Raw genomic sequence first — 115343 nt, forward strand, 5'->3', positions numbered from 1 at the left:
GGTTTATCTGAAAGTCGGCAACAGTCTGGTTGGGGGCGCTTCGCACCCCAGCGCGAGCAAGCTCGCTCGCCACGGGGATAGGGGTTGGATAACCGCCACCGAGAACCGGGGGCGGGTGGTTGGCGCTGGTCGGGTTAGTGGCCGGATTCCGTGAGGGGTTTGCCGGGTTCCTCTTCATCCCGTCGGTGGGCCCAGTGATACAACGCCGGCAATATCAGCAATGTCAGGGCTGTGGAAGACAAGATGCCGCCGATCACCACGGTCGCCAGCGGCCGCTGCACTTCAGCACCGGTGCCGGTGGCCAGTGCCATGGGGATGAAGCCCAGGGATGCGACCAGGGCGGTCATCAGCACCGGTCGCAGGCGGGTCAAGGCGCCTTCGTTGACTGCCACGCTGAGTGAGCGTCCTTCCTCGCGCAGGTTGCGGATGAAGGCGATCATCACCAGCCCGTTGAGCACCGCCACCCCCGACAGCGCGATGAAGCCGACGCCGGCCGAGATCGACAGCGGGATATCCCGCAGCCACAGCGCCATCACGCCGCCGGTCAGGGCGAACGGGATCCCGGTGAACACCAGCAGGCCGTCCTTGAGATTGTTGAACATCATGAACAGCAGGGCGAATACCAGCAGCAAGGCCACGGGTACCACGACCTGCAAGCGCTTGGCCGCCGATTGCAGTTGTTCGAACTGTCCACCCCAACTGATCCAGTAGCCGGCGGGGATGGCCACGTCCTGCTCGATCTGCGCGCCGGCCTGCTGGACAAAGGAGCCGATGTCGCGCCCGCGCACGTTGGCGCTGACGATCACCAGGCGCTTGCCGTTTTCGCGACTGACCTGATTCGGCCCCGGCGCCAGGTCGAGGCTGGCGACTTCCGACAGGGCAATGAAACCGATCTGGTCGGCGCTGCCATTGAGCAGGGCCGGCACCGGAATCAACAGCTTCGACAGGCCCTCGACGTCCTGGCGCATGGCGTCGGAAAGACGCACCACCATGTCGAAGCGCCGGTCACCTTCATACAGGGTGCCGGCCGACCGTCCGCCCACGGCGACGGCGATGGTGTCCTGCACATCGCCGACGTTCAGCCCGTAGCGCGCGGCCTTGTCGCGGTCGATGTCGATGGTCAGCACCGGCAGGCCCGTGGTCTGTTCCACCTTGACCTCGGAGGCACCCTCGACCTTCTGCATCGATGCCGCAATCTTCGCCGCGGTGCTGTTCAGCACGGCCATGTCGTCGCCAAAGACTTTCACCGCCACATCGCTGCGCACCCCGGAAATCAGCTCGTTGAAACGCAACTGGATCGGCTGCGACAGTTCATAGTTGCTTCCCGGCACTTGCTCGATCACCCGCTGGATATCGGCAATCAATGCCTCACGGGATTTGCTCGGGTCAGGCCACCGGTCTTTCGGCTTGAGCATCACGTAACTGTCGGAGATGTTCGGCGGCATCGGGTCCGAGGCAATCTCGGCGGTACCGGTGCGGGCGAACATGCGCTGCACCTCGGGGACTTTTTCCAGTACCCGTTGCTCAAGGCGCCGCTGCATGTCCACCGACTGCGTCAGGCTGGTGCCCGGCACTCGCATGGCCTGCAGGGCGAAGTCGCCTTCGCTGAGGCTGGGCACAAACTCGCTGCCCATGCGGCTGGCGACCACACCGCAGACACCGATCACCCCGAGGGCCAGGGCAAACGCCAGCGCGCGGTGGCCCATGACCCAGTCCAGCGCCGGCGCATAGGCCCGCCGGGCACCGCGCATCACCAGGTTTTCCTCTTCCTTGACCTTGCCGGTGACGAACATCGCGATGGCGGCCGGCACGAAGGTCACCGACAGCAACATGGCGCCCAGCAGGGCGATCACCACGGTGAACGCCATCGGGTGGAACATTTTGCCCTCGACCCCGGTGAGGGCAAAGATCGGCAGGTACACCACCATGATGATCAACTGGCCGTAGATCAACGGTCGACGGGCTTCCCTGGCCGCGGCGAACACTTCGTGCATGCGCTCGGAGCGGCTGAGCAGGCGGCCGTGATGTTGCTGGGCGTGGGCCAGGCGGCGGATGGCGTTTTCGACAATCACCACGGCGCCGTCGACAATGATGCCGAAGTCCAGCGCGCCAAGGCTCATCAGGTTGGCACTGACCTTGTTGGTGAACATGCCGGTGAAGGTGAAGAGCATGGCCAGTGGGATCACCATGGCGGTGATCAGTGCCGCGCGGATGTTGCCCAGGAACAGGAACAGCACGGCGATCACCAGGATCGCGCCCTCGATGAGGTTTTTCTTCACCGTGGCGATGGCCTTGTCCACCAGCGTGGTGCGGTCGTAGACAGTGACCGCGACCACGCCCTTGGGCAGCGTGCGGTTGATCTGTTGCAGTTTGTCGGCCACGGCCTGGGAGACGCTGCGGCTGTTTTCGCCGATCAGCATGAACACCGTGCCCAGCACCACCTCACGGCCGTTCTCGGTGGCGGCGCCAGTGCGCAGTTCGCGGCCGATGTCGACGTTGGCGACGTTGCGGATGCGGATCGGCGTGCCGTCGACGTTAGCCATCACGATATTGGCGATGTCCTCGATGCTCGCCACCTGGCCGGGCGCGCGAATCAGCAGTTGCTCGCCACTGCGCTCGATGTAACCGGCGCCGACGTTGGCATTGTTGCGTTCCAGCGCGGTCACCAGGTCGGTGAGGGTCAGCTTGTAGGCGGCCAGGCGCTTGGGGTCCGGCGCGATCTGGTATTCCTTGGCGAAACCGCCGATGGTGTTGATCTCGGCGACGCCGGGGACGTTGCGCAGTTGCGGCTTGATGATCCAGTCCTGGATCACCCGCAGGTCGGTGGGCGTGTAGGCGCTGCCGTCCTCCTTGAGCGCACCGTCCTCGGCTTCCACCGTCCACAGGAAAATCTCCCCCAGGCCCGTGGAGATCGGCCCCATCATCGGGTCCGCGCCGTCGGGCAGGTGCTCCCTGGCCACCTGCAGCCGTTCGTTGACCAGTTGCCGGGCGAAGAACAGGTCCGTGCCTTCCTTGAAAATCACCGTGACTTGCGAAAGCCCGGAGCGCGACAGCGAGCGCGTTTGCTCCAGGGCCGGCAAGCCGGCCATCGCGGTCTCGATGGGGAAGGTGATGCGCTGTTCGGTTTCCAGCGGTGAAAAACCGGCGGCCGAGGTGTTGATCTGTACCTGGACGTTGGTGATGTCCGGTACCGCGTCGATCGGTAGTTTCTGGTAGCTGGCGATACCCAGACCAGCCATGAGCAGCACCGCGAGCAGCACGATAATGCGCTGCTCGATGGCGAATTGGATCAGGCGTTCGAACATAGTGACCTTCTTGTGCCAGTGGTGGATCAGTGAGCGTGCTCGGCCGAGGCCTTGCCCAGTTCTGACTTGAGGACGAAGCTGCCGGTCGTGGCGACGAGCACCCCGGCCTCCAGTCCCTGGGTGATTTCAACCTGGCCGGCGGCGCGACTGCCGAGTACCACCGGTTGTGCCTGGAAGCCGTCTTCGGTACGCACGAACACCGTGGGTTTGTCCTCCACGGTCTGGATCGCGGCTTCCGGTACCGCGACCCTGGCCTGGCGGGTGTCGGTGCTCACCCGCACGTTGACGAACAGGCCCGGCCGCCAGGCGCCCTGGGGGTTTTCCAGGGTGACGCGGACCGTGGCGGTGCGGGTTTGCTCCCCCAGCAGGCTGCCGACGTAAGACACGGTGCCGGTCACTTCGGCCTTCAGTTCCGGGGCGTTGACCGTCACCGACTTGCCCACCAGCACGCTGCTCAAATCCTTGGGCGACACGCCAAAGGTCACCCAGACCCGCGACAGGTCGGAGAGGGTCAACACGCTGGTGGTGTCGTTGACCACTTCGCCCAGGGTCAGGTGTTTTTCCACCACCACGCCATCGAACGGCGCCCGCAGCTCATAACGGTTGCCGCCCTGGGCGGTGGTGCTGCCGCTCAGGGCGCTGATTTTCTGCCGGGCGTTGTTCAGGGCGATTTCGGCTTCTTGCAGGGCCTGGCGCGCCAGCAGGACATCCTGCTCGGCGGAGATCCTGTCCTGCCACAACTGGCGTTCACGCGCATAGGTGGTACGCGCCAGCTCCACGCGCCGCTGGGCCGCGGCTTGTTCGCTGCGTTGTTCGGAGACCTGCTGGCTGGCAATCACCGCCAGCAGCTGACCTTTTTTCACCGACTGCCCGAGGTTGACCAGTACTTGCTCGACCACGCCGGTGGCACGGGGCACCACGTGTGCGGTGCGGTCTTCGTCGAAACGGACTTCACCGGGAAAAGGTAATGCCAGGCCGATGGCCTGCGCCCGGGTTTCGGCCAGTTGAATGCCGGCGGCTTCGATCTGTTCATCGCTGAGCGCCAGGTGACCTTCAGCCTCGGGCTCCTCTTCATCGTGGGCGCCGGCGGGCTCTGCAGCGCCCTGGTCGGCCTGGGCCTGCTTGTTGGTGACGGGGGGCTGAGCCTTGCCCGTCAGCAATGAGCCCAGGCCGACGCCGGCCATCAGGGTCAACGCGATGGCCAGGATAATTTTTTTGTCCATGCAAACTCCTTGCACCCTGGCGTCAAGCGGGCATGGCTCGACTGCGCGGGTGAGAAAAACGTCGGTTGAAAAGGATTCAGGGGGTGAGGGCGCGGGTATCGCCGTAGATGCGTTCGATGCGTACCCAGGCGTCGGTGGAATCGGCCATGGCCTGGATGTACTGGCTACGCGCACTGATCAGCGTGCGCTGGGCGTCGAGTACATCGAGGAAGTTGAACTTGCCCATTTCAAAGCCACGGGTGGCGGTGTCGACGGCGCTTTGCGCGGCCGGCAGGATCACCTGGTTGAAGGCCTTCACTTCGGTGCTGGCGGTGGCCCATTGGTCAAGGCTGGACTGGATTTCGCTGCGCAGGCGCAGCTCGGCGGCGTTGCGCAGGTCCTGCGCCTGGTCGGCCCGGCGGGCGGCGGCCAGGACGTTGCCCTGGTTGCGGTCGAACAAGGGAATGGGCATCGACAGGCCGACGACGTTGACCCGCTCGCGGTCGGTTTCGCTGTACTGGCTACCCACGCTCACCGTCAGGTCAGGGATGCGTCGGGCTCTTTCCAGGTCCAACGCGGCTTCTTTCTCAGTGATTTGCAATCGCGCCAGACGCATCTCGGCGGTCTCGGCGAGGCGAGCCAGCAACAGCGGGGAAGGCGGGATGGCGGGCGGCGGGGTGGCCGGGACCTCGACGCGGGAAAAACCGGCCTGTGGCGCCCCCGTGACTTGCGCCAGTTGTTGAAAGGCGTTGGCCTGGTCCCGTTCGGCACGCCGCAGTTCAAGGCGCACCTCTGACAATTGCACCTGCGCACGGGTCGCTTCAACGGGCGACGATTTGCCCGCGTTAATTTGCCCTTGGGCAACACTCAAGCCACGCTCGGCCAATTGCAGGGATTGTTGCGTCAGTTGCAGGCGTTGCTGCGCGGTGAACGAGCCGTAGAAGGCGGCGATCACATCGGCTCGCAAGCCGTTGCGTTTGCGCTCCAGGTCCACATTGACCGCATCCTGCGCGCGGCTGGCGACTTCGATTCGGGCACCGCGTTTGCCGCCCAGTTCCAGGGGCTGGCTGAGCATCATCGTGGTGGTGCGGGATTCGCGCCGGGTGTCCTCGGCCTCCCAGGACAGTTCCGGGTTGGGGATCAGTCCGGCCTGTTGGCGTTCACCCTGGGCGATACCCACGTCCCACTGCGCGGCCGCCAGCTCCGGGTTGTTGGCAAAGGCGCTGTCGAGGGCCTGATCCAGGGTCAGCGTCGGCCCTTGCGCGACGGCAGGCAACGAAGTACCGAGGAGCATCGCGGTGATCAGCAGAACACCGGGAAGGGATATTAATTTGCTGATCCTGGGGGGGTGGATGACCGCACTATATCCATGCACTTTAGTCTTTCCTTCAAAGCGAAAATTGATTGGCGTGAATGTAGTAGTCCGCACTTATCAGCAAGGTGACTGGATAATTACAAATACGTTATCCGCGGTTTGTCGGTCATTTTTTACATTAGGATATGAAGTGTCAGGCGATGCTGCTTGAAGGATATGCAACATGACGAAACAAAAGCTCTAGGCTTATCTGCTGAAGTGCTCTTGCCAGGTTGTTTTATTCATGAGGGCCCCGGCCCGTTTCGACAGTGCGCTGCGGCATTTCGTCGCGAAGAGCGATTTGCCGCTATCAAGCACGGGGCTTTGCGTTGACCCTGAAGCCACTTCAGGCTTTACCGTGGCAGGCCTGTTATGTAGGAAGTCCACCCTCTATGTCGTCGTATAAATCGTTGTAATTCGATCAGAAAGTTCAATAGTCAACGTGCTCTCATTTTTCTGAAGTTATCCCGTCGTTACTTGTTTAAGGGTAAATATTTATGCGAATCCTTGTGGTCGAGGATGAACTAAAAACCGCCGAGTACTTGCATCAAGGCCTGAGTGAAAGTGGTTATGTCGTGGATTGTGCCTCGACCGGTCCGGATGGACTTCACCTGGCCCGGCAACAGGCCTATGACCTGGTGATACTGGACGTGAATCTGCCCGAGATCGATGGCTGGGGCGTGCTGGAGCTGATCCGCAAGAGTGGCAACACCCGGGTGATGATGTTGACCGCCAGGGGGCGCCTGGCCGACAAGGTCAGGGGGCTGGACCTGGGGGCGGATGACTATCTGGTCAAGCCATTCGAGTTTCCCGAGTTACTGGCTCGGGTGCGTACCTTGTTGCGCCGCAGCGAGCAGATACCGGTGCCACAGGTACTGAAAGTAGCGGACCTCGAACTGGATCAAGGTCGGCACCGGGCCTATCGCGGCGAACAACGCATCGACCTGACCACCAAGGAGTTCGCGTTGCTGCACCTGTTGATGCGCCAGTCCGGTGAAGTGCTGTCGCGCACCCAGATCATTTCCCTGGTGTGGGACATGAACTTTGATTGCGACACCAACGTGGTCGAAGTCTCGATCCGGCGCTTGCGGGCAAAAATCGACGACCCGTTCGACAGCAAGCTGATTCACACCTTGCGCGGCGTCGGCTATGTGCTGGAGGCGAGGGAATGAAGCCGGCCAGCCTGTCGATGCGGTTGGGGCTGACGGTGAGCGTCCTGGGTGCGGTGCTGGTGGTGTTGCTGGCGGTGCTGGCGTTCCTGGCGCTGACCCATGAACTCGACTCGATGGCGAAAAACAGCCTCGAGAAAAAGATGCAGCAACTCGAGCACAGTCTGTCGATGGGCCTGACCGCCAGCGATATCGCGCTCAAGCCGCACTCGCTGCTGGACCAGGTGATGGGCCATGACAACCTGAACCTGACGATCCTCGACAAGAACAACCCGACCACGCCGTTGCTCAGTGTCGGCAGTGAACCGCCAGCCTCGGCACTCGCCCGGCGCAAAGCCGCCACTGCGAGCCTGGACCGGGTCTCGTATTTCAGCCGCTCGGACGGTGAGGGCCGGCACTTCCTCACCGCGACCCAATTGGTGGCGTTGAAGAATGGCGACTCGGTGCCGGTGCTGTTGTCGATCGATCGCTCCAATGACGAAGCGCTGCTCAGCGCCTACCTCAGTTCGACCCTGATTGCCTTGCCCTTGCTGCTGATCCTGATCGGCCTCAGTGCGTGGGCGATTGTCCAGCGGGGTCTTGCGCCCCTGCGCGAGTTTCGCAAGGTAGCGGCAATGATCTGCGCCCAGGACCTGAGCCATCGCCTGTCCGAGGTCAACATGCCCCAGGAGCTCAGCGAACTGGCCCATGGCATCAATTTCATGCTGCACCGGCTCGACAGCGGCGTGCAGCAGTTGTCGCAGTTCTCCGATGACCTGGCCCACGAACTGCGCACGCCGATCACCAACCTGATGGGCAAGGCCCAGGTGACGTTGTCGCGCGAGCGGCCGAGCACCGAGTACAAGGCGGTACTGGAGTCGTGTACGGAAGAGTTGGGGCGGGTCAACCGGATCGTGTCCGACATGCTGTTCCTGGCCCAGGTCAGCCATCCGGCGGCCCTGGTGCCGTTTGAACGGATTACCCTGGAAGACGAAGCGCGGAAGGTCGTGGACCTGTTTTCCCTGACGGCCGAAGAAAAACGCATCAGCCTGCGAGTCTCGGGCGCCGGGCATACCCTGGGTGATCGGCTGATGATCCAGCGCGCGATGTCCAACCTGTTGTCGAATGCCATCCGCCACTGCCCGGCGGGCAACGAGGTGTCCATCGTCATCGAGTCCCATACCGAGCAGGTCTCGGTATTGGTGGGCAACCCCGGCGCCGGCATTGCGACGCAGCATTTGCCGCACCTGTTCGAGCGCTTCTACCGGGTCGAACACAGCCGCTCGCGCGCTGAGGGCGGCACTGGCCTGGGGCTGGCGATCGTGCGCTCGATCATGAGCCTGCACCAGGGCCAGGCCCAGGTGCAGAGCCTGCCGGGGAGTGTGACGGTGTTTCGGTTGGTGTTTCCCAATGGCAATGGATAGTGCAGGCGCCCGGCGCTAGAACCGCAACGTCACCCCGGTCGTCAGCCACTGATCGCGGTCCTGGGTCAGGTCGCGTCCGACCACTAAATCCAGATCCAGGCGTTCGCCAATGTGCAACCGCGGCCCGGCCTGCCACGCCTGTTGGCCGCCACGCTGGCCGAAGCGTTCGGCGATCAGGGTCAGGGCGTCGGCCAGGTCGTATTCCACACCTGTGCCCCAGGTCCAGCGGTGGTTCTGCTCACCTTCGTCATAGGCATGGGCCCAGCCGGCATTGAGGTTCAGGCGCAGGGTCTGGATCGGCGTGTAGGTCAGGGGCAGGCTGAGGTCGGCGCCGTCGAAGGCGTGCGCCCGGTTGATGGTCACGTGGGCGTTGGCGGCCAGGGCCAGTTGCAGGCCGAGGTCTTCGCGGTTGAGCAGTTGCGCCTTGAGTTGCGGGCTGACTTGGGTTTCGCCATCCCCGTCGTCACGGCCGTGCTCGATGGCGGCGCCCAGTTGAATCCCGGGAAGCCCCTTGAAGGTACAGGCCTGGGACAGCACCAGATTGTTGGCGGAATGATTGTGTCGGCCGCTTTGGTTCCACAGGTCGACATTGCATTCGCCGGGGGCATTGATGGCGCCGTCGTCGACCACGTAGGCACCGCCAGCGGCGTTGGCTTTAGAGATCAGTGACAGGCCGGCAATGGCCGTCAGGGTCATGCCGACGAACATCAGGTTGCGCCGCAGCATGCGACGCTTGGCAGGCGGCAGGTCGTGGGTGAATGAACGGGTACGGCGGTGGGATGGGTGCTTTGGCATGTTGACCTCTGCGTGATGCGTTTGAGGGAGGCAGTGCGCAGGCGCGCGGGTGCCTCCTTGATTCAGGGAGTGAGCGGGGTCAGTTCCGTTCGTTGATCGATAGGGTCCGGATATCGGAGGCGTTGGCCTGGGCCAGCAGTGCCTGGGTGTCTTCGCCGCCGGGCAAGGCGATGACGATGTCCGGTCGGCTGTCGTTGAGCATGAAGGTGTTGCGCAGGCGCTCGGCCTGCTTGCCGTGCAACTGCCAGTTGGGGGGATAGCGCACGATGTCGACGCCTTGTTCCCGGGCCCAGTCTTCGACCTCGCCGCCCAGCAGCGGATGGCCGCCGTGAATCAGCACGCTGATCTTGTGCAGGCGCTGGAAGGCGTTGAGCACCTGGCGGCAGGTTAGGCGATCGGCGTAGTGGCGCCCGGCGCACATCAGCACACGCATGGTGCTTGATCCTGTTTCATGTGGTTGCTCCATGAAAGTGCCCTGGGTCATGGGCCGTGAGGCGGCCCATGACCCATCGGTGGTGGGGTTCAGGCACTCAGTACCATTGCTTGAAACGGCGGATGTACAGGGTCTTCATCAACTGCGCGACCACGCAGTAGCTGAGCAGGGTGCCCACCAACCACGGGAAGTACGACCACGGCAGCGGTTGCAGGCCGACCAGCGTGCCCAGTGGCGAGAACGGAATGTAGATGCCCAGCACCATCACCAACCCGGTCATCAGGATCACCGGCAACGCGGCGGTGCTCTGGAAGAACGGGATCTTTTGCGTGCGCAGCATGTGCACCACCAGGGTTTGCGAGAGCAACCCTTCGATGAACCAGCCGGACTGGAACAGGGTCTGCATTTCCACGCTGTTGGCGGCGAACACGTACCACATCAGGGCAAAGGTGGTGATGTCGAAGATCGACGAGGTCGGCCCGATCCACAGCATGAAGCGCCCGATGTTCTTGGCGTCCCACTTGCGCGGTTTGCTCAGGTACTCCTTGTCCATCTTGTCCCAGGGCAGTGCCAGCTGAGAGATGTCGTACATCAGGTTTTGCAGCAGCAGGTGGATCGCCAGCATCGGCAGGAACGGAATGAAAGCACTGGCCACCAGCACCGAAAACACGTTGCCGAAGTTCGAGCTGGCGGTCATGTTCAGGTACTTCATGATGTTGCCGAAGGTCTCGCGGCCTTTGAGGACACCTTCTTCGAGCACCATCAGGCTCTTTTCCAGCAGGATGATGTCCGCCGACTCCTTGGCGATGTCGGTGCCGCTGTCGACCGAGATGCCCACGTCGGCGTCCCGCAGGGCCGGGGCGTCGTTGATCCCGTCGCCGAGAAAGCCCACAGTGTGACCGTTCGATTGCAAGGCCTTGAGTACCCGGGATTTCTGCAACGGGGTGAGCTTGGCGAATACCGTGCGCTCTTCGACCCGGCGCTTGAGGGTCGCTTCGTCCATGCGTTCGATATCCTGCCCAAGCAGGGGCGTGCCGGGCTCCAGCCCGACTTCGCGGCAGATCTTGCAGGTCACCACGGCGTTGTCGCCAGTCAGCACCTTGACGGTCACGCCCATGTCACGCAGTGCGGCAATCGCCGGCCCGGCGGTTTCCTTTGGCGGATCGAGGAAGGTCAGGAAGCCACGGATCACCAACTCCCGCTCATCGCTGGTGGTGTACTGGTGTTTACTCTGGGCCTTGGGGATCTTGCGGGTGGCCAGCAGCAGTACGCGGAAACCGTCTTCGTTGTATTCGCAAGCCTTGTTCAGCAACTCGACGCGTCGCTGTGGGTCCAGGTGAACGACCACGCCGTCCTCCTGGATGTGGCTGGCGATGCTCAGCATCTCCTCGACCGCGCCTTTGCAGATCAGCAGGTGATCGTCGCGGCTGTCCTTGACGATGATCGACAGGCGCCGGCGAATGAAGTCGAACGGCAGTTCATCGACCTTGCTGTAGGCGAACGGCGGCTGGAACTTCGGGTTGCGTTCGGCGAACTGCACCACCGCCTGGTCCATCAGGTTTTTCATGCCGCTCTGGTGATGGCTGTTGAGCCAGGCCAGTTCCAGGATCGAGTCATCGCGCTGTCCATCAACGTTGATGTGATGCTCGAGGATGATCTTGTCCTGGGTCAGGGTGCCGGTCTTGTCGGTGCACAGCACGTCCATCGAACCGAAGTTCTGGATCGCATTGAGGCGCTTGACCACCACCTTGCGCTTGGCCATCGCCACCGCACCCTTGGCCAGGTTGGCGCTGACGATCATCGGCAGCATTTCCGGGGTCAGGCCGACGGCGACCGCCAGGGCAAACATGAAGGCTTCGCTCCAGTCGCCCTTGGTGAAGCCATTGATCAACAGCACCACCGGCACCATCACCAGCATGAAGCGGATCAGCAGCCAGCTGACGCTGTTCACTCCCCGGTCGAAGGCGGTTTGCACCCGCGAGCCGACGATGGCCTTGGCCAGCGAACCGAAGTAGGTGCGCGGGCCGGTGGCGACGACGACTGCCCGGGCGGTGCCGCTGACCACGTTGGTGCCCATGAAGCAGATATTGGGCAAGTCCAGCAGGTTGGCCTGGTCGGCCGCCGTGGCGGAGGCGGATTTCTGGGCGACGTTGCCCAGGGTGTCGTACTTCTCGACCGGCAAGGCTTCACCGGTCAGGACCGCCTGACTGATAAACAGGTCCCGGGATTCGATCAGCCGGACATCCGCCGGGATCATGTCGCCGGCAGACAACTGGATGATGTCGCCCGCTACCAGTTCACGCATCGGCACTTCGCGCAGCACCGACTTGCTGCCCACCTGCTCGCGGCGCAGCACGGTGGCGGTGGTGCGTACCATGGATTTGAGGGCCTCGGCGGACTTGCCGGAGCGGTACTCCTGCCAGAAGCGCATCAGGCCGCTGGCCAGGACCATGACCAGGACGATGATGACCCCGGTCAGGTCGGTTTCCTCGCCTTCCTGCAGGGGCAGCCAGAAGTCGGTGATGAAGCTGATGAGGGTCAGCGTCATCAGCACGTAGATGAAGGGGTTGTTGAAGGCCTTGAGCACTTGCACCAGGGCGTGGGGCGGCTTGTCGTGGGCGACCTCGTTGAAGCCTTCACGTTGCAAGCGGCCTTCGGCGTCGAGTTCGGTCAGGCCAGCGGGGGTGGTCTTGACGTTGGCGAAGGTCACCGCCAGGCCGTTCTGTGCCTCACGGGCAGCGCGCATCGACAGCCGGGTGTCGTCGGCTGTGGCGCCCTGGGTGGTTTTTTTCGGGGTTTTTACGGTGGTCATAGCGTGTGCTCCTGCCGCAGGCTTGCGGCACGACACACCGACAACTCAACTAATGAAAGACGAGCGAAAGTATGTCGAGCCGCCCATAAGCGATCGATTCAGGGAGTTATGTTTCTTATGCTTTAACGTTCGCTGCATACCGGGCAACAACGGGTATGCAGCGAACCGTCTACTGGCTTCGTCCATGGTGGTATCCACTGTTTTTTATGTTTAAGCAGGCAATAGAAAGTTGCCGAATTCCTGAATAAGGAAAACGCTGGTTAAAGAGTCGGTAGAACGTTCAGGTCAACTGAAAGTGCGCGCGCCGAAGTTCAGGCCGAGCACGCGGCCGACCTGCTGCAACAGATGCGCGAAGCGGCGGTTCGGTGGTTCCTGGCTTTCGTCCAGGCGCCAGCGTTGCTGGAGTTGCCCGCTCAGGGGACAGACGCGCCAATGGGCACGCAGATGATGCTGCAGGCGCGAAGGAGGGGAGGACAAGGTGGCGCGGGCCATGGTTGCTTGCGCGTGGCACCGCTTGGCGCGCGTCGCATTGGCGAAGGCGCGGACACCGGGTATTACCGTGGATGTGAAGTTCATAACATGCCTCGCGACCGGACTGGCGCCGGTGAGGCAAGTTACGGCGGAGCGTCAAGCCCTAGCGCAGCTCACCCGACCGAGGTGTCGAGTCCCGTCAATATTTGGGTTAAGTGCCCGGCTCTGCACATTCGCATCAGCCAGACAGCGTCTAGATACTGTGTCCATTGGATTCTTTTGTGAGTTGAAAAAAGGCCGGAATAACCGGCCCGCGCAATTTACGCAGGCGACTTAATGAAGTCAACCTTGGAAGGCATATTATTCAGGTATCAGACAGGTGAGAGTTGGATGGATGCAAGTGGGGGGTGTTAAGAACAGCCGATATATAACGATGTTGTTCCACCCGGCGCCCATGAAAGTGCCGCTGATTATCATGGGCCCGGGTGGTTAATGCCGGTCAGTTAAGAGAAATAAAACCGAACATAGAACCCGTGGCGAGGGAGCAAGCTCCCTCGCCACGGGTTCTATGTTCGGCTGGTCTTTGGCTTAACTGATCGGCATTATCCCGGGTGGTTTCTTCAGTCAGTCGGCCTGGGTAGTCAGGACTCTTTACCCTTGAGCAGCGCGTAAATCGCCATGGAGTGTCCATGGCCCAGGTCGAAGTCGGACTTGAGCCATTCGATGATCTGGCCGGCCTTGACGCCCGCTTTCAATTTGCCGTCTTCGGCGAAGCCCTTTTCGTTCGCCAGTTGCTTGAGGTCGGCCGGCGATTTGCCGGTCTTGGCCTGGATGTTGTCGAGATAGGCTTGGAAGGACATGACGTGGCAGCTCCTGGATGCACAAAGGGGTGGAGTCAATCCTAGACGGATTTTTCCTGTTTGCAGCCATCCCGCTGGCTGGCGCAAGCGTTGCGAGCTGGCAAAAAAAGGCCCGCCCACTGCTGTGAGTGGACGGGCCCGTGTCGCGGATCAGTTCTTGTTCAGGTCCACATCCTTGGTTTCACGCAGGCACAACAAGCCCACCACCAGGCTGACCCCGGTGATCAGCACCGGATACCACAGCCCGTAGAAGATATCCCCGGTGTACACCACCAGCGCGAACGACACGGTCGGCAGGAAGCCGCCGAACCAGCCATTGCCGATGTGATAGGGCAGGGACATTGAGGTGTAGCGGATGCGGGTCGGGAACAGCTCGACCATCAGCGCCGCCAGCGGCCCGTAGCACATGGCCGAGATGATGATCAGGGCCACGATCAGGGCGACGATCATCGGTTTGTTGATCAACTGGGTGTCGGCCGTCTGCGGATAGCCGGCCAGGGTCACGGCACCGCGCAGGGCGGCTTCGTCGTAACCGTCGATTTTCACTTCGCCGATGCTCACCTGCACGTTGCTGCCGGCCGGTGCGGCTTCGCTGTTGTAGGGCAGGCCCTGTTTGACCAGGAAGGTCTTGACCTTGTCGCAAGGGCTGTCAAAGCGTGCCTTGCCCACCGGGTCGAACTGGAAGGTGCAGGTTGCCGGGTCGGCCAGCACGGTGATCGGCGCCTGCTGGCTGGCGCGGTCGATCGCCGGGTTGGCGTAGTGGGCGAGGGTCTTGAAGATCGGGAAGTACAGCACGGTGGCCAGCAGCAGGCCGAGCATCAGGATCGGCTTGCGGCCGACCCGGTCCGACAACCAGCCGAAGAACACGAAGAACGGCGCGCCGATCACCACGCTGACGATCAGCAAGGTATTGGCCAGGGCAGGGTCCATTTTCAGGAACTGGGTGAGGAAGAACAGCACATAGAACTGGGCGGCGTAGAAGGTCACCGCTTGCCCGGCGTTGATGCTGAACAGGGCGATCAGGACGACCTTGAGGTTTTCCCAGTTGCCGAAGGATTCGCGGATCGGTGCCTTGCAGGACTTGCCTTCCTCCTTCATTTTCAGGAACGCCGGCGACTCGTGCAGGCTCAGGCGGATCCAGGTGGAAATGCCCAGCAGCACGATCGACAGCAGGAACGGAATGCGCCAGCCCCAAACTTCGAACTGGTCACCGGTGAAGTAACGACAGCCGAGCACCACCAGCAGCGACAGCAGCAGGCCGAGGGTGGCGGTGGACTGAATCCAGCTGGTGTGGAAACCGCGCTTGCCCATGGGCGCGTGCTCGGCGACGTAGGTTGCAGCCCCGCCGTATTCGCCGCCCAGTGCCAGGCCCTGGAGCATGCGCAGCACCACCAGGATGATCGGCGCGGCAATCCCGATGCTGGCGTAGTTGGGCAACAGGCCGACACAGAAGGTTGCCACCCCCATCAGGACGATGGTCGCCAGGAAGGTGTACTTGCGCCCGATCATGTCCCCCAGGCGGCCGAACACCAGGGCGCCGAAGGGGCGCACGATGAAACCGGCGGCGAAGGCCATCAGGGCGAAGATAAAGGCCGTCGTGTCGTTGACCCCGGCAAAGAACTGTTTGCTGATCACCGCCGCGAGGGCGCCGTAGAGGAAGAAGTCGTACCACTCGAAGACCGTCCCCAGGGACGAGGCGAAAATGACTTTCTGCGTATCCTTGCTGGTGCCGGCGCTGAGCGTTCCGGCGACAGCTTGAGCCTGTTCTGACATATCGGTTTCCCTCACAGTGTTTATTTATTGTTGTTCCACTGTCAGCGCCGGCCTTGTGGGCGGGCGCCGCTATTCCATTGGCGAGCGAGCAGGTGTTTCAAGACAGTGCGGTCAGGTGTTTGTCCGGTGCGGTGCTCCTTGTCGATGCGGCGAGAATCAGCTGCGCCGCTTTCTCGGCGATCATCAGCGTGGGTGAACAGGTATTGCCGGAGGTGATGCGCGGCATGATCGAGGCATCGGCGATGCGCAGGCCGGGAATGCCGTGCACCCGTAGCTGGGCGTCCACCACGGCTTCGGCGTCGTGGCCCATGCGGCAGGTGCCGACCGGGTGGAAGATGGTGGTGCCGATCCGCGCGGCGGCTTCATGCAGCTGCTCTTCTGTCTGCAAGGCCGCGCCCGGCAGGTATTCCACCGGGTTGAATGGCTGCAGGGCCGGTGCGGCGACAATGCGCCGGGTCAGGCGAATGGCATCGGCGGCCACCCGCAAGTCTTCGGGGTGACTCAGGTAGTTGGGCTGGATCAAGGGTGCGTGTTGCGGGTCGGTGGAGCCGATCTCCACCCGGCCACGGCTTTGTGGGCGCAGGTCGCAGACCGACGCGGTGAATGCCGCGAAGGGGTGCAAGGGCTCGCCGAAACGCTCCAGCGACAGCGGCTGGACATGGTACTGGAGGTTTGCCGAAGTCTGCTCCGGCCCGGAGCGGGCAAAGGCGCCCAGTTGGCTGGGGGCCATCGCCAGCGGACCGCTGCGGTCGTACAGATAGCGCAGGCCCATGCCCATTTTACCCCACACACTACCGGCGATCTGGTTCAGGGTGCGGGCGTTTTCCAGTGTGTAGATCAACCGCAGCTGCAAGTGATCCTGCAGGTTGCCGCCGACGCCGTTGAGTTCATGAACGACGCCTATCCCCAGGCGCTTGAGCAAGCTGGCAGGGCCGATACCGGAGCGTTGCAGGATGCTCGGCGAGCCGACGGAGCCGGCGCTGAGGATGATTTCCCGGCGGGCGCGGAATGAGGTGGCCTGGCCCTGCCAGCGGGCCATGACGGTGCTGGCCCGGCCGTTCTCCAGCAGCACGCGGTCGACCTCGACGCCGGTCAGCACGGTGAGGTTGGCACGCTGGGCAACGGGTTTGAGAAAGGCCTTGGCCGCGTTCCAGCGGACTCCGGCTTTCTGGTTGACCTGAAAGTAGCCGCAGCCTTCGTTGTCGCCCTGGTTGAAGTCATCGATGTTGGCGATGCCACTTTGTTCGGCGGCCGTGCGGAAGGCATCGAGAATCGGCCATGACAGGCGCTGGCGTTCGACCCGCCATTCCCCGGCGGCGCCATGAAAGTCCGAGTCACCGGCAAAGTGGTTTTCGCTGCGCTTGAACAGCGGCAGTACGTCGCTCCAGCTCCAGCCGGGGTTGCCGTCGGCGGCCCAACCATCGTAATCGGTGGCCTGGCCACGCATGTAGATCATGCCGTTGATCGAGGAACTGCCCCCCAGCACCTTGCCCCGCGGGTAGCTCAGGCTGCGGTCCTGCAGGCCGGCTTGTGCTTGCGTCTTGTAGCACCAGTCGGTACGCGGGTTGCCGATGCAGAACAGGTAACCCACGGGAATGTGAATCCACGGATAGTTGTCGCGCCCACCCGCTTCGAGCAGCAACACCCGGTGCTGCGGGTTGGCGCTCAGCCGATTGGCCAGCAGGCAACCGGCCGGCCCGGCGCCGACCACGATGTAATCGTATGCATCAACGGCAGGTTGCATCCATGACCTCGCAGCGTGTTGTTCTTATTGGGATCCATCCTAGTTGTTAGTTTTCGGTAAAAGAATGTTAGTTTTTGCTCAGCCGCTGTGCGTTTTTAAACAGCGATCCACAGGCATGGATTCAGGGATGGCAGATGTTCGACTGGAATGACTTGCGGTTTTTTCTCGAGTTGCAACGCAGCGGGCGGTTGCTGACCGCCGCGCGGCGCCTGAAAACCACCCACGCCACCGTGGCCCGGCATATCGAGGCGATTGAGAAGAGCCTAGGGACGGCGCTGTTCGTCCAGCAGGCCCAGGGCTATGAGCTGACCCCGGCCGGCGAAGCGCTGCTCAAGCACGCCGAGGCCATGGAGAACGTCGCCTTGCTGGCGCAGGAGGAGATCACCCAGTCCACCGCGCCGTTGGGCAAGATCCGCGTCGGTGTGACCGAGGGCCTGGGCATCATGTTCCTCGCCAGCCGCATGAAAGGGCTGTTCGATCGTTATCCGGGGCTGGAGGTGGAGTTGGTGGCGGTGCCGCGCTTTGTCAGCATCCTCAACCGCGAGGCCGAGATCAGTATTCACCTGGAGCGCCCGGCCGCCGACATGCTGGTGACCCGCAAGCTGACCGACTACCGCCTGGCGCTGTATGCCAGTCAGGACTATCTGGACCGCTCGCCACCGCTGCGCAGTCGCGAAGACCTGGCGCGGCATGCCTGGATCGGCTACGTCGACGACCTGCTGTTCAGCCAGGAACTGATGTTCCTCAACAGTTTCTGCCGCAGTCCGCAGGTGGTGTTTCATAGCACCAGCGTGATTGCCCAGCAACAGGCGGCGCGAGCGGGGCTGGGGATCGCGGTCCTGCCGTGCTACATGGCCAGCAACGACCCGGGCCTGGTGCCACTGCTGCCCGCCGAAAGCCTGCAGCGCAGCTACTGGATCAGCACCCGCCGCGAGCTGCACAAGTCGGTACGGTTGCGGGTGTTATGGGATTACGTGGTGCAGTTGTGCGACAGCGAGCAGGCGCTGTTGCTGGGCCCCGTTGCCCCGTAGGCGCGGTACGTTCGCGCCTGCAGGGCGGGGTATTTCAAGGAAGCAATTCGAACGCGCTGCTGGCCAGCCGTTCGCCATTCACCAGCACATGCACTGCATGCAGGCCCGGGTAATGCTTTCGGGTGGTCAGTGCCCTGATGGACTGGGCACGGGAGATGGTCTCGCAGGCCTTGCCGGGCAGCGTCAGGACCTTGAGCTTGAAGACCTTTGTCGACGTGCTGCCGTTGGCCTTGACGTAGTCGATGGCATAGTCGATCACCAGGCGCTGACTGTCCTCGGTCGTGGACTTGATGGCAAACGACAGGGTGATGGTTTGCCCCAGCGCAATCACCGGTGGGTTGACCTTCAGGTCGATGATCCGCACTTCAGGCCTGCCACCGGCACCGATGATCGCCAATGCCCGCCGGTTGCCCTGTTTGATCAGGCTGCGCAGGGCATGTTTGGCGATCCATGCCGTGCGCGGGTCCTCCAGCGACCAGCCTTCGATCAGGCCCAGCACCCACTCGGGATGGTCCTTGGTGATGTCGTTGAGGTGGTTGGCCACCGACTTGCGTACATAGAGGCTGCTGTCGGCCTTGAGGTTGTCGAGGATCGCCGCCGCCAAGGTCGGGTCGGCCTGCACCCGCTCCAGGCGAAACGACCAGGGCAGGCGCGGGCGGCTACCCTCGCTGGCCAGGCGGCGTACGTGCTCGTTGGCATCCAGCGACCAGTCGTGCATCAACGCCATGGAGCGTTCGAAATCGCTGCGCAGAAAATGCCGGACCGCGAACTCCGAGGAGCCGAAGCGGGTGAAGTACTTCAGCGCGGCCATTGACTGTTCGTAGGCGTGCATCCCGTAGGTGGCGACGTACTGTGGCAGGCACATGCTGACAAAACTGCTGTTCAGCCGCGGTGCCAGTGGATGCAGGATGTCCAGGGTTTGCTCGTAGTTCAGTGGCAACACCGCGTGCAGGCAGTCGCCCACCCGGGCCATGAGTTGCATCACCGACAGCTCGCTCAGGCCGTCGTTGGCCATTGCCAGGAACCCCCTGGCGTCGAACGGCGGGTACACCGCGCACAGTTGCGTGGCGATATGTTCGAAGCGCTCGGCGTTGAAGATTTCCTTCAGCGCGGGGGCAGCGTCACTCATCCTGTGGTCCTCCTCGGTTCAACCCTTGCCCGATTGCTCTTCAATCTGGTCGGCGTCGAACAGGCGTGCCAGGTCGGCACGAGCCTGTTGCGCGGTCTGCATGACTTTGGCGGCGTCATCGTAGATCGCATGCTGGGTCTCGAGCACTTGTTCGTCGTGGTGCTTGAAGCGCTCGATGCGCGAATCGGCCTGGCTCTGGCTGAGCCCCAGGCCCACCAGGGTGCGGCGGCTCATTTCCAGGCTGGAGTAATAGGTTTCCCGCACGGCCTCGGTGCCCAGGTCCATCAGGCGGTGCACGTGCTGGCGGTTACGGGCTCGGGCGATGATCTTGACGTGGGGATAGAGTTTGCGCACCAGGGCGGCGGTCTTGATATTGGTCTCCGGGTCATTGGTGGCGATCACGAAGAATTCCGCCTGGCCGACCTTGGCCGCGCTGAGGATCTCCGGGCGCATCGGGTCGCCGTAAAACACCGGCACGCCGCCAAAGCTACGGGACAGTTCGATGGTTTCCACCGAGGTATCGAGGGCCACGAAACTGATCTTTTGTGCCCGCAGGATCCGCGCCACGATCTGCCCCATGCGGCCCATGCCGGCGATCACCACGCGCGGGGTATCGGAGTCGATTTCCCGCAGGTGCGGCGGCACGGCGATCGGCTCGACCCGGTTTTTCACCAGGCGCGCGCACATCAGCAGCAACAGCGGCGTCAGCGCCATGGACAGGGTGATGGTCAACACTTGCATGTCGTACAGCCGGGTGTCGAACAAGCCGTGATCGCGCCCGATCTTGAACACCACGAACGCAAACTCGCCACCGGCGGCCAGCACAATCCCCAGGCGCACGGCACTCAACCGATTCAGGCCACCGGCCATGCGCCCGACCAGGTACAGCAGGGGCAACTTGAGGGCGATCAACAACAGGGTCAGGCCCAGCACGGTCGCCGGGGCGCTGAACAGCAGGCTGATGTTGGCGCCCATGCCGACGCTCATGAAAAACAACCCCAGCAGCAGGCCCTTGAAGGGTTCGATCTGGGCTTCCAGTTCATGCCGGTACTCGGAGTCCGCCAGCAGCAAGCCGGCGAGGAACGCACCGAGGGCCATCGACACGCCGACTTCGTCCATCAGCCACGCGGTACCCATCACCACCAGCAAGGCGGTGGCGGTGGAGACTTCCGGCAGGTTGGCCTTGGCGACGATGCGAAACACCGGGCGCAACAGGTAGCGGCCACCGACCACCACCACGGCGATGCTGCCCAGCACCCGCAGGCCATGATCGAGGTTCTCGGCCGTGCTGGTGCTGTGGTCGACGCCGGCCAGCAGCGGGACCATGGCGATCAGCGGGATCGCCGCGATGTCCTGGAACAGCAGGATGGCAAACGCCAGCCGCCCGTGGGGGCTGGTCAGCTCCTTGCGCTCGGCCAGGCTTTGCAGGCCGAAGGCAGTGGACGACAACGCCAGCCCCAGGCCGAGCACGACGGCACTGTTGAGCGGCTGGCCAAAGGTGTAGTACGCCAGCACCCCGATCACTGAACCGGTCAGCAGCACTTGCGCCAGACCGACACCGAACACCGATTTGCGCATCACCCACAGGCGTCGTGGCGACAGCTCCAGGCCGATGATGAACAGCAGCAGTACGACACCGAGTTCGGAAATGTGCATGACGCTTTGCGGGTTGTCGATCAACCCCAGCACGGCAGGCCCGATGAGCACCCCGGCCAGCAGGTAGCCCAGCACCGCCCCCAGTTGCAGGCGCTTGGCCAGAGGCACGGTGAGCACGGCCGCGAATAAAAAAACGACTGCGGCCTGCAGCAGGTTGCCTTCATGTGGCATGGATCACTCCTGGATTCTCGACATTTGAATGCACGGCGCCAACGCCGTCATGTTCGACGCGCAGTGTAAGGGTGTGGCGCATCGGGTGCATCCGTGGATAAGGCGCAGTGCCCGGCAAATCTGACAGTGTACCGCCATGGAGAGGCTGGATTAACATAGCCAACCGCCACTACTGGCCAGGATCGCAATCGCTATGACGGCAACTTATCAATGATCCCGATGTGGCTTGGTCTCTGCGCCATCGGGGTGATCGTTGTCTTGATCGCCGTACTGATCGTTCGTGAGCGCCGCTGGCGCCAACTCACGGCGCACTACCGCGCCATGCCTGGCGGGTTGCCCGTCCGCCCCACCATGGTGGAGGAGCCCGCGTCCACGGAGCTGGACGACGTCGAACGCTTCAAACGCAGCCAGTACTTCGCCCGCATCGGCACCTGGGACTGGGATGTCGACACCGAAAAACTCTATTGGTCCGATGGCATCTACGGCATGTTCGGCTTCAAGGTGGGCGAGGTCGTGCCCAGCTATCAACTGTACTGTTCCTGCGTGCACCCCGATGATCGGGAACGGGTGCGCGCCGGTGAGTTACGCTGCCTGGCGACGGGGGAAAACCATGACGAAGAGTACCGGGTGGTCTGGCCGGACGGCAGCGTCCACTGGCTGCGGGAAACCGGCAATGTGGTCAAGACGCCTGAGCAGTCCATTGTGAAAATGATGGGGGTGGTGCGCGACATCACCGACGAAAAAGCCAGTGCCAACCAGTTGCAACGCCTGGCCAGTGCGCTGGAACAGGCGCGCCGGAGTGCCACGCGAGTGATGCTGGTGTTTGTCGACCTCAATGGGTTCAAGGCGATCAACGACGATTTCGGGCACGCCGCCGGTGACCAGGTGCTGGTGACTACGGCCAGTCGCCTGAAAAATATCTTGCGGGCCAGTGACACCGTCGCGCGGATCGGCGGCGATGAATTTGTGGTCATCCTCGAAGGCTTGCCTCAAGGCAAGAGCCTGGAGGAAGAGGCCCGCAGTATCTGCCAGAAAATCTTCAGCGAGCTTTCCCCGTCGATCAACGTCGGCAAGGCGCATCGACAGATTGGCACCAGCCTCGGGGTTGCGGTATTCCCCGATCACGCGCCGAGCATGGACACGCTGCTACACATCGCCGACCTGGCCATGTATGAGGCCAAGCGCAGTGGCAACAATCAGTACCGGTTGGGCCGGCACTCGGCAAGCCAGCCCCCAGGAACTGCGCCCGACGGTGGCATAGCCGTGAAGCTGGCACAGTCATAGCACCCGATACTGGCAACCCGCTGCGGATAGGCAAGGACACCTGAGGTTGCCAACCGGGCGGTTTTCTGGGAAAACCCTGCCCCTCAACGCCCGGTCGGGCCAGCGAACAGACGAGAGCGGTAATGAACGACGAATTACAAGTCATCGACCTTGAAGTGGGTACCGGCAAAGCCGCGGTAAAAGGCGCCCTGATCACCACCCAATACCGTGGCTGCCTGGAGGACGGCAGTGAATTCGATTCCTCCTGGTCTCGCGGCAAGCCGTTCCAGTGTGTGATCGGTACCGGCCGGGTGATCAAGGGCTGGGACCAGGGCATCATCGGCATGCAGGTCGGCGGCAAGCGCAAACTGTTGGTGCCGGCGCACCTGGCTTATGGCGAGCGGACGATGGGGGCCATCCCGCCCAACTCGAATCTGGTGTTCGAGATTGAATTGCTGGAAGTGTTGACCCGCGACGACTGATGGCAATCATGATTGGGCCGGTTGTCGCTCGCTGAACAACGGGATGCGTCCGTTCAAGGAAGGGCGGTAGGACCAGGCCAATGAGTCCAGTGCCATACCCTGTCTCAGGAGTTCACTGACGGTGCTGCTGGCGATGTGCATGGCCAGTGGTTGCCCCGGGCATTGGTGGCGGCCGGCGCCGAAGGTGAAGCTGCGCCGCTGCGGGCGCTCGAGGATGAAAGTGTCCGGCTGCTCGTTGAGTTGCGGGTCGCGATTGGCCGAGGCCAGCAGCACCAGAATCGCATCGCCGGTGTTGAGGCTCACGCCCTCGATCTCGCATGGGGCCGCGACAAAACGTCGAGTGTTCTGTACGGGCGGGTCAAAGCGCTGGACTTCCGCCAGCAGATCGTCGATTCGCACCGGGGGTGCGGCGCATTTCACGCTCAAGCGCCGGGTTGCGAATCAGCGCCAGCACCGCGTTGCCGATCAACCCGGCGCTGGCCTCATAGGTTTGAGAGAACAGGCCGATGAGGTTGGCGAGCAGGGTGTCGCGCTCGCTCAGGCGCTGGGCAATACCTTCCAGCAACGGGCTTTGGCCGTCATCGGCGCTCAGGCGTGTGCTGAAGTAATCGCTCAAGTGTTCGGCGGCCCGGTGGGCTGCGTCCAGTTGTTCGGGCGCGCTCAGGGGCGACAGGCAGGCGACGAAATCGGCGGTCAATTGGCTGAGTATCCGGCTTTCGCTTGCCGTGAAGCCGAGCAATGCGGCAACCACGCACACCGGGCCTGTGAACATGGCCTGGTGCAGCCCGTCGGCGGTCGGAGTGATCGAACGGGTGCGGAGCAGGTCTCGGACGCGGGCGCTGTCGATGATCTCCAGCCCCGGTGCAATGGCGGATCGAGGGCAACGCTGGCGTGCACCGTCGTTCATCCGCATCAACAGGCCGAACACCTTACCCGCCGCGCCCTGTGCGATGGCATTGGGCACCGGTTCGTGGGCCGGACGAACCCTGCAATCGGGATGGGCCAGTACGGCCGCGACGGCCTCGGCGCTGCTGGCCACCCACAGGCGCAGGCCTGGATCGAAGGACAAGCCGCCGGCAGCCCGCAGGCTGGCGTAGTAAGGGTAGGGGGCGGCGTGGGTCGCGGCGGTGATCGGGTCCATGAAGCGCTGCCTATTCGTCGTGGAAAGTGTTGCTATTCTCTGCGGTTCGACAGGGCGACGATTCGTCCGGGAGCGAAATATGAGCGTATCGAACACAGAGCAACACGACGTCGGCGTCTCGCAGGTCGCCGCCGCGATTGCCGAGCCTGCCAGGACAAAAATCCTGTGCTCGTTGATGGACGGCCACGCCCGCACCAGCACTGAACTGGCGAGCATTGCCCAGGTCAGCGCGTCCACGGCCAGCGCCCACCTGGCCAGGCTCAAGGAACTGGCGTTGGTGCGCCTGCACGTCCAGGGTCGCCATCGTTACTACAGTCTTGCGGACCAGCGCGTCGCCCAGGCACTGGAGGCGCTGATGGTGATCGGCCAGAACGCCGCGCCAACCTTCACCTCGCGCACCCCGGATCGCCTGCAATTCGCCCGGACCTGCTACGACCACATGGCGGGCACGCTGGCGGTCGTGCTGCACGACCGGATGCTCGAGGCCGGGTGGTTGTTGGTGACCGATCAGCAGTCATATCGGTTGAGCGACAGCGGCGAGGCGTTGTTCGAAGGGCTGGGGGTCGAGGTCAAGGACTTGAGCGCATTGCGCCGGCGTTTTGCCTGTCCGTGCCTGGACTGGAGCATGCGTCGCCCCCATCTGGGCGGCTCATTGGGGGCGGCCTTGCTGACGACCGCGATCAAGCGCAAATGGCTCACTCAGGACCTGGACAGCCGGGCGCTGGCGTTGACAGCGACGGGGCGCAAGGAAATCAGCCGCCGATTCGCGATCGAGCTGCCGGTCCAGTTACCGACAACGCCCCGCACGTCCACTGAAACCAAGCGCCGAACGATCGCCAGCCCTGCGCCTTAACGGCTGGCCGTGGCCATCAGCACGCCGAAGCCGGCAAAGGTCACGCCCGAGACTTTTGCCGCCAGCCAGGAACCCTTCGGGCTCGACAACCAGCCCTTGGCGGCATTGGCGAGCAGCGCATAGCTGCCGTGGACCAGGATCACCAGCACAGCGTAGGAGCTGACCAGCTTGAAGAACTGGGCGTAGAAGTGTGCCGAGGTGTCGATGAACTGCGGGAACACCGCGAGGAAGAAAAACACCGCCTTGGGGTTCAACAACTGGATCGAGGCCGCTTCGATGAAGCGATAGCCGGGGCTTGCGGCGGGTGTTTCCAACAGTGCGCTGAAACGGTCCGAGCGCCAGCTTTTGTAGCCCAGGTACAGCAGGTAGGCGGCGCCTGCGTATTTCAATGCGGTGAAGGCGTGCGCCGAAGTGGCGAGTATCAGGCCGACGCTGGTGGCACTGATGGTGGCGACCACAAACGCCCCCGAGGCGATCCCCAGAATCCCGGGCAGTGCCCCGGCCCAGCCGTGGCGCAGGGCGTTGGACAGCGTCAGGATCACACCAGGCCCGGGGCTCAAAATGGTCAGGGTGGCGAAAAGTAGAAAGAGTCCGTAACTGTTCATGTCTTGCTCCGTCAGGGGGCGCTGGCTGTGTGCCGGCAGATTGGCGTGGTGACGAGGGCATGACAAACGCTTTAAATGCAGTGCATATGTGACAAAATTAGACCCATGATAAATTCACTCCCTCCCCTGAACGCTGTCCGCGCCTTTGTCGTTGCGGCTCGCCACCAGAGTTTCAGCCTGGCGGCCGAGGAACTGCATGTCAGCCACAGCGCCGTCAGCCGGCACATCAAGCGGCTTGAAGAGCACCTGAGTGTGCTGCTGTTCGAGCGGCGTATCCGCCAATCGCTGCTGACCCCGGCCGGCCAGCGCTTCTATGAGCAGGTCAGCGCCGGGCTGGCGCAGATTGCCGATGCCGCCGACGCGCTGAAACAGCAGGCCGCGCTGCCGACGGTGAAGGTCAACGTCCGCCCGTCCTTCGCCATGCTGTGGCTGGCGCCCCGGCTTGCGGATTTCACGGCGCAACACCCGCAGATCACACTGCAGGTCATGACCCAGACCCAGGCACCTGACCCTGCGCGCGACGGGTTCGACATTGTCATTCGTCGTGGTCGTGATGACTGGGCGCCGAGCATCGAGGCGCACAGCCTGTTTGCCGATGAGTTGGTGCTGGTCGCCGCGCCCTCGCTGCTGGCGCGTCTGGCGCTGGCTGACCTCGACGCCTTGAGTCGGCACACGCTGCTGATCGCCAAGGCGCGCCGCGAAGACTGGCACCATTGGGCCCTGCATGTTGGTCAGCCACCGGCAGCCACCCAGTTGACCCGGCAGTTCGATCACATGCACCTGGTGCTGGAAGCCGTCGTGGCGGGGCAGGGCATTGCCTTGTGCCCGACCTCCCTGCTGGGCACCCACCTGTCGAGCGGACGCCTGGTCTGCCCGCTGCCCGGGCTGCGCATGCCGTTGCCGCGTTATTACTACGGGGTTGCGCCGCACGCCAGTGCGCACACGCGGCTCTTTGTGGACTGGCTGCTCGCCCAGGGCGGCATGGCGCTGTAGGTGCAGTTACATAAAAAAACCCACCCGACGCTTTGGCGAAGGGTGGGCTTTTCAGTACCAGGGGGCGTTGATCAGACCTTGACGATCCAGCCCGCTGGCGCTTCGATGTCGCCGGTTTGCACGCCGGTCAACTCTTTGTAGAGCTTCTGGGTGATCGGGCCGACTTCGGTTTCGCTGTGGAACACGTGCAGGTGGTCGTTGTAGCTGATCCCGCCGATCGGTGTGATCACTGCAGCGGTACCGCAGGCACCGGCTTCCTTGAAGTCCGACAGCTTGTCGATGAACACGTCGCCTTCGACCACTTTCAGACCCAAACGGGTCTGGGCCAGCTCGATCAGCGACAGACGGGTGATACCCGGCAGTACCGAGGGAGATTTCGGCGTGATGAAGGTGTCGTCGTGGGTGATACCGAAGAAGTTGGCCGAGCCGACTTCTTCGATTTTCGAGTGAGTCATCGGGTCCAGGTAGATGCAGTCGGCGTAGTGCGCCTTCTTGGCCTGGGAGCCAGGCATCAGGCTGGCGGCGTAGTTGCCACCGACCTTGGCCGCGCCGGTGCCCTGTGGGGCGGCACGGTCATAGCTGGAGATCAGGAAGTTGTGCGGGGTCAGGCCACCCTTGAAGTAGGCGCCGACCGGGATGCAGAAGATCGAGAAGATGAACTCGGGGGCAGTGCGCACGCCGATGTTGTCACCCACGCCGATCACGAACGGACGCAGGTACAGCGCGCCGCCGGTGCCGTACGGCGGAATGAAGCGCTCGTTGGCGCGGACCACGGCCTTGCAGGCCTCGACGAACTGCTCGGTGTCCACCTGTGGCATCAGCAGGCGGGCGCAGCTGCGCTGCATGCGCAGGGCATTCTGATCCGGACGGAACAGGTTGATCGAGCCGTCCTTGCAGCGATAGGCCTTCAGGCCTTCGAAGCATTGCTGACCGTAGTGCAGGGCGGTCGAGCCTTCGCTGATGTGCAACACGTTATCTTCGGTCAGGGTGCCTGCGTCCCACTCGCCATTACGCCAGTGCGACAGATAACGCTTGTCTGTCTTGATGTAGTCAAAGCCCAGCTTGTCCCAATTGATGCTCTCGTTACCCATGACACCCTCTATCACTTAACAATCGCCTGAACGGTTCAAGGCTTCTGGCGTTTTACTGGATGGGCACAACAATACTTCATTCCGGGGTGGTTTCGCAGCCCGGACGATGGAGGGATTGGCAAAAGTTGTAGCTTGCTTGCCGATCCCTCTGTTTTTTACCCCTTTGTGGCGAGGGAGCTTGCTCCCGCTCGGGTGCGAAGCACCCGTAAAATCTGGCTCCCCGGTGCAGCAGGCATATCGAGGATGCCGGTTTTGGGCCGCTACGCAGCCCAGCGGGAGCAAGCTCCCTCGCCACGGGGGTTGTGCGGTTACAGGTGTAGCGCATGCCCCAAGGCACGCAGCGCCGCTTCCTGCACCGCTTCACCCAGGGTCGGGTGGGCGTGGATGGTGCCGGCGATGTCTTCCAGGCGCGCGCCCATTTCCAGGGACTGGCCGAACGCGGTGGACAGCTCGGACACGCCAACGCCCACGGCTTGCCAGCCAACAATCAGATGATTGTCACGTCGCGCCACCACCCGCACGAAGCCGCTTTTCGATTCCAGGGTCATCGCCCGGCCGTTGGCCGCGAACGGGAAGTTCGCCACGATGCAGTCCAGGCCTGCGGCCTTGGCTTCGTCCGGGGTCTTGCCGACCACCACCAGTTCCGGGTCGGTAAAGCACACGGCGGCGATGGCGGCAGGGTTGAACTCGCGCTGTTTGCCCGAGATCAGTTCGGCGACCATTTCACCTTGCGCCATGGCACGGTGGGCCAGCATCGGTTCGCCGCTCAGGTCGCCAATGGCGTAGACGTTGCGCATGCTGGTCTGGCAGCGGTTGTCGATCTTGATCGACGAACCATTCATGTCCAGGTTCAGCGCTTCAAGGTTCCAACCCTGAGTGTTCGGTCTACGGCCCACGGCCACCAGCACCTGATCGGTTTCCAGGCTCAGGGTGTCGCCATTCGGGTCCATGACTTGCAAGGTGTTTGATTTAGAATCAAAGGCTTGCACGCTATGCTTCAAGTAAAGCTTCACGCCAAGCTTCTTCAGTTCTTCGTGTACTGGTTGCGTCAATTCGGCGTCGTAGGCTGGCAGGATGCGCTCCTGGGCTTCAACCACGCTGACCTCGGCACCGAGCTTGCGGTAGGCAATCCCCAGCTCCAGGCCGATATAGCCGCCGCCGACCACGATCAGGCGTTTGGGCACGCTGTTCGGCGCCAGGGCTTCGGTGGAGGAGATGATCGGTCCGCCGATTGGCAGCATCGGCAGGTTGACGCTGGTCGAACCGGTGGCGAGCACCAGGTGCTCGCACTGGATGCGGGTGTCGCCGACGTCCACGGTTTTGCCGTCGATGACCTTGGCCCAGCCTTGAATCACCTGGACCTTGTTCTTTTTCAGCAGGGCCGCGACGCCGGTGGTCAGGCGATCGACGATGCCGTCCTTCCACTCGACGCTCTTGCCGATGTCCAGGGTCGGTGCCGAGACATTGATGCCCAGCGCCGAATGCTGGCTGTGGTGCCGGGTCTGGTGGAACTGCTCGGCGACATGGATCAGCGCCTTGGAGGGAATGCAGCCGATATTCAGGCAGGTGCCGCCCAACGATTGGCCTTCGACCAAAATGGTCGAGATACCCAACTGGCCGGCGCGGATCGCCGTCACATAGCCGCCAGGGCCGCCGCCGATGATCAGCAGCGTGGTGTTCAGAGTCTGCATTCTTTACTCCATAAACAGGGTGGCGGGTTGTTCGAGCAGAGCGCGAATGGCCTGGATGAAGAGCGCCGCGTCCATGCCGTCGACCACCCGGTGATCGAAGGAGCTGGAGAGGTTCATCATCTTGCGGATCACCACCTGGCCCTTGATCACCATCGGCCGCTCAACGATCTTGTTGACGCCGACGATGGCCACTTCCGGCAGGTTCAACACCGGGGTGCTGACGATGCCGCCCAGGGCGCCCAGGCTGGTCAGGGTGATGGTCGAGCCGGACAACTCGTCACGGCCGGCCTTGCCAGTGCGTGCGGCGGTGGCCAGGCGGGCGATTTCCGCGGCGCTGTCCCACAGGCTGCGCGCTTCGGCGTGCCGCACCACGGGCACCATCAAACCGATGTCGGCTTGAGTGGCGATGCCCACATGCACGGCGCCGAGGCGGGTGATGACCTGGGCTTCGTCGTCGTAACGGGCGTTGATCTGCGGGAAGTCGCGCAGGGCAACGACCATGGCGCGCACCAGGAACGGCAGCAAGGTCAGCTTGCCGCGGGTGGCACCGTGTTTTTCATTCAGGTGCGCACGCAGCTCTTCCACCGCGGTGACGTCGATTTCCTCGACATAGCTGAAATGCGCGGCGCGCTGGGTGGCGTCCTGCATGCGCTGGGCGATTTTGCGGCGCATGCCGATGACCGGGATCTGCTCTTCGTCATGGCGTTCGCTGTAGGCCGCGCCGGCAGCGGGTTTGGCCGAAGGACCCTGTATCAGGTAGGCCTCAAGGTCCTCGTGCAGAATACGCCCGGCGGGACCGGTGCCCTGAACCAGGCGCAGTTGAATGCCGGCGTCCAATGCGTGCTTGCGCACGGCCGGTGATGCCAGCGGACGTTCGTTGGCTTCGCGAGCCACTGGCGCCTGGGGCGCTGGGCGGCAGGCGGCTGCCGGTTTGCTGGCGACCATGGTTTCGACCTTGGGGGCCGGCGCGGGCGCGGGCGCGGCTTTCGGTGCCTCGGCTTTGACGTCGGCCACGGCGGCCGGTTGCGCGGACTCTTTGTAGTTGCCCGCGCCTTCGACTTCGATGCTGATCAAGATGCTGCCAACGGCCATGACTTCGCCGGGCACACCGCCCAGGGAGATCACCTTGCCGTGCACCGGCGACGGGATGTCGACCATCGCCTTGTCGGTCATCACATCGGCCAGTAGCTGGTCTTCGACCACCATGTCGCCGACCTTGACGTGCCAGGCCGACAGTTCAACTTCTGCAATGCCTTCGCCAATGTCCGGCATTTTAATAACGTGCGTGCCCATTCAGACCTCCATGACCCGTTTCAAAGCCGCGCCCACACGGGACGGGCCAGGGAAATACGCCCACTCTTGCGCGTGGGGGTAGGGGGTGTCCCAACCGGTCACGCGTTCGATTGGCGCTTCCAGGTAGTGGAAGCAGTGTTCCTGCACCAGCGACACCAGTTCGGCGCCAAAACCGCAGGTGCGGGTGGCTTCGTGGACGACTACGCAACGTCCGGTTTTCTTCACCGACTTGACGATGGTGTCCAGGTCCAGCGGCCACAGGCTGCGCAGGTCGATGACTTCGGCGTCGATGCCGGTTTCTTCGGCGGCCACTTGCGACACATACACTGTGGTGCCGTAGGTCAGGACGGTGACGGCCGAGCCCGGGCGGGTGATGGCGGCGACGTCCAGCGGGACGGTGTAGTAACCGTCCGGCACCTGGGCGGCCGGGTGTTTCGACCACGGCGTTACCGGGCGGTCGTGGTGGCCGTCGAACGGGCCGTTGTACAGGCGTTTTGGCTCGAGGAAGATCACCGGGTCATCGTTTTCGATGGCCGCGATCAGCAGGCCCTTGGCGTCGTAGGGGTTGGACGGCATGACCGTGCGCAGGCCGCAGACCTGGGTGAACATCGCTTCGATGCTCTGGCTGTGGGTCTGGCCACCGTAGATGCCACCGCCACACGGCATGCGCAGGGTCATCGGGGCGGTGAACTCGCCGGCCGAACGATAACGCAGGCGCGCGGCTTCGGAGATGATCTGGTCCGACGCCGGGTAGACGTAGTCGGCGAACTGGATCTCGGCCACCGGACGCAGGCCGTAGGCACCCATGCCCACCGCCACGCCGACGATGCCGCTTTCCGAGATCGGCGCGTCGAACACTCGCGAGGTGCCGTACTTGTTCTGCAAGCCTTCGGTGCAACGGAACACACCGCCGAAGTAACCGACGTCCTGGCCGAACACCACGACGTCGTCGTCGCGCTCGAGCATCACGTCCATGGCCGAGCGCAGGGCCTGGATCATGGTCATGGTGGTGGTGGTCATGGCGGTATCCAACTCAATAGTGTTGTTGTGATCGTTCATGTCAGATCCCCAGCTCTTGGCGCTGGCGCTTCAAGTGCTCTGGCATCTCTTTGTAGACGTCTTCGAACATGGTCGCGGCGCTCGGGATCTGGCCACCGGCGAGGGTGCCGTACTGCTCGGCTTCTTTCTGCGCGGCAATTACCTGGGCCTCGAGTTCGGCGCTCAGGGCTACATGTTCCTCTTCGGACCACTGGCCGATCTTCACCAGGTGCTGCTTGAGGCGCGCGATCGGGTCGCCCAGCGGGAAGTGGCTCCAGTCATCGGCGGGACGGTACTTGGACGGATCATCCGACGTCGAGTGCGGGCCTGCACGGTAGGTGACCCACTCGATCATGGTCGGGCCGAGGTTGCGGCGGGCGCGTTCGGCGGCCCAGGCAGAGGCGGCGTAGACCGCGATGAAATCGTTGCCGTCGACCCGCAGGGAGGCGATGCCGCAGCCCACGCCACGACCGGCAAAGGTGGTGGCTTCACCGCCGGCAATGGCCTGGAAGGTGGAGATGGCCCACTGGTTGTTGACCACGTTGAGGATCACCGGCGCACGGTACACGTGGGCAAAGGTCAGGGCGGTGTGGAAGTCCGATTCGGCGGTGGCGCCGTCGCCGATCCAGGCCGAGGCAATCTTGGTATCGCCCTTGATGGCGGAGGCCATGCCCCAGCCCACTGCCTGGATGAACTGGGTGGCGAGGTTACCCGAAATGGTGAAGAAACCGGCTTCCTTGACCGAATACATGATCGGCAACTGACGGCCCTTGAGCGGATCGCGCTCGTTGGACAGCAACTGGCAGATCAGGTCCACCAGCGGCACGTCGCGGGCCATCAGGATGCTTTGCTGGCGGTAGGTGGGGAAGCACATGTCGTCGATGTTCAAGGCCAGGGCCTGGGCGCTGCCGATGGCTTCTTCGCCAAGGCTCTGCATGTAGAACGACATTTTTTTCTGACGTTGGGCGACGACCATGCGGTTGTCGTAGATCCGCGTCTTGAGCATGGCGCGCATGCCTTGGCGCAGAATCTCCACCGGCACGCCTTCGGCCCATGGGCCCAGAGCATTGCCCTGGTCGTCGAGCACGCGAATCAGGCCCCGGGCAAGGTCCGCGGTGTCGGCGGGTTCAACGTCGATTGGGGGTTTGCGCACCGTGCCGGCATCGGTCAGGTGCAGGTAGGAGAAGTCGGTTTTGCAACCGGGACGGCCCGAAGGTTCGGGAACGTGCAGGCGCAGCGGTTCATACGCTTGGTTCATGGCTTCTACGCTCGATCTTGTGAATTTCTTGTAGTGAGCTGACGGTCATTCTTCGATAAAAGAAATCTTGTCCTACAACAATCATAGGCCGGCCCAAGAAGAATATTTCTCTCTGTTTCATTGCGCTTTAGGCTGTTTGAGGATAAAAATTCTGAATAAACATAAAAAACAGGTGGTTTTATCTCATGCGTAAGCTGGATCGTACGGATGTCGGCATTCTCAACAGCCTTCAGGAGAACGCGCGCATCACCAACGCCGACCTCGCGCGCTCGGTGAATCTGTCGCCGACACCCTGTTTCAACCGGGTCAAGGCAATGGAGGAAATGGGCCTGATTCGTGAACAGGTCACGCTGCTGGATGCCGACTTGCTGGGGCTGCACGTCAACGTGTTCATTCACGTCAGCCTGGAGAAACAGGTGGAGGAGGCCCTGGCGCAGTTCGAAGCGGCGATTGCCAACCGCCCGGAAGTAATGGAGTGCTATCTGATGGCCGGCGACCCGGACTACCTGATCCGGGTGCTGGTGCCGACCATTCAGTCGCTGGAGCGCTTCATGATGGACTTTTTGACCAAGGTTCCGGGGGTGGCGAATATCCGGTCGAGCTTTGCGCTGAAGCAGGTGCGCTACAAAACCGCGCTACCGTTGCCGGCCAATGGGTTGACCCTGGCCCTCTGAGTTGTTGTTGGCGCCATTGGCTGCAGGGTTTCAGAACTGGTTGATCGGGATTTTCAGGTAGGTCACGCCGTTGTCTTCGGCGGGCGGCAGATTGCCCGCCCGCACATTGATCTGGATCGCCGGCAGCAACAGCTTCGGCATCTCCAGCCCGGCGTCACGCCGGGTGCGCATGGCGACGAACGCGGTTTCATCGATGCCATCGTGGATATGAATGTTGCGTTGGCGCTGCTCGCCCACCGTGGTCTGGCATTGCGCCTCCCGGTCTTGGGGCGGGTAGTCGTGACACACATAAAGCCGCACGCAGGCGGGGAAGGCCAGCAGCCTGTGGATCGAGGCAAACAGTTGGTTGGCGTTGCCGCCGGGGAAGTCGCAGCGAGCGGTACCCACGTCGGGCATGAACAAGGTGTCGCCCACCAGGATCACGTCGCCGTCGACCAGGTAAGCCATGTCCGCTGGCGTATGACCGGGCACATGCAGGGCCGTGGCCTTGAGCGTGCCGATCATGAATGACTCGTCCGCGGCAAACAGGTGATCGAACTGCGAACCGTCGATACGGAACTCCGGCTCAAGGTTGAACAAACGCTTGAACACCCCCTGAACCTGGCTGATGGATTCGCCGATGGCGATCTTGCCGCCCAACTCGCGGCGCAGGTAAGGCGCGGCGGACAGGTGATCGGCATGGGCATGGGTTTCCAGCAGCCATTGCACCTGTAGCCGGTGCGCACGCACGAAGGCGATCACGCGGTCGGCCTGGGTGGTTGCCGTTCGCCCGGCCGCGGGGTCGTAGTCGAGCACCGGATCGACGATGGCGCAGGCCCCGCCATCGTGGTCATAGATGACATAGGTAAAGGTCGATGACGCGGGGTCGAAAAAAGCTTCAATCAAGGCAGGCATGGTGGGCGATTCATTCAGGACAAGCCTTGAGCGTAGTGGCATTTTCCCTGTGCTGACCAGCCCCCATGCAATTCAATGAAGGAAAAAAGCCTGCGGGGCTCTATCCTGTCAGGCATCGATACCGGGCGTTCCCGGCTTTTTCGCAGATCACGAGTGGTTTATGTTGCTGGCGAGTTGTTTTGGCGTGGTGATGGGGTTGTTGCTGGGGTTGACCGGTGCCGGTGGCGGCATTCTTGCGGTGCCGGCATTGGTACTGGGGCTGGGCTGGACCATGACCCAGGCCGCTCCTGTCGCGTTGTTCGCGGTGGGCAGTGCCGCGGCGGTCGGCGCCATCGACGGGTTGCGCCACGGCCTGGTGCGCTACCGCGCGGCGCTGCTGATTGCCTTGCTGGGCGCGGTGTTTTCCCCGCTGGGCATCTACTTTGCCCACCAGTTGCCGGAAACCATCCTGATGATCCTGTTCAGCCTGTTGATGATCATGGTGGCCTGGCGGATGTTGCGTCGTGAGCGTCGGGAGACAGGGCCGAGCGACCATGGCCACGCCAACTGGGGCCAGAAGAATTGCATGCTCGATCAACAGACCGGCCGCTTTTCCTGGACCGCCAAATGCACCGCGACCCTGGCGGCGCTCGGGGCGGTGACTGGTGTAGTGTCGGGGCTTCTGGGCGTGGGCGGCGGGTTTCTGATTGTCCCGGCGTTCAAGCAACTGACCGACGTCCAGATGCGCGGCATTGTCGCCACCTCCCTGATGGTAATCAGCCTGATCTCGGCGATCGGGGTGATTGGCGCCTTGCAGGCCGGCGTCAGGATCGATGGCCAGGGTGTCGCGTTCATTGGCGCCAGCATCGTCGGCATGGTGATCGGCCGCCGCCTGTGCGCCCGCGTACCCGCCCGGGCGCTACAGGTGGGGTTTGCCAGCGTGTGCCTGTTGGTGGCCGGCTACATGCTGCTCAAGGCGTAAGGCGCTGACGATGGTGGTTGGAGCGGCGTAAGGCGACCGCAGTTGTGGGGCGTTTCGTTTCGTCGGTGGCGAATGCTAGTCTTGACCCATGCCGCTGCCAGGGAGCCCTCATGGGCAATCACAAGATCGAGATCCGTCGCAGTAACGTCGATAAAATCCTGCTGGCCGCCGAAAAGGTCTTTGCCGAAAAAGGCTTCGGCGGTACGGCGATGGGCGACATTGCCAGGGAAGTGCAGTTGCCGCGCTCCAACCTGCATTACTACTTCAGCACCAAGGCCGAACTCTATAGCGCAGTGCTCCTGGACTTACTGGAGGTGTGGAAGCAGGACGCGTTGTGCTTCGAAATGTTCGATGACCCCCGGGTGGTGCTCAGCAGCTACATCCGCGCCAAGATGAACCATTCCCGCAGCCGTCCCTACGGCTCGAAAGTCTGGGCCAATGAAATCATCCACGGCGCACCGACCCTGGGCGAAGCCCTGGATGCCAGCCTCTATGACTGGGCCAAGATGAAGGAAGCCAAGATTCGCCAGTGGGTGGAAGACAAACGCATCCTGCCGGTGGAGCCTTCCAGCCTGCTGTACATGATCTGGGCCTCGACCCAGCACTACGCCGACTTCGATCACCAGGTGAACATCCTCAACGACCATCAGCCGTTGTCGGACATGCAGTTCGAACGGGCGGTGCAGACGGTGACGAGTGTGATTCTGCGGGGGATTGGGTTGGAGCCGTAGTCGACCGCCAGGGTGGGAACGATCAATTGCGCTTGAGGTTTGTGGTGTGGCTGTCGGCCTCATCGCGAGTAAGCGGAGCGCCGCCCGGCCCGCTCCCACAGGGATCTTGTGAACACTAGAGACCCTGTGTGGGAGCGGGCCGCGATGGCGTCCGGCAAGACCCCGCTGATTTCACCCGGCAACGTGGTACGGATTGCGCGGATCATGGTTCCAGTCCAGGAACGGCTTGCCGTTGTCCACGGGCACCATCTCGATGCAGTCCTGCACCGGGCAGGTGATCTGGCACAGGTTGCAACCCACGCATTCGTCGTCGATCACTTCATATCGATGGGTCCCGTCGGCTTGTTTCAGGCTGGCCACGGCCTGGTGCGAGGTGTCTTCGCAGGCAATGTGGCAACGGCCGCAGCCGATGCAGGCCTCCTGGTCGATCCTGGCGATCACCTGGTAGTTGATGTCCAGGTACTTCCAGTCGGTGGTATTGCCCACCGCATGCCCGGCGAAGTCCTGCACGCGGGCATAGCCCCGGCTGTCCATCCAGCGCGACAGGCCATCCTTCATGTCCTCGACGATGCGAAAGCCATGCAGCATCGCTGCTGTGCACACCTGCACCGCGCCGCTGCCCAGGGCCATGAACTCGGCGGCGTCGCGCCAACTGCCGATGCCGCCGATGCCGCAGATGGGCAAGCCCTGGGTCTGCGGGTCGCGGGCGATCTCGGCGACCATGTTCAAGGCAATGGGTTTGACTGCCGAGCCGCAATAACCGCCATGGGTGCTCTGGGTGCCCACGATGGGCAGGGCCACCATGCGGTCGAGGTCGACGCTGGTGATCGAGTTGATGGTGTTGATCAGCGACACCGCATCGGCGCCGCCACGATGGGCGGCCCGGGCGGCGACCCGGATGTCGGTGATGTTCGGCGTGAGCTTGACGATCACCGGCAACGAGCAATAGGTCTTGCACCAGCGGGTGACCTGTTCGACATATTCCGGCACCTGACCCACGGCGGCCCCCATGCCGCGCTCCGGCATGCCGTGGGGGCAGCCGAAGTTCAGCTCGATGCCGTCGGCCCCCGTGGCCTCCACCAGCGGCAGGATGTTTTTCCACGACTCTTCGACGCAAGGCACCATCAGCGAGACGATCAAGGCGCGGTCCGGCCAGTCTTTCTTGACCTGGGTGATTTCCCGCAGGTTGATTTCCAGCGAGCGGTCGGTGATCAGCTCGATGTTGTTGATGCCCAGCACCTCGCGGTTGGCAGCAAAGTGCGCGGAGTAACGCGACGACACGTTGACCGCCGCCGGGTCCTCACCCAGGGTTTTCCAGACCACGCCACCCCAGCCGGCCTCGAAGGCGCGGACGACGTTGTAGGCTTTGTCGGTGGGCGGTGCGGAGGCGAGCCAGAAGGGGTTGGGGGCCTTGATGCCGGCGAAGACAATCGAGAGATCGGCCATTTACGCAGCCTCCACAGTGAGCATGAGTCGGGCATGGATCGCTTGCGCGGCCAGCTTGCCGTGCTGGACCGCCTGTACGGTGAGGTCCTGGTCGAGGCTGGTGCAATCGCCGCCGGCATAGACCCCTGGGATGCTGGTACGCATCTGTTCGTCCACCAGAATCCGGTCACCCTGGCGTTTCAGTTCCCGGGCCAGGGGATCGCTCAACGTGCTGTCGTCGAAGGTCTGGCCGATGGCCTTGAAGATCGCATCGGCGGCCAGTTCGAAGGTGTCCCCAGTGGTGATCAACCGACCCTTGTCCAGGCGCGTGCGGGCGAAGCGCATGCCGCGCACCTGGCCTTTATCGTCGAGCAAGACTTCTTCGGGTTGGGCCCAGGTCATCAGCCGCACCTGATTGGCCTTGGCGATGTCTTGCTCGTGGCCGGTGGCGCCCATGTCCTCCAGGCCCCGGCGGTACACCAGGTTGACGTCATGAGCCCCCAGGCGAGCCATTTGCACGGCCATGTCGATGGCCGTGTTGCCGGCGCCCAGGACGATGCAATGCTCGGCCAGTGGCAGTTGGCTCAGGTCATCCGCCTGGCGCAGTTCACGAATGTAGTCGGTGGCGGCCAGCAACCCCGGAGCGTCTTCATGGGCCAGGCCCAGCTGTTTGCTGGCGGCCAGGCCGAGGCCGAGGAATACCGCATCGAATTGTTGCTGGAGTTCGCCGAGGCTCAGGTTATCGCCGAGCCGTTGCCCGTGGCGGATTTCGATGCCACCGATTTCCAGCAGGAACTCCAGCTCATGCTGGGCGAAGTCATCCACCAGCTTGTACTTGGCGATCCCGTATTCGTTGAGGCCACCGGCCTTAGCCCTGGCCTCGAAAATCACCACGTCGTGGCCGTGCATGGCACAGCGGTGGGCGCAGGACAACCCGGCAGGCCCGGCACCGACCACGGCAATGCGTTTGCCAGTGAGCGCTGCACGCGTGAACGGGTGTTCGGTGAAATGGGCGTTATCGATGGCGTAGCGTTGCAGCAGGCCGATCAGCACCGGCGCACATTCCTCGGCATTGTTACGCACGCAGGCTTTCTGGCAGAGGATTTCCGTCGGGCAGACCCGGGCACAACTGCCGCCGAGGATGTTCGCCGAGAGGATCTTTTGCGCCGCGCCCTGGACGTTTTCCTGATGAATGTTGCGGATGAACGAGGGGATGTCGATCTCGCTCGGGCAGGCGTTGACGCACGGGGCATCGTAGCAGTACAGGCACCGCGAGGCTTCCAGGTGCGCCTGGCGAGCATTGAGGGGGGGCGCCAGGTCGGTGAAATGGCCGGCGAGGGTGGCCCCGTCCTCCGGGGGATGGGGCAAGTGGCTCAGGGTCGGGATCACGGTATTGGCCTCACGGTTAATTGAGGTAGTGCCTCTGACGGGCATTGATGTTGTGTTGCCGGTGCCGGCCTCTTCGCGGGCAAGCCCGCTCCCACGGGAGGAATACCTTACGAGTGTGGGAACGGGCCGGGCGGTGCTTCGCTTACCTGCGAAGGCCTGGATTTCAGCGTTTCACGGCCGTCGGCTTGTGCAGCTCGGCGCGCTTGCTCAACAGGTCGAACACCGCCGGGTAGGCCGGGCGATCGATATAGCGTCCGGCCCCGCGCACCGCTCGCAGGTCGCCGTCGGCCCAGACCAGGCGACCCTGGCTGATGGTATGGCTGGGCACGCCGCGCACGGTCTTGCCTTCGAAGATGTTGAAATCGACGTTCTGGTGGTGGGTCTTGGCGGAAATGGTGCGGCTGCCTTGCGGGTCCCAGAGCACCAGGTCGGCATCGGCACCGACGCGGATCGCGCCTTTGCGCGGGTAGAGGTTGAAGATCTTTGCGGTGTTGGTGGAGGTCAGTGCCACGAAGTCCTGCATCGACAGGCGCCCGCTGTTGACCCCTTCGTCCCACAGCACGGCCATGCGGTCTTCGATGCCGGCGGTGCCGTTGGGGATCTTGCTGAAATCGTCACGGCCAGCGGCTTTCTGATCGGCGCAGAAGCAGCAGTGATCGGTGGCGGTGGTGTGCAGGTTGCCTGCTTGTAGCCCATGCCACAGCGCCTCCTGATGCCCGCGCGGGCGAAAGGGCGGGCTCATCACGTAACCGGCGGCGGTTTGCCAGTCGGGGTGGCGGTAGACGCTGTCGTCCAGCAGCAGGTGCCCGGCCAGCACTTCACCGTAGACCGGTTGGCCCTTGCTGCGGGCATAGGTGATTTCGTCCAGCGCTTCCTTGGTGGAGACGTGGACCAGGTACAGCGGCGTGCCCAGGGTCTCGGCGATGCGAATGGCCCGGCTGGCGGCCTCGCCCTCGACTTGCGAGGGGCGCGACAGCGGGTGGGCTTCAGGGCCGGTGATGCCCTGGGCCATCAGCTTGCGTTGCAGGTGGTAGACCAGTTCGCCGTTCTCCGCGTGTACGGTGGGCACCGCGCCCAGCTCCAGGCAGCGTTCGAAGCTGGCCACCAGGGTGTCGTCGGCCGCCATGATCGCGTTCTTGTAGGCCATGAAGTGCTTGAAGCTGTTGACCCCGTGCAGGCGTACCAGCTCGGCCATTTCCTCGCGAACCTGTTCGCTCCACCAGGTAATGGCCACGTGAAAGCCGTAGTCGGAGGCGGATTTTTCCGCCCAGCCGCGCCACTGATGGAAGGCCTCGAGCAACGACTGCTGCGGGTTGGGAATCACAAAGTCGATGATCGAGGTGGTGCCGCCGGCCAGTCCCGCCGCCGTACCGCTGAAGAAGTCTTCGCTGGCCACGGTGCCCATGAAGGGCAGTTGCATGTGGGTGTGCGGGTCGATGCCGCCGGGCATCAAGTACTGGCCAATGCCATCGAGTATTTCGCAGCCTGCGGGTGCATCAAGGTTATTGCCAATGGCCTTGATTACGCCGTCGGCGCACAAGACATCGGAGCGGTAACTATCATCATGGGTAATGACGGTGGCGCCACGGATCAACAGAGACATTCCGGTTTCCTCGCAGGCATGACCGGCTGATGCCGGTTCTAAGTGTTGTTATATGTAGCAGGCTAAGGAAGTTGTATTCCTGTCAGCACTGTCAGGAATAAACGCTAGCTGTAGTTAGTGGATTGGGCAAGAATATTTTTTATAAGCTTATAACTGTCTTAACTAACTGTTTTTAAATATAAAAAAGTACAAGGCAGCAATAGGGTGCAGTCGCTCACCATTTTGACGCACTTGACAGGAACGAAATATGGTCAAGATTTCCTATGTGAAATCAGCAATTTGAGGTGCGCCTGTGGCTGACAGGAAAATCCACATTAACTGTAGCGCACCCGATTGGACCCTGACGGCTCGGATAACGTGCCTGGCATTTGGCCTGAGTGCCCAGGCAAGTGTTTGTGAGTGGATCGGTTGTTGAAGTAAAACTGAATAGCTTCAGTGCTTTACATGGATTTTATTGACGCGCCCAGCGCATCGGAACAGTGTCCGGCATGGTTATTGATTGGGGCCGCTGACACCTTGGCCGGTCGATAAAAATTGTCAGTTCTCCGGCCATCGTCCGGCCCGCGGTCCTGCAGCGGGTCACCGATGAGCACAATAATCAAAACAACAGTGGAGCGGCCATGCAGCAGAACACATCGCAAGTCATCGAGCGCGACGGGTTGTACGAACTGGACGCCGCCAGCGACGTCCTCGACAGCCCCAGGTATAACCACGACATCGCACCGACCAAGGTGCACGAACGCACCTGGAACAAATGGCACATCACCGCCCTGTGGGTCGGGATGGCGATCTGCGTGCCGACCTACACCCTGGGCGGGGTGCTCACCGCCTACTTTGGCCTGAGCGTTGGCGAGGCGTTGCTGGCGATTCTGCTGGCCAACGTCATCGTCCTGATTCCGCTGACCCTCAATGCCTTTGCCGGTACCAAGTACGGCATCCCGTTTCCCGTGCTGCTGCGCTCGTCTTTCGGGGTGATCGGCTCCAACGTCCCTTGCCTGATTCGCGCGTTGGTGGCCTGCGGCTGGTTTGGCATCCAGACGATGTTCGGCGGACTGGCCATTCACCTGTTCCTCGGTTCGATTTTCGAGGGCTGGAAGTCCCTGGGGGGCACCGGTGAAGTCATAGGTTTCATGCTGTTCTGGGCGATGAACCTGTGGGTGGTGCTGCGCGGTGCCGAGTCGATCAAATGGCTGGAAACCCTCTCGGCCCCGCTGTTGGTGCTGGTGGGGCTGGGCCTGCTGGTCTGGGCCATGCCGAACGTGTCGCTCAGTGAGTTGCTGGCCCAGCCGCCAAAACGTCCGGAAGGCGCCAGCCTGTGGGGCTACTTTTTTGCCGGGTTGACCGCCATGGTCGGCTTCTGGGCCACCCTGTCGCTGAACATCCCGGACTTCAGTCGCTACGCCAGGAGCCAGAAGGACCAGATCGTCGGGCAGATCATCGGGTTACCGTTGACCATGTTCCTGTTCGCCTCCCTGGGCGTGGTCATGACCGCTGCCTCGGAACAACTGGTGGGGGTCACGGTGTCCGACCCCGTGACCCTGATCGGGCATATCCAGAGTCCGGTCTGGGTTGCCTTGGCCATGGCCCTGATCATCATCGCCACCTTGTCCACCAACACCGCCGCCAACATCGTCTCGCCCACCAACGACTTCCAGAACCTGGCCCCCAAACTGATCAACCGCACCAGCGCCGTGATGCTCACGGGGTTTGTCGGGCTGGCCTTGATGGGGCACGAGTTGTTGAAGAAGCTCGGCTGGATCGTCTCCGACATCAGCCTGGAGTCGGTCTATTCCAACTGGCTGCTCGGCTACTCAAGCCTGCTCGGGCCCATCGCCGGGATCATGGTGGTGGACTACTTCCTGATCAAGAAACAGCAACTGGACCTGGCCGGCCTGTACCGCGATGACGTGTACCCGGCGTGGAACTGGTTCGGCTTCATCGCCTTCGGCGTACCGGTGGCGCTGACCGTGCTGTCGCTGGGCAGTGATGCCTTCAGCTGGTTCTACAGCTACGGCTGGTTTACCGGGTCGGCGTTGGGCGGCCTGATCTATTACGGGCTGTGTTCGATGGGCAAGGCGCAGGCCGTGACCGTGAAGACGCCTGTGTGAGCGAACAGAAGAACACCAGAGGAGATGATCATGAACGCTGCCGTTGACGTTCTGCAGTCCAGCCACCAGCACATCAATCGCGACCGCTTGTGGCAGTCGCTCATGGAACTGGCCCGGCTCGGAGCCACGGTCAAGGGCGGTGTCTGTCGCCTGGCACTGACCGACCTCGACCGCCAGGCCCGGGATCTGTTCGTCACCTGGTGCGAGGAGGCGGGTTGCACCGTCAGCATCGATGGGGTCGGCAACATCTTCGCCCGGCGTGCTGGGCGCAACCCGACGTTGCCTCCGGTGATGACCGGCAGCCACATCGACACCCAGCCCACTGGCGGCAAGTTCGACGGTTGTTTCGGGGTGCTGGCCGGCGTTGAAGTGCTGCGTACCCTCAACGACCTGGGTGTGGAGACCGAGGCTCCGCTGGAAGTGGTGGTCTGGACCAACGAAGAGGGGTCGCGTTTCGCCCCGTGCATGATGGGTTCGGGGGTATTTGCCGAGAAGTTCACCCTGGAAGAGACCCTGGCCAAGACCGATGCCGACGGTGTGACCGTGGGCCAGGCATTGAATGCCATTGGCTATGCCGGCCCGCGCAGGGTCAGCGGCCACCCGGTGGGGGCCTACTTTGAGGCGCATATCGAACAAGGGCCGATCCTGGAGGATGAGCGCAAGACCATTGGCGTGGTAATGGGGGCGCTGGGGCAGAAGTGGTTCGACCTGAAACTGCGCGGAGTCGAGGCCCATGCCGGGCCGACCCCGATGCATTTGCGCAAGGACGCGTTGGTGGGCGCCGCCGCGGTGGTGGCGGCGGTGAACCGCGCGGCCCTCGGTCATCAGCCCCATGCCTGTGGCACCGTGGGGTGCCTGCAGGCCTATCCGGGGTCGCGCAACGTGATCCCCGGCGAGGTGCGCATGACCCTGGACTTCCGGCATCTGGAGCCGGCTCGGCTGGATTCGATGATTGCCGAAGTTCGCCAGGTGATCGACACCACCTGCGACGAGCACGGCCTGAGCTTCGAGCTGACCCCGACCGCCGACTTCCCGCCGCTGTACTTCGACAAGGACTGCGTCGAGGCTGTGCGCAGCGCCGCGCAAGGGCTGGGGCTGTCGCACATGGACATCGTCAGCGGCGCGGGGCATGACGCGATCTTCCTCGCCGAGCTGGGGCCGGCCGGGATGATCTTCGTACCGTGCGAAGGCGGCATCAGCCACAACGAAATCGAAAACGCCGCGCCGGATGACCTGGCTGCCGGCTGTGCGGTGTTGTTGCGGGCGATGCTGGCCGCCTCGAAGACGGTTGCCAGCGGCAGTCAGGAGTCCTGAGCCTCAGGCATGATCGTTCCCGGGCGTAGCAAAGGAATGCCTCAAGGGACGCACTGTGCTCAGTGACGCGCAGCGTCACGGGCTGCATTTCCACGCGGGAGCATGGGAACGATCATCCATGAGAACGCGATCGCCAGCAGCCGGACCTGCAAGGCCTGGGTCGTCCGGCAGTCCTGCATTTGGCCGATGCACTGCCTGGGGTGATGTGCGCGGGCTTGTTATAGTTCCGGCCTCATTTCCAACGCTAGCAAGGACCACCCCCATGTCGGAATTCCAGGATCTCAGCGTCGATCTGAAGGGCAATACTCTCCCTGAGTACAAGGCTTTTCGCGTCGAACTGAGCGACAACATCGCCCATGTGCAGATCAATCGTCCGGAAAAGATCAATGCGATGAACGCGGCGTTCTGGACCGAGATCATCGAGATCTTCCAGTGGATCGATGACACCGACGCCGTGCGGGCGGTGGTGATCAGTGGTGCCGGCAAGCACTTCTCTTCGGGTATCGACCTGATGATGCTGGCCTCGGTCGCCAACGAAATGGGCAAGGACGTGGGACGCAATGCGCGTTTGCTGCGGCGCAAGATTCTCGCCCTGCAAGCGTCGTTCAATGCCGTGGATAACTGCCGTAAACCGGTACTGGCCGCTATCCAGGGGTATTGCCTGGGCGGCGCCATCGATCTGATCTCTGCCTGCGACATGCGCTATGCCGCCGAGGACGCGCAATTCTCGATCAAGGAAATCGATATCGGCATGGCCGCCGACGTCGGGACCTTGCAACGCTTGCCGCGGATCATCGGTGACGGCATGCTGCGTGAACTGGCATACACGGGGCGCACCTTTGGCGCCGACGAGGCCCGCAGAATCGGCCTGGTCAACCGAGTCTACCCGGACACCGCCAGCCTCTTGGACGGGGTCATGGGCATCGCCCGTGAAATCGCGGCCAAGTCGCCGATTGCCATCGCCGGCACCAAGGAGATGATCAGCTACATGCGCGATCACGGCATCAACGACGGCTTGGAATACATCGCTACCTGGAACGCCGCCATGTTGCAGTCCAATGATCTGCGCGTGGCCATGGCCGCCCACATGAGCAAACGGAAACCCGAATTTCTGGACTGAGCACACATGACTTTACGCTGGACCACCGCGGTACTCGACACTGACGTAGCAGGCGGCTGGGCCGTGGCCCGCAGCCCCGAAGGTTTTCTGTTCGATGACAATGGCGCGCTGTTCCCGCGTGAATGGCTCAAGCGCCAGGACCTGTCGATTCTCGCCGAGCACGGCATCGGCCACCTGGACGGCGAGCCGGTGTACCTGCTGGAACTCAAGGCGTCCAGCGAGGTGTCGGGTTGCAACTGGAAGGGGCTGCGGGCATTCATGCTTGATGGCGACCACACGCTGTACAAGGTGTTGGGGTATGCCGCGCAAATCGGCACCTGGGCCCGTGAGCACCGTTTCTGTGGCAACTGCGGCCAACCCATGGTCCAGGTGTCGCGCGAGCGGGCGATGTACTGCGAACCCTGTGACTTGCGCAGCTACCCGCGGATTTCTCCGAGCATGATCGTGTTGATCACCCGCGGTGACGAGATCCTGCTGGCCCGTTCGCCACGCTTTGTCACCGGGGTCTACAGCACCCTGGCGGGCTTCGCCGAGCCGGGTGAGTCCGCCGAGGATTGCCTGGTCCGGGAAGTGCGCGAAGAAGTGCAGATCGAGGTGCGTAACATCCAGTACCTGGGCAGCCAGTGCTGGCCGTTCCCGCACTCGATGATGCTGGGTTTCCATGCCGAGTACGCCGGTGGCGAGATCGTCCCGCAGGCGGATGAAATCGAAGACGCCCAGTGGTTCAACATTCATGCGCTGCCGCCGTTGCCGGCGTCGCGCTCGATTGCCCGTTACCTGATCGACGTCTATGTCGCGCGGCGCTTAGGCCACGCTGAACCAGTGCTGCCAGGCTAGGCGTACGGTCAACCCCAGCACCACCGCGATGAACACCGGGCGAATGAACTTCGCCCCTCCGCTGATGGCGGTGCGTGCGCCGAAGAACGCACCGACCATGACCGACAGGCCCATGCACAGGCCGATGATCCAGTCCACTTGCCCGGAAAAGATGAACACCGACAGCGCCGCGATGTTGCTGACGAAGTTCATGCTGCGCGCCACACCGCTGGCCTTGACCAGGTCGATCGGGTAGAGCAGCAGGCTGCTGACGGTCCAGAACGCGCCCGTACCGGGTCCGGCCACGCCATCATAGAAACCCAGGCTGAAGCCCTGGCTCGACTGCCACTTCTTCTTGATCGGTGCGTCACTGTCCAGTGGCGCTTTCGGCGTGCCGCCGAACAACAGGTACAGGCCGCAGGCAAACACGATCACCGGCAGCATCTTGTTCAGCCACTCCGCCGGCAAGTAGTGCGCGACGATGGCGCCGGTCAACGCTCCCACCAGGGTGCCGACAATCGCGTGGGTCCATTGCCGCGGGTGGAACAGCTTGCGTCGGTAGAAGGTGAAACTGGCGGTGGCCGAGCCGAAGGTGGAACTCAGTTTGTTGGTGCCCAGCACCAGGTGCGGCGGCAAGCCGGCGGTGAGCAGTGCCGGAGTGGTCAGCAGGCCGCCGCCGCCGGCAATGGCATCAATGAAACCGGCAATGAACGCGACGATGGCCAGAATGGCCAGAGTGGTGAGGTCTACGCTGAGTTCGAAAGGCATGGGGTCGACTTATTCGGTGGGGCAGAGGGGTAACGGCAGGGCGCCATCTTACCCATAACCGCCGCCTCCGGCGACCGCACTAACGTCTAGGGCGTGAGGGGGTGACGTCGGTAGGTGTGCGAAGGCGCTTCACCGTACGCGTGCTGATAGTCCTTGGAAAAACGCCCCAGATGAAAAAAATTCCAGTGCATCGCCGTCTCGGTCACCGACGGCCACGTGTGCCTGATCAGGTCCTGTCGAGCGTTTGAGAGCCGAATGTTGCGCAGGTAGGCCATGGGGGTGGTGCCGAAGGACTCGATAAAACCCTGGTGCAGGCTGCGACCCGTGGTGTTTAGCTTTTCGGCCAGGCCAAGCAGGGTGATCGGCTTGTGCGCATGCTCATGAATATACTCAATGGCACGTGCCGCCACTTTTCGGCGTGTGGGGACGTCCCGAATCTTGGGTTGATCAGGTGTCAGCGCTTGCAGGAGCGCACCGAGCACGGTCGATTCCCATTGGCTGTTCCAGCCTGGGTGGCGGGAGGCGAGGGTGGGGGGCGATAGCGCTGCCAGCGAATCGCCGATCAGTTTGAATGCTGACCGTATGGGCTGATGGCTTTCAGCTTGATAGCGGTGTTCCTTGCGAGCCTTGAGCAGGTCAATGGCGCCATGGCGCTCCCGACACACCTCATAGTGTTCGAGCGTCGTGGTCACGGTAAACAGGGCTTCATTCGGTTCGCAGCGGTAGTGCACCGACTCGCCGCCGTGCAGTACGACAATCTCGTTGGGTTGCAGTCGCTGGTTGTTCCAGGTCGGCCGGCCAGCGGTCAGACGGGAAATGGCGAAGGTGACGAATCCGTCGGGAATGGCGCCGACGGCTGTGACGCAGGCATTGAAATCGAAACGACTGTGCCGCAGTTGCGGGCCACGAATGTGCCTGAAACGCTGGATGAGGGCTACCTGCTCGACAGAAGACAAGTCGATGTCCCAATGATCCTTGCGTCCGCTCAACTCGTCCAGGGGGGCGGACTCCAGTTCAAGAAACCGGGGAGGCGCAAAGCTGTTCATGGGGTTCGGGGCTCATCGGGTCATTCGATGCAAGGAGCGGCCGGGCTGGCCGCTCGATACAGGTGCCTTAGAACAGCACGTAGGCGGAAGCAGTGGTCTGGTTCAAGTCCAGTTCGCCCACTTCCAGGACTTCGTATTCGGCGCGGATGCCGATGTTACGAAACACGTCCATCTCGACGCCGGCACCGTAGGTCAGGTCAACACCGGTGTCATCGTCTTCGACGTTGCCGTCGGAATCCCATGCGTGAGCACCGACACTGCCGAACAGGCGGATGCGGTCGCCGATCGGAAAGCCGAGATGGGCGGCCGCTTGCATCGATTTACCTTCGAACTTGCGGTCGTTATCCTCGAGTTCACCCAGGTCGACGTAGGCCCCTTCGATCGCCAGGTTGCCGTTGAAGCGATAACCGGCGAACACCTTGTAGCTGTTGTCATCACCATCCAGATCGCTCTCGTCGGTTTCAATGCTGGTAACACCAGCGCCTAGGTACAGTCCTTTGTCATCGCCAGCGGCCAGTGCCTGAAAGGACAGCAGGGAAAGCAGCGAGGCGATTGCTAGGTTTCTGAATTGCATGTGCGGTGGATTCCTTGTGCGGGGATTTCCGGTTAGTCAAAAAGTTGTGCCGTGGCACGTTGTTTCGGTGCCTGATCATTGGCGTGGGCCGCAATTGATCAAAGTCATTAATCGGTATTTCCAGCGCAAGGCTCACCCGCACAGGGTTTGTTCTTCGCTTGAAATCGAAAAATACAGTTTGGCCAGCGCTTCAGGTGGCACGTCCCTGGAGTACAGCCAGCCCTGGGCGAACCGGACGCCACCGGATGTCAGGTGCTGCACTTGCTGCAAGTTCTCCACGCCTTCGGCGACGACCTGGAATTTCAGGTCCCGGGCGATGTTGGCGATGTGTTGCCAGAGTGCATCCACCGCAGCGACTTTCTCGCCTTCGATGAATGAGCGATCAATCTTCAGGATGTCGATGGGCAGTGAATGGATCAGGGAGAGGTTGGAGTAGCCCGTACCGAAGTCATCAATGGCAATCCGATGCCCGCACGCTCGCAGGCGCTGCAGTTGTGCGGCGGCGATGGTTTGTTCAAACAGCGTGCTTTCGGTGACTTCGAAGACAATGTTGGATGCCGGGATGTCGTGCAGGGCCAGAACCTCGGCGACAAAGTCCGGAAAGGTTTCGTCGAGAATGTCACGGGCGGAAACGTTGATGGTGATGTAGAAATTCTTGCAGGCCCAAAGGTAGGTGCTGTAATCCTCGGCAATGCGCTGAATGACATAGCGCGTGAGTTCGCAAATCAGATCGGACTTCTCGGCGGCGCCAATGAACTCTTCCGGCGGAATGCTCACGTCGTTGAGTTTCCAGCGTGACAGCGCTTCTGCGCCGACCAGGCAACCGGTTCGCATATCAACGATAGGCTGGTAGTTGACCTGCAGTTCACCGTCTCGCAAGGCACGCCGCAGTTTTACCGCGGTAGAGCTGTAATGCTGATGCGTGCGTCGGGCGATGTACAGCGCAGCACCAAGCAGTGCGGCGCCGGCGAGGATCAGCGCGATAAATACATTCATCTTCAAGCTACTCAGGTGGCTGGCGGGGAGTGAGATGACCGGTACCAGTGCATTGCGGCTGTTGGCATACGCCATAAAGACCCGGTCGGCCGAGACCGTGAGCTGCCCAATACCCGGCGGTTGCTCAAGGGTCAGGGACCGTCGATGAGAGGAAACAACGGACTCCTTGTTGTTTGCGTCTATCAGGTCCAACTGGACGCCTGACGGGATGCCCAGGCTTTTCAGGAGAATCGCTTTGTTGAGCCAAACGTAAATCGATGAGTCCGAGACGATAATAAAATCAGTGTCCACGGACCTGTTGTGATCAGTGTGGAACCAATAGGTGTAGCCATCGTCGGCTGGATAGCCTCGCTCATTACCTTGCAAGGGGGAGAGCAGTTTTCGACCGTAAGATGAGCAAACTTTCCTGTTCTGAAGTTTGACGGCGGCCTGATAGATATATCGGTTCTCTTCGACCTTCTCGGCAAGCATTGAATACAACTCGCTGGAGCAATCCGGAGTCGAGCGCTCGAAAGATTTCAGGCTGCCGAATACATCAACCAACTGTTTGTGCGGTTCGATGAGCGCAGTGTTCACCTTTTCATGCACGTTATTGAGTTGTTGCGCGATACGCCGCTCCGCAATCGTTCCGGCACAAAGCCAGGCGAGCCATCCCATTGCAATCGATCCGGATAACACCAGCGTTGATCTTCGAAGTGAGCTTTTCAAGCGGCCCTCGGCAAATGGTTTGTTTTGCTTGAAGTAAGTGACGGCGCACGGCGTTTCAGGGATCAATAACGAATCCCAGTGCTATTCCGCTGATATAGGCAAGGGCGCACAGCAGTATCTTTTGCTTGAGCGGCAGTGTGTTTAACTGAAGAAGGAGGCGCATGCTTATTCACCTGCTGACAGAGATAAGTCAGGGTGAGGCGGGGGAGGAGCGAAGGGAAATTATTAATCGTTATTTTGCTGGGCGTCGCGTGGTGATGGCGCACCGGGCAAGGCCATTTCCAGGCGACTATTCACCTTCAAAATGGCTTTGCCACGTGTGGGGAGATCAGTTATTCATGCAGCGCAGGCGACCGAATTCGTGGAGGTAGAAGCAGACGGTGTTGTCGTCGGAGGTCGGCAGAAAGCTGTAATTCAGAGTAGAACCTTCCTGACCAATGTACTGACGCCTGAAAAACAGGTCGGGCATTTTGTCGATCGCAAAGAGCTCGCTGTCCTGGCTCAGTTTAGTGCTGGCTATTTTGATTTCCAGGTTGCCCTGGTTCGAACGGATGATGTCGGCGGACACCGTTGCATTGCGCAGTTTTCCATTCAGGCTTTCGATGGCGGACAGTGTGAGCCGGTCTTCGCCTATGGTGAGATACTCTTCAGTATTCAGTTGGTTCTGATCTTCAAGCCATTGATGGCTGTTGGTGTGGTAGCCAACATTTTTCTTGAAGGAGATGGGCGAAGAAATGAGCGCGTAAATACAGGCGGCATTGATCAGTCCCAGCACTACCCATTGAGTGGCCGGTTTTTTCAGCAGGCTCATAGAGCAGTCTCCAGGCACTGTTGGATCATGACGAGAAGTTCTTTTTGTTGGCTATTGAATTGATAGTTGTTGGTGCTTTGATCTGCCCGGATGCAGGCGAGTGTGTAATTCGACTTGGACTGGCTGATCCAGATCTGCCCCTTCAAACTGGCCGGTGACTTCTCGAGTTGTTTGGCCACGGTGTTACTGAGTGCCCGGGCTTCGTCGAGGCTGTTGCCGACCGTGTTCAAGGTGATGTTGTGGAGTTGCGTATTGACGACTTTGACTTCGGGCCTGTTGAATGGAAAACCCAGGTGCATCAGGGTGGCCACGCACAGGGCAACGGTCGCAGCGTAACCAATAAAGAGTTTATTGATAATAAACCCCGGTCTTTGTTGCATGGGTGTTGCGGGGGTAACAGGGGTGTCATCGATTGAAGGCGCTACGGTCGAGTCCGCCTCGATTTCATCCGCAGAGATGAGTTGTTCACTCTCCGGTGATGTCGCCAGCTCGGTATGTGGGTCGATGACATGATTTTGATTGAATCGATAACCACGCCGGGGGATGGTCATCACAATCTCGTGGTCGCGACTGTCGTTAAGGCTGTTTCTCAGGGAAAAGATGGCCTGGTTCAAACTGCCCGACGCGACGACCCGGTCATTCCAGGTGTATTCGACAATTTCATCGCGGGTTTTGGTAACGCCGGGTTCTGCCAGTAGCAACGCTAAAAGACGTGACTCTGCTCTGCCCAGTGTGGTGTCTTGAACCTCTCCGAGCGGCGTCGTGATGGATAGCAGTGAGTTCTCTGGGTCGAAAATGGCAATCGAGCCATTTTTCAACTTAAAAGAGTAGCTCATGGTTAATTCTCCATTCGGATATGTTCAGTCTTTGTGCCAGGATCGTTTTGCTCAGGCGGGGGGCGCAGCAGATAGACGTGGGAAGGTAACTCCTAATTTTATCAGGCAAGCGGCGCTGACGATAGCGCCAAATCCTTTGGGGCCGGCCGACCGGGATTGTCAGGGAGGTTTTCCAGGTGTCGCCAGGTCGATGCAACTCGATGGCCGATCTACCAGGCCGTCAGCTTGGCGGGTGTCTTGAGCACCAGGGGCGAGGGTGTGTGGGGGCTGTTTTCCAGGTGGCGAAGCGGGCCTGGTGCCCGCTGTCGCACTTGTGCCGCTCACGGCTGTGCGAAGGCCTTGTCCGCCCGTTCACGCAACTGCCTGGCCCAGGCATCAAGGGCCGGGTAGCTGTCTTCTACCTTGGTGGTGGCGGACGGGGAGAGCTCGTTGCCCGTGGTGGCGCTGACGGATTGCGCCAGCAGTTCGCCCGATGTTGCGTCGCGCATTTCACTTTCGAAATAGACGCGCAGGCTTTCGTCTCGAGTACCAGTCAGTTGCATGACGCCACCCACCACCATGCCAATGGGGAGGTACTCGGGAGTGGACGGGTCGCGTGGTGTCCGTTCGCTACCGGTGATGGCCGTGCGCAGCAGGAGCGTATCGGGCTCGGGTCGGGTGGTCACTTCATAGCCCGAGGTCAGGAACTGGTAGAGAATCGCCTGCTTCAGGTAGTTGAGCATCGCAGTCGTGTCGGCTGGACGTTTCATGTTCTGGTCAAGGTCTTCGCCGGTGACGTAAAGGCGCGGCGGCTCCAGGTAAATCCGCTTCTGGTAGGACTGCTTGATCTCAAGCGATGGCTTGACCCAGTACTCGCTCTTGGGCCATTGCGGATCCTTGGTCAGGCGGCTGTAGTCATTCAGAAAGCCGGAGTGCCGTGTTTCAGGAGCTGGCATGGTGGTACAACCGGCCACGCCGACAAGAAGTACCACTGGAAGCAGGCGGGAGAAGCGCATCACTGAATGACCCATGGATTTTGACTGAGGGGGCAATAGGGTGCGGGGCCTTGGCGGGCAGCGCTATCCGAAAACTGCGAGCTCAGGGGCGCAGCCCGTTCCCGCTCCGGAGAGACTGGTGCAGTGCGTCGAAAAACAGATTGTCCGCACTTTCGGTACCAATGCGGCCCACGGGAGCAAGCCCGTTCGTCGCACATGGTGTAAGCTCACGGGTTCTTCGGATTAGACCCATTTGCGAGCCCTATGCCGTCGCTTTTCAAACGCTCCCTGCTGCCCAGACTGCGCAGTTTTCCGCTGACCGCCGATGCCGTCACCATTCTCAGCGGCGCGGCCGAGTTCCGTCGGTGCCTGCTGGAGCAGATCGCCCAGGCGACCCGGCGTATCTACATCGTTGCGCTCTATCTGCAACACGATGAAGCCGGCCAGGAAATCCTTGACGCCTTGCACGCGGCCAAAGCTGCCCGCCCGGAGTTGGACGTGGTGGTGGTGGTCGACTGGCTGCGGGCACAACGGGGTTTGATCGGTGCCGGCAAGCAGCCCGGGAACTCGGCCTGGTACCAGCAGCAAACCCGCGAGCACAGCAGTGAAGTGCCGGTGTATGGCGTGCCAGTGCAGACCCGCGAGTTGTTCGGTGTGTTGCACCTCAAGGGCTTTGTGATCGATGACTGCGTGATCTACAGCGGCGCCAGCCTGAACAACGTCTACCTGCACAAGTTCGACAAGTACCGTTTCGACCGTTATCACCTGTTGCGCAACCAGGCACTGGCCGACTCCATGCAGCACCTGGTGCAACATGGCCTGATCGCCTCCAGGGCTGTGCACCGGCTGGATGTGCCCGACCTGCCGACCACGCGCAGCCTGCGCAACGATATTGGCGACTTGCGCAGTCGCCTCAAGCACGCGACCTACGACACAGCCCTGGGCGTATTGAACAAGGACGAGCTGTCCGTCAGCCCGTTGCTCGGGGTCGGCAAGAACAACCCGCTGAGCCGGGTGATCTGCGAGTTGATCGCCAGTGCCCGGTATCAACTGACGATCTGCACGCCGTATTTCAACCTGCCCTTGCCGGTGACCCGGGAAATCAACCGGGCGTTGGCGCGAGGGGTGAAGGTCGACATCATCGTTGGCGACAAGACCGCCAACGACTTCTACATCCCGTCGAGCGAGCCATTCAAGGTGATCGCGGCATTGCCGTATCTCTACGAGATCAGCCTGCGGCGTTTCGCCAAGCGTCATCAACGCGAGATCGACAACGGTGCGCTCAACCTGCATCTGTGGCGCGACGGTGACAACACCTACCACCTCAAGGGCATGTGGGTCGACGAGCGCTACACCCTGTTGACCGGTAACAACCTGAACCCGCGCGCGTTCCGACTGGACCTGGAAAACGCGTTGCTGATCGATGATCCCAAGGGTGAGTTGAGCGAGCCCCGGCGCGGCGAGCTGGCAGAGATTTTCCGCCACGCCCGCCGCATCGAAAACTATCAGCACCTGGAGACGCTTCCGGAGTATCCCCCGGCGGTGAGCAAGTTTCTGCGGCGAGTCAGCCGGGTCCGCATCGAGCGCCTGCTTTACCGCATCCTTTAAGGTTCAGCGGGGTTTGCTGGCGGGCCACACGGCGACCAACAGCAGCAACCCCGCAGCGACCAGATAGGGCAGGCGCGGCTCCAGGGCATAGATCAGGGTGCCCGCCAGGGGCCCGATCACCACGCCAAACCCTTGGGCGGCACCGATGCTGCCGGCCGTGGCGCCTTGTTCCGAGGCGTCCACCGCATTGGCGGCCAGGGCGGCGAACGACGGGAAAACCCAGCCCATGCCGCCGGCGGAAACGAAGAAGCACAGCCATAACCCCCAGGCCGTGTCGGCGAACATGCTGCCGGCAAATCCGATGCCGGCAATCACTGATCCCGCGCGAATCAAGCGCAGGGGTGACCAGTCCAGGCGGCGTACGATCAACTGCGAGCAAATCAACGCCAGGCCGACCATGGTCAGGGCGATGCCGGCGGTTTGTGCTGCGTCGGCCGGCCCCATGCCCAGCTTGTCGATGGCGTAGAAACCCACGGTGATCTGGGCAATCGACACGCAGAGCATCGCGACAAACGCCACCGCCATGGGCCGGCGCAGGCGTGGATCATTCAGGCGAACGGTGCGGGGTGCTTGCTGGAGATGCAGCTCCTGGCCCTTGAGCTTGTAGCGCAGGACCAGAAAGGCCAGCAGTGGCAGCAGTGCCATGGCATAGAACGGCAAGCTCAGGCTGTAGCGTGACAGCAGCGCGGCGATGGCCGGCCCCATCACCAGTCCGCAGGCGTTGGCCGCCCCCAGCGCGGCCATGGAGCGGCCACGGTGCTGAGGCTCGACGTTGTCGGCGATCAGTGCATTGCCGCCCACCGGAATCGCCGCGTAGAACACCCCGATGATACCCCGCCCCAGCATCAAGCCGATGAACCCCAGCAGTGCCGAGGGCAGCAGGCGCAGCGCAACATCGATGAACAGGCATAGCGCCCAGTAGGCGAGGGTGAACCCGGCGGTGCCGAGCAACAGTATATGGCGACGGCCCAGGCGATCGCTGAGCTGGCCCCATGGCCGGGCCAGGACCATCCACAGCACCCCGGACACGGTCACCGCCGCGCCAGCCTGCCAGGTGGCCAGCCCGAGTATCCGCGAGATGGGGCCAATCATCGAAACGAATGCCATCATCGCCATGGTACAGGCCATGTTGGCGAACATCAGCGGGCGCAGGTCGAAGGCGGCGGGCGTCAGTGCAGCATCGGCACTGGCGGTCGGGGTAGACATGTGAACTCATCCATGATCAGTGTGCGATCTGAAACCTTATAGGCATATCGGTTCCACGCACAGTTTTATTAGTGACGCTGATGGTAGCCACGAGGCCGCCAATGCAAAAGCCCCGTCACAGGGACGGGGCTTTGTTTGCCGCTTGAAACTTGCTGCTAAAGGCTTGCCTTTAGAACACCACGCCCTGGCTGCGCAGGTAGTCGTCGTAGGTGCCGCTGAAGTCGGTCACGCCGCTTGGGCTCAGCTCGATGATTCGAGTGGCCAGGGACGATACGAATTCACGGTCGTGGCTGACGAAGATCAGCGTGCCCGGGTAGTTTTCCAGCGCCAGGTTCAGCGCTTCGATGGATTCCATGTCCAAGTGGTTGGTCGGTTCGTCCATTACCAGCACGTTAGGCTTTTGCAGGATCAGCTTGCCGAACAGCATGCGACCTTGCTCACCACCGGAGATGACCTTGACCGACTTGAGGATCTCATCGTTGGAGAACAGCATGCGGCCCAGGGTACCGCGTACCAGTTGCTCGCCACCGGTGGTCCAGCGACCCATCCAGTCGAACAGGTTGGATTCGTCTTCGAAGTCCGAAGCGTGGTCCTGTGCGTAGTAGCCGATTTCCGCGGCGTCGGTCCATTTCACACTACCGGCATCCGGGCTCAACTCGTTGACCAGGGTGCGCAGCAGGGTGGTTTTGCCGATGCCGTTAGGGCCGATGATCGCCACGCGCTCGCCGGCTTCAACCTGGAAGCTGAAGTCCTTGAACAGCGGCTTGCCGTCGAAGCCTTTGGCCATACGCTCGACGATGACCGCCTGGCGGTGCAGCTTTTTGGTCTGCTCGAAACGGATGAACGGGCTGACCCGGCTCGAAGGCTTGACCTCGGCCAGCTGGATCTTGTCGATCGCCTTGGCACGGGAGGTGGCCTGCTTGGCTTTCGAGGCGTTGGCCGAGAAGCGGCTGACGAACGATTGCAGTTCCGAGATCTGTGCTTTCTTCTTGGCGTTGTCCGACAACAATTGCTCGCGGGACTGGGTCGCCACGGTCATGTACTCGTCGTAGTTGCCCGGGAACAGGCGCAGTTCGCCGTAGTCCAGGTCAGCCATGTGCGTGCAGACGCTGTTCAGGAAGTGACGGTCGTGAGAGATGATGATCATCAGGCTCGAACGCTGGGTCAGGATGTTTTCTAGCCAGCGAATGGTGTTGATGTCCAGGTGGTTGGTTGGTTCGTCGAGCAGCAGCACTTCCGGATCGGAGAACAGGGCCTGGGCCAGCAGCACACGCAGTTTCCAGCCTGGCGAGACTTCGCTCATCGGGCCGAAGTGTTGTTCGATGCCGATACCCAGGCCCAGCAGCAGTTCACCGGCGCGGGATTCGGCGGTGTAGCCGTCCATTTCGGCGAATTCGGTTTCCAGCTCCGCAACGGCCATGCCGTCTTCTTCGGTCATTTCCGGCAGCGAGTAGATGCGATCGCGTTCGGCCTTGACCTTCCACAGTTCTTCGTGACCCATGATGACGGTGTCGATCACGCTGAATTCTTCGTAGGCGAACTGGTCCTGGCGCAGCTTACCCAGACGTACGTTCGGCTCGAGCATGACCTGGCCACCGGACGGGTCGAGGTCATCGCCGAGGATTTTCATGAAGGTCGACTTGCCGCAACCGTTGGCCCCGATCAGACCATAGCGGTTACCTGCACCAAATTTGACCGAAACGTTCTCGAACAACGGCTTGGCGCCGAACTGCATCGTGATGTTAGCTGTGGAGATCAATTACTTTACCTATCAATGGGTTGCGGGCTGCACGTGATTGCCTGATACCGACTCGATACCAATCTGGAGCCTTTCTGGTTTCAGCCAACGCGCATACGTCGACAGCAACATCTGGACGCTACGGCCAGGTTGCTGAGCGATGAAGGCGGGGTTCATGTTGGACATTGAGCATATTGTCGCATAAGTACGACCGCAGTTGTACGGCGACCGACAAGGGATACCGGGCGCCTTGAGGGCCGGTCGCCACTGCTTGTGCCGATCTGGCGTCAGCTTGAAGGGCTCGCTGTTCCTGGATGGCGCCAGGATGATAGGGCGTTCAATGGCCTTTTTCCGGCGTTCTGCATGCCCGCTGACGATTTCGCGGCTGTCCAGAGATGGCTGCTTCAGGGGAATCTTGTTTTTTGTGGGCATGGGGATGCCTTTGGCCGGTTATCGGCTACAGTGGAGGGTTCACTGATATGGAGATCGGGTATGAAGTGCTTAATCTGTCAGGCTGCCGCCAGGACTGTTCATGCGCTTGGAGACTGGTTCGAGGTCAAATGCTCAGCCGGTTGCGGGCACTTCAGGGTCTCGGCGAACCTTGCTGGGAAATTGGCGTTGAAGAACGAATCCTTTGACGTTGAGCGCACAAGGCGATGGCTTGATATGTCTCGCAATGACGAGCCGGTGCCGCTGATATCGACCTACGATTACAGCGTCTCGTTACTGCATCGCGATGCTGACGCTTAACGTTCAATGGTTCGGTGATTTCGTTTCCTTTATGCGTGGGGGAGCGTAGGCCTTCTATCGGTCAGATAAAAACGGACAAGTCATAAGGAGATGCAAATGAACTGTTATATCTGTAATGCGAGCGCCACCTTGCGACAAACGACCAATGATTACGAAGTTATCGATTGCGCGGCTTGTGACAGGTACAAAATCGCAAAGCTGCTTATCAGCATAATGAGCGGCAGAAAGTTCGACCCGGATCAAATGAGAAAAATCCTGAATGCGCGTCGGAAGAAACTCACTGCTACCCAGCCTGAGCCATTCATCGAGACGTGGGATGAGGACTATCTGGTCAAGTAGCCCCTCGAAACATTCATCCCAAACAATCGCCAAAATCCACTTCGCGTGGAGCGATCACTTCAGTTATCCGCCGAACAGCAGTTGGGTATATTTCCTGGAGATTGCCCCACTGCGCTCCCCGTTCGCGCCAAAGTAGCGATCTTCACGGCATAGCCGCTCCTTCACGTCGCAGAAAATGCCGTTGGCAAAAGTGAACTCGGTCAGATCGACGTCGGACATTGTGAACAGCGTGTTCGCGGCAGCCTTCTTGCCTAGATACTTTTCTGTCAGTTCGCGGGAAATCCCTTTGTCGTCGGCGCATACATAGCGGTCGCAGAGCACGCCCGGTGCTGGCGACTGGTTGACGGCTGGTTGTTTGGCGTGAGCGGTCGGCATCACGGCCACGGCCAACAACAGGGATAGGGAAATCGAGAGATGCGGTGTGTTCATAAGCTAGCTAATCCTCCTGATCGGGTGCATAGGGTCCACAATGTGTCCAGGATCGTCTACCCCCAATTCGAGATTTACAGCCAACGCCAATGCGAGTATCCCTTCTGGCAAGTAACTGTATGCGTCCGGCAAAGTCATCCAGCCAGCTCCGCCAAGCCCGGACAGGGTGTCCACCTGAATCACGCGGACACCATCGTCCTTGGTGTTGGGAGCAGGGCGGTGTGTTGGCCGCACGCATACCTTGCTAGCACTACTCGTCCACGCTGATGCCCGATCCCCCTAATTCACTGGGGACATCCTTCAGCTTGGGCAATCCATCCTTGATGCGCAGTACAGTCTCCTGATAATGGACGTGAACGCCTGGCGAGTACGCGAGATCCGGGATGACTGCGGCATACACGTCGATGAGCCCCATCCCCGGGTGTTCGGTGAAGAGGTGCCCGCCGCACGTCTTGCACCACTTGCGGTAACTCTGCGGCGTCTTGTTATAGGTGCCAATGTTGTCAGCACCCCGAGTCACTTGCACCGCCTCGGGTTTCCATAGCGTGAAGGCATTGACCGGCCCTGCTGACCAATGCCGACACGACTCGCAATGGCAATAGCCCATCGCGGCCGGCTCGCCGCTGACTGTGAACTCGACCGCGCCGCAGAAACAGCTGCCCTTGTAAGACTGTTCAATACTCATGGAATGACTCCTCGACCCATTGTCAGGCCATGCCACTGGACATGGCATGGAGCGTCTGAACGTTGCCCACCTTCACTCGTCAATGTAGCGCACCGCTGTCGCCGGCGTGCGCCGCACCTGCAGTTCGAAAATGTCAGGGCGCGCGTAGTGCCCGGTAACGTCGAGCGTGCGCCGCGCTGGCGCCACGAGTGTGACGTCGATGTCCGCATACAGAATGCCTGCCTCTCGGTGTAACGGGCCGGCTTTGATCCTGCCTTGGGGATCGACCACCACCGAGTCGCCGTCGTTGATCCATTCGTCCGGATCGGGAAACAGCTGCGTACGCGCCGGGAAGTCGTCGGGGATGTCGCTGCCGCGCAGCAACGTGCCGCTGCCGAGCACCCAACAGCGGCCTTCGAGTGCAATGTGGCGCATCGTGCTGATCCAGCCATCGCCACTGTCGTACGTGGGGGCGACGTAGATCTCCACCCCTTGGGCATACAGTGCATAGCGTGCCAGCGGCATATAGTTTTCCCAGCAGATGAGCGTGCCAACGCGGCCGACCGGTGTGTCGACCGTGCGCAACCCGCTTGCATCACCGAAGCCATGCACCATGCGCTCGGGATTGGTAGGCATCAGCTTGCGGTGTCGGTTGAGCACTTCGCCGTTCGCGCCGATAACGACTACGCTGTTGTAGAGCGTGCCGCCGCCATGGCGCCGGTCGCACTCATTGATGCCGCACACGATCGTCACGGCATGAACCCTGGCGGCCTCGCACAATTGGCTCAGGTCACCGTTCGCGATATCGACGGCATTGGCCAGCAGCCGCGCATGCAACTGGCCCATTAAAGCCCCGTCCCTTCCTGCCGCCAGCCGCCAGATCCATGACGGGTAACCTGGAATGAACTGTTCGGGCAAAACGACCAGCGAGGCTCCCGCCGCCGCGGCCTCGGCGACCGATTGCACGGCCCGGGCGATTGTCGCGCTGCGATCGAGCAGCACTGGCGGGCGCTGAATGATGGCGATCATCGTCATGGCGTTCTCCTGTGGCGGTAGGCTTTCGAAGGTCTCAGCGTGCGCGTGACGAGGTCGCGAGGCTAGTTCAGAATCTGAAGCGTTGCAGTGGCGGAGTCTTGGCGATGGAAGAGAGCTACGGTCAGTTCTGCACGGTCGCACGCGGTGCTGAAGCACTGTGCGAGCGCTGGACACCTTTGGTCGTGCGCGAACTGCTGTGCGGCAGTAAGCGCTTCAATGAACTGCACCGGGGCGTGCCACGGATGTCCACCAGCCTGCTGGCACAGCGGCTGCGCCATCTGGAAGGTATCGGTGTCGTGCATCGCACGGCCGCAGGCAAAGTCTGGGAGTACAGCCTGACCGAGGCGGGCGAGGATTTGCGCCCCATCATCATGGCGCTCGGCCATTGGGGGGCGCGCTGGATCGGCAGTCGCCTTCGCGACGACGAACTCGACGCGGGCCTGCTCATGTGGGACGTGCGCCGATTTGCGCACATTGAGGCGTTCCCGTCCCGACCGGTGGTCATCCACTTCAGGTTCCGCGACGCGCGGCCCGGCGAGCAAGCGTGGTGGCTCGTGGTCGAACAGGGTGTGGCAGACCTGTGCCGCGACGACCCCGGACGCGACCTGACGCTCGTCGTGGACTCTAGCGTGCGCGCGTTGACCGAGGTGTGGACTGGCGACCGCACACCGCAGGAGGTGCTTCAATCGCGAGAGCTGCGCGTAGACGGTGCCGCGCAGGATGCGAAAAACCTCTGGCGCTGGCTTGGCACGAGCGCGTTCGCCGGTACCCGCAGCGCCGCACTCTAGCCCTGGCGACGGCCATTGCGAAACCATCTCCCACGGTCGACAAACACGGCCATCAGCCCCCCGAATCTACCGAGGCACGTTTGGCCGCAGCCGTTCGATACCGCCTGGAGGGACGCTAAAGGCCACTGAACAGGCCGATGATCAAGGCGTTGAGCAGGTCAATGAAAAAGCCGCACACCAACGGTACGATGAGGAAGGCCTGGTGAGCCGCACCGTACTTCTGGGTCACGGTCGTCATGTTGACGATGGCGGTCGCCGTGGAGCCGAGGGTAATGCCTCCGAATCCCGAGGCGATCACGCTGGCTTCGTAATCACGGCCCATGAAGCGGAAGACCACCAGTAGCGTATAGGCAATGCTCAATGTGATCTGCAGGGTCAATGTGCACAGGATAAACATCAGCGCGCCGCTGAGTTGCCATAACTGAAGCCCCATCAGGGCCATGGTCAGAAACATCCCCAGGCAGATATCGGAGATCAGCGACAAGCCCTGGCTGGCGCCGCTCCAGGTTTTCAGGCGCTGTTCGCCGATCAGGGCCAGCACAAGGTGGTGAATGACGATGCCCGCGAACAGGCAGCTGACGAAGTTGGGGAGAGTGACCCCGGCCTTGACCAGCAGTAGGTTAAGCCCGTAGCCGAGCATCAGGGTCAGGTTGAGCCACATCCAGGCCCAGAGCACATCGTAGTAATCCAATGGCTTGCTCGGCTGCGTCTCGAGAATGCCGACTTCTAGTGCGAGATCCTTTGAGGGCGTTAGCTGATAACGGCGGATCAAACGGTTGGCGATAGGGCCACCGATCACGCAAGCGGCAATCAGGCCAATGGTGTTACTGGCGATTCCCAGTTCATGCGCGTTCTGGATGCCCAGCTTTTCGACGAACAGCGGCGCCCAGGCCAGCGTGGTGCCAACGCCTCCGGTGAGGGCAATCGAACCCACCATCAGGCCCGCCTTGGGGTCCAGCCCGAACGCCTCGGCCACACTCATGCCCAGGAGGTTTTGCAGGATGATGAACACGCCAGCGAGCACGACCAGGATCAGCAACGGGCGCCCACCCTTGATCAGTTGGCGTACATCCGATTTCAGGCCGATGCCGGCAAAAAAATACAGCAGCAGTGTATCGCGCACCTGCAGCTCGAATTCGACCTGGATGTTGAGACCGTAGTAGAGCAGGGTAGTTACCGCTGCGCAGATGAAACCACCGACGACCGATTCGGGAATGCAGTATTGGCGCAGCAAGGTGGTGTGCTGGACGATGGTCTTGCCGAGAAACAGCAGCACGATAGCGAGCGTGAAGCTCACGAGACCATGAACAGGAAAAAGCTGGGCGGTCATCAGTAGCCTATTTAAGAGCCTGAAAAAAGTATTATTCAGACCCGGCCGAACAATACCCAGACATTTGTCAATGAAAGTGTAGGTAGTGGCGCAGGACGTGGTGCTGCCCGTTTCTGGCTGTGGATTCAACCCGTCTATGCAACAGACGGGTTGAATCGTCCAGCGGGTGCCGCCACATCAGTTAGCGCCCGGCGCGTTTTTCCAGGCTTTGCACGGTGTGCTTGATCACGTCCATTACCGCCGCGGTCATCACGGCGGTCGAGACGCCAAACATCAGGATGCCGTTGGCCGCTTCCATGGGGCCCAGCAGGCGCCACGGCGGGGACATGACCATGTCGCCGTACCCCAGGGTCGCGAAGTTGACGCCTGAGTGATAGACCGCAGTGGCGTAATCGTCGAATTCGCCGATCATCATGAACAGCGCGGCCCAGATGCCAATTTGCACAAAGTTGCCGATCAGCATCAGCAGCATCGCGGTCGACAACAGGACCATGTTCATCCATTGCGAGATCCGTCCGGCATGGGCTTCACGGATTCTCACGTATTGGCGCAGGCAGACGGTCACGAAAACGCCTTGCAGCAGCAGGCAGAGCAACATCACGGGTATACCGGCCAGCAGATTGTGCAGCATTGCAATTTCCTCAGTGGGCGCGTTTGGGGGCAGGTCGGCGTTGCTCGAGCCAGTACACCATCAGGCAGGCATAGAGGGTGACGACGATGAACAGCCCCATGCGCATGGCAAACGCGGTGTAGACGTCCTTGCCGGCGGCACTGTCCTGCACCGACTGACCCAGCAGGATGATCATGGTGATCAGGGTATTGAGCCAGAAGCCGGGAGTCTGCAATGTTGGACTCAGGCGATACAGCTTGCGTCCGACCAGTAAGCCGAACAGCAGCATCCACAGGAAAAACATCCATAGGTGCACGAACAGGCTGAGCGCGCACCAGAACGCGATGGCCAGCACGCCACCGAGCAGGGTAGACCCCAGGAGTTCGTGAGCGGCGTTGCGGGTGTTTGTCGTGGAGCTTTGTTGCCCCAGGCTGACCGCCTTGAGGATGATCGGCAGGTATTTGCTCGGGTCGATCAGGGCCAGCAGGAAGGTGGGGATCACGATCAAGGTGGCGCGCAACGCCACCCGGTTGACTTCCTCGGGCGGCATGGCGGCTGTGGCGGGTGGTCGCGCGGGCTGGGCCGGTTCGGGAAACAGCCAATGGCTGCACGTCACGGCCAGCACGGCGAGCGACAAGCCACTGACCATCGCGGCGATGACCGCGACCGCCGCCCCGAAATCGGCGACACCGGCTGCCGAAATCATGGTCAAGCCAATCATCAGAAAAGTGACGATCAGGTTGTTGCCGCCCTGCAGGCCGTGGCGGAATGCCAGGAACAACCCCAGGCTGATCAGCAGGACCCCGGTTGCCGGGTAGTAATCGAGCACAGGGATCAGCAGCAGTCCGCAGCCGGTGGTCAACATCACCGCCAGTGCCAGGCCGATCCCGGCCTTGAAGGATAACGGCCGGTTTGCCATGCCCAGCAGCAGGCACAGCACCGGCGCGAGGAAGGGGATCGAGAGTCCCATCGCGAAGCTGATCGCCAGGCACAACGCCGTGCCCGTCGCCAGGCGCAGAGTACGTTGGGCACGAGGATCATGCTTAGTAGGCATAGGACAGCCAGCTCATGAACCGCAGGAACACGCGGCCGATCGGGTTCAGCGGGTTGCCGGAGCTAGGGAAGGCCATCACCTCGGCCTGCCCGCCGGAACGAATGCCACGCAGATCACGCAGTTCGCCCAGTGCACCGGGGGCGAACTCGATAATCACCGGGAAGCGCTGCGCCGGACGCAACCAGTCGCGGCTGTTCTGCACCGTCGGCAGTGAGCCTGGAGGTGTGCTCTGGCCGACACTCACGCCATAGCCAATGCTGCGTACCCGGCCTTCGAAGACCTCGCCAGGCAGGGCGTCGAGGACAATGGAGACCGGGGTGTCCGGGGCCACCAGGCCCAGGTTGTTCTCGGTCATGTCGGCGCTGATCCACACGTCGTGGATGGCGATCAGGGTCATGACCGGGTTGCCGGCGGCGGCAAATTGCCCGACATCGGTGCGCAAGTCGGTGATCAACCCGGCAGAACTGGCGCGCACCTGGGTGTTGGCCAGATCCAGCTGGGCTTTCTCCAGGGCCGAGGCGGCGCTGCGCAGCATAGCGTTGTCTTCGTCATTGCCACCTTCCGTTTCGCGAGCTCGTTGCACTTCGGCCCGCGCGGCGGCGACCTGGCTGACCGCCTGCTCACGATTGGCCCGCGAAACTTCCAGCAGGCGCACGGAGATCGTCCCCGGGTCCTGGCGATACAGGCCCTCAAGGCGCTGGTTGTCCTGCTTGGTCTTGAGTTCGTTGGCCTGGGCGGCGCGCAAGGAGGCTTGTGCCGAGGCAATCCCGGCCGTGCTGGCAGCAATCTGGCGACGAGTCGAGTCAAGGTCCGAGCGAGCGCGGTCGACGGCAATCTGGTATGGCTGCTGATCCAACTCGAACAGCACATCGCCGGCCTTGACGTCCTGGTTGTTGCGGACATTGACCCGGATCACCCGGCCCGAAACCTCCGAGGCGACCGGAATCACAAAGGCCCCTACGCGAGCCTGTTGCGTATAGGGGGTGAAGCGGTCGGCCAGCAGGTACCAGGCCAGGCTCAGCACAATCAGCAGCAACACCCATTTGACGCCCTTGTTCACCGGATCGGCCACCGGCTCTGGCGTCTTGGCGGCGGGCTGGGGGGCTTCAGTCATGGTCGTTTACCTTGTTTGGCGCGAGAGGGGACGGTGGTGCGGGGGTGGACTCATCCAGCATGTCGCCCCAGTCGGTGCGTTTTTCCATCAGTTGGCGAGTGCCGGGATCGACTTTCGGCAGGGCGCTGTACCAACCACCACCCAGCGACTTGTACAGGGCAATCAGGTTGCTCACGGCATCGGCGCGGCTGAGCAGATAGTTGTCCTCTTGCTGCAGCAAGGCACGCTGGGCGTCCAGCACCCGCTGGAAGTCCGAGTAGCCTTCGCGATACAGGGCATTGGCCAGCACCAGCGAACGCTTGGCCGCCAGGGCCGAGTCGCGCAGGATGCTCTCGCGCTCAAGCGCCTTGTTCAAACCCGTGGCGGCGTCGTCGGCCTCGCGTGCGGCCTGGCGGACTTTGTCGCGATAGGCCTCGATCAATTGTTGAAGGCGGGCATCCTGCACCCGCACATTGTTAGTGATCTGCCCGAAGTCGAAGACATTCCAGCGCAAGCTGGGGCCGCCCACCAGGTCCAGGCTATTGGAGGTGCCACCCAGCGAGTTGGCTGACCAGGCAATGCTGCCCAGCAACGACAACGAGGGATAGAAGTCGGACTCGGCCACGCCAATCAGGGCTGACTGGGCCGCGACGTTCAGTTCGGCGGCGCGCACGTCCGGTCGGCGTAACAGCAGTTCGGCCGGCACGTCCTGCAGCACCGCCCGGTCAACCAGCGGGATCAGGCCGGTGTTGGTCACCAGCATGGTCAGGGCGCTGGGCGGCTGGCCAATCAGTACGGCCAGTGCGTTGCGGGCGCGCAACGCCTGGTCTTCAAGACTGGGAATGCTGCTCAGGGTACCCAGGTACTGGGTCTTGGCCTGTTGCACGTCGAGCTCGGCACTTTGACCGCTCTGGAACAGTTTCTCGGTAATCTCAAAGCTGCGCTTTTGTTGCTCCGCGTTGTCGCGGGCTACACGCAGCCGGGCTTCGGTGGTGCGCAAGGCAAAGTAGGTATCGGCCACTTGTGCGCGCAACAGCACAAGGACGTCCTCATAGTTGGCCTGGGCGGCGAAGTAGCTGGCATCGGATGACTCGATGGCGCGACTGAAGCGCCCCCAGAAATCCATCTCCCAGCCAATATCGTAACCGGCGCTGTACTGCCAGAAATGACTGTCTTGCGGGTTGCGGCCCGCCGACTGGTCGCGATCAACATACAGGCTGTCGGCGCCGACCTGTTGCACTTGCGGGTAGCGACCGGCTTGGGCGATACCCAATTGCGCGCGGGCCTCCATCACCCGCAAGCCGGCAATCTTCAGATTCGAGTTGTGGGCGTCCGACTCGGCAATCAAGCGATCGAGCACCGGGTCGGTGAATATCTGCCACCACTGGCGCAAGTCCGGGTTCTGTGCGCGTTGGCTGGCCCGCTCGATCGGCGGGCTGTTCCAATGCTCCATCCACGGCTCGGCCGGCGGCTTGAAGTCCGGTCCCACCTGCATGCAACCGCTGAGGCCAAGTGCGCCAATCAGCAGTAATCGCCCGGGACCGGATAGGGACATGCAATGTGCCATGTCGCGTCAGGCCTTTGTCTGGTCGCTCGACCCCTTCTCCTGGGGTTGGTCACCGACCCATTGCCAGAACAGTTGATAGGCAACCGCCAGCACGACCGGGCCGATAAACAGACCGATGATGCCGCCGGTGACCATGCCGCCCAACGCACCGATCAACACCACCGGCATCGGTACATCGACACCACGCCCCAGCAACAGCGGCTTGAGCACGTTATCGACCAGACCTGCGACGAACACATAGATGGAGAACACGATGGTCGCGGTGGTCGGACCGTCGGTGGCGAAGGCGAAGATGATCACGGGAATGGTAATCAGGGTCGCGGGCAGTTGCATGATGCCCAGCAACAGTACCGCCAGGGCCAGCAGGCCGGCAGCCGGGATGCCCTTGAGCACCAGGCCGGCACCCACCAGCAGCATTTGAATGAAGGCGATACCGATCACACCCAGCGCCACCGCGCGAATGGTGGCGGTGCACAGAACAGTGATGCTCGGGCCCCGGTCCGGTCCGCAAATGCGCGAAACGATGCTCACCGCGCTCCGGCTACCGGCTTGGCCATAGGCCATGAAGATGCCAGCGATGATCAGGGAGAAGATGAAAATCAGGAAGCCCATACTGGCCCCGGCAAGCTTGCCCAGCAGCGCGAGGCTGAAGTCCTTGATTTCGGGGATGTACTTTTGTATCAGCAGGGGCAGGTCATTGGAGGCCTGCATCCACAGGGCATTCAGGGGTTTGCCTACCAACGGCCAGCTGGCAAGGGCCTCGGGTGGTGGTGGAACCTGAACGGTATCGCTCTTGACGACGGCGATGGCACTTTCCACCGAGTCCACCAGGGAAGTACCCAGCAGATAGATCGGCACCATCAGGATGGCAACGGCGATCAATACGAGCAGGGTGGCGGTGTGTCCGTGACTGATACCCAGCCGGTTCTTGAACTTGATATGCAGTGGATAGAGGGTGATTGCCAGGATGATCGACCACAGCATCAAATCCAGGAACGGACTGAAAATGCGGAAGCAGAACATCGCCAGAATGGTGAGCAGTCCTGCTCGAATCAGTACATCAAGCATATTCCGAGACAACGTCTTCTCGGTGATGGGCGAGGGGATCATGGAAGGCCTCCGACGGCGGTCAGCAAAGGTGTGAGGTGGCTAAATGCAGCATAGACGCTCAACGCGTACTGGATAGCAGGCTATGTGCTGGAATCGATATATGTGATCAGGCGCTCAGTCGCGACCCCTTTGTCAGGAGGCGATGATGGGACTGTCAGGAAGGGGGGGGCGTCACAAATCATCAAACACGTCCATGGGCATCGAGACCGACAAAAAAATGCCCCGCGTGTGCTTTCGCTTGCGCAGGGCAAAGAAGTTAAAGAAAAGAAGGAGTGAGGAGGGTCAGCACCCGCCGGTACTCGTAGAGCGATCGGGCGGAACAGCCGTGTCTCTTCCATTGGCTCCCCCGCTGACCTTCCTCGGCGCGCATTAGGGCGAAAATCGTGCTCGATGCCCAATCAATCTTTATCAAAAACAATTATTTACGGGGCGTGCAGCGCACCGCAACGCTGCGTTATCAGGTGCCGGGGCAGTGCACCAAAGACCGGCAGAGTGTCTTCCATGATCAGAGGCAGGCTGCGGGAGCGCGCGATGTCGGTCGCGACGAACAGACGCCCCCGGCGACACAAAAAACCATAAGGTTTTTCACACTTGAGTGTTAACCCTGAGTTACAAAGTATGTCTAAAATACCGGCCAATTGCCTTGAGCTGGCACTTTGCCAAGCCTCCGGCAATTGAATTTCAGACGTTGCGTTCCGATCAGCACCCGCGGTGCGCAGCAGGTATTTCTCTGACGTGTGACGATTTCCCGTGAAGCTCATCCTTGTTTCCCTCTACGTTTTATCCATCGCGTATGTACATCTTCGTGGCCGTGTCCGACACAAGCTGGGTCGCCAGTTAAGTGATCACTCAAGCTTCCTGGCGCCGATCAACTGCTTCCTCTATCTGTTTTCCAGGCTCCCCAACAAGCCGTACCTGGATACCGCTGATTTTCCCGACCTGAGCCCTTTGCAGGCCAACTGGCAGGCAATCCGCGCTGAAGGACAGAACCTGCTGCGGGCCGGGGAGATCAAGCGTTCGGATCAATACGACGACGTGGGCTTCAACTCGTTCTTCAAGTCCGGCTGGAAGCGTTTTTATCTGAAGTGGTATGGCGACAGTCATCCCTCGGCCACCAAGTTGTGCCCCCTTACCACGGAGCTGGTGCAAAGCATCGGTTCGATCAAGGCCGCGATGTTCGCCGAGTTGCCACCAGGCTCCCGGCTGGTTCGCCACCGGGACCCGTATGCCGGCTGCTACCGTTACCACCTGGGCCTGGAAACGCCGAATGATGAAGGGTGCTACATCGACGTCGACGGCGAGCGCTATCACTGGCGCGACGGTGAGGCGGTGATGTTCGACGAGACCTACATCCACTATGCAGAGAACACCACCGGGCAGAACCGCATCATTCTGTTCTGCGACATCGAACGCCCCCTGAAATACCGCTGGGCAGCGGCGTTCAATGGCTGGTTCAGCCGCACCGTGATGTCGGCTGCGGGCGCCCCGAACGATGCGGGCGACAGGACCGGTGGCTTGAATCGGGTTTTCGGCAAGATCTACAAGATACGCCTGCGGGGCAAGGCGTTGAAAAAGAGCAACCGCACGCTCTACTACCTGGAGAAGTGGGCGATTTTCGGTGGGTTGCTGGCCATTATCGTACTGATCTGAGGTGATCCCGCTGCCTGGCGTCGATTCGTTGGTGCCAGGCACGGCGGTTTGCGACGGCAGGGTTCGTTCGTGTTACATCTTCGTTGGGAGTATTTCCTTCACAGCGTCGAACCCTGGGCGTAGCGTGGTATCGAACAACTTGTCTGCATGTATTGGAGGACCTCCACCATGAACAGGTTTGTCTTGGGTATCACCGCGTTGACCTCAGGCCTGATGGGTTCACTGGCGTTGGCGGGCGCAGAGGTCGACACCGGGGCCGAGGTAGCGGGGTACCCCGTAACGCTGGCGCAGAACCTTCCGGGCAGCCCCCAGAACAATCCCTACAACAGTCCGATTCGCCGGGTTAACCCCAACAGCATGCAGGGCACCCAGCCCGCTGCGCCGGCGATTCGCGTGCCCAACACCGTGCCGGTTCTTCGTCCGCCGACCCTGGATAACGGCGGCATTGGCAATGGCTATCCACGGCCCGGAGCCACGCCGCCGACGGTGAAACCCTATGTTTCCCCGGCGCCCCCCCGCAGAGATCCGGACATCAGCAATCGCTGAAAGGGGGGGTGACGCACAACGTGTCGAACAGCCATTTCAAAAGGAACTGAACATGTTGCGTAAAACGCTTCTGGCAACCTTGTGCACCAGCGCGCTGATCACTTCGATGCCACTGCTCGCCGCGCAAACCCAACAGATGCCGAGTGAGCAGGGCACCCTCAAGGTCACGCAAGTCACTCGCGGCTTGGTGCATCCCTGGGCACTGGCGTTCCTGCCCGACCAGCAGGGCATGCTGGTGACCGAGCGCGCCGGTGACCTGCGAGTGGTCAGTGCCGACGGCAAGCGTTCGGCACCGCTCAGTGGCGTGCCCCAGGTGTGGGCCAAAGGCCAGGGTGGATTGCTCGACGTAGTGTTGTCGCCACAGTTCAAGGTCGATCGCATGGTCTATCTGTCCTACGCCGAAGGCGGTGGCGAGGACGGCAAGGCCGGTACGGCGGTGGGGCGTGGCCGGTTATCCGCTGACATGATGGCGCTCAAGGACTTCAGGGTGATTTTCCGCCAGGAGCCCAAGCTGTCCACCAGCAATCATTTCGGTTCACGGCTGGTGTTCGATCGCGACGGCTACCTGTTCATCACCCTGGGCGAGAACAATGTCCGGGAGACCGCCCAGGACCTCGACAAGCTTCAAGGCAAGGTCGTGCGAATCCATCCCGACGGGCAGGTACCGAAGGACAACCCCTTTGTCGGTCAAGCCGGAGTGCGCCCGGAAATCTGGTCATATGGCCAGCGCAATCCGCAAGGGGCGGCGCTGAACCCCTGGAGTGGCGAGCTGTGGGAAAACGAGCACGGCCCCAGGGGCGGCGATGAGATCAACCTCATCGAGCGAGGCGCGAACTACGGCTGGCCCACGGCGACTCACGGTATCGACTACTCGGGATTACCCATCCCCGAAGCCAGGGGCACAACCGCCGAGGGTACCGTGGGGCCTCTGCATGTCTGGGAGCAGTCGCCGGCTATCAGTGGCATGGCGTTCTACGACGCTGACCGCTTCAAGGCCTGGCAGCACAATCTGTTCATTGGCGCCCTGGCGACCCGGGAGTTGATTCGCCTGCAACTGGAGGGCGACAAGGTGGTGCATGAGGAGCGTTTGCTGGGCGAACTCAAGGCAAGGATCCGCGACGTTCGCCAAGGGCCGGATGGGTACCTCTATGTACTCACGGATGAAGACGACGGTGCGTTGTACAAGGTCGGCCTGTAGGTGATCGCACCGGATGCGAGGGACCTTCCCCCGACGGTGAACACCATGAAGGTGCCAACGGGGCGAAGGGCACTGATCTTTTCGGGGGAGAGGCTCCCCCGTCAAGCCGTCGGTCCATCATGCCTGTTGCGTAGCGACCGGGCGGGTCTTGCTGGCGCGAAGGCCGCGCACCACCAGGTACAACAGTGGCCCTGCGGAAACGAACACGGCGGTCAGCAGCAGGTATGGCAATACGGACCACGCTGACTGGCCTCGGTCGCGGGCGTCCTTGTACATCCATATACCCGCCAGCGTGGCCAGCAGATAAAGGTCGATCACCACCTGGGCCGTGTCCGGGCGGGACATCAGGTCGATGCCGAAATCAATCAATGACTGTTCGGCCTGGAGCATCACGGCAAGGGTGTAGCCGGTAAAGGCGAGCAGGGCGATCAACGGCAGTGCGACAGACTTCATGGAGGCCTTCCTTGGGTCAATGAGCGGTTTTTGCAGACTAACCCGCCGTAGGCAAAGTTGGCCATTGACTTGCCATCAACACGCGGCTAATTTCCAGTCATGACTTTCACTGCACTGCGTTGCCAGCCAAGCATTATTACCGCCATTCCTGATTTGGCGGGCTAGCTGACGGCTGCACCGAACCCGCCCTAGAGGCGGGTTTTCATTTTCTGTCTCCGGGGCCTTGAATACCACCAGGAGACGTTGATGGACACCCCGACGGCCGCTCAGGCCTTGCTTGAGTACTACGTGAAAAAAATCCTCGCCGCCCCGGTTTACCAACTGGCGGTGCGCACGCCGTTGCAGTTCGCGCCGGCATTGTCCGAGGCGTTGGGCAACCAGATTCTGCTCAAGCGCGAAGACCTGCAACCGACCTTTTCCTTCAAGATTCGTGGTGCCTGCAACAAGCTGGCTCAACTCAGCGACGGACAAAAGGCCCGTGGCGTGATCACGGCGTCGGCCGGCAATCATGCGCAAGGTGTGGCGCTGGCGGCACGGGAACTGGGGATCGAGGCGACCATCGTCATGCCCACCTCAACCCCTGCGCTCAAGGTCATCGGAGTTCGTAGTCGTGGCGCGGATGCGGTGCTGCATGGCGACAGTTTCCCCTTCGCCCTGGAGTACGCCTTGAACCTGGCCCGGCAAACCGGTCGCACCTTCGTCTCGCCCTTCGACGACCCGGATGTGATCGCCGGCCAGGGTACCGTGGCCATGGAAATCCTGCGCCAACACCAGGGGCCGCTGGATGCGATTTTCGTTCCGGTGGGGGGAGGTGGCCTGATCGCCGGGATCGCGGCGTACGTCAAATACCTGCGGCCGGATATCCGCATCATCGGCGTGGAATCCGAGCATTCCGCATGTTTGCAGGCAGCGTTGCAAGCGGGAGAGCGGGTGGTGCTGCCGAGTGTGGGCACCTTCGCTGACGGTGTCGCGGTTGCGCAGATCGGCGCGCATGGCTTCCAGATCTGTCGCGAGTACGTCGACCAGGTGTTGACCGTCAGCGATGATGAGTTGTGCGCGGCGATCAGGAACATCTATGACGACACCCGCTCGATCACCGAGCCTTCCGGCGCGTTGGCCGTGGCGGGCATCAAGCAGTATGTGGCGCAACAGGGCGTGCGGGGCCAGACGCTGGTGGCGATCGATTCAGGCGCCAATATCAACTTCGACAGCTTGCGTCATGTGGCCGAGCGCGCTGCATTGAGCGGCGCGCGGGGGGAGGATGCGATCTATTCTTGAGTCGCTTTTTCAACCTTGTCGGCGGCCGACCAGATCCGGTAGCGTACTTCGATGTCCTTGGGCACGTAGAGCACGATCGGCAGCTTGCTGTTGTAACGCAGCATGAAGCCATCGCCGACCACTGGTACGAAGGCCTGCGTGCGCTTGCCATCGGGGCAGGCCATCAGGGTGCTCATCGGGCCGATGACTTTCTCCATGCGATAGAAGGAATAGCCCCAGCCCTCGAGGTTTTTCTCTTCGAGGATGCCCCCCAAACGTTGCTGATTGCAGTCCACGGCGAGGGTTTTGCCGGCAAGGATCTCGACCTGGTAATTGTCTTCGCGGGCTTGCGGGGCAAGGTGAATGACCTGGCGGGTGAAGCCGTTTTCAGCCTTGGGGAAGGGCGCAACGTCCTCCAGCTTGGTTGCAACGGCCTGGGTGGACAGGCCGATCAGCAGTACGGCCGTGGCGGTGAGGGTAGATGAGCGCATGACGCCTCCTTGCTTGTGGTTGATTGAAAAAACGCGAGCATTCTTGCCGCGTGGGCCTGCCAATGCAAACCGGGTGTATTGACGGGCTTGAGCATCAGAAGTTCAGGCGGCTCAATCAACGGATTGGGAGAGTTCGACACAGTCGCGCCGAGTCTGGAGAAAGGCTGCGCCTAGCGCGATCTCGACCACCACCGCCAGCAGGATGCCGGGACCGGCGCGACCATTGAGCCATTCGCTAAAGCCCAGTACTGCCAGGCCGAACAGCCCGATGACCACACCACTGCTCATGGCGGTGCGGGCTATGGAAGGCGGTGCATGGCGTGCCAGGAAGAACATCACGCCCAGGGTCACGAACAACATGGCTCCGCGTCTGGCCATCAAGCCTGCGGTGTTGTCGTAGGCAACCCCCCAGATCGACAACATGAACTCGGGGATCAAGCCCCAGATCAGCGCGAGGACAAAACACAGTGCGGTAGTAAGGGTGGCGAGGGTACGAAATGACAACGGCATGGCGAATCCTTGCGGCAGCGGAGGGCAGGCCAAAGCATAACCTTTGGCCCGGCACTCGCCCATCATCAACAGTTGTCGTGACTCGCTTCTCTCAGTTTTGGTAGCTGCAGGCCTCAGAGAGTTTCTGATAACGAATGCTTTCCTGTTTGCCGGCGTTGTCGATGAACGTCATTTCGGCGGTTACCACCTTGCAGTCCGTTGTGGTGGGTTCGGTCATTGAAAGCACTTTGTTCACGTGCAGCGCCATGCCGTAGTGATAGGAAACGGCTTGGGACGGTGCGGTGTCGGCCAGCACCAGCCCGGCGTATCCGGTGCAGGTGAGGGCCGCAATAGCCAGCAGGGTGCGCATGTTCATGACACATCTCCGGAGCAGACCAGGATTGGCACGACATCCGCAGATGCCGGCCCTGCCGCGCAGGGTGTCGGAATGTCTGGCACGAACGCGGTTCAGCCACTGTTGGGTAGCAGGGTTAAGCATAGATGACGGGCGCGCGTGATGAGGCTGCCCGGATCGGTGGCGATGGTTTCAGACTAAAGTCGCCTGTAGCGATATGGGGCCATATGCCACCATTGGCGATCACCTTGTAACTTTTCATTTCATTCCGGCAGGCGGTGGTTTGCTGGATGAACGCTATTTGTGTTGGCTGATTGTCCCGTCGCAAAGATGCACTGCTGGAGCTTTTGTCATGCGTCCCCCGTTTCCCCTCATCACGTCGTGCCCGGTTCTGGGCGTCGGCGCCGCCTTGTTGTGCGCCGTTTTTTCCACTCAGAGCCAGGCCAGTGGTTTCATTGATGACAGCAGCGCCACCGTCGAGGCGCGCACGGTGTATTTCAATCGCGACTTTCGTGATGGCCACACCTCCAATCCGCAGGGCGCGTCGAAGCGTGAAGAGTCGGCCCAGGGTTTCATTCTCAATCTGCAGTCGGGGTACACCGAAGGCACCGTAGGGTTTGGTGTCGATGCGCTGGGGATGCTGGGTTTCAAGCTCGACTCCAGTGCCGACAGCAGCAACAGTGGCCTGTTGCCGTCGTCCGGCAATGACCCGCGCGGTTCCGAAGGCCAATACGCCAAGCTGGGCCTGACCGCCAAAGTCCGGGCGTCCCACAGCGTACTGAAATACGGCGCACTGCTGCCGGACCTGCCACTGATCAAGTACAACGATGGCCGCTTGTTGCCGACGATGTTCAACGGTGCGCTGCTCACCTCCAGGGAGCTGAACAACCTGACCTTTACCGGCGCCCGCCTTAACCGGTACACCGCGCGGGATTCAACGGACGCCCAGGACATCCGCCTGCACTGCAAGAACAAGCGCTACGCCTGCAACGTGACGGCCGATCACTTCGATCTCTACGGTGTGGAGTACAAGCTCAATGACCGCGTGAGCGCTCAGTACCAGTATGCCGAGCTGGAAGACATCTATCGCCAGCACTACCTGGGTGTAGTGGCTAGTCAACCCTTGGCGGCGGGCTCGTTGAAGGCCGATCTGCGGGTGCTCAGCAGTGCCGACAGCGGTGCCGCCCGTGCCGGCTCCATCGACAACCGTGCCCTGAGCGGCCTGTTGGGTTATGCCGTCAGCGGCCACACCTTCAGTGCTGGCTGGCAGCGCATGATCGGCGATAACTCGATGCCGTACCTGGATGGCAGCAACCCCTATCTGGTCAACTACGTGCAGGTCAATGACTTCGCGGCGGCCCAGGAACGCTCCTGGCAGCTGCGTTACGACTACGACTTCAAGGCCATCGGTATCAATGGCTTGAGCTTCCTGACCCGTTACGTGAACGGCGATCACATCAAGGTCGTCGGCAGCGAGCAGGAAGGCAAGGAATGGGAGCGCGACAGCGAACTCAAGTACGTGGTGCAAAGCGGGACGTTCAAGGGTGTAAGCCTGCGCCTGCGCAGTGCGACCTACCGCACCAACTACGAACAGTTCGCCCGGGATGTGGATGAGACCCGGTTGATCGTCAGCTACAACTTTTCGCTGCTGTGAGTCTTGGGCTGGCAGTGTGAGCGCGATCGCTGGCCGACCTTGATGGGCGTCACCGGGTGTTGCGGTTTTTCTCTTCGATCCACTGCGACATGTATTGCGTGCTCTTGTGTTGATGATGACGCAACATGCCACCGATAAAGTTCTCCCGACGCAGCGCCAGCAGGTTATCGCGGCAGTGCTGCAGCCGGTCGATCAGCGCCGGGCCATGGACGCTCTGCCGGTAACGGGCGCTGAGCAGCTGTACGCCGGCATCCTGGGCCCGGGTCCACAGTGCCTTGTCCTGGTACAGGCGCACCGCCGCCTGGGCGATGGCCTCGGCACTTTCGGCAATCTCACCGGCCCACGGCATGTCCCCGGACATGCCTTCAGCGCCGGTCGGAGTGGTGATGTTCGGTGTACCGCAGAGCATCGCATCGAAGATCTTGCCCTTGATTCCTGCACCAAAGCGCAGGGGCGCGAGGCAGATGCGTGCGGCCGACATGACCTGCAGGGCGTCCTCGGCCCAGTTCATGACATGAAAGCCCTGTGCCGGGTTGTGCAAGGCCGTGGCCTTGGGCGGTGTATAGGCGCCGTAGATGTGCAGTTGCGCACCGGGCAGCTGTTGACGGATCAGTGGCCAGATGGCGGTTTTCATCCAGAGCACGGCGTCCCAGTTCGGTGCGTGGCGGAAGTTGCCGATGCTGAGGAAGTGCGCACGGTCTTCAAATGGCACGAAGGCTTGCGTCGGCGGGTCGAGCATCAATGGACACCAATGCACACTGCTGCGTGGCACCGAGAAATGCTCCACCAGCAACTGGATTTCCACTTCCGAGATCATCAGGTTGAGGTCGCAGCGCAACAGCGCGGCAATCTCCCGCTTGGCCAGTTCGGTGTCGGCCATCAGGGCAAACTCCTGCGCCAGCGCAGGGGCAAACAGCGAGGCGAAATCATTGTGATCGTCGCTGGCCTTCAGGCGGTCTTTCAAGCGCTGGTGGCGAGCGTGACGCAGGCTTTGCAAGTCCGAGGTTTCCAGGACCCGCAGCGCATCAGGGCAGTGTTTTTCAACGCGCCAGCCGAACTGTTCCTCCATCATGAACTGGTCGAACAGCACGATATCCGGTGCCAATTGACTGACGAAGGCATCAAAGCTGCTGTTGTTGAGCTCGATGGGCTGTTCCTTGATACCCATCGACAGCAGGTCGGCCTTGTGCTCGCCGACGCCTGCGGGGCTGCTGAAGGTAATGTCCCAACCCTGCTGGAGAAAGGTCTCGAGGATCTGCATGACGTGACCGCTGGCGGCGGATGAGCGCGGTTCGGGCCAGACGTAACCAATGACCAGGACCTTGGTTGCGCGAGACGGACTCATGAGCGGTATTTCCTTGAAACGGCAGGTGGGCAGGGATGTGCGGGGGCGCCATTAAACCACAGCCCAGGTCTTCGCAGGCTGGTTGGCGATAGTGCGCTGAGGGACGAGTGTCCTGAAGATTTGCGTTACCCGTTCAGGCCTCATCGCGAGTAGGCTTGCTCCCACCGTTGGGATTCGCTCCCCTGTGTGGGGAGCCTGCAGCTTCGCCACAGAGCAGCCCGGCATCAGGGTAGGGTCTAGCTCAGACTGATATCACGGCTTGACGATTCGAAGTTATTAACTATGATTGGACTTTAATCATAGTGATGCGTTATTGCGCGGCATTGGAGTAATGATCATGGCCACTACCGCCAAAACCCGATCCGTGACAGCTCATGTCCCTGTCGATCTCGCCGAAAGGGTTGACGAAATCGCTGAGCGCCTGGAGCGCTCAAAGAACTGGATAGTCAAGCAGGCTCTGTCCGCCTGGATAGACCAGGAAGAAGAACGCAGTCGCCTGACCCGTGAGGCTTTGGCTGATGTGGATGCTGGCCGCGTGATTGATCACCAGGCTGTTCAGGCCTGGGCCGATAGCCTCAGTACCGACTCCCCGCTGCCAGTGCCGCTCTGATGGAGTTGAAGTGGACAAGCAAGGCGCTTTCCGACATTGCCCGGCTGTACGAGTTTCTGGCCGCCGTGAACCAACCTGCCGCCGCGCATACGGTTCAACAGCTCACGGCTGCCCCGACCACGTTGCTGGCTAATCCACGCATTGGCGAACGGCTTGAAGAGTTTGAGCCGCGGGATGTGCGCAAAATTATCATCGGCCACTACGAGATGCGTTACGAGATACAGGGCTCCACCCTCTATTTGCTGCGCCTGTGGCATACACGCGAGGATCGATAGCGATAGCCTGGACAACATCGAACCCTCAGAACGACCGTACGATCCGTCCCAGTGTCTCCATCGCCTTCTCAGAATCTTCAGTCCATGGGCTGCCGTAATTCAACCGGATGCAATTCCTGAAGCGCCGGGTCGGTGAAAAGATCGGCCCCGGTGCGATGCTGATGCCCTGTGCCAACGCCATCTGGAACAACTTCAACGAATCCATCTGTGCCGGCAGTTCCAGCCACAGGAAGTAGCCACCGGCCGGTTGGCTGACGCGGGTCTGCGCCGGGAAGTAGCGGGCAATGGCGGCGAGCATGGCGCTTTGCTGCTCTTCGAGGGCATAGCGCAGTTTGCGCAGGTGGCGGTCGTAGCCGCCGTGTTGCAGGTAGTCGGCAATCGCCGCCTGGGCCGGCATCGAGGCGCACAGCGAGGTCATCAATTTCAGCCGTTCGATTTTCTGCGCGTAACGTCCGGCGGCGACCCAGCCGATGCGGTAGCCGGGGGCCAGGCTTTTGGCGAACGAGCCGCAATGCATCACCAGTCCCTCGGTGTCGAACGCCTTGGCCGGCTTGGGGGCTTGTTGGCCGTAGTACAGCTCGGCGTACACATCATCTTCAATCAGCGGCACTTGATGGCGGCGCAGCAGCTCCACCAGCTCCTGCTTCTTGGCCTCGGGCATGGTCGCGCCCATGGGGTTCTGGAAACTGGTCATGCACCAGCAGGCCTTGATCGGATGGCGCTCCAGGGTTTGCGCCAGTACGCCCAGGTCGATGCCGTCACGGGGGTGCACGGGGATTTCCACCGCCTTGAGCTTCAGGCGTTCGAGCACTTGCAGACTGGCGTAGAACGCCGGGGCCTCGATGGCCACCAGGTCGCCGGGCTCGGTCACCGCCTGCAGGCACAGGTTCAGGGCTTCCAGGGCGCCGTTGGTAATCAGCAGTTCTTCCATGGGCAGCATCAAGCCGCCGACCATGTAGCGCAGGGCGATCTGCCGACGCAGTTGCGGGTTGCCCGGCGACATGTCGGTGACCACCATGCGCGGGTCCATCTCGCGACTGGCGCTGGCCAGGGAGCGCGATAGTCGTTGCAAGGGAAACAGGGTCGGGCTGGGGAAGGCCGAGCCAAAGGGCACGGTGTTCGGGTCCTTGATCGAATCGAGTACCGAGAACACCAGTTCGCTGACGTCGACTTCGGTGGATTCGTTGACCTGGCTGCTGATCACTGGCTCCGAAAACGGGCTCGGCGCGTGAGTATTGACGAAGTAACCGGAACGCGGCCGGGCGCGAATCAGCCCGCGACGCTCCAGCAGGTAATAGGCCTGGAACACCGTGGAGGGGCTGACCCCGTAGGTCTGGCTCGCGTAGCGCACCGACGGCACGCGCTGGCCGGGGCCGAGCACCCCGGAGCGGATCAGTTCGGCAATGTCGTCGGCGAATTTTTCGTAGCGTTTCATCGAAAGCCCGATAGATGTCATTCAGAAAAAACGAGGTGTCTTCTTCGCGGGCCGGGCGGTGTTCCGCTTGCCCGCGAATGGCAGCACCGCAGTGTAAGGGATCAACGATTCATCGGCGCAACAAACCGGCTGTTCGCTTCGCTGTAGATCTGTGGCTCGTCACTGTCGGTGATCTTGAAGGTGATCTTCTGTGAACTGCTCTGCGCCTGGTCGGTGGTCATGGCCACCGACACCGGCACGTCGAGAATCTCACCCGGTGCCAGGCTCAGTTCGGTCCGCCCCTGCAACTGGAAGCCTTCACCCTCCACCAACGACAGGTGATAGTCCTGGCGCTGCTGGGTCTTGTTGATGACCTTGAGGCTGTAGATGTTCTCGATCTGCCCCTGGCTGTTCTCCCGGAACAGGCCCCGGTCCTTGCTCACGTCCAGCGACACCATGGGCCGCTCCATCAACGCCAGCACCAGCGCACCGATCATCACCAGCAGTACGGCGGTGTAGCCGATCAAGCGCGGCCGCAGCAGGTGGGTCTTGCCCCCTTGCAGTTCGTGCTCGGAGGTATAGCTGATCAGGCCACGGGCGTAGCCCATTTTGTCCATGATCGAATCGCAGGCGTCGATACAGGCCGCACAACCGATGCACTCCATCTGCAAGCCGTCGCGGATGTCGATGCCGGTCGGGCAGACCTGCACGCACAGCTGGCAGTCGATGCAATCGCCCAGGCCGGCTTCGGCCGGTTTCACGTCACGTTTGCGCGGGCCGCGGTTTTCGCCACGGGCCGCATCGTAGGAAATAGTCAGGGTGTCCTTGTCGAACATCACGCTCTGGAACCGCGCATACGGGCACATGTGCATGCACACCGCTTCACGTAGCCAGCCGGCGTTGATGTAGGTGGCGCCGGTGAAGAACAACACCCAGAACAGGCTCACGCCGCCCATTTGCAAGGTCAGCAGTTCAGTGGCCAGCGGGCGGATGGGGGTGAAGTAACCGACAAAGGTCAGGCCGGTGAGGATGCTGATGGCCAGCCACATCGTGTGTTTGGCCGAGCGGCGCAGCAGCTTGTTCAGGCTCCAGGGCGCGGCCTGCAGCTTGATCCTCTGGTTACGTTCGCCCTCGGTGACCTTTTCGCACCACATGAACAGCCAGGTGAACGAACTTTGCGGGCAGGTGTAGCCGCACCACACGCGTCCGGCGAACACGGTGATCGCGAACAGGCCAAAGGCGCAGATGATCAACAGCGCCGAGAGCAGGATGAAATCCTGTGGCCAGAAGGTCGCGCCAAAGATGTGGAACTTGCTTTGCGAAAGGTCCCAGAGCACGGCTTGTCGCCCGCCCCAGTTCAGCCACACGGTGCCAAAAAACGCCAGGAACAGAAAACCCGCACCACCAAGGCGCAAGTTTCGGAACAAACCGGTGAAGCTTCGGGTGTGAATCTGGTTGTCGCTGGATTTGGCCTTCATCTTTGGACGCGAAGGCTCGAATGTTTCTACTAATCGGACGGGGATTTTATCGCTCATGGTCTTTCGCTCATCAGCCTCCATCAGGCCAGTGAACTATGAGCGCCGAACTGTTTGCATAACAGACTCAGGTATTGGATTAAAAAGCGGATCAGATGGGCTTGCGAGTGCCCCCTGCGACAACTTGATGCACCCCGCCAGGCGCGGTAGCCGCGCCTATATCAAGGCGCTGCCGGTGTCCGTGATCTGCGTCAGGTAAATCACCGAATCACCGTCGCCGGGCTACAGGCGTCTGCGCTCGTCGACGGCGCCTGCTACGGTCAATGCGTCGGCTTCTGCTTCGGTGATGTAGAACCGCAGGCCATCGAGGTCGACCGCCGGCATCAATGTCTGATCGTCGGTGATGAGGGTCACGTCGGGTGCCAGGCGAATTTCTTCACCGTTTTCGGTGATGAAAAAGCAGGTCTGATGGTCGATGCGCACTGTCATGGAATTCTCCGTTTCTAAGCGGATCTTATCCCTTGGGACGCACATCTGGCACCGTGGTTCGGTGCAGCCGATCAGTGGCCAGTGCCTCTTTCCGACGGCCGGCGCGCCGACATCGGATCGTCACCAGCGGTGCGGATAATCGGCCAGGCTTTTATGCCCTGGCGCGCGGCTCTTCACTCGGCGGGTCTCCGGCTGGCAGTTGCGGGCCGGGTGGTAGCGGATCCTGCTCGGGCTCGGGCGTTGGCTCGTCTGGCGGCAAGACGGGTTGGTCAATGTTCGGATCAGGCGTTTCAGGCGGGATCGGAATACTCATCGGTGTGGCCTCTTTTGTGCTTGGCTTATTCGATGGACCACCGCGCCTGCGCATTGATTCCATCGGCCCGGGTGCGGATCCGACTGAACTTTGCCCGACCTCCGGCGCTCGGAACCTTAAGCAGGGTCCGCAAGGCAGGACACGATTGGCCACTAGCGCGTCCACGGGGCGTAGGGGGGGATGCTCGATGACGACCGGAAAACCGACGGAACTGAACTACAACCCGCAACTGCCGCTGTCACAGGCGCTGTTGCTGCCACGCATTGCGATCGAGGACACCACGCCCGTGATCGATGGCGGCCAGTTTGCGGTCAAGGCCATCGAAGGGCAGGTGGTGACCGTGACGAGCAAGGTGTTTGCCGACGGTCATGACCGGCTCGCGGTGCGCGTGCGCTGGCGTAATGACGCCGATGAGTGCTGGCAAAGCGAAGTGATGAGCAACCTGGGTAACAACAGCTGGCAAGGCCAGTTCAAGGTCGCGGCGCCCGGGTACTACTGGTTTTGTATCGAGGCCTGGCTCGACCCGTTCGCCACTTTCTGTCATGAGCTGGAAAAGAAGCACTTGGGCGCAGTGTCGATCAGCCTGGAGTTGCAGGAAGGCCGCAACCTGGTGCTGCACGCCTCGCAGCGCAGTGAAGGGGCTGTGAGTGAAGCACTTGTCGCCCTGCACCACGAACTGTCGGGCTTGCTGGAAGCCGAGCAGGTGGCGCTGTTTGTGCATCCGCGCAGCGCCGAACTGATGGCGGCGGCCGATCAGCGCCCCTACATCAGTCTCAGCCCCGAGTATCCGCTGGACGTGGAGCGCACCCGTGCGCAGTTTGCCAGCTGGTACGAGCTGTTTCCCCGCTCGATCACCGACGATCCCACCGGGCATGGCACTTTCGACGATGTGCACTCGCGCCTGCCGATGATCCAGGACATGGGCTTCGACGTGCTGTATTTCCCGCCGATCCACCCCATCGGGCGCAGCTTTCGCAAAGGCCCCAACAACGCTCTGGTGGCCGGTCCCGATGACCCGGGCAGTCCCTATGCCATCGGCAGCGATGAGGGCGGGCACGAGGCCATTCATTCGCAACTGGGCAGCCGCGAGGACTTCCGTCGCCTGGTGGCCGCGGCCGCCGACCATGGGCTGGAGATTGCCCTGGACTTCGCCATTCAGTGCTCCCAGGATCATCCCTGGCTCAAGCAGCATCCGGGCTGGTTCAACTGGCGCCCGGATGGCACGATCAAATACGCCGAGAACCCGCCGAAGAAGTACCAGGACATCGTCAACGTCGACTTCTATACCCACGATGCAATCCCCGGTCTGTGGCTGGAGTTGCGCGACATTGTGGTGGGCTGGGTGAAGGAGGGGGTGAAGCTGTTCCGGGTCGACAACCCGCACACCAAGCCCTTGCCGTTCTGGCAGTGGCTGATTGGCGATGTACGGGCGCTGTACCCCGAGGTGATCTTCCTCGCCGAGGCGTTCACCACGCCGGCGATGATGGCGCGCCTGGGCAAGGTCGGTTACTCCCAGAGCTACACCTATTTCACCTGGCGCAACACCAAGCACGAACTGGCGACCTATTTCACCGAACTGAACCAGTCACCGTGGCGCGAGTGCTACCGGCCGAATTTTTTCGTCAATACTCCGGACATCAACCCGCAGTTCCTGCACGCCTCGGGCCGTGCCGGATTTCTGATCCGCGCCGTCCTGGCGACCATGGGCTCGGGCCTGTGGGGCATGTATTCGGGCTTTGAACTGTGCGAATCGGCGCCGGTGCCGGGCAAGGAGGAGTACCTGGACTCGGAGAAGTACCAGATCCGCGTCCGCGACTTCACGGCGCCAGGCAACATCATCGCCGAGATCGCCCAGCTCAACCGCATTCGCCGGCAGAACCCGGCGCTGCATACGCATCTGGGCCTGAAGATCTACAACGCGTGGAACGACAATATTTTGTATTTCGGCAAGCGCAGCGCGGACGGTAGCAATTTCATTCTGGTGGCGGTCAGCCTGGATCCGCATAACGCCCAGGAGGCGAATTTCGAGCTGCCGTTGTGGGAGATGGGCTTGCCGGATGACGCGACTACCCACGGCGAGGACTTGATGACCGGCCATCGCTGGGACTGGCACGGCAAATATCAGTTCATGCGCATCGAGCCCTGGCATCAGCCGTTCGGGATCTGGCGCATATCGGTTTGATCATCACTCATCGATGGGAGTTGCCCATGGCGAAGAAAACGAGGTCAGCCACCTTCAGCAATGACCCGCTCTGGTACAAGGACGCGGTGATCTATCAGTTGCACGTGAAATCCTATTTCGATGCCAACAATGATGGGATCGGTGACTTTCCCGGCTTGATCGCCAAGCTCGACTACATCGCCGACCTGGGCGTCAACACCCTCTGGCTGTTGCCGTTCTACCCCTCGCCACGGCGCGATGACGGCTACGACATCGCCGAATACCGGGGCGTGCACAGCGACTACGGGACCTTGGCCGACGTCAGGCGTTTCATTGCCCAGGCCCATAAACGCGGGCTGCGGGTGATCACCGAACTGGTCATCAATCATACGTCCGACCAACACCCCTGGTTCCAGCGGGCGCGCAAGGCCAAGCCCGGTTCGGCGGCACGGGACTTTTATGTCTGGTCCGATGACGATCAAAAATACGACGGTACCCGGATCATCTTCCTCGACACCGAAAAGTCCAACTGGACCTGGGACCCGGTGGCTGGCCAGTACTTCTGGCACCGCTTCTATTCGCACCAGCCGGACCTTAACTTCGATAACCCGAAGGTCATGAAAGCGCTGCTGTCGGTGATGCACTACTGGCTGGACATGGGCATCGACGGCCTACGCCTGGACGCCATTCCCTACCTGATCGAGCGGGACGGCACCCACAACGAGAACCTGCCCGAGACCCACGCGGTGCTCAAGCAGATCCGCGCCGAGATCGACGCCCATTACCCTGACCGCATGCTGTTGGCCGAAGCCAACCAGTGGCCCGAGGACACCCAGTTGTATTTCGGCGACACCCACGGCGATCACGGCGACGAATGCCACATGGCGTTCCACTTCCCGCTGATGCCGCGCATGTACATGGCGCTGGCCCAGGAAGACCGCTTTCCGATCACCGATATCTTGCGCCAGACCCCGGAAATCCCGGCCCACTGCCAATGGGCGATTTTCCTGCGCAACCACGATGAGCTGACCCTGGAGATGGTCACCGACAAAGAGCGCGACTACCTGTGGAACTACTACGCGGCCGACCGACGCGCGCGGATCAACCTGGGCATTCGCCGGCGCCTGGCCCCTTTGATGGAGCGCGATCGACGACGCATTGAGCTGTTGAACAGCCTGCTGTTGTCGATGCCGGGCACGCCGACCCTGTACTACGGCGACGAAATCGGCATGGGCGACAACATCTACCTGGGGGACCGTGACGGGGTGCGCACCCCCATGCAATGGTCGATTGATCGCAACGGCGGTTTCTCCCGGGCCGACCCGGCCAGCCTGGTACTGCCGCCGATCATGGACCCGCTGTACGGCTACCCGTCGGTCAATGTCGAAACCCAGGCCGGGGACCCCCATTCGCTGTTGAACTGGACCCGGCGCATGCTGACCATTCGTAAACATTCCAAGGCGTTCGGTCGTGGCACCCTGAAGATGCTGTCACCGAGCAATCGACGGATTCTGGCCTATACACGCGAATACACCGGTGAGGACGGCAAGCCGGAAATCATTCTGTGCGTGGCCAACGTTTCGCGCAGTGCCCAGGCGGCGGAGCTGGACCTGTCGGCGTTTGCCGGCATGGTCCCGGTGGAGATGCTCGGCGGCAATGCGTTCCCGCCCATCGGCCAACTGAACTTTCTCCTGACCCTGGCACCCTATGGTTTCCACTGGTTCGTGCTGGCCAGCGAGAACCAGATGCCCAGCTGGCATGTGGAGCCGGCGCAAAGCCTGCCGGATTTCACCACCCTTGTGCTGAAACAGCGCATGGAGGAGTTGCTCGAGGCCCCTTCGCGCACTCTTCTGGAGCAGGAGGTGCTGCCGAACTGGTTGCCCAATCGACGCTGGTTTGCCGGCAAGGGCGGCTGTATCGACAGTGTGCACATTGCCTATGGTGTGCGCTTTGGCGATCCGCAGCATCCGGTGCTGCTCAGCGAAATCGAGGTCACCGGTAACGGTGTGAGCAGTCGCTATCAATTGCCTTTCGGCTTCCTGGCCGAGGATCAGGTGACGGCCGCCTTGCCGCAACAGTTGGCCCTGTCCCGTGTCCGCCGAGGGCCGCAGGTGGGGTTGATGACCGACGCGTTCAGCCTCGACAGTTTTGTCCATGCCGTGTTGCAGGCGATGCAGACGCAGACCGTGCTGGCCTTGGACGACGGTGAGATACGCTTCGAACCCACCCCGGAGCTGGCGAAGCTGGGGCTGAACGCCGAATCGCCGGTGCGTTACTTGACGGCCGAACAGTCCAACAGCTCGGTGGTGATCGGCGCCAGCCTGGTCCTCAAGCTGATTCGCCAGGTTGCCGCCGGCGTGCATCCGGAGCGGGAGATGGGGGGGTACCTGACGGCGGCCGGATTCCGCCATATCTCGCCATTGCTGGGTTCGGTGGTTCGTCGCGACGGGCAAGGTCAAGACACGCTGTTGATGATCGCCCAAGGCTATCTGAGTAATCAGGGCGATGCCTGGGAGTGGACCCAGAGCAACCTGGAGCGGGCGATCCGCGATGAACTGGCCGATGCCGTGTCCGAGCAGGAGCGGCACTACAACGCGCTCGGCGAACTGAAAGAATTCGCCGCTATGCTGGGGCGGCGCCTGGGGGAAATGCACCAGGTGCTGGCAGCGCCCAGTGACGACCCGGCCTTCGGTTCGCAGGTCAGCACGCACAAGGACCAACAGGTGCAGGCCAAGGCGATTGCGCGACAACTGGAAAGTGCCTTGCAACAGCTGGCGCAGCACCAGGCCGCGCTGAACCCGATGGATCGGGTGCTGGCGGGGCGTTTGCTGGGGCAGAAAAAGGCGATCCTCAAGCACATTCAGGCACTGGCACAAAAAACCGTGGGTGGATTGCGCATGCGGGTCCACGGTGACCTGCACCTGGGACAGGTGCTGGTGATCAAGGGTGATGCCTACCTGATCGACTTCGAGGGCGAGCCGGCGCGCCCCTTGCATGAGCGCAGGGGCAAGCACAGTCCCTACAAGGATGTCAGTGGCGTGCTGCGTTCGTTTGATTACGCGGCCGCGATGGCGCGCGGCGGGCAGGGCGTCGACGGCAGTGCGCAGGTCGAAGGCGCACGCCAGCGCGTGACGCAACGTTATGTGCGTGAATCCCGCGAGGCATTTGTCCGGGCGTACCGGCGCGCGACAGCTAGTCTTGAGCATGCCTGGCAGGATCCCGAGGCTGAAGACGCCGCGCTGGCGCTGTTCAGTCTGGAGAAGGCGGCCTATGAAGTGGTGTATGAAGCTAAAAATCGTCCCGGTTGGTTGGCCGTGCCGTTGCACGGCCTGTATGGGTTATTGAGTGGCCTGGAACCCTTTTCTGAAGACGGTGCAGAGCTGTCATGAAGGAGCTGTCATGAAAGAGCGGGGACATGTGAAAGAGGCGCTGCTTCCGGCGGCGCGGGACATCGAGGCGCTGGTGCGCGCCGAACACCAGGATCCGTTTGCGATACTCGGCCCCCATGCCGACGACGCGGGCGGCCAGTTCATTCGGGCCTACCTGCCGGACGCCTTGAGCGTGCAGGTGATCGCCCGTGACTCCGGTGAGCAGCTCGGCAGCTTGAGTGCCACCGAAGTACCCGGGTTGTTCGTCGGTCATTTCGATCGGGCACAGGCCTACCTGTTGCGCACCCAATGGGCCGGCGGCGAACAGACCGCAGAGGATCCCTACAGTTTTGGTCCGTTGCTGGGCGAGATGGACTTGTACCTGTTTGCCGAAGGTAACCATCGGGAACTCAGCGCTTGCCTGGGTGCACAATTGAAGAGCGTCGACGGTGTGGACGGTGTGCGCTTTGCGGTCTGGGCGCCCAATGCGCGCCGGGTCTCGGTGGTCGGTGACTTCAACGTGTGGGATGGTCGCCGCCATCCAATGCGCCTGCGCCATCCGTCCGGGGTCTGGGAGGTGTTCGTTCCGCGCCTGCAGGCGGGAGAAGCCTACAAGTACGAAATCCTCGGTGCCCACGGGATCCTGCCGCTCAAGGCCGACCCCATGGCACTGGCCACCCAGATGCCCCCCGACACAGCGTCGAAAGTCGCCGCGCCCTTGACCATCGACTGGCAGGACACGGACTGGATGCAACGCCGCGGCGAGCGTCAGCGGTCCAGCGCGGCGTTGTCGATCTATGAATTGCACGCCGGTTCCTGGCAGTGCGAAGTCGACGATGCCGGCGAAGTCGCTCGCCAGTACAACTGGGCAGAGCTTGCCGAACGCCTGATCCCTTACGTGAAGGACCTGGGGTTCACTCACATCGAGTTGATGCCGATCATGGAGCACCCCTTCGGTGGCTCCTGGGGCTATCAGCCACTGGCGCAATTTGCCCCGAGCGCCCGCTACGGTTCAGCCGATGACTTCGCCGCGTTCGTCAATGCCTGCCACCTGGCGGACATTGGCGTGATCCTCGACTGGGTGCCCGCGCACTTTCCCACCGATACCCACGGCCTGGCGCAGTTCGATGGCACGGCGCTGTATGAGTACGGTAACCCGCAGGAAGGCTTTCACCAGGACTGGGACACGTTGATCTACAACCTGGGGCGCACTGAGGTGCACGGTTTCATGCTGGCGTCGGCGTTGCACTGGCTCAGGCATTTCCATGTCGACGGGCTGCGGGTCGATGCAGTGGCGTCGATGCTCTACCGCGACTACTCGCGCAAGGCCGGCGAGTGGGTGCCCAACCGCCATGGCGGACGGGAGAACCTGGAGGCCATCGATTTTGTCCGCCACCTCAATGATGTGGTCGACCTGGAAGCACCGGGGGCCCTGGTGATTGCCGAAGAGTCCACCGCCTGGCCGGGGGTCAGCCAGAGCACCGAACACGGCGGGCTGGGGTTCGACTACAAGTGGAACATGGGCTGGATGCACGATTCGTTGCACTACATCCAACAGGATCCGGTGTACCGCGCCCACCACCACAACGAATTGAGCTTCGGCCTGGTCTACGCCTGGTCCGAGCGCTTCATCCTGCCGATCTCCCATGACGAAGTGGTGCACGGCAAGCATTCGCTGATCGACAAGATGCCCGGCGATCGCTGGCAGAAGTTCGCCAACCTGCGGGCTTACCTCAGTTTCATGTGGGCCCATCCAGGCAAGAAGCTGTTGTTCATGGGCTGCGAGTTCGGCCAATGGCGCGAGTGGAATCACGATCAGCAACTCGATTGGTACCTGCTGCAATACCCGGAGCACCGTGGCGTGCAAAAACTGGTGAGCGATCTCAACCGGTTATACCGGCAGGAACCGGCGCTGCATGAACAGGACGACGTGCCACAAGGCTTCCAGTGGTTGATCGGTGACGATGCAATCAATAGCGTTTACGCCTGGCTGCGCTGGAGCAAGGACGGGTGCCCGCTGCTGGTGGTGGCCAACTTCACTCCCGTGCCCCGGCCGGCCTATCGGGTGGGTGTGCCGTTCGCTGGACGCTGGAATGAGCTGATCAATAGCGACGCGGGGATCTATGCCGGTTCCAACTACGGCAATGCGGGCGGTGTCGTGGCCGAAGAGGAGGGCAGTCATGGCCAGGCCCTGTCGCTGGTGTTGAACCTGCCGCCACTGGCGGTGCTGATCTTGCGCCCGGAGGGTGAGTTCGCCACCTGACGTACGGCGGTGAAACACCGGTGAAACGTCCGCGGGCCCTGCCGGTATCCAGGATAACCGGCAGGGCCGGGCGGTAACGGTTCACCAGCGCATCCGCACGCCAAGACTGCCAATCAGCCCGTTCAGGTCATTGTCGTCCACGTCACTGCTGTAATCGGCACTGACATACAGACTCACGGTGGGTGTCACTCTGGCCACCAACCCCAGGCCCAGCTCAACGGTCGATGAGTTGCGACTGCTGCTGATTTTGTCGACCTGATCCAGGGTAACCGTGGCGCTGGTGTTGACGGTGTGCCACAGGTTGGTACGCACATAGGGTTCGACCGGCAGGCCATTGATGTCATAACTACCTTTCAAGCGTGCGCCGACGCGGCCGCTCCAGGAGTTGAGATCACTGGAGGGGGCATCGCTGCCGGCGTTGCTGGCCTCCAGGCTGATGCGCTGGTTGATCAATTGCGCCTGGGGTTCGATCACCCAGTTCTTGCTGATGCCAATGGGGAATCCACCTTCGACCGACAAGGTCACTGCCCGGCCTTCGGTGGCTTGCCGCTCACCCTGGCTGTTGCGACTGTAGCCGCTGACCCGGCCACCGCTGGCGGTCAAGTCTACGTGCCAGCCGCTGGCACCGGTCAGGCTCCAGTAGGCCCCCAGGCTTTCGCCTGCGAGGTTGAGGCTGTCGGTGTTCGGGTCGGCCAGTGCCGGGCCGATCAGCGTGCCGTTGCCATTGCTCTGGATCTGTTGGGCGCCACCCACCAACCCCATGCGCTGCGTATTGCCGCCATTGCCATGCACGGTCAGGAACGCTGGGCTGTTGACGGCCGGATGGCTGGCGATGCTGGAAAACTGCGAATTGAGTACATCCTGTTCAGCCTGACGGGCGGGGCCGCCGTACACCCGTTGCCAGGCAGAAGGGGCCGCCTGTTCGATCGTCAGTAACTGGTTTTCAAGGCCGGGTTGGCGAATGAAGTGCCCGCTCTGCGGCACCTCGGGAGCAGGGAACGCAAACGTTGGGACATCCTGACGATACCAGGGAGTCGTCTCGTCGTCGGCGGACGACGCCTGAACCTCCATGGAGGTACACAGCAATAGCGAAGTCGAAACGGTGTACAGGGTCAGTTTGAATTCGTGGTGGTGGAGTGAAGTGTTCATGGAGGTCTACCTTGCAATCGCATGCTGTCTCTCGTCTTGGTGTCCCTCCTACCCCGAATGAGGGGCGACCGATTTCATTGGGGCAAACCCTGGCGGCCCGCAGTGGCGGGATGTCGAGGCCTGCCCCAGGGAGATAATTCCGGGGGTAGTAAGGACTAGCTAAGAAGACCCGAGGCTTCGCGTCAAGAAATTGAACGATGAGCGGTATGACTAAATTAGGCGATATAAACGACTGAAAACTGGCGATTCCCTAAGCTGTTGTTTATCCAAAAAATCATCTGCCAAGCGTTGGTTTCGCACCTTTCGTCGGGTTCAAAGGTGCACTTCGACGGCCAGGGGCAGGTGGTCGGAGAGATGGGTCCAGGGCTTGCTGCCGAGGATTTTCGGCTCATGACTGCTGGCATTGCGCAGGTAAATGCGGTCCAGGCGCAGCAGGGGGAATCGGGCCGGGTAGGTTTTGGCCGGTCGTCCGTGATGACGCTCGAAGGCTTCGTGCAGGTCCTCGCGTCGGGCCAGGGTGAGGTTGCCCTGAAGCTGCCAGTCATTGAAATCGCCGGCGATGATCACCGGCGCATCGCCCGGCAGCGATTCAAGCAACTGGCAGAGCAGGGCCAACTGCAACTGGCGGTGGCTTGCCAGCAGGCTCAGGTGCACGCAGATCGCATGCACCTCGGCGTGCCCCGGTACATCGAGCACGCAATGCAGCAACCCGCGACGTTCGGGGCCGGTGATGGACACGTCCAGATTGCGGTAGTGACGGATCGGGTAACGAGACAGCAGGGCATTGCCGTGATGACCATCGGGGTAGACCGCGTTACGCCCGTAGGCAAAGTCGCTCCACATGCTGTCGGCGAGAAACTCGTACTGCGAGGTCGATGGCCAGTGGGTGTGGCGCGCTGCGTGACGATCATGCTCGCCCAGCACCTCTTGCAGGAACACCAGGTCGGCCGCGGTGCTGCGCACGGCCTCACGCAGCTCTGGAAGGATGAAACGCCGGTTGAGGGCGGTAAACCCCTTGTGGGTGTTGACGGTCAGCACCCTGAGGCGATGGGTCGCCGTCGAGGCCGCGGGGGCCGATTGCTGGTCTGAGTCGGGGCTCACATTCACTCCTCGAAATCCGCAACAGGGTATCCATGCGACTGATGCAGTGGCCGGCAGTTCAGCCTGGGTCGCGCGAGCGTGCCGCCGAGCGTAGCGACCACCCTGGCACGCACACAGGCATAGAGGAGGGAATGGGGACTGATGAGTGCAATGTGGTCCGCTTGCGGGGGCGGGTTCCAGAGGGGGCCAGGCAACAGGCGGTCGACGAGAGGGGTAGGGCTCATGGTCATACGTCCTTGTACGGGTTGGTCATCTGTCGTACCCGCGATGCAGGCTACGTCCTGGCGACAGATCGGGGGCACTCGTTATACCGGGGTTCAGCGATCCTGACCCTGGACTGCCGCACGCTGAGTATTGTCCATGCTCTGCGGTTCGTCGCCCCCGACTGCACGTCGGTCAGTGTTTTTTTCAAGGACCATGCCGGGTGCGATCCAAAGGACAGGGTTTCACTCGTCCTCCTCGCGTTGCAGTTCGAACAGCAGCAGCGAGCGGCCGGTCACGGCGTAGGGGTGATCGAAGTCGAAGCGTTCCTGGCCACGAATCGAGGGTTGGTGGGTGTCGACCAGGCAGGTCCAGAATCCACCGTCAGGCACTTCGGGCAGGCAAAAATTGACGATGTCGTGATGGGCGTTGACCACCAGCAGCAAGGTGGCATCGGCCCCCTTGCGACGAATGCCGGTTTCCTGGGCACGACCGTCGAGCAGTATGCCCAGGCAGCGACCGTGGCTGTCCTGCCATTGTTCGGTCGACATCTCGCTACCATCGGGAGCCAGCCAGGTCACGTCCTTGACGCCGATGTCCTCGTTGTAGCTGCCGACCAGGAACCGCCCCCGGCGCAGGATCGGGTAGCTCAGGCGCAGCTTGATCAGGCGCTTGACGAATTTGAGCAAGGCCTTGCCGTCGTCGCTCAGGTCCCAGTTGACCCAGCCGATCTCGCTGTCCTGGCAGTAGGCATTGTTATTGCCATGCTGGGTCCGGGCGAACTCATCGCCGGCCACCAGCATCGGCGTGCCTTGGGCCAGGAGCAGGGTGGCGAAGAAGTTGCGCATTTGTCGCTGGCGCAGCGCGTTGATCCCGGGGTTGTCGGTCGGGCCTTCGACGCCATGGTTCCAAGACAGGTTGTGGTCGCTGCCGTCCTGATTGTTTTCGTCGTTGGCTTCGTTGTGTTTGTCGTTGTAGGAGACCAGGTCATTGAGGGTGAAGCCGTCGTGGGCGGTGATGAAGTTGACCGAGGAGTAGGGCCGCCGACCGCGCTGGTTGAACATTTCCCCGGAGGCGGTCATGCGCGCGGCAAAGTCGGCGAGCTGGCCATCGTCACCTTTCCAGAATGCGCGCACGGTGTCGCGGAAGCGATCGTTCCATTCCACCCAACCGGGTGGAAAGCCCCCGACCTGATAACCGCCAGGGCCACAGTCCCAAGGCTCGGCGATCAGTTTGACCTGGCGCAGGAGCGGGTCCTGTCGACAGGCGACGAGAAAGCTGTGGCGCTCGTCGAAGCCGTCGTGATAGCGGCCAAGGATGGTGGCCAGATCAAAGCGAAAGCCATCGACGTGCATCTCCCCAGCCCAGTAGCGCAAGGAGTCGGTGACCATCTGCAGCACGCAGGGATGGCTCAGGTCCAGGGTGTTGCCGGTGCCGGAGTCGTTGATGTAGAAGCGTTTGTCGTCGGGTTTCAAGCGGTAGTAGGAGACGTTGTCGATGCCGCGCATGGACAGGGTCGGGCCTTGTTCGTTGCCTTCGGCGGTGTGGTTGTAGACCACGTCCAGGATCACTTCCAGATTGGCGTCGTGCAGGTGCGCGACCATTTCCTTGAACTCGGCAATCTTGCCGCTGGCCAGGTAGCGTGGGTCGGGGGCAAAAAACGCAATGCTGTTGTAGCCCCAGTAATTGGTCATGCCTTTGTGCAGCAGGTGCTGGTCATTGACGAAGGCATGGATCGGCAACAACTCCACCGATGACACCCCCAGCTTGCGGATGTGCTCCAGCAGGTCGTCGACCATCAGCCCGGCGAAAGTCCCGCGCAGTGCCTGCGGCACCGCCGGATGACGCATGCTGATGCCTCGTACGTGAGCCTCATAAATGATGGTTTTGTCCCAGGGCACGCTGACCCGGTGATCGCGGCCCCAGGTGTGCGCGGGGTCGATGACCTTGCACTTGGGTACGAAGGGCGCGCTGTCCCGTTCATCGAAGCTGAGGTCGGCGTCAGGGTGGCCGATGGTGTAGCCAAACAAGGCTTCGGACCATTTCAGCTGCCCCACCAGTTGCTTGGCGTAAGGGTCGATCAACAGCTTGTTGGGGTTGAAGCGATGACCGTTCTGCGGATCGTATGGCCCATGCACCCGATAGCCGTAGATCAGCCCGGGATGGACGTCGGGCAGGTAGCCGTGAAAGATTTCGTCGGTGTACTCGGGCAGTTCGATACGCTCGAGCTCGACCTCGCCGGCATCGTCGAACAGGCAGAGTTCGACCTTGGTGGCGTTGGCCGAGAAGATCGCAAAGTTGACCCCCAGGCCATCCCAGGTGGCGCCCAGGGGGAATGGCAGGCCTTCACGGATGCGCGTGGCCTCGACATGGGGTTCGGCAGCAGTAGCGGTAGGCGTGGTCATGAAGACTCCTGCGGCTTGGCATCGACATGGGCCGGTGCGCGGGTAATGCTGTTCAGCTGAGAAACGCTTGAGGCGAGTGAGAGCCCCGTGGCGAGCGAGCTTGCTCGCGCTGGGGCGCGAAGCGCGCCCAATAAAGCGACTGCGGTCTTTCAGAACGAACTCGGCGCAAACTTTTGGGGATGCAGTGCAGCCCAGCGCGAGCAAGCTCGCTCGCCACCGGGGATGTATTGAACAACCCTATCCTTAACTGAACAGCATTGCGATGCGCGGGCGGTGTTCCAGAGGCGACGCTCAACTGGCCGGTTTGCGAGGCGCCCGGGGCTTCTTTGGCGCGGCGCTCTTTTCGCCTGATACAACGCCCGCCGGGCTTTTGGCCTTTGCCCCGGCCTTGGTCGCCGTGGATTTACCGGCAGCGGCCTTGGCCGGCTTTAGCGGTTTGGCGGGTGCCAGGGCTTCGGCCTCGGCCAGTTTGCAGGCCATTGCCCAATGGCGCGCTTCCTGGCCTTCGGGTTTCCCTTCGGACTCCCAGATCTGATAGGCAAATTCACGAATACGTTTGTCATCGGTACTCATCGCAATACTCCTGAGTTGAGCTCAAGGCTGGATAAACAGATTGACCGGGAAGTCCCCCAGCGCCGCACTGATCAGTAGTTCCGTGGGGTGTGTGACTTCAGGTGTTGAAAAAAGTCCCTTCAGTTTTTCAGCGCACAGGGTGAACGGTAGTTTGACCCGGGTATCGCCCCAGAGCGGGGCATCGACCTTGGGCTCGGCACTGCTTTCCAGCAGTGCGGCAACCTGTATCGGTACCAGCACAATCGCCCATTGCCCCTGGTCCTCACGGGCAAACGCCAGCACCCGTCGGGCCTGGCTGCCCAACACCGGCAAGGGCACATAGCGTCCGCGCCGGAACAGCTGCGGATAATCGGCGCGCAACGCCAGGGTACGAGCGATCAGCGCCTGCTTGATGTGTCCGTTGCGCCAGGTCTCCAGCAACTTCCCGGGCGGGGCCATCGGGTCCAGCGCGGCCTGACGGGTGTTGAAGTCCACGGGTCGACGATTGTCCGGGTCCACCAGGCTGAAGTCCCAGAACTCGTTGCCCTGATACAGGTCCGGCACCCCCGGCACGGTCATGCGCAGCAAGGTTTGCGCCAACCCGTTGAGTGCGCCGACGCAGGCAATCGTCTGCGCGGCCTCGGCGATCGCGGTGCGCAATGCCAGGCCTTGCGGTGTAAGCAGCAATGTCTCGATAAAGGTCCGAGCGGCCTGCTCACAGGGGTCGTTGGCGGCGCTCCAGCTGCTTTGCAACTTGGCTTCGCGCAGGGCCTTTTGCTGCCACTGGCAAAGGCGTTCGCAATAGCTTGCCAGGCCGGCGAGGTCGTCTGCGGGTAGTTCAAGAGGCCAACTGGCGAGCAACGTCTGGTAGAGGATCAGTTCATCGCCAGCCGAGGGTGCGACCGGGTCAGTGCGCAAGGCCTGGGCGTGAGGGCGCCAGGCATGGATCTGTTCGGCATACCAGGTGCTGCGTTCGCTGAGTACGGCCAGGCGCGCGCGGCTGTCTTCGCCGCGTTTGTGGTCGTGGGTGGCGGTGGTCAGCAGGTTGTCGGGAAACGCCACGAGGCGTTGCTGGCAGGCGGCATGGAAATCGCTGGCCGGCGCACTGAATTGTTCGCTATTGAAGCCGACATCGTTGCGCGACAGCAGCACGCCCCAGCGATAGAGCGCGGTGTCTTCCACGGCCTTGGCCGCTGCGGGTGACGTCAGTTGCTGGAAGCGCACGCAGGCGTGCTTGAGGATCTTGCGCTGACGACCCACCGCTCGCTTGCGCCAAGGCTGGCCGCCCAGCCATAGCGCAATATTGTCGAGTACCGGCCAGTCGGCTTCACTCAAGGCCTGGCGTGCGCCGGTCATTGCCTGCTGGAAAAAAAACTCATCCTCGACCGAGCGCCCGAGCGGGCCGATGTACGTGCGGTACACCGGAAAATGCACGATCAGCGCCTGCAGGGCCCGTCGAATGGCGCCCAGGGTCAGGTCGCGGGTCATCACGTCATCCCGGGCCACTTGCAGCAGGGCCTGGGCGACACTTTCACAGTCACCGGCCAGCGAGCCGTTGAGGATTTGCTGGCGAGCCAGCCGGGCTTCTTCGATAAACGCTGGCGGCCGTTCGCTGTGGCGCTGCCACAATTGAGCCAGGGGCTGCGCGCCTTGGGGGGCGTGTTGCAGCAGCGACAGCTGATTCATGAATTCATAACCGGTACTGCCATCGACCTTCCAGTCGCGACGCAGGGTTTCGCTGGCGCCGAGGATTTTCTCGACGTAGAGGGGGATGTGCCGCCCGGGCGCAAGCGCGTCGACCCGGCGCCTGAGCTTGCGGCAGTAACCTCGAGGGTCGGCGAGGCCGTCGATGTGGTCGATGCGCAAGCCATCCACCAGGCCGCTGGCGATCAGTTCGAAAACCTTGGCGTGGGTGGCCTCGAACACGGCGGGGCGTTCGACCCTCAGCGCACCCAGCTCGTTGATGTCGAAGAAGCGTCGCCAGTTGATGTCGTCGGCGGCGGTTCGCCAACTGGCCAGGCGATAGCTCTGGCGTTCCAGCAGGGTGTGCAGGCGCTGGAAACCCTCCGGCTGGCGGGCGTCATGCAGGGCCAGGTTGAACGCGATGCAGCGCGCGATCCCGGGCCGACGGGCCAGTGCCGCCAACGCTTGGTGCAAGGGGCCGGCGAGGGCGCGGGCGTCGGTCTGGTAACGCAGGGTGGTGAACTGGTCGGCCAGGGCCTTGAGGAGGGCGGCCTGATCGGCGCTCAGTGCATCGTCGGGTTTGAGCAGCAGGGCGTAGTCGGTGGGGCAGATCGGGAAATAGTGCTGAGCGTGTCGGGCACGGAAGCGGCCCTGTTCGGGATCAAACTGTAGCGTCAGGGTGCCGTCCTGCAAGGCGATGCCGTAATCGCTGCCCAGAAACGGCAGCAATAGTTGACCTTCGAGCAAGGGGTCCGGTGAGTGCCACTGGATGTCGAAGAATTCGCCGTAGGGGCTGAGCCGCCCCCACTCCAGCAGATCGAGCCACCAGGGATTGTCGGCGCCGCCGACGGCCATGTGATTGGACACGAGGTCCAGCACCAGGCCCATGTGCCTGGCGCGCAGGGCTTGCACCAGGCGCTGCAACGCGGCCTCACCGCCCAGTTCGGGGTTGACCCGGCCGGGGTCGACCACATCGTAGCCGTGCGGCGAGCCGCTGCGCGCACAGAGCAAGGGTGAGGCGTACAGATGGCTGATGCCCAGGTCGCTGAAGTACGGCACCAGCGGCACTGCGTCATCCAGGGTGAAGCCGCGATGAAACTGCAACCTGAGGGTTGCCCTTGGCGGTAGCGGGGACACCTGGGTCATTGATCACGCTCAACGGCCTGCAGGCGTGCACAGGCGAGCATCTCCAGGCGTCGTGCAACGTCGGGATCGTCCAGCAGTTTTTCGCTGTCCACCGGCAAGCGCCGACACCAGTTCGGGTGGCTGTCGAGGGTGCCAGGCAAGTTGGCCTGTTCATCAAGGCCCAGCGCATCTTCCAGGGGCAGCAGTACCAGGGGGGCGCGGGTATGCCCGAGGAAGCGTGCACTGGCATCGAGCACTTGATCGGTCTCCCGGGTTTCCTCGCGGAAGTTCTGCGGGTCCTGGCTCAATGCGCCGCGCAGGCCTTCGCGCTCACGCTGGCGGTGTTCGCGCCATTGCCGCTCGCCTTGGTCATCGATCAGCCCCAGGCGGGCGCTCCACTCGATGTCGCGGCCATGCCACCAGCCGTTGAGCGTTGGCAGGTCGTGGGTGCTGGTGGTGGCCAGTGCATTGTCGGGCCAGTCGAGAATGGGGCGAAAGCGCGAGCCGTGGTCCTGCTCGAACAGCAACACACGCATGCCCAGGATCGAGCGCGCGCTGAGTTTCTCCCGCAGGCCGTCGGGTACGGTGCCCAGGTCTTCACCGAGGACGATTGCCTGGTGCCGATGGGATTCCAGAGTCAGCAAGCGCAACAAGTCGTCCACCGGGTAGTACAGGTAGGCGCCTTCACTGGGCGGCGCGCCCAGGGGGATCACCCACAATCGTTGCAGGCCCATCACATGATCGATGCGCAACCCTCCGGCGTGGGCGAAGTTTGCCCGCAGCATTTCGATGAACGCACGAAAGCCGTTACGCACCAGCCCCTCGGGAGAAAACGCGGAAATCCCCCAACCTTGACCGGTGCGATTGAGAATATCCGGCGGCGCGCCGACCGTGAGCGAGGCCAGCAATTCGTCCTGGCGGCTCCAGGCCTGGCTGCCGCCGCCGTCGGCACCCACCGCCAGGTCGGCGATCAGGCCAATGCCCATGCCACTGCTGCGGGCCACGTTTTGCGCGCGTTGCAGGCAGCGGGCGATCAGCCATTGGCAAAAGGCGTAGTAGCCGATGCGCCCGGCGTTTTGTTCGGCAAAGGCGGCCAGTTCGGCGCTGCGCGGGTTGCGCCAGGAAGGCGGCCATTGTCGCCAGTCGAGGCTTTCACCGCGTGCCGCGCACGCCTCCTGGAGCGCCTCGAAGCGGCAGTGGTTTTCCAGGGCTTCGCCAGCGCTGTGGCGAAAACGGCTGAAATCGGCATGCAGCGGGTGTTCGCCTTGGGTGAACCCGTCGTACAGCGCTTGCAGCACCTGTTGCCTGGCCTTGGTCGCCGCCGGCCAGTCGATCAGTGGCAGGTTCTCCAGGCGCTTGAGTTCGTCCCCCAGTTCGGTGGCGTCAATGGCCATGCGCAGCGCACGTTCACCGAGGATTTCGCCGGGCGCGGCAAACAGGCTATTGAGGAACAACCGACTGGAGGGCGAGTAAGGGCTATAGCGCTGCGGGTCGTTGCTGAACATCGCGTGTATCGGGCTGATCGCCAGTGCCTCGGCGCCCCGTTCGCCGGCAACCCGGGCGAGGTTCTCCAGTGCCTGCGTGTCGCCAAAACCGCCGTCGCCAGGGCGTCGTAATGCATATAGCTGCACGCTCAATCCCCAGGCCCGAGGTGTCGGGCTGTCCACTGCCTCGGCCACGCTATGGCAGTGCAAGGGGGCTACGGCGAGAGTGAAGGCATGCCCGGCAATGCTGACATCCTGATACCCCACGGGAATCAGCCCCGGCAGGACGGCATCGTCGTCGAGCCTGAGGTTGAGGATCGCGCCGTCTTCGAGGCGAATTTCACAGGGCGTGCCAGGCGCAAAGTAGCGCGCGAGGTCGAGCCCGCTCCCCACATCGACGGTCATCAGCGGCGGCAGGTGCGTGCGGTCCTGGGCCTGCTGCAAGGCTTGCAGGCTGGCGTCGATTTCCTGGGCGCTGCCGGCCGGGTGCCCAAGCCCGGCGAGGACCATTCGCAGCACCGATGGCGCGACTCTCCGCGGCCGGCCATTGGCGTCGATCCAGTCCACTGCCAGGCCGGCGCGGCTGGCGAGGATTTCCAGTTGGGCGTCGCTCATGGGCGCTCTCCAGTAGGGGATGGCAATGCAGTACCCGCCGTCAGGCTGACCAGCGCGCAATGGGGCGCCAAGGTGCCCTGTTGCAGCTGTTCGAAGGTATGGGGAGGGTAGTCGAAGATCACCCGGGCATTGGGGGGTGGCAGATGGGCAATCCCGCTACTCCCCAGGTTTACGTCAATGCAGAGCAGGCTGCCATCGCCCAATTGCCAGCGGGCGCTGAGGGCGCCGGTTCCCAACACCGTGGTGTCCAGGGCGCGGGTGCCGGGCAGGCGCGGGATGATTTCCTGGTGGCGGATGCGCAGCAATTGTCGGTAAAGCTCATGGGTGGCACGTCGGGATCTGGATTGCCCCGGGGTCAGGGTCGGGAGCGAGCCGAGAAAGGTCGACGCGTCGTTCGGATCGGGAATCTGCTCGCGGCGATGCGGGTCGGCGAACGCGGCGAAGGCGGCGAACTCGTTGCGCCGGCCTTCGCGCACCCGTGCGGCCAGTTCGCCCTGATGGCTGGTAAAAAACAGGAAGGGTTCGGCGGCAGCCACTTCGTCGCCCATGAACAACAGTGGAATCATCGGCGACAGCAACACCAGTACGGTGGCCGCCTGCAGTGCCTGCGGGGCGCTCAGTTGGTGCAGGCGTTCGCCAAAGGCCCGATTGCCGATCTGGTCATGGTTCTGCAGAAACAGCACAAAGGCGCTGGGGGGCAGATGGGCGCTGGGTTCGCCACGGGGCTGGCCATGGCGATCGAGGTGGCCCTGATAGACAAACCCCTGGCTCAGGCCGCGGGCCAGTTGCTCGGTGGGCTGCTCGGCAAAGTCGGCGTAGTAGGCGTCGGTTTCGCCGGTCAGCAGGACGTGCAGGGCATTGTGGCCATCATCGTTCCATTGGGCGTCGAAACCCTGCTCCAGCAGGCTGGCCTGGTTGTGTTCGTTTTCCACGGTGAGCCAGACGTGTCGGGCCGGGTTGACCTGCTGGCGCACCCGGGTCGCGAGTTCCTGCAGAAAATCCGGATCCTCGATGGCATGCACCGCGTCCAGGCGCAAGCCGTCGAAGCGGTACTCCAGCAGCCACATCAGTGCATTGTCGATAAAGAAGTCGCGCACCTGGCGTCGGCGAAAATCGATGGCTGCGCCCCAGGGTGTCTGCCGGTCTTCGCGAAAAAAGCCCTTGGCATAGCGGGGCAGGTAGTTGCCATCCGGGCCGAAGTGGTTGTAAACGACATCGAGCATCACCGCCAGGCCCAGGCCGTGGGCGGTATCGATCAAGTGCTTGAGGTCATCGGGCGAACCATAGGACGACTGTGGCGCGTAGGGCAGCACGCCGTCGTAGCCCCAATTGCGCTCGCCGGGAAACTGCGCCAGTGGCATCAGCTCGATGGCCGTGACACCCAGTTCCACCAGGTGCGGCAAATAGCGCTCGACCTCGGCAAACCCGCCCAGCAGGCCGACGTGTAGTTCGTAGATCACCGCCTCGTGCCAGGGCCGGCCTTGCCAGTCCGGGTGCTGCCAGCGGTAGGCGAGGGGGTCGACCACCACGCTGGCAGACTCCGGGCCCGCGACCTGGGCCCGTGATGCAGGGTCTGGCACGTCCAGTTCACCATCGATGTTGAAGCGGTAACGGGTGCCTGCCGGGCACCGGGTGTCGGCCACGAACCAGCCGTCCGCCCGGGGCAGCAAGGGCAAGGATTGCCCCGTGGCAAATTCGACACTTACATGAAAAGCATCGGGCGCCCACAACGCAAAGCGGGTGCGTCCGGTCTCCAGCATGACGGCACCGTGGGGCCAGGTTTCCAGAGTCCGTGACGGCATTCAAGGATCCCTCTCATGGCTTGACCGGCTTGCCCAGCGCCTTGGCGACCAGTTGTTCATAGAGTTCGGCGTAGGGTTCGACCGCCTTGCACCAGTTGAAGGGTGCGGCCATCGCCCGGCAGCGCATGGCATTGAGCAGGGCGGGGAAGGCGTAGACCTTGAACGCCCGGCTCAGGGCTTCCTCGTAGCTGGCCACGGTGGATTCGTCGAACAGGAAACCGGTGACGCCGTTCTCGATGGTGTCGGCCAGGCCGCCCGTGTTGCGGGCCACCGGCAACGAGCCAAAGCGCTGTGCGTACATCTGGCTCAGGCCGCAGGGTTCGTAACGCGACGGCATCAGCAGGAAATCACTGCCGGCGAACATGCGCCTGGCATCGGTTTCATTGAAGCCGATGCGCACGCCGATCTGCCCTGGAAAACGCAGGGCCAGGTTGCGCATGGCCTGTTCCTCTTCCGGCTCGCCGCGGCCGATGATGGCAATCTGTCCGCCCGCTTTGACGATGTATTCGGCGACGCCCTCGGTCAGGTCCAGGCCTTTCTGATAGACCAGGCGCGAGACCACCGCAAACAACGGACCTTCGGACTCTTTCAAGGCAAACAGCTTGCGCACATGGACCGCGTTCCGAGCCTTGCCTTCCCAGTCGCCGATGCTGAAGGGGCAAAGCAGGTGCGGATCGGTCGCTGCATCCCAGCTCTCATCAATGCCGTTGGGGATACCACTGAGCAGGCCTTGCTGGGTCTTGCTGGCGAGGAAACCGTCCAGCCCGCAGCCAAACGCCGGGGTGGTGATTTCCTGGGCGTAGGTCGCGCTCACGGTGGTGATATGGCTGGAATAGGCCATGCCAGCCTTGAGAAATGACAGTTTGCCGTAGAACTCCATGCCTTCCTGTTGCAGGGCGTGTTCGGGAATGCCCAGCTCCGGGCAGCAGGCCAGGCTGACCACGCCTTGATAGGCGAGGTTGTGGATGGTGAACAGGGTCGGCGTGCGTTGCCCGCGCCAGTGCATGTAGGCCGGGGCGAGCCCTGCGGGCCAGTCGTGGGCGTGCACCAGATCCGGGCACCAGTGCAGGTGCGCCAGGTTCGCCGCGATATCGGCGGCGGCGAGGCCCAGGCGGGCGAACCGGATATGGTTGTCCGGCCAGTCACGACCGTTGTTGGCGCCATAGGGCGAGCCTTCGCGTTCGTACAGTTCCGGGCAGATCAGCACGTAGATCACCAGCCCGTCGGGCATGTCCATGCGCCCGATCTTGCAGGCCGGCAGGGCAGCGTGGCCACCCAGCTCGCCAATGATGTGAATCGGGTTGTCGCTGTGCATCACTTGCGGGTAACCGGGGATCAGCACCCGCACATCGTGCAGGTGGGCCATGGCGCGGGGCAGTGCGGCCGACACGTCCCCCAGGCCTCCGGTCTTCACCAGGTCGGCAATTTCCGAGGTCACGAACAGCACTTTCTTTTTGTTCGGATTGTGACGTTGAGCAGGCAGTACCGGTTTTGAACCCGAAGCCAGGATGGCCATGGACGTCGTTTCGTCGATGGTCGGGTGAGTACGTTCTTCCTGGATGTCTAAAGCGGCACTGTTCATGTGGTTCTCCCGTTTTATTGATCTGGTTCAGGCATCTCACCCGTGATGCAAGTGGCCGGTTCCCTGGCCAGGCGCTAAAGCGCTACGCAACGTGCGGCAAACGCGGCCCGCTGCGGTGAAGCTCGAAGGCTGTTGTGGACATTGCAAGGATTGCACCAAACGCCGGCCCCTCTTAACACCTGACCCGTGCCGGCGGTGGAAAGTTTCGGGTTTTTCGCCGAAATATGACCGGCCGGTTTCCATTTGCGATCAGGAGTCTAGGTCAGAATCTAGAGCCATGTGGAAGGGTTTTTCGAATTGTTCGACAATCGGTTTTCGGCGGCAAAGGACGACATGAGGATTGTGACAATTGCACCGGCGAAGTGCGGCGAGGCAGGGCAGGAAGACCAAAAAGGACCATCCGATGCTTGAAGGTAGCGCGAGGGGAAAGGCTGGCCGCACCTTAATGGTGCGTTTCAGGTGGTCAACCTCGATGGCGGTTGGTGTCGTCGTTCGCGACAGGAGTAGCGGTAAGACTTTCAATACGCGGGATGCATCTTAGTTGATGGCGAAGTGCCCTGTGAACAGGGCGACGCAGGTCGCAAGTACAACTGTACCGATATTTAATATTTAAATAAGACCTTGCTCGTCCGTCCATGCCAGACAGTGCGCAACCCTTATTCTTCAGACAGGCCGGCCATTGTTTTCGGTTGTTTTGTGGAGTGGTTCAATTTGACGTCAAAAAAACACTAGACGTCCGATTTCAAATTGTGTCAGTTTTCTTTCGCCTTCATTGGGCGAGTGATAGGACGATCTCGCCAGAGATTGTCGCTATCGGACAAAAACTGTTCCATTGCAAAACAAGGAAGTGTGTTTATGTCGAAAGTAAAAGTTAAAGCTATTGAATCGGCGGCCGCCACCAGTACTGCCTGGTCGCAGATCGATAGTTTCAGCCATCAGTATGACCGGGGCGGTAATCTTGTGGTCAATGGCAAACCCTCTTATTCCGTTGATCAGGCCGCCACGCAGATTCTGCGTGACGGTGCGTCCTGGCAGGACCTCAACGGCAGTGGCAAGATCGAACTGACCTACACGTTCCTCACCGCTCCGGGGTCCAGCTTCGCCGCGCTGCAGGTCGGTACGTTCAGCCAGTTCAGCTCGCTGCAAAAAGCCCAGGCGGTACTGGCCATGCAATCGTGGGGCGATGTCGCCAATGTCAGCTTTACCGAGAAAGCCACGGGTGGTGACGGTCACATGACCTTCGGCAACTACAGCAACGGTAGCAGCGGTGGCGCCGCGTTTGCTTTCCTTCCGGAGCCGGGCAGTGTCTACAACGGCCAGTCCTGGTACCTGACGGGTGACGGCTACAACGTCAACAAGACTCCTGGCCTGAACAACTATGGCCGCCAGACCCTGACCCACGAGATCGGCCACACCTTGGGCCTGGCGCACCCCGGCGACTACAACGCCGGTGAGGGCAATCCGACCTACAACGACGTGACCTACGCCGAAGACACCCGCGGCTACAGCGTCATGAGTTACTGGAGCGAAAACAATATCGACCAGGACTTCAGCAAGGGCGGCTCGACGGCGTATTCGTCCGGCCCGCTGATGGACGATATCGCGGCCGCGCAGAAACTCTACGGTGCCAACATGAGTACCCGTACAGGGGATACCACCTACGGTTTCAACTCTAACACCGGACGGGACTTCCTGAGCGCCAGTTCGTCGTCGGACAAGGTAGTGTTCTCGGTGTGGGACGCGGGTGGCAAGGACACCCTGGACTTCTCTGGCTTCACCCAGAGCCAGAAAATCAACCTCAATGAGGCCTCGTTCTCCGACGTTGGCGGTATGTTGGGCAACGTGTCCATTGCCAAGGGCGTGACCGTCGAGAATGCCATCGGCGGTTCGGGCAGCGATCTGCTGATCGGCAATGCCGTCGCCAACGAGCTCAAGGGCGGTGCCGGCAACGACATCCTGTTTGGCGCCGGCGGTGCCGACAAGCTATGGGGTGGCAGCGGTTCCGACACCTTCGTGTTTGCCGCCAGCTCCGACTCCCGGCCTGGGACAGTGGATCAGATCCTCGATTTCGTCAGCGGCCTGGACAAGATCGACCTGACCGGCATCACCAAGGGGGCAGGGTTGCACTTTGTCAGCGCGTTCACCGGCGCGGTGGGTGACGCAGTGTTGAGCACGGTGTCGGGTGGCAGCAGCCTGGCCATCGACTTCTCCGGGCATGGCGTGGCTGACTTCCTGGTCAGCACCGTTGGCCAGGCAGCCACCACGGATATCGTGGCCTGAGTCGATGATCAAGGGGGGCAGCGCCGATGCGCTGCCCTTTGTCCTTGCCAGTTGGCCAGCGAAAGGTAAGGCTGCAAGGGCTACAAACTGGAATCGCCTTATGACGAATAACGCCTTTACCTACAAGGCAATGGCCTGGCTGATCGCCACGGTGATGATGTTTTCTGGAGATGTTGGTATGGCGAGCAGCCTGAGATTAGCGGACCCCTCGGAATTGGCCGGTACCTGGCAGGTTCACCTGGGGCAGCCGCCACAGAACACCTGTGCACTGAAACTGGAGCCCGATCAAACCCTGGGCGGCGATGTTCAATGCCTGGCCGCCTGGCTCGGACAACTACCGGTCGGCTGGTTCACCGAACCCGATGGTATATCGCTGACCAATAAGGACGGCACACGGATTATTCATCTTGGCCGACAACAAGATGGACGCTACCAGAGCAACAAACAATCGGATCCAATCATTGTTTTACAGCGTGACTAAAGCCGAGAGTACAACTGTAAGCTGAATAATTATCCCTGAGTGGATACCTGCGTTCATTGCCGTTATTAACGGACGGGTAAATAACTCCAGCGCTCTATCGTCATCAGAGGGCGTTCGTTCGCCTGTCAGTTGTAAGTATTAAAACAATGCCTGGACTTGCTTCGCGGCAGTTTATTGGATCCGTGTCGAACTTCGGCACGCTTTATCAGCTCGGGAAAGATTAATGAGAATGGCGAAGACCACTCCCACTGCACCGCTATTGAAAGCGCTGGGCGACTATAAAAACATTCTGATCAGCGTGGGCTGCTTTACCGCGTTGATCAATCTGCTGATGCTGGTGCCGTCGATCTACATGCTCCAGGTGTACGACCGCGTGCTCTCGTCGCAGAACGAAACCACCCTGGTGATGTTGTCACTGATGGTGGTGGGGTTCTTCGTGTTCATCGGGCTGCTGGAGATCGTTCGCAGCTTTATCGTGATCCGCATCGGCAGCCAGTTGGAGCGGCGTTTCAACCTTCAGGTCTACCAGGCGGCGTTCGAACGCAATCTGTTCAAGGGTGAGGGCAACGCCGGCCAGTCCCTGGCCGACCTGACCCACATTCGCCAGTTCGTGACCGGGCCGGCGCTGTTCGCCTTCTTCGACGCGCCCTGGTTTCCGATCTACCTGCTGGTGATCTACCTGTTCAATGTCTGGCTCGGGGTGTTCGCCACCGTCGGTGCCGGGCTGTTGATCGCCCTGGCGTTTCTCAACGAGGCCATGACCCGAAAGCCGCTGGCCGAGGCCGGTGGGTACTCCCAGCAGTCCAGCCAGCTGGCCACCAGTCATCTGCACAACGCCGAGACCGTCCAGGCCATGGGCATGCTGGGTGCGCTGCGCCAGCGCTGGTTCCAGGTGCATTCGCGTTTCCTCGGCCTGCAGAACCAGGCCAGCGACACCGGGGCGGTCATCAGCTCCTTGAGCAAGACCCTGCGCCTGTGCCTGCAATCCCTGGTGCTGGGGTTGGGGGCGTTGCTGGTGATCCAGGGGCAGATGACCGCCGGCATGATGATTGCCGGTTCGATTCTGATGGGCCGGGTGCTGAGCCCCATCGACCAACTGATCGCTGTCTGGAAACAGTGGAGCGGGGCGAAGCTGGCCTATCGGCGCCTGGATGCCTTGCTGCAGGCGTTCCCGCCCACGGACAGCACCATGGCACTGCCGGCGCCCAAGGGCCAGGTGGACTTCGAACAGGTCAGTGCCGGTCCGCCCGGCCAGCGCAATGCGACCTTGCAGCAGGTCAGCTTCACCCTCGGTGCCGGCGAAGTGCTGGGGGTGCTGGGGGCGTCGGGTTCGGGCAAGTCGACGCTGGCGCGGGTGCTGGTGGGTGTCTGGCCGACCCTGGCCGGTACCGTGCGGCTGGACGGCGCGGACATCCATCGCTGGAACCGCGAAGACCTTGGCCCTTACATCGGCTACTTGCCGCAGGACATCGAACTGTTCAGCGGCACCGTGGCCGAGAACATCGCGCGCTTTCGCCAGGCCGATCCGCAGAAAATCGTCGAGGCGGCGCAACAGGCGGGCGTGCACGAACTGATCCTGCGCCTGCCCCAGGGCTACGACACCCGCCTGGGGGATGATGGCAGCGGTCTGTCCGGCGGCCAGAAACAACGCGTGGCCCTGGCCCGGGCGCTGTATGGCGGCCCGAGCCTGGTGGTGCTCGACGAACCGAATTCCAACCTCGACACCGTCGGTGAAGCGGCACTGGCCAGTGCCATCGCACAGATGAAAGCCCAGGGCACCAGCGTGGTGCTGGTGACCCACCGCTCCTCGGCCCTGGCCCAGGCAGACAAGTTGCTGGTCCTCAACGAAGGCCGGCTGCAAGCCTTCGGTGCCAGCCAGGAGGTGCTCAAGGCCTTGTCCGGCGCCCAGCCGCAGCCACCACGGGAAACCCCGAACGGGCTCAGCATGAACCGTCAGTACCAGGCGCCGACACGGAGTGCCGGCGTATGAGCCGCAAGGATCGCGACATGACCATCGAACACACTGACGCCCCGGAACGCCCGGAGCGCGACGCCGGCTTTTTTGCCCGCATGGGCTGGATACTGACGGTGGTGGGGGCCGGCAGCTTCTTTTTGTGGGCCAGCCTGGCGCCACTGGATCAAGGGATCCCGGTGCAGGGCACGGTGGTGGTGTCTGGCAAACGCAAGGCCGTGCAGTCGATGAGCGGCGGGGTGGTCACGCGGATTCTGGTGCGTGAAGGCGAAGCGGTGAAACAGGGCCAGTCATTGTTCCGCCTCGACCAGACCCAGGTCGAAGCCGACGTGCAGTCGCTGCAAGCCCAGTACCGCATGGCCTGGGCCAGCCTGGCGCGGTGGCAGAGTGAGCGTGACAACCTCAAGCAGGTGAGCTTTCCGTCAGAGCTGAGCAACGACCCCGACCCGCGCCTGGTGCTGGTACTGGAAGGCCAGCGGCAACTGTTCAGCAGCCGGCGTGAAGCGTTTGATCGTGAACAGGCCGGGCTACGCGCGAACATCGACGGCGCCACCGCGCAACTGTCCGGGATGCGCCGGGCGCGCACCGACCTGCTGGCGCAGGCCGAATCCCTGCGCCAGCAATTGGCCAACCTGCAGCCTTTGGCGGACAACGGCTACATTCCGCGCAACCGCTTGATGGACTACCAGCGCCAACTCTCCCAGGTGCAGCAGGAACTGGCGCAAAACAGCGGTGAAAGCGGGCGGGTGGAACAGGGCATTGTCGAGACCCGCCTGAAGCTGCAACAGCATGCCGAGGAGTATCAGAAAGAGGTACGCGGCCAGTTGGCCGAGGCCCAGCTCAAGAGCCTGACCCTGGAACAGCAACTGACCTCCGCCGGCTTTGACCTGCAGCACAGTGAAATCATCGCCCCGGCCGATGGCATCGCGGTCAACCTCGGGGTGCACACCGAGGGCGCGGTGGTACGCCCCGGCGACACCTTGCTGGAGATCGTGCCGCAAGGCACCCGCCTGGAGGTGGAAGGCCACCTGCCGGTCAACCTGATCGACAAGGTCGGCAGCCAGCTGCCGGTGGACATTCTGTTCACCGCCTTCAACCAGAGCAAAACCCCGCGGGTGCCCGGCGAAGTCAGCCTGATTTCGGCGGACCAGATGATCGATGAAAAAACCGGCGTGCCGTACTACGTACTGCGCAGCAGCGTCAGCGACATGGCCATGGAAAAACTCAACGGGTTGGTGATCAAACCGGGCATGCCGGCGGAAATGTTCGTGCGCACCGGTGAGCGCTCGCTGCTCAACTACCTGTTCAAACCGCTGCTCGACCGGGCAGGTTCGGCATTGACCGAGGAATAAGGATGTCCCGTCGCATGAGTAAGCTTTCCATTCTCGGGGCCGCCATCGCGTGGCTGGTGTGTACTCAGGCCCAGGCCATGGGGCCGTTTGAGGTGTATGAACAGGCGTTGCGTAATGATCCGGTGTTCCTTGGCGCCATCAAGGAACGCGATGCGGGCCTGGAGAACCGCACCATCGGTCGCGCCGGCCTGCTGCCAAAGCTGTCGTACAACTACAACAAGGGCCGCAATAACTCCAAGGCCACCTACCTGGACGAAAACCGCCGCAATCGCACCGATGATCGCAACTACGACAGCTATGGCTCGACCTTCACCCTGCAACAGCCACTGGTCGACTACGAGGCCTACGCGGCCTACCGCAAAGGCGTGGCCCAGTCGTTGTTTGCCGATGAAAACTTCCGTGGCAAGAGCCAGGAGTTGCTGGTTCGAGTGCTGACGTTCTACACCCAGGCGCTGTTTGCCCAGGACCAGATCGACATCGCGCAGGCGAAGAAAAAGGCCTTCGAACAGCAGTTCCAGCAGAACGAGCACCTGTTCCGCCAGGGTGAGGGCACCCGCACCGATATCCTTGAAGCGGAATCGCGTTACGAGTTGGCCACTGCCGAAGAGATCGAGGCGCGCGACGAGCAGGACGCCTCGTTGCGTGAACTGGGCGCGCTGATCGGAACCCCGGACATCGACATCAACGACCTGGAACCCCTGGGTGAGTCCTTCCAGTCCTTCAGCCTGCAACCGGCCAACTACGACAGCTGGCACGAATTGGCGCTGAGCAACAACCCGAACCTGGCCTCCCAGCGCCAGGCGGTCGAGGTGGCGCGCTATGAAGTGGAGCGCAATCGCTCGGGGCACTTGCCCAGGATCAGCGCCTATGCCTCGGCGCGGCAGAACGAGTCGGAAAGCGGCAACACCTACAACCAACGCTATGACACCAACACCATCGGCATTGAAATCAGCGTGCCGTTGTATGCCGGTGGCGGGGTCTCGGCCTCGACCCGTCAGGCCAGCCGTTCGATGGAGCAGGCCGAATACGACCTGGACGCCAAGACCCGGGAAACCCTGATCGAGTTGCGACGCCAGTTCAGCGCCTGCCTGTCGGGCGTGAGCAAGTTGCGGGCCTACCAGAAGGCCCTGACCTCGGCACAGGCGCTGGTGGTTTCAACGAAACAAAGTGTCCTCGGCGGCGAACGGGTCAACCTCGATGTGCTGAATGCCGAACAACAGCTCTACAGCACTCGCCGCGACCTGGCCCAGGCCCGTTACGACTATTTGATGGCCTGGACCAAGTTGCGTTACTACGCCGGCGTCCTGGGGGAAACGGACCTGGCCAAAGTGGACGAGGCCTTCGGCTCGCGTACGACAACCCGCTAGAGCGCACCGCCCCGTAGCAGGGGACTCAACAATAACAACGCCAGAAAAGCGAGTTTTTATGAACACGGATGTACGACGTTACCGTTCCAGACCCATGGCTGCCCGTTCGTTGCTGCTGATGGCAGCGCTTCCGGCGGCGGTGCAGGCCGCTTATCTTGATCCGGGGCAACCCCAGGATGCAGCCAGTTGGCGCACGCCGGAGTACCAGGAGGACTGGGGGCTGGATCGCATGCAGGCGAATCAGGCTTACGCCGCCGGTATGACCGGCCAAGGCGTGAAGATCGGCGCCATGGACTCAGGCTTTGACCCCAGCCATCCCGAGGCCGCGCGAATGCTTCCGGTCGTGGCCAACGGTATCGACGTCGACGGTACGCCGTTCAGTGTCAGCGGTGTGCTCAACAGCAACAACGACTCCCACGGCACCCATGTCACGGGGACCATGGGCGCGGCCCGTGACGGTGTCGGCATGCACGGTGTGGCATTCAACGCGCAGGTGTACGTCGCCAACACCAACCAGAACGACAGCTTCCTGTTTGGTCCCGGCCCCGATCCGGGTTACTTCAAGGCCGCCTATGATGCCCTCGCCGATGCCGGCGTGCGGGCGATCAACAACAGCTGGGGCAGCCAGCCCAAGGACGTCGATTACAAGACCCTCGAAAGCCTGCATGCCGCCTATGCCCAGCACTGGAACCGCAACACCTGGATCGATGCCGCGGCCGATGTCTCGCGTCGCGGGGTGATCAATGTGTTCAGCGCCGGCAACAGTGGTTATGCCAACGCCAGCGTGCGTTCGGCGCTGCCGTATTTCGAGCCGGACCTGGAAGGTCACTGGCTGGCAGTGTCGGGGCTGGATAAAAACAATCAGCAGAAATACAACCAGTGCGGCATCGCCAAATACTGGTGCATCAGCACCCCTGGCGCAAAGATCAACAGCACCATCGTCGGTGGCGGATACGCCAGCAAGAACGGCACGTCGATGGCCGCGCCTCACGCGACGGGGGCGTTGGCCCTGGTGATGGAACGCTACCCGTACATGAACAACCAGCAAGCCTTGCATGTGCTGCTGACCACCGCGACTCAGCTCGACGGTTCAATCACTGACGCGCCAACCGACCGGGTGGGCTGGGGCGTGCCCGACCTGGCTCGGGCGATGCGTGGTCCGGGACAACTGCTCGGCGAATTCGACGCGAACCTGGGCGCCAGCCTGCGCGATGTGTGGAGTAATGACATTTCCGACAAGGCCCTGCTGCAGCGTCAGGCGGAAGATGCCGCCGAGCGCAGCGCGTGGCAACAGACCCTCAAGGACAAGGGCTGGGAACACGGCATTGCGAGCGACGCCAGCCAACAGGACCAGACCGACTACGCCGTGGGCACGGCGCGCGACGCCGCGGCCGCCCAACGCCTGTATGCCGGTAGCCTGATCAAATCCGGTGCCGGTCAGTTGGAGTTGACCGGCAACAGCACCTATCGCGGCGCAACCACCGTCAATGGCGGCCTGCTGACGGTCAATGGCTCGTTGAGTTCAGCAGTGACGGTCAACGACAGCGCCACCCTTGGCGGGTCCGGACGCGTTGGAGGGCTGACTGCCCGCAGCGGTGCCACCGTTGCCCCCGGCAATTCGATCGGGACCTTGCAAGTGAGCGGGGACGTGACGCTGGCACCGGGTTCGACCTATGCGGTGGAAGTGTCGCCTTCGGGCAGCGACCGGATCGTGGCGACGGGGATGGCCACGGTCCAGGGCGCGACAGTCAGTCTCTCACTGGAAAACAGCCCGACACTGTTGAGTGTGACGCAGGTGCGCAGCCTGCTGGGACAGCGCTACGACATTCTGCACGCGGCAGGCGGCGTTCAAGGCCAGTTCGGGGCGGTGTTGCCCAACTACCTGTTTATCGGCGGCAGTCTCGACTACTCGGCGAGCGACGTGCAACTGGCGATCGAGCGCAATGGCACGTCGTTCGCCAGTGTCGGGCAAACCCCGAATCAACGTTCGGTGGGCGCTGCCGTCGAGCAACTGGGCACGGGCAACCCGGTCTACGAAAGCCTTTTACTGTCGTCGTCGGCCGCACCCGCGCAGCAGGCGTTCCAGCAGTTGTCAGGAGAAATCTATCCGGCACTCGACACCTTGCTGATCAACGACAGCCGTTACCTGCGTGATGCGGTGGGGGAGCGCTTGCAGTATCAGGCGCCGGGTAGCAACGGTTGGGTCAAGGCACTGGGCGCCTGGGGGACGAGCGACGCGCACGACGACCACGCGGGGTCGACATCATCGATTGGCGGCTTGTTGGCCGGGGTCGATGGGGAGCTGGCAGAGGACACGCGACTGGGGCTGGTGGCGGGGTATAACGACAGTTCGCTGAACCTGGGCAGCGGCACCCATTCCCGGGCGCAGGTCGACAGCTATCACCTGGGCGCCTACGCCGGGCGTGAACTGGGCGCGCTGCGCCTGAGCCTCGGCGGGGCCTACAGCTGGCACCGCGCGGACATCAAGCGTGACCTGCATTACGGCGACGTCAGCGCGAAACAGAAGGCCAAGGTCGATGCCGGCACCACCCAGCTATTCACCGAAGCGGCCTACCGCCTAAACCTGCAACCGCTGGCACTGGAGCCCTTCGCCCATCTGGCCTATGTACACCTTGATACGGACGGCTTCAGCGAAAAAGGCGATGCCGCCGCGCTGCAAAGCGGCGAGGACACTCGTGATGCGGTGCTTGGCACCTTGGGGGTGCGCGCGCTGAAAACCTTCAACCTGTCCGGTCAACAGGCACTCGACCTGGCGGGCACCCTCGGTTGGCAGCACACCTTGAGCGGCACCGATTCGCAGGATCACCTGGCGTTCGCCAGCGGTGGCCCGACGTTCGCCGTGGAAAGTACGCCATTGGCGCGCGATGCCGCCCTGGTCGGTGTGCAGGCAGGGCTGGCGCTGGCCAGGGACGTGCGCTTGAACCTCGATTACAGCGGCCGTCTGGCCAGTGACGAGAGCAGTCATGGGGTAGGGCTGAGCCTGAACTGGCAGTTCTGACCCAAGCAGCAAACCCGGCCGGGAACGGTCGGGCAATAACAACAACAGCAAAACAACTAAGGATGGTGGTTGGATGAACGTGCAACCGGTTCAAGCAAACGCAATATTCACCTTGAAAACCCTCAACCGTGCCTTGCTCTGTGCGCTGGCGACCCTGGGAACCGCCCAGGCCGCGCCCTATGAGGAAACCGGCAAGGTCGGCGATGCCAACAGCTGGCGCAGCGCCGAGTTCAATGCCGAGTGGGGCCTGGGGGCGATCAATGCCCAGGATGCCTACGCTGCTGGCTACACCGGCAAAGGGGTGAAACTGGGGATCTTCGACCAGCCAGTGTACGCCCCGCACCCGGAGTTTTCCGGTGCGGACAAAGTGATCACTCTGGTCACTCGCGGCATTCGCGAATACACCGACCCGTACATTCCGGTAAAAGCCGGCGATGCTTTTCTGTATGACGGATCGCCATCGGTGGGTTCGGACGGCAAGCTGGGTTCCCACGGCACCCACGTCGGCGGGATCGCGGCCGGCAGCCGCGACGGCAACCCGATGCACGGCGTGGCGTTCAACGCGCAAATCATCAGCGCCGACAATGGCGACCCGGGCCCGGAAGACGGCATCATCCTGGGCAACGACGGCGCGGTGTACAAGGCTGGTTGGGACGCCCTGCGCGACAGTGGCGCGCGGATCATCAACAACAGTTGGGGCATCGGCATCACCGACCGCTTTGACCAGGGTGGTCGCGATCCGGCATTCCCGCATTTCACGGTGAACGACGCTCAACTGCAGTTCGACCAGATCCAGCCCTTGCTCGATACCAAACAGGGCGGTGCCTACCGTGGCGCCATCGATGCCGCCCGCAGCGGCATCGTGACTATTTTCGCCGCCGGCAACGACTACAACCTCAACAACCCGGATGCCATCGCCGGCCTCGGCTATTTCGTCCCGGACATCGCCGCCAACTGGGTTACCGTGGCCGCGTTGCAAAAGAATCCGGACCTCGCCAGCGCCGACCCGTACACCATCAGCACCTTCTCCTCGCGTTGCGGCTACACCGCGGGTTTCTGCGTGTCGGCTCCGGGCAGTCGCATTTACAGTGCGGTCATTGGCGGTACCAACGCCGACAACCTGACCATGGATTACGCCAACAAGAGTGGCACCTCGATGGCCGCGCCCCATGTGGCGGGTGCTGCGGCGGTGTTGATGGAGCGCTTCCCGTACATGACCGGCGCGCAGGTCGCCAGCGTGCTGAAAACCACCGCCACCGACATGGGCACACCGGGCATCGAC

93 protein-coding genes and 1 pseudogene (1 of these 94 running past the window's edge) are annotated in these 115343 nt (G+C 61.9%); 34 read left to right on the forward strand and 60 right to left on the reverse strand.

Features of this window, described 5'->3' with window-relative positions; genetic code table 11:
• Nucleotides 1-134 precede the first annotated feature (134 nt).
• The 3 genes from AC3WQN_RS05090 to AC3WQN_RS05100 all read right to left on the reverse strand — a co-directional run bounded on the left by AC3WQN_RS05090 (nucleotide 135) and on the right by AC3WQN_RS05100 (nucleotide 5801).
• Nucleotides 135-3305 (reverse strand): CusA/CzcA family heavy metal efflux RND transporter, encoded by a 3171-nt coding sequence (locus AC3WQN_RS05090; protein WP_103401945.1) that lies wholly within the window; start codon nucleotides 3303-3305, stop codon nucleotides 135-137.
• 26 nt (nucleotides 3306-3331) lie between these two features.
• A complete protein-coding gene (locus AC3WQN_RS05095) occupies nucleotides 3332-4528 on the reverse strand; it encodes an efflux RND transporter periplasmic adaptor subunit (RefSeq protein ID WP_103401944.1) in 1197 nt (398 codons plus the stop codon).
• Between the two features lie 76 nt (nucleotides 4529-4604).
• The gene (locus AC3WQN_RS05100) at nucleotides 4605-5801 is read right to left on the reverse strand and encodes a TolC family protein (protein ID WP_492589289.1); all 1197 of its coding nucleotides are present in this window, start codon (nucleotides 5799-5801) and stop codon (nucleotides 4605-4607) included.
• A gap of 557 nt (nucleotides 5802-6358) precedes the next feature.
• On the opposite strand from AC3WQN_RS05100, the gene AC3WQN_RS05105 reads away from it, so the two are divergent.
• On the forward strand, nucleotides 6359-7033 hold the full coding sequence (locus tag AC3WQN_RS05105) for a heavy metal response regulator transcription factor (RefSeq protein ID WP_103402335.1): 675 nt from the start codon (nucleotides 6359-6361) through the stop codon (nucleotides 7031-7033).
• Entirely contained in the window at nucleotides 7030-8433 is a 1404-nt protein-coding gene (locus tag AC3WQN_RS05110) for a heavy metal sensor histidine kinase (protein ID WP_103402336.1), read from the forward strand. The genes AC3WQN_RS05105 and AC3WQN_RS05110 overlap by 4 nt, the downstream gene beginning before the upstream one ends.
• 15 nt (nucleotides 8434-8448) lie before the next feature.
• On the opposite strand, the gene AC3WQN_RS05115 is transcribed toward AC3WQN_RS05110, so the two are convergent.
• The 7 genes from AC3WQN_RS05115 to AC3WQN_RS05145 form a co-directional block, all read right to left on the reverse strand.
• Nucleotides 8449-9228 (reverse strand): PA4824 family protein, encoded by a 780-nt coding sequence (locus AC3WQN_RS05115; RefSeq protein WP_103402337.1) that lies wholly within the window; start codon nucleotides 9226-9228, stop codon nucleotides 8449-8451.
• A 79-nt stretch (nucleotides 9229-9307) separates the two neighbouring features.
• Nucleotides 9308-9661 (reverse strand): DUF2493 domain-containing protein, encoded by a 354-nt coding sequence (locus tag AC3WQN_RS05120; protein WP_103402338.1) that lies wholly within the window; start codon nucleotides 9659-9661, stop codon nucleotides 9308-9310.
• 97 nt (nucleotides 9662-9758) lie between these two features.
• A complete protein-coding gene (mgtA, locus tag AC3WQN_RS05125; protein WP_103402339.1) occupies nucleotides 9759-12473 on the reverse strand; it encodes a magnesium-translocating P-type ATPase in 2715 nt (904 codons plus the stop codon).
• 285 nt (nucleotides 12474-12758) lie between these two features.
• Complete coding sequence (locus tag AC3WQN_RS05130; protein WP_103402340.1) at nucleotides 12759-13049, reverse strand: hypothetical protein; 291 nt, start codon at nucleotides 13047-13049, stop codon at nucleotides 12759-12761.
• 536 nt (nucleotides 13050-13585) lie between these two features.
• Nucleotides 13586-13804, reverse strand: coding sequence for a DUF4287 domain-containing protein (locus AC3WQN_RS05135; RefSeq protein WP_095079128.1), 219 nt, complete (start codon nucleotides 13802-13804; stop codon nucleotides 13586-13588).
• Between the two features lie 150 nt (nucleotides 13805-13954).
• On the reverse strand, nucleotides 13955-15577 hold the full coding sequence (locus AC3WQN_RS05140; protein ID WP_095144437.1) for an MFS transporter: 1623 nt from the start codon (nucleotides 15575-15577) through the stop codon (nucleotides 13955-13957).
• A 97-nt stretch (nucleotides 15578-15674) separates the two neighbouring features.
• Nucleotides 15675-17321 carry a GMC family oxidoreductase gene (locus AC3WQN_RS05145; protein ID WP_103398965.1) on the reverse strand — a complete coding sequence of 549 codons (1647 nt, stop codon included), beginning with the start codon at nucleotides 17319-17321 and terminating at the stop codon, nucleotides 15675-15677.
• Nucleotides 17322-17455: 134 nt separating this feature from the next.
• Between AC3WQN_RS05145 and AC3WQN_RS05150 the strand changes: the two genes are divergently transcribed.
• Nucleotides 17456-18352, forward strand: coding sequence for a LysR family transcriptional regulator (locus AC3WQN_RS05150; protein WP_103398966.1), 897 nt, complete (start codon nucleotides 17456-17458; stop codon nucleotides 18350-18352).
• Nucleotides 18353-18386: 34 nt separating this feature from the next.
• On the opposite strand, the gene AC3WQN_RS05155 is transcribed toward AC3WQN_RS05150, so the two are convergent.
• Nucleotides 18387-19481, reverse strand: a complete 1095-nt coding sequence (locus AC3WQN_RS05155; RefSeq protein ID WP_103398967.1) for a DNA alkylation repair protein — start codon at nucleotides 19479-19481, stop codon at nucleotides 18387-18389.
• 18 nt (nucleotides 19482-19499) lie between these two features.
• The gene (locus AC3WQN_RS05160; RefSeq protein WP_492589287.1) at nucleotides 19500-21308 is read right to left on the reverse strand and encodes a monovalent cation:proton antiporter-2 (CPA2) family protein; all 1809 of its coding nucleotides are present in this window, start codon (nucleotides 21306-21308) and stop codon (nucleotides 19500-19502) included.
• A 210-nt stretch (nucleotides 21309-21518) separates the two neighbouring features.
• Between AC3WQN_RS05160 and AC3WQN_RS05165 the strand changes: the two genes are divergently transcribed.
• Complete coding sequence (locus AC3WQN_RS05165) at nucleotides 21519-22592, forward strand: sensor domain-containing diguanylate cyclase (RefSeq protein ID WP_103398969.1); 1074 nt, start codon at nucleotides 21519-21521, stop codon at nucleotides 22590-22592.
• 122 nt (nucleotides 22593-22714) lie between these two features.
• On the forward strand, nucleotides 22715-23053 hold the full coding sequence (locus AC3WQN_RS05170; protein ID WP_103398970.1) for an FKBP-type peptidyl-prolyl cis-trans isomerase: 339 nt from the start codon (nucleotides 22715-22717) through the stop codon (nucleotides 23051-23053).
• Nucleotides 23054-23059: 6 nt separating this feature from the next.
• Here the strand turns inward: AC3WQN_RS05170 and AC3WQN_RS05175 are convergent.
• A pseudogene (locus tag AC3WQN_RS05175) lies at nucleotides 23060-24194 on the reverse strand (cytochrome P450).
• A gap of 79 nt (nucleotides 24195-24273) precedes the next feature.
• On the opposite strand from AC3WQN_RS05175, the gene AC3WQN_RS05180 reads away from it, so the two are divergent.
• Nucleotides 24274-25047 (forward strand): ArsR/SmtB family transcription factor, encoded by a 774-nt coding sequence (locus tag AC3WQN_RS05180; RefSeq protein WP_103398971.1) that lies wholly within the window; start codon nucleotides 24274-24276, stop codon nucleotides 25045-25047.
• On the opposite strand, the gene AC3WQN_RS05185 is transcribed toward AC3WQN_RS05180, so the two are convergent.
• Nucleotides 25044-25652, reverse strand: a complete 609-nt coding sequence (locus AC3WQN_RS05185) for a LysE family translocator (protein ID WP_103398972.1) — start codon at nucleotides 25650-25652, stop codon at nucleotides 25044-25046. The genes AC3WQN_RS05180 and AC3WQN_RS05185 overlap by 4 nt on opposite strands.
• A gap of 105 nt (nucleotides 25653-25757) precedes the next feature.
• Here AC3WQN_RS05185 and AC3WQN_RS05190 point away from each other — a divergent pair, with 105 nt between their 5' ends.
• Nucleotides 25758-26645, forward strand: a complete 888-nt coding sequence (locus AC3WQN_RS05190) for a LysR substrate-binding domain-containing protein (protein ID WP_103398973.1) — start codon at nucleotides 25758-25760, stop codon at nucleotides 26643-26645.
• A gap of 71 nt (nucleotides 26646-26716) precedes the next feature.
• On the opposite strand, the gene AC3WQN_RS05195 is transcribed toward AC3WQN_RS05190, so the two are convergent.
• From AC3WQN_RS05195 to AC3WQN_RS05215, 5 genes are all read right to left on the reverse strand, one after another.
• Nucleotides 26717-27736, reverse strand: coding sequence for a branched-chain amino acid aminotransferase (locus tag AC3WQN_RS05195; protein WP_103398974.1), 1020 nt, complete (start codon nucleotides 27734-27736; stop codon nucleotides 26717-26719).
• 308 nt (nucleotides 27737-28044) lie between these two features.
• Nucleotides 28045-29427: a dihydrolipoyl dehydrogenase gene (gene lpdA / locus AC3WQN_RS05200; RefSeq protein WP_103398976.1), complete on the reverse strand. Its 1383-nt coding sequence runs from the start codon at nucleotides 29425-29427 to the stop codon at nucleotides 28045-28047.
• A 3-nt stretch (nucleotides 29428-29430) separates the two neighbouring features.
• On the reverse strand, nucleotides 29431-30720 hold the full coding sequence (locus tag AC3WQN_RS05205) for a dihydrolipoamide acetyltransferase family protein (protein WP_103398977.1): 1290 nt from the start codon (nucleotides 30718-30720) through the stop codon (nucleotides 29431-29433).
• On the reverse strand, nucleotides 30721-31779 hold the full coding sequence (locus AC3WQN_RS05210) for an alpha-ketoacid dehydrogenase subunit beta (RefSeq protein ID WP_095079114.1): 1059 nt from the start codon (nucleotides 31777-31779) through the stop codon (nucleotides 30721-30723).
• A gap of 1 nt (nucleotide 31780) precedes the next feature.
• Complete coding sequence (locus tag AC3WQN_RS05215) at nucleotides 31781-33016, reverse strand: 3-methyl-2-oxobutanoate dehydrogenase (2-methylpropanoyl-transferring) subunit alpha (protein WP_095079113.1); 1236 nt, start codon at nucleotides 33014-33016, stop codon at nucleotides 31781-31783.
• Nucleotides 33017-33201: 185 nt separating this feature from the next.
• Between AC3WQN_RS05215 and bkdR the strand changes: the two genes are divergently transcribed.
• Complete coding sequence (gene bkdR / locus AC3WQN_RS05220) at nucleotides 33202-33690, forward strand: Bkd operon transcriptional regulator BkdR (protein WP_095144423.1); 489 nt, start codon at nucleotides 33202-33204, stop codon at nucleotides 33688-33690.
• 30 nt (nucleotides 33691-33720) lie between these two features.
• Here the strand turns inward: bkdR and AC3WQN_RS05225 are convergent, their stop codons facing one another.
• Nucleotides 33721-34584: an MBL fold metallo-hydrolase gene (locus AC3WQN_RS05225; RefSeq protein WP_095144422.1), complete on the reverse strand. Its 864-nt coding sequence runs from the start codon at nucleotides 34582-34584 to the stop codon at nucleotides 33721-33723.
• A 160-nt stretch (nucleotides 34585-34744) separates the two neighbouring features.
• Here AC3WQN_RS05225 and AC3WQN_RS05230 point away from each other — a divergent pair, with 160 nt between their 5' ends.
• Both AC3WQN_RS05230 and AC3WQN_RS05235 read left to right on the forward strand, forming a co-directional pair.
• A complete protein-coding gene (locus AC3WQN_RS05230; RefSeq protein WP_095144421.1) occupies nucleotides 34745-35545 on the forward strand; it encodes a sulfite exporter TauE/SafE family protein in 801 nt (266 codons plus the stop codon).
• 110 nt (nucleotides 35546-35655) lie between these two features.
• Nucleotides 35656-36276, forward strand: coding sequence for a TetR/AcrR family transcriptional regulator (locus AC3WQN_RS05235; protein WP_095144420.1), 621 nt, complete (start codon nucleotides 35656-35658; stop codon nucleotides 36274-36276).
• A 171-nt stretch (nucleotides 36277-36447) separates the two neighbouring features.
• Here AC3WQN_RS05235 and preA read toward each other — a convergent pair whose 3' ends face one another.
• The 3 genes from preA to hydA form a co-directional block, all read right to left on the reverse strand.
• Nucleotides 36448-37722: an NAD-dependent dihydropyrimidine dehydrogenase subunit PreA gene (gene preA, locus AC3WQN_RS05240; protein WP_095147829.1), complete on the reverse strand. Its 1275-nt coding sequence runs from the start codon at nucleotides 37720-37722 to the stop codon at nucleotides 36448-36450.
• Complete coding sequence (locus AC3WQN_RS05245; RefSeq protein WP_178081879.1) at nucleotides 37723-39090, reverse strand: NAD(P)-dependent oxidoreductase; 1368 nt, start codon at nucleotides 39088-39090, stop codon at nucleotides 37723-37725.
• 163 nt (nucleotides 39091-39253) lie between these two features.
• On the reverse strand, nucleotides 39254-40693 hold the full coding sequence (gene hydA / locus AC3WQN_RS05250) for a dihydropyrimidinase (RefSeq protein WP_103398980.1): 1440 nt from the start codon (nucleotides 40691-40693) through the stop codon (nucleotides 39254-39256).
• Between the two features lie 620 nt (nucleotides 40694-41313).
• Between hydA and AC3WQN_RS05255 the strand changes: the two genes are divergently transcribed.
• The 4 genes from AC3WQN_RS05255 to nudC all read left to right on the forward strand — a co-directional run bounded on the left by AC3WQN_RS05255 (nucleotide 41314) and on the right by nudC (nucleotide 46072).
• The gene (locus AC3WQN_RS05255) at nucleotides 41314-42801 is read left to right on the forward strand and encodes an NCS1 family nucleobase:cation symporter-1 (RefSeq protein ID WP_103398981.1); all 1488 of its coding nucleotides are present in this window, start codon (nucleotides 41314-41316) and stop codon (nucleotides 42799-42801) included.
• A gap of 30 nt (nucleotides 42802-42831) precedes the next feature.
• Complete coding sequence (locus AC3WQN_RS05260; protein WP_103398982.1) at nucleotides 42832-44115, forward strand: Zn-dependent hydrolase; 1284 nt, start codon at nucleotides 42832-42834, stop codon at nucleotides 44113-44115.
• Between the two features lie 262 nt (nucleotides 44116-44377).
• Nucleotides 44378-45235: a crotonase/enoyl-CoA hydratase family protein gene (locus AC3WQN_RS05265; protein WP_103398983.1), complete on the forward strand. Its 858-nt coding sequence runs from the start codon at nucleotides 44378-44380 to the stop codon at nucleotides 45233-45235.
• Between the two features lie 6 nt (nucleotides 45236-45241).
• On the forward strand, nucleotides 45242-46072 hold the full coding sequence (nudC, locus tag AC3WQN_RS05270; protein WP_103398984.1) for an NAD(+) diphosphatase: 831 nt from the start codon (nucleotides 45242-45244) through the stop codon (nucleotides 46070-46072).
• Here the strand turns inward: nudC and AC3WQN_RS05275 are convergent.
• The 7 genes from AC3WQN_RS05275 to AC3WQN_RS05305 form a co-directional block, all read right to left on the reverse strand.
• Nucleotides 46040-46819: a TSUP family transporter gene (locus AC3WQN_RS05275; protein WP_095144412.1), complete on the reverse strand. Its 780-nt coding sequence runs from the start codon at nucleotides 46817-46819 to the stop codon at nucleotides 46040-46042. The genes nudC and AC3WQN_RS05275 overlap by 33 nt on opposite strands.
• An 86-nt stretch (nucleotides 46820-46905) precedes the next feature.
• On the reverse strand, nucleotides 46906-47865 hold the full coding sequence (locus AC3WQN_RS05280) for a helix-turn-helix transcriptional regulator (RefSeq protein ID WP_103398985.1): 960 nt from the start codon (nucleotides 47863-47865) through the stop codon (nucleotides 46906-46908).
• Between the two features lie 67 nt (nucleotides 47866-47932).
• Nucleotides 47933-48439: a porin family protein gene (locus AC3WQN_RS05285; protein ID WP_103398986.1), complete on the reverse strand. Its 507-nt coding sequence runs from the start codon at nucleotides 48437-48439 to the stop codon at nucleotides 47933-47935.
• Between the two features lie 132 nt (nucleotides 48440-48571).
• Nucleotides 48572-50209 carry an EAL domain-containing protein gene (locus tag AC3WQN_RS05290; protein WP_256587208.1) on the reverse strand — a complete coding sequence of 546 codons (1638 nt, stop codon included), beginning with the start codon at nucleotides 50207-50209 and terminating at the stop codon, nucleotides 48572-48574.
• Nucleotides 50210-50471: 262 nt separating this feature from the next.
• Nucleotides 50472-50954, reverse strand: coding sequence for a hypothetical protein (locus AC3WQN_RS05295; protein ID WP_103398988.1), 483 nt, complete (start codon nucleotides 50952-50954; stop codon nucleotides 50472-50474).
• Nucleotides 50951-51790, reverse strand: coding sequence for a winged helix-turn-helix domain-containing protein (locus tag AC3WQN_RS05300; protein ID WP_103398989.1), 840 nt, complete (start codon nucleotides 51788-51790; stop codon nucleotides 50951-50953). The genes AC3WQN_RS05295 and AC3WQN_RS05300 overlap by 4 nt, the downstream gene beginning before the upstream one ends.
• A gap of 320 nt (nucleotides 51791-52110) precedes the next feature.
• On the reverse strand, nucleotides 52111-52725 hold the full coding sequence (locus AC3WQN_RS05305) for a DUF3313 domain-containing protein (RefSeq protein ID WP_158248596.1): 615 nt from the start codon (nucleotides 52723-52725) through the stop codon (nucleotides 52111-52113).
• A 303-nt stretch (nucleotides 52726-53028) separates the two neighbouring features.
• On the opposite strand from AC3WQN_RS05305, the gene pssA reads away from it, so the two are divergent.
• Entirely contained in the window at nucleotides 53029-54372 is a 1344-nt protein-coding gene (gene pssA, locus AC3WQN_RS05310) for a CDP-diacylglycerol--serine O-phosphatidyltransferase (protein ID WP_103398991.1), read from the forward strand.
• Nucleotides 54373-54375: 3 nt separating this feature from the next.
• Here pssA and AC3WQN_RS05315 read toward each other — a convergent pair whose 3' ends face one another.
• The 3 genes from AC3WQN_RS05315 to AC3WQN_RS05325 form a co-directional block, all read right to left on the reverse strand.
• Nucleotides 54376-55578 (reverse strand): MFS transporter, encoded by a 1203-nt coding sequence (locus AC3WQN_RS05315; RefSeq protein WP_103398992.1) that lies wholly within the window; start codon nucleotides 55576-55578, stop codon nucleotides 54376-54378.
• A 169-nt stretch (nucleotides 55579-55747) separates the two neighbouring features.
• The gene (locus tag AC3WQN_RS05320; RefSeq protein ID WP_103398993.1) at nucleotides 55748-57337 is read right to left on the reverse strand and encodes an ABC-F family ATPase; all 1590 of its coding nucleotides are present in this window, start codon (nucleotides 57335-57337) and stop codon (nucleotides 55748-55750) included.
• Nucleotides 57338-57349: 12 nt separating this feature from the next.
• Nucleotides 57350-57748 carry a hypothetical protein gene (locus AC3WQN_RS05325; protein ID WP_103398994.1) on the reverse strand — a complete coding sequence of 133 codons (399 nt, stop codon included), beginning with the start codon at nucleotides 57746-57748 and terminating at the stop codon, nucleotides 57350-57352.
• 414 nt (nucleotides 57749-58162) lie between these two features.
• Here AC3WQN_RS05325 and AC3WQN_RS05330 point away from each other — a divergent pair, with 414 nt between their 5' ends.
• Complete coding sequence (locus AC3WQN_RS05330) at nucleotides 58163-58405, forward strand: hypothetical protein (RefSeq protein ID WP_103398996.1); 243 nt, start codon at nucleotides 58163-58165, stop codon at nucleotides 58403-58405.
• Between the two features lie 63 nt (nucleotides 58406-58468).
• Here the strand turns inward: AC3WQN_RS05330 and AC3WQN_RS05335 are convergent, their stop codons facing one another.
• The 3 genes from AC3WQN_RS05335 to AC3WQN_RS05345 all read right to left on the reverse strand — a co-directional run bounded on the left by AC3WQN_RS05335 (nucleotide 58469) and on the right by AC3WQN_RS05345 (nucleotide 60533).
• Nucleotides 58469-58834: a YcgJ family protein gene (locus AC3WQN_RS05335; protein WP_103398997.1), complete on the reverse strand. Its 366-nt coding sequence runs from the start codon at nucleotides 58832-58834 to the stop codon at nucleotides 58469-58471.
• Between the two features lie 250 nt (nucleotides 58835-59084).
• Nucleotides 59085-59519, reverse strand: a complete 435-nt coding sequence (locus AC3WQN_RS05340) for a GFA family protein (RefSeq protein ID WP_095144398.1) — start codon at nucleotides 59517-59519, stop codon at nucleotides 59085-59087.
• 72 nt (nucleotides 59520-59591) lie between these two features.
• On the reverse strand, nucleotides 59592-60533 hold the full coding sequence (locus tag AC3WQN_RS05345; protein ID WP_103398998.1) for a carbon-nitrogen hydrolase family protein: 942 nt from the start codon (nucleotides 60531-60533) through the stop codon (nucleotides 59592-59594).
• 104 nt (nucleotides 60534-60637) lie between these two features.
• On the opposite strand from AC3WQN_RS05345, the gene AC3WQN_RS05350 reads away from it, so the two are divergent.
• Entirely contained in the window at nucleotides 60638-61321 is a 684-nt protein-coding gene (locus AC3WQN_RS05350) for a winged helix-turn-helix transcriptional regulator (RefSeq protein WP_103398999.1), read from the forward strand.
• A 115-nt stretch (nucleotides 61322-61436) separates the two neighbouring features.
• Here the strand turns inward: AC3WQN_RS05350 and gltS are convergent, their stop codons facing one another.
• From gltS to AC3WQN_RS05385, 7 genes are all read right to left on the reverse strand, one after another.
• Nucleotides 61437-62651: a sodium/glutamate symporter gene (gene gltS / locus AC3WQN_RS05355; protein ID WP_103399000.1), complete on the reverse strand. Its 1215-nt coding sequence runs from the start codon at nucleotides 62649-62651 to the stop codon at nucleotides 61437-61439.
• Nucleotides 62652-62832: 181 nt separating this feature from the next.
• Nucleotides 62833-63282 carry an ion channel gene (locus tag AC3WQN_RS05360; RefSeq protein WP_103399001.1) on the reverse strand — a complete coding sequence of 150 codons (450 nt, stop codon included), beginning with the start codon at nucleotides 63280-63282 and terminating at the stop codon, nucleotides 62833-62835.
• A 10-nt stretch (nucleotides 63283-63292) separates the two neighbouring features.
• Nucleotides 63293-64315 (reverse strand): DUF2955 domain-containing protein, encoded by a 1023-nt coding sequence (locus AC3WQN_RS05365; RefSeq protein WP_103399002.1) that lies wholly within the window; start codon nucleotides 64313-64315, stop codon nucleotides 63293-63295.
• A complete protein-coding gene (locus AC3WQN_RS05370; protein WP_103399003.1) occupies nucleotides 64305-65429 on the reverse strand; it encodes an HlyD family secretion protein in 1125 nt (374 codons plus the stop codon). The genes AC3WQN_RS05365 and AC3WQN_RS05370 overlap by 11 nt, the downstream gene beginning before the upstream one ends.
• Nucleotides 65422-66963 (reverse strand): efflux transporter outer membrane subunit, encoded by a 1542-nt coding sequence (locus AC3WQN_RS05375; RefSeq protein ID WP_103399004.1) that lies wholly within the window; start codon nucleotides 66961-66963, stop codon nucleotides 65422-65424. Before AC3WQN_RS05375 ends, AC3WQN_RS05370 begins: the two co-directional genes overlap by 8 nt.
• Nucleotides 66964-66981: 18 nt before the next feature.
• Nucleotides 66982-68085, reverse strand: coding sequence for an AI-2E family transporter (locus AC3WQN_RS05380; protein ID WP_103399005.1), 1104 nt, complete (start codon nucleotides 68083-68085; stop codon nucleotides 66982-66984).
• Between the two features lie 422 nt (nucleotides 68086-68507).
• On the reverse strand, nucleotides 68508-68846 hold the full coding sequence (locus AC3WQN_RS05385; RefSeq protein ID WP_146038359.1) for a hypothetical protein: 339 nt from the start codon (nucleotides 68844-68846) through the stop codon (nucleotides 68508-68510).
• Between AC3WQN_RS05385 and lpxO the strand changes: the two genes are divergently transcribed.
• The 3 genes from lpxO (at nucleotide 68836) to AC3WQN_RS05400 (ending at nucleotide 71479) form a co-directional block, all read left to right on the forward strand.
• Complete coding sequence (lpxO, locus tag AC3WQN_RS05390) at nucleotides 68836-69735, forward strand: lipid A hydroxylase LpxO (RefSeq protein ID WP_103399006.1); 900 nt, start codon at nucleotides 68836-68838, stop codon at nucleotides 69733-69735. The genes AC3WQN_RS05385 and lpxO overlap by 11 nt on opposite strands.
• A gap of 168 nt (nucleotides 69736-69903) precedes the next feature.
• Nucleotides 69904-70281: a hypothetical protein gene (locus AC3WQN_RS05395; protein ID WP_103399007.1), complete on the forward strand. Its 378-nt coding sequence runs from the start codon at nucleotides 69904-69906 to the stop codon at nucleotides 70279-70281.
• A gap of 52 nt (nucleotides 70282-70333) precedes the next feature.
• Nucleotides 70334-71479, forward strand: a complete 1146-nt coding sequence (locus AC3WQN_RS05400; protein ID WP_103399008.1) for a PQQ-dependent sugar dehydrogenase — start codon at nucleotides 70334-70336, stop codon at nucleotides 71477-71479.
• Nucleotides 71480-71596: 117 nt separating this feature from the next.
• Here the strand turns inward: AC3WQN_RS05400 and AC3WQN_RS05405 are convergent, their stop codons facing one another.
• Nucleotides 71597-71932: a DUF2834 domain-containing protein gene (locus tag AC3WQN_RS05405; RefSeq protein WP_103399009.1), complete on the reverse strand. Its 336-nt coding sequence runs from the start codon at nucleotides 71930-71932 to the stop codon at nucleotides 71597-71599.
• Nucleotides 71933-72178: 246 nt separating this feature from the next.
• Between AC3WQN_RS05405 and ilvA the strand changes: the two genes are divergently transcribed.
• Nucleotides 72179-73210 (forward strand): threonine ammonia-lyase, biosynthetic, encoded by a 1032-nt coding sequence (gene ilvA / locus AC3WQN_RS05410; RefSeq protein WP_103399010.1) that lies wholly within the window; start codon nucleotides 72179-72181, stop codon nucleotides 73208-73210.
• On the opposite strand, the gene eco is transcribed toward ilvA, so the two are convergent.
• The 3 genes from eco to AC3WQN_RS05425 form a co-directional block, all read right to left on the reverse strand.
• Nucleotides 73201-73680 carry a serine protease inhibitor ecotin gene (gene eco, locus AC3WQN_RS05415; RefSeq protein ID WP_103399011.1) on the reverse strand — a complete coding sequence of 160 codons (480 nt, stop codon included), beginning with the start codon at nucleotides 73678-73680 and terminating at the stop codon, nucleotides 73201-73203. The two genes, ilvA and eco, sit on opposite strands and share 10 nt — an antisense overlap.
• Nucleotides 73681-73791: 111 nt before the next feature.
• Nucleotides 73792-74190 (reverse strand): hypothetical protein, encoded by a 399-nt coding sequence (locus AC3WQN_RS05420; RefSeq protein ID WP_103399067.1) that lies wholly within the window; start codon nucleotides 74188-74190, stop codon nucleotides 73792-73794.
• A gap of 91 nt (nucleotides 74191-74281) precedes the next feature.
• Nucleotides 74282-74545 (reverse strand): DUF2790 domain-containing protein, encoded by a 264-nt coding sequence (locus AC3WQN_RS05425; RefSeq protein ID WP_103399012.1) that lies wholly within the window; start codon nucleotides 74543-74545, stop codon nucleotides 74282-74284.
• A 331-nt stretch (nucleotides 74546-74876) separates the two neighbouring features.
• Here AC3WQN_RS05425 and AC3WQN_RS05430 point away from each other — a divergent pair, with 331 nt between their 5' ends.
• Nucleotides 74877-76178, forward strand: coding sequence for an OprD family porin (locus AC3WQN_RS05430; RefSeq protein WP_103399013.1), 1302 nt, complete (start codon nucleotides 74877-74879; stop codon nucleotides 76176-76178).
• 49 nt (nucleotides 76179-76227) lie between these two features.
• Here the strand turns inward: AC3WQN_RS05430 and AC3WQN_RS05435 are convergent, their stop codons facing one another.
• Nucleotides 76228-77523: a glycosyltransferase gene (locus AC3WQN_RS05435; protein WP_103399014.1), complete on the reverse strand. Its 1296-nt coding sequence runs from the start codon at nucleotides 77521-77523 to the stop codon at nucleotides 76228-76230.
• A gap of 337 nt (nucleotides 77524-77860) precedes the next feature.
• On the opposite strand from AC3WQN_RS05435, the gene AC3WQN_RS05440 reads away from it, so the two are divergent.
• Together AC3WQN_RS05440 and AC3WQN_RS05445 are read left to right on the forward strand one after the other, a co-directional pair.
• Nucleotides 77861-78133: a CopG family ribbon-helix-helix protein gene (locus AC3WQN_RS05440; RefSeq protein WP_103399068.1), complete on the forward strand. Its 273-nt coding sequence runs from the start codon at nucleotides 77861-77863 to the stop codon at nucleotides 78131-78133.
• Nucleotides 78133-78408, forward strand: a complete 276-nt coding sequence (locus tag AC3WQN_RS05445) for a type II toxin-antitoxin system RelE/ParE family toxin (protein ID WP_103399015.1) — start codon at nucleotides 78133-78135, stop codon at nucleotides 78406-78408. Before AC3WQN_RS05440 ends, AC3WQN_RS05445 begins: the two co-directional genes overlap by 1 nt.
• Before the next feature lie 25 nt (nucleotides 78409-78433).
• Here AC3WQN_RS05445 and mapR read toward each other — a convergent pair whose 3' ends face one another.
• From mapR to AC3WQN_RS05465, 4 genes are all read right to left on the reverse strand, one after another.
• Nucleotides 78434-79843: a GntR family transcriptional regulator MpaR gene (mapR, locus tag AC3WQN_RS05450; protein WP_095144106.1), complete on the reverse strand. Its 1410-nt coding sequence runs from the start codon at nucleotides 79841-79843 to the stop codon at nucleotides 78434-78436.
• A gap of 101 nt (nucleotides 79844-79944) precedes the next feature.
• A complete protein-coding gene (gene ccoG / locus AC3WQN_RS05455) occupies nucleotides 79945-81357 on the reverse strand; it encodes a cytochrome c oxidase accessory protein CcoG (RefSeq protein WP_103399016.1) in 1413 nt (470 codons plus the stop codon).
• A gap of 222 nt (nucleotides 81358-81579) precedes the next feature.
• Nucleotides 81580-81786 carry a DUF3203 family protein gene (locus AC3WQN_RS05460; protein ID WP_103399017.1) on the reverse strand — a complete coding sequence of 69 codons (207 nt, stop codon included), beginning with the start codon at nucleotides 81784-81786 and terminating at the stop codon, nucleotides 81580-81582.
• A 151-nt stretch (nucleotides 81787-81937) separates the two neighbouring features.
• Nucleotides 81938-82099, reverse strand: a complete 162-nt coding sequence (locus AC3WQN_RS05465) for a hypothetical protein (RefSeq protein WP_178081880.1) — start codon at nucleotides 82097-82099, stop codon at nucleotides 81938-81940.
• Nucleotides 82100-82286: 187 nt separating this feature from the next.
• On the opposite strand from AC3WQN_RS05465, the gene AC3WQN_RS05470 reads away from it, so the two are divergent.
• Genes AC3WQN_RS05470 through glgB form a run of 3 tightly spaced genes read left to right on the forward strand, consistent with a single transcriptional unit; the run spans nucleotide 82287 to nucleotide 89891 of the window.
• Nucleotides 82287-84281: an alpha-1,4-glucan--maltose-1-phosphate maltosyltransferase gene (locus AC3WQN_RS05470; RefSeq protein ID WP_103399018.1), complete on the forward strand. Its 1995-nt coding sequence runs from the start codon at nucleotides 82287-82289 to the stop codon at nucleotides 84279-84281.
• A gap of 26 nt (nucleotides 84282-84307) precedes the next feature.
• The gene (gene treS / locus AC3WQN_RS05475; RefSeq protein ID WP_103399019.1) at nucleotides 84308-87649 is read left to right on the forward strand and encodes a maltose alpha-D-glucosyltransferase; all 3342 of its coding nucleotides are present in this window, start codon (nucleotides 84308-84310) and stop codon (nucleotides 87647-87649) included.
• A 10-nt stretch (nucleotides 87650-87659) separates the two neighbouring features.
• Nucleotides 87660-89891 carry a 1,4-alpha-glucan branching protein GlgB gene (gene glgB / locus AC3WQN_RS05480; RefSeq protein ID WP_103399020.1) on the forward strand — a complete coding sequence of 744 codons (2232 nt, stop codon included), beginning with the start codon at nucleotides 87660-87662 and terminating at the stop codon, nucleotides 89889-89891.
• Between the two features lie 81 nt (nucleotides 89892-89972).
• Here glgB and AC3WQN_RS05485 read toward each other — a convergent pair whose 3' ends face one another.
• The 8 genes from AC3WQN_RS05485 to glgA all read right to left on the reverse strand — a co-directional run bounded on the left by AC3WQN_RS05485 (nucleotide 89973) and on the right by glgA (nucleotide 103590).
• Nucleotides 89973-91040, reverse strand: coding sequence for an autotransporter domain-containing protein (locus AC3WQN_RS05485; protein WP_103399021.1), 1068 nt, complete (start codon nucleotides 91038-91040; stop codon nucleotides 89973-89975).
• Between the two features lie 312 nt (nucleotides 91041-91352).
• Entirely contained in the window at nucleotides 91353-92141 is a 789-nt protein-coding gene (locus AC3WQN_RS05490; protein ID WP_103399022.1) for an endonuclease/exonuclease/phosphatase family protein, read from the reverse strand.
• Between the two features lie 446 nt (nucleotides 92142-92587).
• Nucleotides 92588-94747, reverse strand: a complete 2160-nt coding sequence (gene glgX / locus AC3WQN_RS05495; RefSeq protein WP_103399024.1) for a glycogen debranching protein GlgX — start codon at nucleotides 94745-94747, stop codon at nucleotides 92588-92590.
• Nucleotides 94748-95038: 291 nt separating this feature from the next.
• The gene (locus tag AC3WQN_RS05500) at nucleotides 95039-95320 is read right to left on the reverse strand and encodes a DUF2934 domain-containing protein (protein WP_103399025.1); all 282 of its coding nucleotides are present in this window, start codon (nucleotides 95318-95320) and stop codon (nucleotides 95039-95041) included.
• Between the two features lie 21 nt (nucleotides 95321-95341).
• Nucleotides 95342-98128 carry a malto-oligosyltrehalose synthase gene (locus AC3WQN_RS05505; protein ID WP_103399026.1) on the reverse strand — a complete coding sequence of 929 codons (2787 nt, stop codon included), beginning with the start codon at nucleotides 98126-98128 and terminating at the stop codon, nucleotides 95342-95344.
• Nucleotides 98125-100206 (reverse strand): 4-alpha-glucanotransferase, encoded by a 2082-nt coding sequence (malQ, locus tag AC3WQN_RS05510; RefSeq protein WP_103399027.1) that lies wholly within the window; start codon nucleotides 100204-100206, stop codon nucleotides 98125-98127. The genes AC3WQN_RS05505 and malQ overlap by 4 nt, the downstream gene beginning before the upstream one ends.
• Complete coding sequence (gene treZ / locus AC3WQN_RS05515; protein WP_103399028.1) at nucleotides 100203-102008, reverse strand: malto-oligosyltrehalose trehalohydrolase; 1806 nt, start codon at nucleotides 102006-102008, stop codon at nucleotides 100203-100205. Before treZ ends, malQ begins: the two co-directional genes overlap by 4 nt.
• A gap of 13 nt (nucleotides 102009-102021) precedes the next feature.
• On the reverse strand, nucleotides 102022-103590 hold the full coding sequence (gene glgA / locus AC3WQN_RS05520) for a glycogen synthase GlgA (RefSeq protein ID WP_103399029.1): 1569 nt from the start codon (nucleotides 103588-103590) through the stop codon (nucleotides 102022-102024).
• Between the two features lie 855 nt (nucleotides 103591-104445).
• On the opposite strand from glgA, the gene AC3WQN_RS05525 reads away from it, so the two are divergent.
• The 7 genes from AC3WQN_RS05525 to AC3WQN_RS05555 form a co-directional block, all read left to right on the forward strand.
• Entirely contained in the window at nucleotides 104446-105870 is a 1425-nt protein-coding gene (locus AC3WQN_RS05525; RefSeq protein WP_103399030.1) for a serralysin family metalloprotease, read from the forward strand.
• A gap of 100 nt (nucleotides 105871-105970) precedes the next feature.
• Nucleotides 105971-106351, forward strand: coding sequence for an AprI/Inh family metalloprotease inhibitor (locus AC3WQN_RS05530; protein WP_103399031.1), 381 nt, complete (start codon nucleotides 105971-105973; stop codon nucleotides 106349-106351).
• Between the two features lie 223 nt (nucleotides 106352-106574).
• Nucleotides 106575-108341: a type I secretion system permease/ATPase gene (locus AC3WQN_RS05535; RefSeq protein WP_103399032.1), complete on the forward strand. Its 1767-nt coding sequence runs from the start codon at nucleotides 106575-106577 to the stop codon at nucleotides 108339-108341.
• Entirely contained in the window at nucleotides 108338-109675 is a 1338-nt protein-coding gene (locus AC3WQN_RS05540) for an HlyD family type I secretion periplasmic adaptor subunit (RefSeq protein ID WP_371918473.1), read from the forward strand. Before AC3WQN_RS05535 ends, AC3WQN_RS05540 begins: the two co-directional genes overlap by 4 nt.
• A 2-nt stretch (nucleotides 109676-109677) precedes the next feature.
• On the forward strand, nucleotides 109678-111042 hold the full coding sequence (locus AC3WQN_RS05545) for a TolC family outer membrane protein (RefSeq protein WP_103399033.1): 1365 nt from the start codon (nucleotides 109678-109680) through the stop codon (nucleotides 111040-111042).
• 58 nt (nucleotides 111043-111100) lie between these two features.
• The gene (gene eprS, locus AC3WQN_RS05550) at nucleotides 111101-114061 is read left to right on the forward strand and encodes an autotransporter serine peptidase EprS (RefSeq protein ID WP_103399034.1); all 2961 of its coding nucleotides are present in this window, start codon (nucleotides 111101-111103) and stop codon (nucleotides 114059-114061) included.
• Between the two features lie 73 nt (nucleotides 114062-114134).
• A protein-coding gene (locus AC3WQN_RS05555; protein WP_103399035.1) for an autotransporter serine protease crosses the window boundary here: on the forward strand, nucleotides 114135-115343 show its 5' end (the start). It continues 1875 nt past the right edge of the window; 1209 of the gene's 3084 nt are visible here — the first part of the coding sequence; its start codon is at nucleotides 114135-114137; its stop codon lies off the right edge, out of view.

The sequence above is a fragment of the Pseudomonas sp. FW300-N1A1 genome (genome assembly GCF_058789115.1).

Coding starts and splice junctions, on each gene's coding strand:
- AC3WQN_RS05090 (WP_103401945.1), bottom strand. CDS start 3,305: ATGTTCGAACGCCTGATCCAATTCGCCATCGAGCAGCGCATTATCGTG.
- AC3WQN_RS05095 (WP_103401944.1), bottom strand. CDS start 4,528: ATGGACAAAAAAATTATCCTGGCCATCGCGTTGACCCTGATGGCCGGC.
- AC3WQN_RS05100 (WP_492589289.1), bottom strand. CDS start 5,801: ATGCTCCTCGGTACTTCGTTGCCTGCCGTCGCGCAAGGGCCGACGCTG.
- AC3WQN_RS05105 (WP_103402335.1), top strand. CDS start 6,359: ATGCGAATCCTTGTGGTCGAGGATGAACTAAAAACCGCCGAGTACTTG.
- AC3WQN_RS05110 (WP_103402336.1), top strand. CDS start 7,030: ATGAAGCCGGCCAGCCTGTCGATGCGGTTGGGGCTGACGGTGAGCGTC.
- AC3WQN_RS05115 (WP_103402337.1), bottom strand. CDS start 9,228: ATGCCAAAGCACCCATCCCACCGCCGTACCCGTTCATTCACCCACGAC.
- AC3WQN_RS05120 (WP_103402338.1), bottom strand. CDS start 9,661: ATGCGTGTGCTGATGTGCGCCGGGCGCCACTACGCCGATCGCCTAACC.
- mgtA (WP_103402339.1), bottom strand. CDS start 12,473: ATGACCACCGTAAAAACCCCGAAAAAAACCACCCAGGGCGCCACAGCC.
- AC3WQN_RS05130 (WP_103402340.1), bottom strand. CDS start 13,049: ATGAACTTCACATCCACGGTAATACCCGGTGTCCGCGCCTTCGCCAAT.
- AC3WQN_RS05135 (WP_095079128.1), bottom strand. CDS start 13,804: ATGTCCTTCCAAGCCTATCTCGACAACATCCAGGCCAAGACCGGCAAA.
- AC3WQN_RS05140 (WP_095144437.1), bottom strand. CDS start 15,577: ATGTCAGAACAGGCTCAAGCTGTCGCCGGAACGCTCAGCGCCGGCACC.
- AC3WQN_RS05145 (WP_103398965.1), bottom strand. CDS start 17,321: ATGCAACCTGCCGTTGATGCATACGATTACATCGTGGTCGGCGCCGGG.
- AC3WQN_RS05150 (WP_103398966.1), top strand. CDS start 17,456: ATGTTCGACTGGAATGACTTGCGGTTTTTTCTCGAGTTGCAACGCAGC.
- AC3WQN_RS05155 (WP_103398967.1), bottom strand. CDS start 19,481: ATGAGTGACGCTGCCCCCGCGCTGAAGGAAATCTTCAACGCCGAGCGC.
- AC3WQN_RS05160 (WP_492589287.1), bottom strand. CDS start 21,308: ATGCCACATGAAGGCAACCTGCTGCAGGCCGCAGTCGTTTTTTTATTC.
- AC3WQN_RS05165 (WP_103398969.1), top strand. CDS start 21,519: ATGATCCCGATGTGGCTTGGTCTCTGCGCCATCGGGGTGATCGTTGTC.
- AC3WQN_RS05170 (WP_103398970.1), top strand. CDS start 22,715: ATGAACGACGAATTACAAGTCATCGACCTTGAAGTGGGTACCGGCAAA.
- AC3WQN_RS05180 (WP_103398971.1), top strand. CDS start 24,274: ATGAGCGTATCGAACACAGAGCAACACGACGTCGGCGTCTCGCAGGTC.
- AC3WQN_RS05185 (WP_103398972.1), bottom strand. CDS start 25,652: ATGAACAGTTACGGACTCTTTCTACTTTTCGCCACCCTGACCATTTTG.
- AC3WQN_RS05190 (WP_103398973.1), top strand. CDS start 25,758: ATGATAAATTCACTCCCTCCCCTGAACGCTGTCCGCGCCTTTGTCGTT.
- AC3WQN_RS05195 (WP_103398974.1), bottom strand. CDS start 27,736: ATGGGTAACGAGAGCATCAATTGGGACAAGCTGGGCTTTGACTACATC.
- lpdA (WP_103398976.1), bottom strand. CDS start 29,427: ATGCAGACTCTGAACACCACGCTGCTGATCATCGGCGGCGGCCCTGGC.
- AC3WQN_RS05205 (WP_103398977.1), bottom strand. CDS start 30,720: ATGGGCACGCACGTTATTAAAATGCCGGACATTGGCGAAGGCATTGCA.
- AC3WQN_RS05210 (WP_095079114.1), bottom strand. CDS start 31,779: ATGAACGATCACAACAACACTATTGAGTTGGATACCGCCATGACCACC.
- AC3WQN_RS05215 (WP_095079113.1), bottom strand. CDS start 33,016: ATGAACCAAGCGTATGAACCGCTGCGCCTGCACGTTCCCGAACCTTCG.
- bkdR (WP_095144423.1), top strand. CDS start 33,202: ATGCGTAAGCTGGATCGTACGGATGTCGGCATTCTCAACAGCCTTCAG.
- AC3WQN_RS05225 (WP_095144422.1), bottom strand. CDS start 34,584: ATGCCTGCCTTGATTGAAGCTTTTTTCGACCCCGCGTCATCGACCTTT.
- AC3WQN_RS05230 (WP_095144421.1), top strand. CDS start 34,745: ATGTTGCTGGCGAGTTGTTTTGGCGTGGTGATGGGGTTGTTGCTGGGG.
- AC3WQN_RS05235 (WP_095144420.1), top strand. CDS start 35,656: ATGGGCAATCACAAGATCGAGATCCGTCGCAGTAACGTCGATAAAATC.
- preA (WP_095147829.1), bottom strand. CDS start 37,722: ATGGCCGATCTCTCGATTGTCTTCGCCGGCATCAAGGCCCCCAACCCC.
- hydA (WP_103398980.1), bottom strand. CDS start 40,693: ATGTCTCTGTTGATCCGTGGCGCCACCGTCATTACCCATGATGATAGT.
- AC3WQN_RS05255 (WP_103398981.1), top strand. CDS start 41,314: ATGCAGCAGAACACATCGCAAGTCATCGAGCGCGACGGGTTGTACGAA.
- AC3WQN_RS05260 (WP_103398982.1), top strand. CDS start 42,832: ATGAACGCTGCCGTTGACGTTCTGCAGTCCAGCCACCAGCACATCAAT.
- AC3WQN_RS05265 (WP_103398983.1), top strand. CDS start 44,378: ATGTCGGAATTCCAGGATCTCAGCGTCGATCTGAAGGGCAATACTCTC.
- nudC (WP_103398984.1), top strand. CDS start 45,242: ATGACTTTACGCTGGACCACCGCGGTACTCGACACTGACGTAGCAGGC.
- AC3WQN_RS05275 (WP_095144412.1), bottom strand. CDS start 46,819: ATGCCTTTCGAACTCAGCGTAGACCTCACCACTCTGGCCATTCTGGCC.
- AC3WQN_RS05280 (WP_103398985.1), bottom strand. CDS start 47,865: ATGAACAGCTTTGCGCCTCCCCGGTTTCTTGAACTGGAGTCCGCCCCC.
- AC3WQN_RS05285 (WP_103398986.1), bottom strand. CDS start 48,439: ATGCAATTCAGAAACCTAGCAATCGCCTCGCTGCTTTCCCTGCTGTCC.
- AC3WQN_RS05295 (WP_103398988.1), bottom strand. CDS start 50,954: ATGAGCCTGCTGAAAAAACCGGCCACTCAATGGGTAGTGCTGGGACTG.
- AC3WQN_RS05300 (WP_103398989.1), bottom strand. CDS start 51,790: ATGAGCTACTCTTTTAAGTTGAAAAATGGCTCGATTGCCATTTTCGAC.
- AC3WQN_RS05305 (WP_158248596.1), bottom strand. CDS start 52,725: ATGCCAGCTCCTGAAACACGGCACTCCGGCTTTCTGAATGACTACAGC.
- pssA (WP_103398991.1), top strand. CDS start 53,029: ATGCCGTCGCTTTTCAAACGCTCCCTGCTGCCCAGACTGCGCAGTTTT.
- AC3WQN_RS05315 (WP_103398992.1), bottom strand. CDS start 55,578: ATGTCTACCCCGACCGCCAGTGCCGATGCTGCACTGACGCCCGCCGCC.
- AC3WQN_RS05325 (WP_103398994.1), bottom strand. CDS start 57,748: ATGCCCACAAAAAACAAGATTCCCCTGAAGCAGCCATCTCTGGACAGC.
- AC3WQN_RS05330 (WP_103398996.1), top strand. CDS start 58,163: ATGAACTGTTATATCTGTAATGCGAGCGCCACCTTGCGACAAACGACC.
- AC3WQN_RS05335 (WP_103398997.1), bottom strand. CDS start 58,834: ATGAACACACCGCATCTCTCGATTTCCCTATCCCTGTTGTTGGCCGTG.
- AC3WQN_RS05340 (WP_095144398.1), bottom strand. CDS start 59,519: ATGAGTATTGAACAGTCTTACAAGGGCAGCTGTTTCTGCGGCGCGGTC.
- AC3WQN_RS05345 (WP_103398998.1), bottom strand. CDS start 60,533: ATGACGATGATCGCCATCATTCAGCGCCCGCCAGTGCTGCTCGATCGC.
- AC3WQN_RS05350 (WP_103398999.1), top strand. CDS start 60,638: ATGGAAGAGAGCTACGGTCAGTTCTGCACGGTCGCACGCGGTGCTGAA.
- gltS (WP_103399000.1), bottom strand. CDS start 62,651: ATGACCGCCCAGCTTTTTCCTGTTCATGGTCTCGTGAGCTTCACGCTC.
- AC3WQN_RS05360 (WP_103399001.1), bottom strand. CDS start 63,282: ATGCTGCACAATCTGCTGGCCGGTATACCCGTGATGTTGCTCTGCCTG.
- AC3WQN_RS05365 (WP_103399002.1), bottom strand. CDS start 64,315: ATGCCTACTAAGCATGATCCTCGTGCCCAACGTACTCTGCGCCTGGCG.
- AC3WQN_RS05370 (WP_103399003.1), bottom strand. CDS start 65,429: ATGACTGAAGCCCCCCAGCCCGCCGCCAAGACGCCAGAGCCGGTGGCC.
- AC3WQN_RS05375 (WP_103399004.1), bottom strand. CDS start 66,963: ATGTCCCTATCCGGTCCCGGGCGATTACTGCTGATTGGCGCACTTGGC.
- AC3WQN_RS05380 (WP_103399005.1), bottom strand. CDS start 68,085: ATGATCCCCTCGCCCATCACCGAGAAGACGTTGTCTCGGAATATGCTT.
- AC3WQN_RS05385 (WP_146038359.1), bottom strand. CDS start 68,846: ATGAGCTTCACGGGAAATCGTCACACGTCAGAGAAATACCTGCTGCGC.
- AC3WQN_RS05395 (WP_103399007.1), top strand. CDS start 69,904: ATGAACAGGTTTGTCTTGGGTATCACCGCGTTGACCTCAGGCCTGATG.
- AC3WQN_RS05400 (WP_103399008.1), top strand. CDS start 70,334: ATGTTGCGTAAAACGCTTCTGGCAACCTTGTGCACCAGCGCGCTGATC.
- AC3WQN_RS05405 (WP_103399009.1), bottom strand. CDS start 71,932: ATGAAGTCTGTCGCACTGCCGTTGATCGCCCTGCTCGCCTTTACCGGC.
- ilvA (WP_103399010.1), top strand. CDS start 72,179: ATGGACACCCCGACGGCCGCTCAGGCCTTGCTTGAGTACTACGTGAAA.
- eco (WP_103399011.1), bottom strand. CDS start 73,680: ATGCGCTCATCTACCCTCACCGCCACGGCCGTACTGCTGATCGGCCTG.
- AC3WQN_RS05420 (WP_103399067.1), bottom strand. CDS start 74,190: ATGCCGTTGTCATTTCGTACCCTCGCCACCCTTACTACCGCACTGTGT.
- AC3WQN_RS05425 (WP_103399012.1), bottom strand. CDS start 74,545: ATGAACATGCGCACCCTGCTGGCTATTGCGGCCCTCACCTGCACCGGA.
- AC3WQN_RS05430 (WP_103399013.1), top strand. CDS start 74,877: ATGCGTCCCCCGTTTCCCCTCATCACGTCGTGCCCGGTTCTGGGCGTC.
- AC3WQN_RS05435 (WP_103399014.1), bottom strand. CDS start 77,523: ATGAGTCCGTCTCGCGCAACCAAGGTCCTGGTCATTGGTTACGTCTGG.
- AC3WQN_RS05440 (WP_103399068.1), top strand. CDS start 77,861: ATGGCCACTACCGCCAAAACCCGATCCGTGACAGCTCATGTCCCTGTC.
- AC3WQN_RS05445 (WP_103399015.1), top strand. CDS start 78,133: ATGGAGTTGAAGTGGACAAGCAAGGCGCTTTCCGACATTGCCCGGCTG.
- mapR (WP_095144106.1), bottom strand. CDS start 79,843: ATGAAACGCTACGAAAAATTCGCCGACGACATTGCCGAACTGATCCGC.
- ccoG (WP_103399016.1), bottom strand. CDS start 81,357: ATGAGCGATAAAATCCCCGTCCGATTAGTAGAAACATTCGAGCCTTCG.
- AC3WQN_RS05460 (WP_103399017.1), bottom strand. CDS start 81,786: ATGACAGTGCGCATCGACCATCAGACCTGCTTTTTCATCACCGAAAAC.
- AC3WQN_RS05465 (WP_178081880.1), bottom strand. CDS start 82,099: ATGAGTATTCCGATCCCGCCTGAAACGCCTGATCCGAACATTGACCAA.
- AC3WQN_RS05470 (WP_103399018.1), top strand. CDS start 82,287: ATGACGACCGGAAAACCGACGGAACTGAACTACAACCCGCAACTGCCG.
- treS (WP_103399019.1), top strand. CDS start 84,308: ATGGCGAAGAAAACGAGGTCAGCCACCTTCAGCAATGACCCGCTCTGG.
- glgB (WP_103399020.1), top strand. CDS start 87,660: ATGAAAGAGCGGGGACATGTGAAAGAGGCGCTGCTTCCGGCGGCGCGG.
- AC3WQN_RS05485 (WP_103399021.1), bottom strand. CDS start 91,040: ATGAACACTTCACTCCACCACCACGAATTCAAACTGACCCTGTACACC.
- glgX (WP_103399024.1), bottom strand. CDS start 94,747: ATGACCACGCCTACCGCTACTGCTGCCGAACCCCATGTCGAGGCCACG.
- AC3WQN_RS05500 (WP_103399025.1), bottom strand. CDS start 95,320: ATGAGTACCGATGACAAACGTATTCGTGAATTTGCCTATCAGATCTGG.
- AC3WQN_RS05505 (WP_103399026.1), bottom strand. CDS start 98,128: ATGACCCAGGTGTCCCCGCTACCGCCAAGGGCAACCCTCAGGTTGCAG.
- malQ (WP_103399027.1), bottom strand. CDS start 100,206: ATGAGCGACGCCCAACTGGAAATCCTCGCCAGCCGCGCCGGCCTGGCA.
- treZ (WP_103399028.1), bottom strand. CDS start 102,008: ATGCCGTCACGGACTCTGGAAACCTGGCCCCACGGTGCCGTCATGCTG.
- glgA (WP_103399029.1), bottom strand. CDS start 103,590: ATGAACAGTGCCGCTTTAGACATCCAGGAAGAACGTACTCACCCGACC.
- AC3WQN_RS05525 (WP_103399030.1), top strand. CDS start 104,446: ATGTCGAAAGTAAAAGTTAAAGCTATTGAATCGGCGGCCGCCACCAGT.
- AC3WQN_RS05530 (WP_103399031.1), top strand. CDS start 105,971: ATGACGAATAACGCCTTTACCTACAAGGCAATGGCCTGGCTGATCGCC.
- AC3WQN_RS05535 (WP_103399032.1), top strand. CDS start 106,575: ATGAGAATGGCGAAGACCACTCCCACTGCACCGCTATTGAAAGCGCTG.
- AC3WQN_RS05540 (WP_371918473.1), top strand. CDS start 108,338: ATGAGCCGCAAGGATCGCGACATGACCATCGAACACACTGACGCCCCG.
- AC3WQN_RS05545 (WP_103399033.1), top strand. CDS start 109,678: ATGTCCCGTCGCATGAGTAAGCTTTCCATTCTCGGGGCCGCCATCGCG.
- eprS (WP_103399034.1), top strand. CDS start 111,101: ATGAACACGGATGTACGACGTTACCGTTCCAGACCCATGGCTGCCCGT.